This window comes from Rhodococcus sp. IEGM 1381 (assembly GCF_030056795.1).
Lineage (GTDB): Bacteria > Actinomycetota > Actinomycetes > Mycobacteriales > Mycobacteriaceae > Rhodococcoides.
On sequence record NZ_JASHKQ010000002.1, the window covers coordinates 1 to 115,343 of the forward strand.

The 115,343-nt window shown below is 61.5% G+C and carries 116 protein-coding genes and 2 pseudogenes; 31 read left to right on the top strand and 87 right to left on the bottom strand.

Going from position 1 to position 115,343, the window contains the following annotated elements; all coding sequences use genetic code 11:
- On the bottom strand, window positions 1–755 hold a 755-nt coding region (locus tag QM797_RS09965), incomplete at its 3' end, for a MiaB/RimO family radical SAM methylthiotransferase (protein WP_283275786.1).
- A gap of 342 nt (window positions 756–1,097) precedes the next feature.
- Between QM797_RS09965 and QM797_RS09970 the strand changes: the two genes are divergently transcribed.
- From QM797_RS09970 to QM797_RS09985, 4 genes are all read left to right on the top strand, one after another.
- Window positions 1,098–1,826, top strand: coding sequence for an amino acid ABC transporter ATP-binding protein (locus QM797_RS09970; protein ID WP_170944851.1), 729 nt, complete (start codon window positions 1,098–1,100; stop codon window positions 1,824–1,826).
- Window positions 1,827–1,879: 53 nt separating this feature from the next.
- Window positions 1,880–2,710, top strand: a complete 831-nt coding sequence (locus tag QM797_RS09975; protein ID WP_283275362.1) for a glutamate ABC transporter substrate-binding protein — start codon at window positions 1,880–1,882, stop codon at window positions 2,708–2,710.
- A gap of 90 nt (window positions 2,711–2,800) precedes the next feature.
- Window positions 2,801–3,478, top strand: a complete 678-nt coding sequence (locus QM797_RS09980; protein WP_283275364.1) for an amino acid ABC transporter permease — start codon at window positions 2,801–2,803, stop codon at window positions 3,476–3,478.
- Window positions 3,478–4,350: an amino acid ABC transporter permease gene (locus tag QM797_RS09985; protein ID WP_283275365.1), complete on the top strand. Its 873-nt coding sequence runs from the start codon at window positions 3,478–3,480 to the stop codon at window positions 4,348–4,350. Before QM797_RS09980 ends, QM797_RS09985 begins: the two co-directional genes overlap by 1 nt.
- A gap of 108 nt (window positions 4,351–4,458) precedes the next feature.
- On the opposite strand, the gene QM797_RS09990 is transcribed toward QM797_RS09985, so the two are convergent.
- The 5 genes from QM797_RS09990 to QM797_RS10010 all read right to left on the bottom strand — a co-directional run bounded on the left by QM797_RS09990 (window position 4,459) and on the right by QM797_RS10010 (window position 8,285).
- The gene (locus QM797_RS09990) at window positions 4,459–5,010 is read right to left on the bottom strand and encodes a regulatory protein RecX (protein WP_283275367.1); all 552 of its coding nucleotides are present in this window, start codon (window positions 5,008–5,010) and stop codon (window positions 4,459–4,461) included.
- Between the two features lie 12 nt (window positions 5,011–5,022).
- Complete coding sequence (gene recA / locus QM797_RS09995; protein ID WP_283275369.1) at window positions 5,023–6,060, bottom strand: recombinase RecA; 1,038 nt, start codon at window positions 6,058–6,060, stop codon at window positions 5,023–5,025.
- A 197-nt stretch (window positions 6,061–6,257) separates the two neighbouring features.
- Window positions 6,258–6,449 carry a DUF3046 domain-containing protein gene (locus QM797_RS10000; protein WP_032377150.1) on the bottom strand — a complete coding sequence of 64 codons (192 nt, stop codon included), beginning with the start codon at window positions 6,447–6,449 and terminating at the stop codon, window positions 6,258–6,260.
- Between the two features lie 10 nt (window positions 6,450–6,459).
- Window positions 6,460–7,632, bottom strand: a complete 1,173-nt coding sequence (locus QM797_RS10005) for a glycosyltransferase (RefSeq protein ID WP_283275370.1) — start codon at window positions 7,630–7,632, stop codon at window positions 6,460–6,462.
- Between the two features lie 74 nt (window positions 7,633–7,706).
- The gene (locus tag QM797_RS10010; protein WP_317564390.1) at window positions 7,707–8,285 is read right to left on the bottom strand and encodes a TetR/AcrR family transcriptional regulator; all 579 of its coding nucleotides are present in this window, start codon (window positions 8,283–8,285) and stop codon (window positions 7,707–7,709) included.
- A gap of 281 nt (window positions 8,286–8,566) precedes the next feature.
- Here QM797_RS10010 and QM797_RS10015 point away from each other — a divergent pair, with 281 nt between their 5' ends.
- Window positions 8,567–9,487: a diacylglycerol kinase gene (locus QM797_RS10015; RefSeq protein ID WP_283275372.1), complete on the top strand. Its 921-nt coding sequence runs from the start codon at window positions 8,567–8,569 to the stop codon at window positions 9,485–9,487.
- Here the strand turns inward: QM797_RS10015 and QM797_RS10020 are convergent.
- From QM797_RS10020 to pgsA, 5 genes are all read right to left on the bottom strand, one after another.
- Entirely contained in the window at window positions 9,477–9,650 is a 174-nt protein-coding gene (locus tag QM797_RS10020; RefSeq protein WP_283275374.1) for a hypothetical protein, read from the bottom strand. The two genes, QM797_RS10015 and QM797_RS10020, sit on opposite strands and share 11 nt — an antisense overlap.
- Before the next feature lie 99 nt (window positions 9,651–9,749).
- Window positions 9,750–10,619, bottom strand: a complete 870-nt coding sequence (gene pspM, locus QM797_RS10025) for a phage shock envelope stress response protein PspM (protein ID WP_283275375.1) — start codon at window positions 10,617–10,619, stop codon at window positions 9,750–9,752.
- Window positions 10,620–10,661: 42 nt separating this feature from the next.
- The gene (locus tag QM797_RS10030; protein WP_057477706.1) at window positions 10,662–11,471 is read right to left on the bottom strand and encodes a PspA/IM30 family protein; all 810 of its coding nucleotides are present in this window, start codon (window positions 11,469–11,471) and stop codon (window positions 10,662–10,664) included.
- 144 nt (window positions 11,472–11,615) lie between these two features.
- The gene (locus tag QM797_RS10035; RefSeq protein WP_094610502.1) at window positions 11,616–11,957 is read right to left on the bottom strand and encodes a helix-turn-helix domain-containing protein; all 342 of its coding nucleotides are present in this window, start codon (window positions 11,955–11,957) and stop codon (window positions 11,616–11,618) included.
- Window positions 11,958–12,155: 198 nt separating this feature from the next.
- Complete coding sequence (gene pgsA, locus QM797_RS10040) at window positions 12,156–12,863, bottom strand: CDP-diacylglycerol--glycerol-3-phosphate 3-phosphatidyltransferase (protein ID WP_502942306.1); 708 nt, start codon at window positions 12,861–12,863, stop codon at window positions 12,156–12,158.
- A gap of 140 nt (window positions 12,864–13,003) precedes the next feature.
- Between pgsA and QM797_RS10045 the strand changes: the two genes are divergently transcribed.
- Together QM797_RS10045 and QM797_RS10050 are read left to right on the top strand one after the other, a co-directional pair.
- Window positions 13,004–13,591 (top strand): amino-acid N-acetyltransferase, encoded by a 588-nt coding sequence (locus QM797_RS10045; protein ID WP_283275378.1) that lies wholly within the window; start codon window positions 13,004–13,006, stop codon window positions 13,589–13,591.
- Window positions 13,592–13,632: 41 nt separating this feature from the next.
- Window positions 13,633–13,917 (top strand): YciI family protein, encoded by a 285-nt coding sequence (locus QM797_RS10050; protein WP_283275379.1) that lies wholly within the window; start codon window positions 13,633–13,635, stop codon window positions 13,915–13,917.
- Window positions 13,918–14,008: 91 nt separating this feature from the next.
- Here QM797_RS10050 and QM797_RS10055 read toward each other — a convergent pair whose 3' ends face one another.
- Together QM797_RS10055 and QM797_RS10060 are read right to left on the bottom strand one after the other, a co-directional pair.
- A complete protein-coding gene (locus tag QM797_RS10055; protein WP_283275380.1) occupies window positions 14,009–16,693 on the bottom strand; it encodes a DNA translocase FtsK in 2,685 nt (894 codons plus the stop codon).
- Between the two features lie 70 nt (window positions 16,694–16,763).
- Window positions 16,764–17,387 (bottom strand): TIGR03085 family metal-binding protein, encoded by a 624-nt coding sequence (locus QM797_RS10060; RefSeq protein ID WP_283275381.1) that lies wholly within the window; start codon window positions 17,385–17,387, stop codon window positions 16,764–16,766.
- A 79-nt stretch (window positions 17,388–17,466) separates the two neighbouring features.
- On the opposite strand from QM797_RS10060, the gene QM797_RS10065 reads away from it, so the two are divergent.
- Window positions 17,467–18,246, top strand: coding sequence for a sulfite exporter TauE/SafE family protein (locus QM797_RS10065; RefSeq protein WP_283275382.1), 780 nt, complete (start codon window positions 17,467–17,469; stop codon window positions 18,244–18,246).
- Here the strand turns inward: QM797_RS10065 and QM797_RS10070 are convergent.
- The 3 genes from QM797_RS10070 to thyX all read right to left on the bottom strand — a co-directional run bounded on the left by QM797_RS10070 (window position 18,243) and on the right by thyX (window position 21,876).
- Entirely contained in the window at window positions 18,243–20,117 is a 1,875-nt protein-coding gene (locus QM797_RS10070; RefSeq protein ID WP_283275383.1) for a ribonuclease J, read from the bottom strand. The two genes, QM797_RS10065 and QM797_RS10070, sit on opposite strands and share 4 nt — an antisense overlap.
- A complete protein-coding gene (gene dapA, locus QM797_RS10075) occupies window positions 20,114–21,022 on the bottom strand; it encodes a 4-hydroxy-tetrahydrodipicolinate synthase (RefSeq protein ID WP_283275385.1) in 909 nt (302 codons plus the stop codon). The genes QM797_RS10070 and dapA overlap by 4 nt, the downstream gene beginning before the upstream one ends.
- A gap of 101 nt (window positions 21,023–21,123) precedes the next feature.
- A complete protein-coding gene (gene thyX, locus QM797_RS10080) occupies window positions 21,124–21,876 on the bottom strand; it encodes an FAD-dependent thymidylate synthase (protein ID WP_032377139.1) in 753 nt (250 codons plus the stop codon).
- A 140-nt stretch (window positions 21,877–22,016) separates the two neighbouring features.
- Between thyX and QM797_RS10085 the strand changes: the two genes are divergently transcribed.
- Entirely contained in the window at window positions 22,017–22,490 is a 474-nt protein-coding gene (locus QM797_RS10085) for a hypothetical protein (protein ID WP_283275387.1), read from the top strand.
- A 12-nt stretch (window positions 22,491–22,502) separates the two neighbouring features.
- Here QM797_RS10085 and zwf read toward each other — a convergent pair whose 3' ends face one another.
- From zwf to QM797_RS10100, 4 genes are all read right to left on the bottom strand, one after another.
- Window positions 22,503–23,957: a glucose-6-phosphate dehydrogenase gene (gene zwf, locus QM797_RS10090; protein WP_283275389.1), complete on the bottom strand. Its 1,455-nt coding sequence runs from the start codon at window positions 23,955–23,957 to the stop codon at window positions 22,503–22,505.
- A gap of 82 nt (window positions 23,958–24,039) precedes the next feature.
- On the bottom strand, window positions 24,040–25,248 hold the full coding sequence (locus QM797_RS10095) for a winged helix-turn-helix domain-containing protein (RefSeq protein WP_283275391.1): 1,209 nt from the start codon (window positions 25,246–25,248) through the stop codon (window positions 24,040–24,042).
- A 35-nt stretch (window positions 25,249–25,283) separates the two neighbouring features.
- On the bottom strand, window positions 25,284–25,400 hold the full coding sequence (locus QM797_RS26320) for an MFS transporter small subunit (protein WP_441347266.1): 117 nt from the start codon (window positions 25,398–25,400) through the stop codon (window positions 25,284–25,286).
- Window positions 25,397–26,758, bottom strand: a complete 1,362-nt coding sequence (locus QM797_RS10100) for an OFA family MFS transporter (RefSeq protein ID WP_283275393.1) — start codon at window positions 26,756–26,758, stop codon at window positions 25,397–25,399. The genes QM797_RS26320 and QM797_RS10100 overlap by 4 nt, the downstream gene beginning before the upstream one ends.
- Window positions 26,759–26,912: 154 nt before the next feature.
- Here QM797_RS10100 and QM797_RS10105 point away from each other — a divergent pair, with 154 nt between their 5' ends.
- Window positions 26,913–27,365 (top strand): hypothetical protein, encoded by a 453-nt coding sequence (locus QM797_RS10105; protein ID WP_283275395.1) that lies wholly within the window; start codon window positions 26,913–26,915, stop codon window positions 27,363–27,365.
- Window positions 27,366–27,468: 103 nt separating this feature from the next.
- On the opposite strand, the pseudogene QM797_RS10110 reads toward QM797_RS10105, so the two are convergent.
- Window positions 27,469–27,708, bottom strand: a pseudogene (locus QM797_RS10110) (flavodoxin); the annotation flags it as partial.
- A 121-nt stretch (window positions 27,709–27,829) separates the two neighbouring features.
- Here QM797_RS10110 and QM797_RS10115 point away from each other — a divergent pair.
- Window positions 27,830–28,441: a hypothetical protein gene (locus QM797_RS10115; RefSeq protein WP_283275397.1), complete on the top strand. Its 612-nt coding sequence runs from the start codon at window positions 27,830–27,832 to the stop codon at window positions 28,439–28,441.
- 55 nt (window positions 28,442–28,496) lie between these two features.
- Here the strand turns inward: QM797_RS10115 and QM797_RS26325 are convergent, their stop codons facing one another.
- The 21 genes and pseudogenes from QM797_RS26325 to dapB all read right to left on the bottom strand — a co-directional run bounded on the left by QM797_RS26325 (window position 28,497) and on the right by dapB (window position 48,648).
- The gene (locus QM797_RS26325) at window positions 28,497–28,961 is read right to left on the bottom strand and encodes an endonuclease domain-containing protein (RefSeq protein ID WP_502942307.1); all 465 of its coding nucleotides are present in this window, start codon (window positions 28,959–28,961) and stop codon (window positions 28,497–28,499) included.
- A gap of 190 nt (window positions 28,962–29,151) precedes the next feature.
- On the bottom strand, window positions 29,152–31,971 hold the full coding sequence (locus QM797_RS10120) for a hypothetical protein (RefSeq protein ID WP_283275399.1): 2,820 nt from the start codon (window positions 31,969–31,971) through the stop codon (window positions 29,152–29,154).
- Window positions 31,971–34,364, bottom strand: a complete 2,394-nt coding sequence (locus QM797_RS10125) for a hypothetical protein (protein WP_283275401.1) — start codon at window positions 34,362–34,364, stop codon at window positions 31,971–31,973. The genes QM797_RS10120 and QM797_RS10125 overlap by 1 nt, the downstream gene beginning before the upstream one ends.
- A gap of 158 nt (window positions 34,365–34,522) precedes the next feature.
- The gene (locus tag QM797_RS10130; RefSeq protein WP_283275402.1) at window positions 34,523–34,795 is read right to left on the bottom strand and encodes a hypothetical protein; all 273 of its coding nucleotides are present in this window, start codon (window positions 34,793–34,795) and stop codon (window positions 34,523–34,525) included.
- Window positions 34,796–34,815: 20 nt separating this feature from the next.
- Window positions 34,816–35,229 (bottom strand): hypothetical protein, encoded by a 414-nt coding sequence (locus QM797_RS10135; protein ID WP_283275404.1) that lies wholly within the window; start codon window positions 35,227–35,229, stop codon window positions 34,816–34,818.
- 2 nt (window positions 35,230–35,231) lie between these two features.
- Entirely contained in the window at window positions 35,232–35,654 is a 423-nt protein-coding gene (locus QM797_RS10140; RefSeq protein ID WP_155292622.1) for a hypothetical protein, read from the bottom strand.
- Window positions 35,654–36,076, bottom strand: a complete 423-nt coding sequence (locus tag QM797_RS10145) for a hypothetical protein (RefSeq protein WP_283275405.1) — start codon at window positions 36,074–36,076, stop codon at window positions 35,654–35,656. The genes QM797_RS10140 and QM797_RS10145 overlap by 1 nt, the downstream gene beginning before the upstream one ends.
- Window positions 36,076–36,444, bottom strand: coding sequence for a hypothetical protein (locus QM797_RS10150; RefSeq protein WP_283275407.1), 369 nt, complete (start codon window positions 36,442–36,444; stop codon window positions 36,076–36,078). Before QM797_RS10150 ends, QM797_RS10145 begins: the two co-directional genes overlap by 1 nt.
- Window positions 36,445–36,446: 2 nt before the next feature.
- The gene (locus QM797_RS10155; protein ID WP_283275408.1) at window positions 36,447–37,994 is read right to left on the bottom strand and encodes a phage major capsid protein; all 1,548 of its coding nucleotides are present in this window, start codon (window positions 37,992–37,994) and stop codon (window positions 36,447–36,449) included.
- The gene (locus QM797_RS10160) at window positions 37,984–39,150 is read right to left on the bottom strand and encodes a phage portal protein (protein ID WP_283275409.1); all 1,167 of its coding nucleotides are present in this window, start codon (window positions 39,148–39,150) and stop codon (window positions 37,984–37,986) included. Before QM797_RS10160 ends, QM797_RS10155 begins: the two co-directional genes overlap by 11 nt.
- 24 nt (window positions 39,151–39,174) lie before the next feature.
- Window positions 39,175–40,656: a terminase large subunit domain-containing protein gene (locus QM797_RS10165; protein ID WP_283275411.1), complete on the bottom strand. Its 1,482-nt coding sequence runs from the start codon at window positions 40,654–40,656 to the stop codon at window positions 39,175–39,177.
- Entirely contained in the window at window positions 40,656–40,994 is a 339-nt protein-coding gene (locus QM797_RS10170; RefSeq protein ID WP_283275412.1) for a hypothetical protein, read from the bottom strand. Before QM797_RS10170 ends, QM797_RS10165 begins: the two co-directional genes overlap by 1 nt.
- Before the next feature lie 4 nt (window positions 40,995–40,998).
- Window positions 40,999–41,805 carry an endonuclease domain-containing protein gene (locus QM797_RS26330; protein ID WP_502942308.1) on the bottom strand — a complete coding sequence of 269 codons (807 nt, stop codon included), beginning with the start codon at window positions 41,803–41,805 and terminating at the stop codon, window positions 40,999–41,001.
- A complete protein-coding gene (locus QM797_RS10175; RefSeq protein WP_283275414.1) occupies window positions 41,806–41,943 on the bottom strand; it encodes a hypothetical protein in 138 nt (45 codons plus the stop codon).
- Window positions 41,940–42,233, bottom strand: coding sequence for an HNH endonuclease signature motif containing protein (locus QM797_RS10180; RefSeq protein ID WP_283275415.1), 294 nt, complete (start codon window positions 42,231–42,233; stop codon window positions 41,940–41,942). The genes QM797_RS10175 and QM797_RS10180 overlap by 4 nt, the downstream gene beginning before the upstream one ends.
- Before the next feature lie 907 nt (window positions 42,234–43,140).
- A complete protein-coding gene (locus QM797_RS10185; RefSeq protein ID WP_283275417.1) occupies window positions 43,141–44,676 on the bottom strand; it encodes a hypothetical protein in 1,536 nt (511 codons plus the stop codon).
- 673 nt (window positions 44,677–45,349) lie between these two features.
- Window positions 45,350–46,675, bottom strand: a complete 1,326-nt coding sequence (locus QM797_RS10190) for a recombinase family protein (protein ID WP_283275419.1) — start codon at window positions 46,673–46,675, stop codon at window positions 45,350–45,352.
- A 2-nt stretch (window positions 46,676–46,677) separates the two neighbouring features.
- Window positions 46,678–47,115, bottom strand: a complete 438-nt coding sequence (locus QM797_RS10195) for a hypothetical protein (RefSeq protein ID WP_283275420.1) — start codon at window positions 47,113–47,115, stop codon at window positions 46,678–46,680.
- Window positions 47,116–47,194: 79 nt separating this feature from the next.
- A pseudogene (locus QM797_RS10200) lies at window positions 47,195–47,413 on the bottom strand (flavodoxin family protein); the annotation flags it as partial.
- A gap of 6 nt (window positions 47,414–47,419) precedes the next feature.
- Window positions 47,420–47,839 carry a hypothetical protein gene (locus tag QM797_RS10205; RefSeq protein WP_283275789.1) on the bottom strand — a complete coding sequence of 140 codons (420 nt, stop codon included), beginning with the start codon at window positions 47,837–47,839 and terminating at the stop codon, window positions 47,420–47,422.
- A 50-nt stretch (window positions 47,840–47,889) separates the two neighbouring features.
- Entirely contained in the window at window positions 47,890–48,648 is a 759-nt protein-coding gene (dapB, locus tag QM797_RS10210) for a 4-hydroxy-tetrahydrodipicolinate reductase (RefSeq protein WP_283275422.1), read from the bottom strand.
- A gap of 94 nt (window positions 48,649–48,742) precedes the next feature.
- Here dapB and QM797_RS10215 point away from each other — a divergent pair, with 94 nt between their 5' ends.
- Window positions 48,743–49,531: an ABC transporter ATP-binding protein gene (locus QM797_RS10215; protein ID WP_283275424.1), complete on the top strand. Its 789-nt coding sequence runs from the start codon at window positions 48,743–48,745 to the stop codon at window positions 49,529–49,531.
- A gap of 3 nt (window positions 49,532–49,534) precedes the next feature.
- Here QM797_RS10215 and QM797_RS10220 read toward each other — a convergent pair whose 3' ends face one another.
- The 7 genes from QM797_RS10220 to QM797_RS10250 all read right to left on the bottom strand — a co-directional run bounded on the left by QM797_RS10220 (window position 49,535) and on the right by QM797_RS10250 (window position 60,523).
- Complete coding sequence (locus QM797_RS10220; RefSeq protein ID WP_283275428.1) at window positions 49,535–50,641, bottom strand: alcohol dehydrogenase catalytic domain-containing protein; 1,107 nt, start codon at window positions 50,639–50,641, stop codon at window positions 49,535–49,537.
- Between the two features lie 84 nt (window positions 50,642–50,725).
- The gene (locus tag QM797_RS10225) at window positions 50,726–53,404 is read right to left on the bottom strand and encodes an MGH1-like glycoside hydrolase domain-containing protein (protein WP_283275430.1); all 2,679 of its coding nucleotides are present in this window, start codon (window positions 53,402–53,404) and stop codon (window positions 50,726–50,728) included.
- A 24-nt stretch (window positions 53,405–53,428) separates the two neighbouring features.
- Entirely contained in the window at window positions 53,429–55,345 is a 1,917-nt protein-coding gene (locus QM797_RS10230) for a putative nucleotidyltransferase substrate binding domain-containing protein (protein ID WP_283275433.1), read from the bottom strand.
- On the bottom strand, window positions 55,335–56,882 hold the full coding sequence (locus QM797_RS10235; RefSeq protein ID WP_283275434.1) for a GMC family oxidoreductase: 1,548 nt from the start codon (window positions 56,880–56,882) through the stop codon (window positions 55,335–55,337). The genes QM797_RS10230 and QM797_RS10235 overlap by 11 nt, the downstream gene beginning before the upstream one ends.
- A gap of 12 nt (window positions 56,883–56,894) precedes the next feature.
- The gene (locus tag QM797_RS10240) at window positions 56,895–58,406 is read right to left on the bottom strand and encodes an APC family permease (protein WP_283275435.1); all 1,512 of its coding nucleotides are present in this window, start codon (window positions 58,404–58,406) and stop codon (window positions 56,895–56,897) included.
- 24 nt (window positions 58,407–58,430) lie between these two features.
- Window positions 58,431–59,921, bottom strand: a complete 1,491-nt coding sequence (locus tag QM797_RS10245) for an aldehyde dehydrogenase family protein (RefSeq protein ID WP_502942321.1) — start codon at window positions 59,919–59,921, stop codon at window positions 58,431–58,433.
- Between the two features lie 86 nt (window positions 59,922–60,007).
- Window positions 60,008–60,523 carry a DinB family protein gene (locus QM797_RS10250; protein WP_283275437.1) on the bottom strand — a complete coding sequence of 172 codons (516 nt, stop codon included), beginning with the start codon at window positions 60,521–60,523 and terminating at the stop codon, window positions 60,008–60,010.
- A gap of 105 nt (window positions 60,524–60,628) precedes the next feature.
- Here QM797_RS10250 and QM797_RS10255 point away from each other — a divergent pair, with 105 nt between their 5' ends.
- On the top strand, window positions 60,629–60,883 hold the full coding sequence (locus tag QM797_RS10255) for a hypothetical protein (RefSeq protein ID WP_283275438.1): 255 nt from the start codon (window positions 60,629–60,631) through the stop codon (window positions 60,881–60,883).
- A gap of 127 nt (window positions 60,884–61,010) precedes the next feature.
- Window positions 61,011–61,949 carry a YdcF family protein gene (locus QM797_RS10260; RefSeq protein WP_283275439.1) on the top strand — a complete coding sequence of 313 codons (939 nt, stop codon included), beginning with the start codon at window positions 61,011–61,013 and terminating at the stop codon, window positions 61,947–61,949.
- Here QM797_RS10260 and QM797_RS10265 read toward each other — a convergent pair.
- Window positions 61,943–62,536 carry a TetR/AcrR family transcriptional regulator gene (locus QM797_RS10265; RefSeq protein ID WP_283275441.1) on the bottom strand — a complete coding sequence of 198 codons (594 nt, stop codon included), beginning with the start codon at window positions 62,534–62,536 and terminating at the stop codon, window positions 61,943–61,945. The two genes, QM797_RS10260 and QM797_RS10265, sit on opposite strands and share 7 nt — an antisense overlap.
- 77 nt (window positions 62,537–62,613) lie before the next feature.
- Between QM797_RS10265 and QM797_RS10270 the strand changes: the two genes are divergently transcribed.
- Complete coding sequence (locus QM797_RS10270; protein WP_283275442.1) at window positions 62,614–63,093, top strand: DUF4188 domain-containing protein; 480 nt, start codon at window positions 62,614–62,616, stop codon at window positions 63,091–63,093.
- Window positions 63,094–63,104: 11 nt separating this feature from the next.
- Here the strand turns inward: QM797_RS10270 and nuoN are convergent, their stop codons facing one another.
- The 14 genes from nuoN to QM797_RS10340 are packed head-to-tail and all read right to left on the bottom strand — an operon-like array spanning window position 63,105 to window position 78,574.
- Window positions 63,105–64,667, bottom strand: a complete 1,563-nt coding sequence (nuoN, locus tag QM797_RS10275; RefSeq protein ID WP_283275443.1) for an NADH-quinone oxidoreductase subunit NuoN — start codon at window positions 64,665–64,667, stop codon at window positions 63,105–63,107.
- Window positions 64,664–66,205, bottom strand: a complete 1,542-nt coding sequence (locus tag QM797_RS10280; protein WP_283275790.1) for an NADH-quinone oxidoreductase subunit M — start codon at window positions 66,203–66,205, stop codon at window positions 64,664–64,666. Before QM797_RS10280 ends, nuoN begins: the two co-directional genes overlap by 4 nt.
- Before the next feature lie 11 nt (window positions 66,206–66,216).
- Window positions 66,217–68,088 carry an NADH-quinone oxidoreductase subunit L gene (nuoL, locus tag QM797_RS10285; RefSeq protein WP_283275444.1) on the bottom strand — a complete coding sequence of 624 codons (1,872 nt, stop codon included), beginning with the start codon at window positions 68,086–68,088 and terminating at the stop codon, window positions 66,217–66,219.
- A 16-nt stretch (window positions 68,089–68,104) separates the two neighbouring features.
- Window positions 68,105–68,404 (bottom strand): NADH-quinone oxidoreductase subunit NuoK, encoded by a 300-nt coding sequence (gene nuoK / locus QM797_RS10290; protein WP_008717020.1) that lies wholly within the window; start codon window positions 68,402–68,404, stop codon window positions 68,105–68,107.
- Window positions 68,401–69,168, bottom strand: a complete 768-nt coding sequence (locus QM797_RS10295) for an NADH-quinone oxidoreductase subunit J (RefSeq protein ID WP_283275445.1) — start codon at window positions 69,166–69,168, stop codon at window positions 68,401–68,403. The genes nuoK and QM797_RS10295 overlap by 4 nt, the downstream gene beginning before the upstream one ends.
- The gene (nuoI, locus tag QM797_RS10300; RefSeq protein WP_057477678.1) at window positions 69,165–69,710 is read right to left on the bottom strand and encodes an NADH-quinone oxidoreductase subunit NuoI; all 546 of its coding nucleotides are present in this window, start codon (window positions 69,708–69,710) and stop codon (window positions 69,165–69,167) included. Before nuoI ends, QM797_RS10295 begins: the two co-directional genes overlap by 4 nt.
- Window positions 69,703–71,016: an NADH-quinone oxidoreductase subunit NuoH gene (gene nuoH, locus QM797_RS10305; RefSeq protein WP_502942322.1), complete on the bottom strand. Its 1,314-nt coding sequence runs from the start codon at window positions 71,014–71,016 to the stop codon at window positions 69,703–69,705. The genes nuoI and nuoH overlap by 8 nt, the downstream gene beginning before the upstream one ends.
- Entirely contained in the window at window positions 71,010–73,448 is a 2,439-nt protein-coding gene (locus QM797_RS10310; protein WP_283275446.1) for an NADH-quinone oxidoreductase subunit G, read from the bottom strand. Before QM797_RS10310 ends, nuoH begins: the two co-directional genes overlap by 7 nt.
- Window positions 73,445–74,746 (bottom strand): NADH-quinone oxidoreductase subunit NuoF, encoded by a 1,302-nt coding sequence (gene nuoF, locus QM797_RS10315; RefSeq protein ID WP_283275447.1) that lies wholly within the window; start codon window positions 74,744–74,746, stop codon window positions 73,445–73,447. Before nuoF ends, QM797_RS10310 begins: the two co-directional genes overlap by 4 nt.
- 1 nt (window position 74,747) lies before the next feature.
- Entirely contained in the window at window positions 74,748–75,656 is a 909-nt protein-coding gene (gene nuoE, locus QM797_RS10320; protein ID WP_283275448.1) for an NADH-quinone oxidoreductase subunit NuoE, read from the bottom strand.
- Window positions 75,653–76,951: an NADH dehydrogenase (quinone) subunit D gene (gene nuoD, locus QM797_RS10325; protein WP_283275450.1), complete on the bottom strand. Its 1,299-nt coding sequence runs from the start codon at window positions 76,949–76,951 to the stop codon at window positions 75,653–75,655. The genes nuoE and nuoD overlap by 4 nt, the downstream gene beginning before the upstream one ends.
- Window positions 76,951–77,607 (bottom strand): NADH-quinone oxidoreductase subunit C, encoded by a 657-nt coding sequence (locus tag QM797_RS10330; protein ID WP_283275451.1) that lies wholly within the window; start codon window positions 77,605–77,607, stop codon window positions 76,951–76,953. The genes nuoD and QM797_RS10330 overlap by 1 nt, the downstream gene beginning before the upstream one ends.
- On the bottom strand, window positions 77,604–78,158 hold the full coding sequence (locus QM797_RS10335) for a NuoB/complex I 20 kDa subunit family protein (protein ID WP_057477673.1): 555 nt from the start codon (window positions 78,156–78,158) through the stop codon (window positions 77,604–77,606). The genes QM797_RS10330 and QM797_RS10335 overlap by 4 nt, the downstream gene beginning before the upstream one ends.
- Window positions 78,159–78,214: 56 nt before the next feature.
- A complete protein-coding gene (locus QM797_RS10340) occupies window positions 78,215–78,574 on the bottom strand; it encodes an NADH-quinone oxidoreductase subunit A (RefSeq protein ID WP_057477794.1) in 360 nt (119 codons plus the stop codon).
- Window positions 78,575–78,864: 290 nt separating this feature from the next.
- On the opposite strand from QM797_RS10340, the gene QM797_RS10345 reads away from it, so the two are divergent.
- Window positions 78,865–79,587 carry an aquaporin gene (locus QM797_RS10345; protein ID WP_283275452.1) on the top strand — a complete coding sequence of 241 codons (723 nt, stop codon included), beginning with the start codon at window positions 78,865–78,867 and terminating at the stop codon, window positions 79,585–79,587.
- Here QM797_RS10345 and QM797_RS10350 read toward each other — a convergent pair whose 3' ends face one another.
- Both QM797_RS10350 and QM797_RS10355 read right to left on the bottom strand, forming a co-directional pair.
- Window positions 79,588–80,031: an Rv3143 family two-component system response regulator gene (locus QM797_RS10350; protein ID WP_283275453.1), complete on the bottom strand. Its 444-nt coding sequence runs from the start codon at window positions 80,029–80,031 to the stop codon at window positions 79,588–79,590.
- A gap of 80 nt (window positions 80,032–80,111) precedes the next feature.
- Window positions 80,112–80,762 carry an AMIN-like domain-containing (lipo)protein gene (locus QM797_RS10355; RefSeq protein WP_283275454.1) on the bottom strand — a complete coding sequence of 217 codons (651 nt, stop codon included), beginning with the start codon at window positions 80,760–80,762 and terminating at the stop codon, window positions 80,112–80,114.
- 98 nt (window positions 80,763–80,860) lie between these two features.
- Between QM797_RS10355 and QM797_RS10360 the strand changes: the two genes are divergently transcribed.
- Window positions 80,861–81,136, top strand: a complete 276-nt coding sequence (locus QM797_RS10360) for a hypothetical protein (protein WP_283275455.1) — start codon at window positions 80,861–80,863, stop codon at window positions 81,134–81,136.
- Between the two features lie 20 nt (window positions 81,137–81,156).
- On the opposite strand, the gene QM797_RS10365 is transcribed toward QM797_RS10360, so the two are convergent.
- On the bottom strand, window positions 81,157–81,588 hold the full coding sequence (locus QM797_RS10365) for a hypothetical protein (protein WP_283275457.1): 432 nt from the start codon (window positions 81,586–81,588) through the stop codon (window positions 81,157–81,159).
- Window positions 81,589–81,654: 66 nt separating this feature from the next.
- Between QM797_RS10365 and QM797_RS10370 the strand changes: the two genes are divergently transcribed.
- Entirely contained in the window at window positions 81,655–82,446 is a 792-nt protein-coding gene (locus QM797_RS10370; protein ID WP_283275458.1) for a 2-phosphosulfolactate phosphatase, read from the top strand.
- 70 nt (window positions 82,447–82,516) lie between these two features.
- The gene (locus QM797_RS10375; protein ID WP_283275460.1) at window positions 82,517–83,260 is read left to right on the top strand and encodes a polyprenol monophosphomannose synthase; all 744 of its coding nucleotides are present in this window, start codon (window positions 82,517–82,519) and stop codon (window positions 83,258–83,260) included.
- An 18-nt stretch (window positions 83,261–83,278) separates the two neighbouring features.
- Here the strand turns inward: QM797_RS10375 and QM797_RS10380 are convergent, their stop codons facing one another.
- Window positions 83,279–84,079: an SDR family oxidoreductase gene (locus QM797_RS10380; RefSeq protein ID WP_283275461.1), complete on the bottom strand. Its 801-nt coding sequence runs from the start codon at window positions 84,077–84,079 to the stop codon at window positions 83,279–83,281.
- Entirely contained in the window at window positions 84,076–84,750 is a 675-nt protein-coding gene (locus QM797_RS10385; protein WP_283275792.1) for a lysophospholipid acyltransferase family protein, read from the bottom strand. The genes QM797_RS10380 and QM797_RS10385 overlap by 4 nt, the downstream gene beginning before the upstream one ends.
- Before the next feature lie 53 nt (window positions 84,751–84,803).
- On the opposite strand from QM797_RS10385, the gene QM797_RS10390 reads away from it, so the two are divergent.
- On the top strand, window positions 84,804–85,376 hold the full coding sequence (locus tag QM797_RS10390; protein WP_283275463.1) for a TetR/AcrR family transcriptional regulator: 573 nt from the start codon (window positions 84,804–84,806) through the stop codon (window positions 85,374–85,376).
- On the opposite strand, the gene QM797_RS10395 is transcribed toward QM797_RS10390, so the two are convergent.
- The 4 genes from QM797_RS10395 to QM797_RS10410 form a co-directional block, all read right to left on the bottom strand.
- Complete coding sequence (locus QM797_RS10395) at window positions 85,357–86,643, bottom strand: M16 family metallopeptidase (protein WP_283275464.1); 1,287 nt, start codon at window positions 86,641–86,643, stop codon at window positions 85,357–85,359. The two genes, QM797_RS10390 and QM797_RS10395, sit on opposite strands and share 20 nt — an antisense overlap.
- A 67-nt stretch (window positions 86,644–86,710) precedes the next feature.
- Window positions 86,711–88,972: a polyribonucleotide nucleotidyltransferase gene (locus tag QM797_RS10400; protein ID WP_283275465.1), complete on the bottom strand. Its 2,262-nt coding sequence runs from the start codon at window positions 88,970–88,972 to the stop codon at window positions 86,711–86,713.
- Between the two features lie 395 nt (window positions 88,973–89,367).
- Window positions 89,368–89,637, bottom strand: coding sequence for a 30S ribosomal protein S15 (gene rpsO / locus QM797_RS10405; RefSeq protein WP_027496764.1), 270 nt, complete (start codon window positions 89,635–89,637; stop codon window positions 89,368–89,370).
- 123 nt (window positions 89,638–89,760) lie between these two features.
- Window positions 89,761–90,729: a bifunctional riboflavin kinase/FAD synthetase gene (locus QM797_RS10410; RefSeq protein WP_283275472.1), complete on the bottom strand. Its 969-nt coding sequence runs from the start codon at window positions 90,727–90,729 to the stop codon at window positions 89,761–89,763.
- Window positions 90,730–90,883: 154 nt separating this feature from the next.
- Here QM797_RS10410 and QM797_RS10415 point away from each other — a divergent pair, with 154 nt between their 5' ends.
- The 4 genes from QM797_RS10415 to QM797_RS10430 are packed head-to-tail and all read left to right on the top strand — an operon-like array spanning window position 90,884 to window position 94,249.
- Window positions 90,884–91,795 carry a metal ABC transporter substrate-binding protein gene (locus QM797_RS10415; protein ID WP_283275473.1) on the top strand — a complete coding sequence of 304 codons (912 nt, stop codon included), beginning with the start codon at window positions 90,884–90,886 and terminating at the stop codon, window positions 91,793–91,795.
- Window positions 91,792–92,619 carry a metal ABC transporter ATP-binding protein gene (locus tag QM797_RS10420; protein WP_283275475.1) on the top strand — a complete coding sequence of 276 codons (828 nt, stop codon included), beginning with the start codon at window positions 91,792–91,794 and terminating at the stop codon, window positions 92,617–92,619. The genes QM797_RS10415 and QM797_RS10420 overlap by 4 nt, the downstream gene beginning before the upstream one ends.
- Window positions 92,620–92,622: 3 nt before the next feature.
- Window positions 92,623–93,495: a metal ABC transporter permease gene (locus tag QM797_RS10425; RefSeq protein ID WP_283275477.1), complete on the top strand. Its 873-nt coding sequence runs from the start codon at window positions 92,623–92,625 to the stop codon at window positions 93,493–93,495.
- A 19-nt stretch (window positions 93,496–93,514) separates the two neighbouring features.
- The gene (locus QM797_RS10430; protein ID WP_371833862.1) at window positions 93,515–94,249 is read left to right on the top strand and encodes a metal-dependent transcriptional regulator; all 735 of its coding nucleotides are present in this window, start codon (window positions 93,515–93,517) and stop codon (window positions 94,247–94,249) included.
- Between the two features lie 13 nt (window positions 94,250–94,262).
- On the opposite strand, the gene truB is transcribed toward QM797_RS10430, so the two are convergent.
- The 3 genes from truB to QM797_RS10445 are packed head-to-tail and all read right to left on the bottom strand — an operon-like array spanning window position 94,263 to window position 96,816.
- A complete protein-coding gene (gene truB / locus QM797_RS10435; RefSeq protein WP_283275479.1) occupies window positions 94,263–95,195 on the bottom strand; it encodes a tRNA pseudouridine(55) synthase TruB in 933 nt (310 codons plus the stop codon).
- 35 nt (window positions 95,196–95,230) lie between these two features.
- Window positions 95,231–95,896 (bottom strand): 4'-phosphopantetheinyl transferase family protein, encoded by a 666-nt coding sequence (locus tag QM797_RS10440; protein WP_283275480.1) that lies wholly within the window; start codon window positions 95,894–95,896, stop codon window positions 95,231–95,233.
- Window positions 95,893–96,816: a metallophosphoesterase family protein gene (locus QM797_RS10445; protein WP_283275481.1), complete on the bottom strand. Its 924-nt coding sequence runs from the start codon at window positions 96,814–96,816 to the stop codon at window positions 95,893–95,895. Before QM797_RS10445 ends, QM797_RS10440 begins: the two co-directional genes overlap by 4 nt.
- A 243-nt stretch (window positions 96,817–97,059) precedes the next feature.
- Here QM797_RS10445 and QM797_RS10450 point away from each other — a divergent pair, with 243 nt between their 5' ends.
- Genes QM797_RS10450 through QM797_RS10465 form a run of 4 tightly spaced genes read left to right on the top strand, consistent with a single transcriptional unit; the run spans window position 97,060 to window position 100,166 of the window.
- Window positions 97,060–97,458 carry a TOBE domain-containing protein gene (locus QM797_RS10450; protein ID WP_371833841.1) on the top strand — a complete coding sequence of 133 codons (399 nt, stop codon included), beginning with the start codon at window positions 97,060–97,062 and terminating at the stop codon, window positions 97,456–97,458.
- Window positions 97,459–97,474: 16 nt separating this feature from the next.
- Complete coding sequence (gene modA / locus QM797_RS10455) at window positions 97,475–98,266, top strand: molybdate ABC transporter substrate-binding protein (RefSeq protein WP_283275482.1); 792 nt, start codon at window positions 97,475–97,477, stop codon at window positions 98,264–98,266.
- Window positions 98,263–99,075: an ABC transporter permease gene (locus tag QM797_RS10460; RefSeq protein ID WP_283275483.1), complete on the top strand. Its 813-nt coding sequence runs from the start codon at window positions 98,263–98,265 to the stop codon at window positions 99,073–99,075. The genes modA and QM797_RS10460 overlap by 4 nt, the downstream gene beginning before the upstream one ends.
- A complete protein-coding gene (locus tag QM797_RS10465) occupies window positions 99,072–100,166 on the top strand; it encodes a sulfate/molybdate ABC transporter ATP-binding protein (RefSeq protein WP_283275484.1) in 1,095 nt (364 codons plus the stop codon). The genes QM797_RS10460 and QM797_RS10465 overlap by 4 nt, the downstream gene beginning before the upstream one ends.
- Here QM797_RS10465 and QM797_RS10470 read toward each other — a convergent pair.
- The 8 genes from QM797_RS10470 to rimP all read right to left on the bottom strand — a co-directional run bounded on the left by QM797_RS10470 (window position 100,155) and on the right by rimP (window position 108,485).
- On the bottom strand, window positions 100,155–101,483 hold the full coding sequence (locus QM797_RS10470) for an MATE family efflux transporter (protein WP_283275485.1): 1,329 nt from the start codon (window positions 101,481–101,483) through the stop codon (window positions 100,155–100,157). The genes QM797_RS10465 and QM797_RS10470 overlap by 12 nt on opposite strands.
- The gene (locus QM797_RS10475; protein ID WP_283275486.1) at window positions 101,480–102,478 is read right to left on the bottom strand and encodes a DHH family phosphoesterase; all 999 of its coding nucleotides are present in this window, start codon (window positions 102,476–102,478) and stop codon (window positions 101,480–101,482) included. The genes QM797_RS10470 and QM797_RS10475 overlap by 4 nt, the downstream gene beginning before the upstream one ends.
- Before the next feature lies 1 nt (window position 102,479).
- On the bottom strand, window positions 102,480–102,944 hold the full coding sequence (rbfA, locus tag QM797_RS10480) for a 30S ribosome-binding factor RbfA (protein ID WP_094685963.1): 465 nt from the start codon (window positions 102,942–102,944) through the stop codon (window positions 102,480–102,482).
- A 104-nt stretch (window positions 102,945–103,048) separates the two neighbouring features.
- Window positions 103,049–103,339, bottom strand: a complete 291-nt coding sequence (locus tag QM797_RS10485; protein WP_283275487.1) for a DUF503 domain-containing protein — start codon at window positions 103,337–103,339, stop codon at window positions 103,049–103,051.
- 154 nt (window positions 103,340–103,493) lie between these two features.
- Entirely contained in the window at window positions 103,494–106,379 is a 2,886-nt protein-coding gene (gene infB, locus QM797_RS10490; protein WP_283275489.1) for a translation initiation factor IF-2, read from the bottom strand.
- A 97-nt stretch (window positions 106,380–106,476) separates the two neighbouring features.
- A complete protein-coding gene (locus QM797_RS10495; RefSeq protein WP_349307192.1) occupies window positions 106,477–106,809 on the bottom strand; it encodes a YlxR family protein in 333 nt (110 codons plus the stop codon).
- Between the two features lie 96 nt (window positions 106,810–106,905).
- Window positions 106,906–107,913: a transcription termination factor NusA gene (nusA, locus tag QM797_RS10500; RefSeq protein WP_283275490.1), complete on the bottom strand. Its 1,008-nt coding sequence runs from the start codon at window positions 107,911–107,913 to the stop codon at window positions 106,906–106,908.
- Complete coding sequence (rimP, locus tag QM797_RS10505) at window positions 107,910–108,485, bottom strand: ribosome maturation factor RimP (RefSeq protein ID WP_283275492.1); 576 nt, start codon at window positions 108,483–108,485, stop codon at window positions 107,910–107,912. Before rimP ends, nusA begins: the two co-directional genes overlap by 4 nt.
- 128 nt (window positions 108,486–108,613) lie before the next feature.
- On the opposite strand from rimP, the gene QM797_RS10510 reads away from it, so the two are divergent.
- Both QM797_RS10510 and QM797_RS10515 read left to right on the top strand, forming a co-directional pair.
- Entirely contained in the window at window positions 108,614–109,171 is a 558-nt protein-coding gene (locus QM797_RS10510) for a hypothetical protein (RefSeq protein ID WP_283275494.1), read from the top strand.
- Window positions 109,168–109,608, top strand: coding sequence for a ferritin-like domain-containing protein (locus tag QM797_RS10515; protein ID WP_269603183.1), 441 nt, complete (start codon window positions 109,168–109,170; stop codon window positions 109,606–109,608). Before QM797_RS10510 ends, QM797_RS10515 begins: the two co-directional genes overlap by 4 nt.
- Here the strand turns inward: QM797_RS10515 and QM797_RS10520 are convergent.
- Window positions 109,571–111,025 (bottom strand): DHA2 family efflux MFS transporter permease subunit, encoded by a 1,455-nt coding sequence (locus QM797_RS10520; RefSeq protein ID WP_283275497.1) that lies wholly within the window; start codon window positions 111,023–111,025, stop codon window positions 109,571–109,573. The genes QM797_RS10515 and QM797_RS10520 overlap by 38 nt on opposite strands.
- Before the next feature lie 82 nt (window positions 111,026–111,107).
- Between QM797_RS10520 and QM797_RS10525 the strand changes: the two genes are divergently transcribed.
- Window positions 111,108–111,722 carry a TetR/AcrR family transcriptional regulator gene (locus QM797_RS10525; RefSeq protein ID WP_283275499.1) on the top strand — a complete coding sequence of 205 codons (615 nt, stop codon included), beginning with the start codon at window positions 111,108–111,110 and terminating at the stop codon, window positions 111,720–111,722.
- A 3-nt stretch (window positions 111,723–111,725) separates the two neighbouring features.
- Here the strand turns inward: QM797_RS10525 and QM797_RS10530 are convergent, their stop codons facing one another.
- Window positions 111,726–113,450, bottom strand: coding sequence for an acyl-CoA dehydrogenase family protein (locus tag QM797_RS10530; protein WP_283275501.1), 1,725 nt, complete (start codon window positions 113,448–113,450; stop codon window positions 111,726–111,728).
- A gap of 75 nt (window positions 113,451–113,525) precedes the next feature.
- Entirely contained in the window at window positions 113,526–115,277 is a 1,752-nt protein-coding gene (locus QM797_RS10535; RefSeq protein ID WP_283275503.1) for a proline--tRNA ligase, read from the bottom strand.
- Window positions 115,278–115,343: the final 66 nt, after the last annotated feature.

A 115,343-nucleotide genomic window follows, 5' to 3' on the forward strand; every position in this document is an offset into this window, starting at 1 on the left:
AGAGTGGGACAGATGTTCGGGGTCGACGCCATCGCCTCGATCACGTCATCGGTGAATTCGGCCGGGTGCGGAGACGTGAACCGCACTCGCTCGAGCCCCTCGATCGAGCCGCAGGCGGTCAGCAACGATGCGAACGCGCCGCGATCACGAGGCATGTCCGGATCGGCGAACGAGGCCCCGTAGGCATTGACGTTCTGGCCGAGCAGCGTCACCTCGAGTACACCCTGATCCACCAAAGCCTGCACCTCGGCGAGGATGTCGCCGGGTCGACGATCGATCTCCTTGCCGCGCAGCGCCGGGACGATACAGAACGTGCAGGTGTTGTTGCAGCCCACGGAGATCGACACCCAACCCGCGTAGGTCGACTCTCGCTTCGCGGGCAGGGTGGACGGGAAGGCCTCGAGCGACTCGAGGATCTCCACCTGCGCCTCGTCGTTGTGCCGGGCGCGCTCGAGCAACACCGGCAACGAACCGATGTTGTGGGTGCCGAAAACGACGTCGACCCACGGAGCCTTCTCCACGACGGTGCTGCGATCCTTCTGCGCCAGGCAGCCGCCTACGGCGATCTGCATGTTGGGATTTCGCGTCTTCGCGGGCCGCAACATGCCGAGGTTGCCGTAGAGCTTGTTGTCGGCGTTCTCCCGCACCGCACAGGTGTTGAAGACGACGAGGTCGGCATCGGTGCCGTCGTCCGCCGGAACGTAGCCGGCCTCCTCCAACAGACCCGACAGCCGCTCGGAGTCATGGACGTTCATCTGGCAACCGTGCGTGCGCACCTCGTAGCTGCGGGGAACTGCCGCCGACGGGTCGGTCACCGGCACGGGATCGGGACTCCCGCGATCGGCCACGTCCACGGTCGAAAAAACACTAGTCTGCACCCCTCCAGGGTACGTCCATCACGCCGACCGGCCCGCCGGGGTCGCGGGCGTCACTGCAGACTGTGCAGGGCCGATGCGTGCCAACAGTAAAGTTTCCATTACATAATCGAAGATGGCAGGCGAAAACGCCGGTCGGCGAGGAAACTACGCATAGGGTTTCGTCTTATGACGCACGCCACCGACGCGCCGGCATCGACACCCCCGCCGGGCGCACCTTCGATGATCTCGCTCAAATCCGTCGACAAACATTTCGGTGATCTGCACGTCCTCAAGGACATCAACCTGGAAGTGCCGGCCGGTCAGGTCGTCATCGTCGTGGGTCCTTCCGGATCGGGTAAGTCGACTCTGTGCCGAACGATCAACCGGTTGGAGCCGATCGATTCCGGTGCCATCGAGGTCGACGGAGATCTACTCCCCGCCGAAGGAAAGGCTCTTGCGGCACTGCGTGCCGACGTGGGCATGGTGTTCCAGTCGTTCAATCTGTTCGCACACAAGACAATCCTGCAGAACGTCATGCTCGCGCCCATGAAGGTGCGCAAGCAGAAGAAGGACGAGGCAGAGAAGAGCGCGTTGGCTCTGCTCGAACGCGTGGGCATCGCCAACCAGGCCGACAAGTACCCCGCTCAGCTCTCCGGTGGTCAGCAGCAGCGTGTCGCCATCGCCCGGTCTCTCGCCATGAACCCCAAGGTGATGCTGTTCGACGAGCCCACCTCGGCCCTCGACCCCGAAATGGTCAACGAGGTACTCGACGTCATGACCTCGCTTGCCAAGGAGGGCATGACGATGCTCGTCGTCACCCACGAGATGGGCTTCGCCCGCAAGGCAGGCGACCGCGTCATCTTCATGGCAGACGGAGCCGTCGTCGAGGACACCGATCCCGAAACCTTCTTCAAGTCCCCGAAGTCCGAACGCGCCAAGGACTTTCTGGGCAAGATCCTCGGTCACTGACCCGCTTCACCGTTCACCCCGAATACCCGAACCGATCCTTAAGGACATTCACTGTGAGAATCACCCGACCGCTTCGCTTCGGTGTCGCCATCGCCGCTCTCTCCATCGTCGCCACTGCCTGCGGCGGCGGCGAAGAGGCCCGCACCATCTCGAGCAGCGCCGAATCCGGCAACCTCATCGTCGGCATCAAGTTCGATCAGCCCGGCCTCGGTCTGCGCAATCCGGACGGCACCTTCAGCGGATTCGACGTCGAGGTCGCCAAGTACGTCGCCGGCAAGCTCGGCGTCGACGAGGCGAACATCGAATTCAAGGAGTCTCCCTCGGCACAGCGCGAGACCCTGATCGAAAACGGTGAGGTCGACTACATCGTCGCCACCTACTCGATCACCGACACCCGCAAGGAGAAGGTCGGCTTCGCCGGACCGTACTTCGTGGCAGGACAATCGTTGCTCGTACGAGAAGACAACACCGACATCACCGGACCTGCCTCTCTCGAAGGAAAGAGGCTCTGCTCTGTCTCCGGTTCGACGCCGGCTCAGAATATCGCCGACGAGTACCCCGGCGTGCAGCTCCAGAACTACGATACATACTCGGCGTGTGTAGAGGCACTAAACAACGGCCGCATCGATGCCGTTACCACCGACGACATCATCCTCGCCGGCTATGCAGCGCAGTTCCCGGGCAAGCTCAAGGTCGTCGGCGAGCCGTTCACCACCGAGAACTACGGCATCGGCCTGAACAAGGACGACACCGACGGACGCAACAAGATCAACGACGCCATCGAAGAAATGATCTCCAGCGGTGCCTGGGAGCAGGCATTCGATCAGACCGTCGGTGCCTCGGGTTACCCACTGCCCGATGCACCCACCGTCGATCGTTACTGATTCCTAGAGCCCCCGAGCTCCGCTCCCGCGCCGCTGGCGGCGGAGCTCGGCGGCGTGAGTTCTCTCTGAGCCGTAAGGACCTGAGGCACCTTGAACCTATTGAGCAAGTACGGCAGTCAACTCGTCGAGGTATTCGTCACGACGATCCAGCTGACAGCGCTGTCGGCGATCGGTGCGCTGATCATCGGCACGGTGATCGCAGCTATGCGCGTCTCACCGATCCCGATTGCCCGAGCGATCGCAACTGTGTACGTGACGATCTTTCGAAACACCCCACTAACGCTAATCATTCTGTTCACCTCATTCGGCCTTTTTCAAACCCTTGGGTTAGCCCTCGCGCCAGAGGCATCGCCAACCGGGCTCGTCGACAACAACTTCCGACTGGCGGTACTCGGGTTGAGTATTTACACCGCATCCTTTGTCGCTGAGTCTCTTCGGTCCGGAATCAACACGGTCCCGGTTGGTCAGGCCGAGGCCGGACGCTCCCTTGGCATGACATTTACCCAGAACATCTCCATTGTTGTTCTTCCACAAGCTTTCAGAGCAGTTGTCGGCCCGCTAGGCAGCGTTTTGATTGCATTGACCAAGAACACGACCATTGCATCGGTGATCGGTGTCGTTGAGGCATCATTCTTAATGAAGGAGATGATCGAGAACGAAGCCGCGATCTTTGTCGTCGGCGGCATCTTTGCTCTCGGCTTCATGATCCTGACGCTCCCGACTGGGTTGCTGTTCGGGTACGTCAGCAAGCGATTGGCGGTGTCGTAATGAGTGATGCAGTAGCAGTTCTGTACGACGTTCCCGGACCCAAGGCAGTTCTGCGGTATCGCATTCTGTCGGGCGTAGTTGCCGTCGTCTCCATGGGAATCGCGTTCCTGATCTATCGCGCACTCGACTCCAAAGGCCAGCTGACCGCTGACAAGTGGAGTCCGTTCCTCGAATCGACAACGTGGACAACCTATTTGTTGCCCGGCATCCAAGGAACGTTGATCGCCGCGGCACTGTCGATCGTGTTCGCGCTCGTCCTCGGTGCGGCCCTCGGTATCGGCAGGCTCTCCGATCACCGGGTGGTGCGGGTGATCAGTGGCGCTTTCGTCGAGGTGTTCCGCGCGGTGCCCGTCCTGATCCTCATGATCTTCTTGTACGCGGTGTACGCGGATTACGAGGTCTTCAAGGTCAAGTACCTGGCGTTGGCCGCGGTGGTTACCGGTCTGACTCTGTACAACGGATCGGTCATCGCCGAGATCGTCCGGGCTGGAGTCAATTCACTGCCGAAGGGTCAGCGCGAAGCCGCGTCGGCGCTCGGGATGCGCAAGAGCCAGGTCATGCTCCTGGTCCTGCTCCCCCAGGCCGTCACCGCGATGTTGCCTGCGATCATTTCGCAGATGGTGGTGGCGCTGAAGGACTCGGCGCTCGGTTACGTCATCGGCTACGTCGAGGTCGTCCGTTCGGGACAGCAGGTGGGCGCGTTCTACAGTAACTACCTGCCCTCGCTGATCATCGTTGCCGTCATCATGATCATCATCAACTCCGCGTTGACGAAGTTGGCCACCGTAGTCGAACGTCGTCTGCGTTCGCGCAAGCGCAAGGCGGGCACCACTGCCGTCGTTCCTGCTTTCGACGGCGGACAGGCAGCCTGACGTCACGTCGGTTGTAACATCTGGGAAGCCCTGGACAAGTAAGGCCCGCAACACCGATGGTGTTGCGGGCCTTACTGTTTCTCGACGGCACCGGCTCGAGGTGGACGATCACATCGAGTCGGGGCCGTCGAAGTCTTCGGTGTCTGCACCTGCGCGGTCGAGTTCTTCTTTGACCACCGCAAATGCCATTCCTTGCGAGTATCCGCGGCGAGCGAGCATACCGACCAGCTTGCGGACTACCTTGTCTCGCTCCACACGGGCATCCGGACCACTCGAATCCGGCAGCCTCAGGGTACGAAATCGCTTGCGTACCAATTCACCTGCACGGTGGCGCTCGTCGTCGGCATCGATCAGATCCAACGCATGTGCCGCGAGTTCGCTACTGACGCCCTTGGTTCGGAGTTCCATGCTCAAGGCGCGTTTACCCTTGCCGGAGTACTTGTGCCGAGAGTGGACCCACTGCTGCGCGAACGATTCGTCATCGACGAGTTTCGCTTTTTCGAGACGGTCGAGAACTGCATTCGCGATCTCTGCGGTGAATCCCTTCTTGGAAAGACTCGTTTCGAGTTCGTGCCTGCTGCGCGCTCGGTCGGTCAGCAACCGAAGGCAGACATCTTTCGCCTGCGTTTCGGTGCCGCCACCCTCGTCTCGTTGCTGCACAGCGGCAACGGGTTAGAAGTCCACCGGAGCGACTGCAGGCTCCTCCGCGGTGACGTCCGCGCCGATCTGCAGCTTCTCCATGATCTTCTTCTCGATCTCGTCCCGCACATCGGGGTTCTCGAGCATGAACTTGCGGGCGTTCTCCTTGCCCTGGCCGAGTTGATCGCCCTCATAGGTGAACCACGAACCCGACTTGCGGATGAAGCCGTGCTCGACGCCCATGTCGATCAACGAGCCCTCACGGCTGATGCCCTTGCCGTAGATGATGTCGAACTCGGCCTGCTTGAACGGCGGCGCGACCTTGTTCTTGACGACCTTGACCCGAGTGCGGTTACCGATGGCGTCGGTTCCGTCCTTCAGGGTCTCGATGCGGCGGATGTCGAGGCGAACCGAGGCGTAGAACTTCAATGCCTTACCACCGGTGGTGGTTTCGGGAGAGCCGAACATGACGCCGATCTTCTCGCGCAGCTGGTTGATGAAGATGACGGTGGTGCCGGAGTTGCTCATGGCACCGGTGATCTTGCGTAGCGCCTGGCTCATCAGGCGCGCCTGCAGACCCACGTGACTGTCGCCCATCTCGCCTTCGATCTCGGCGCGCGGTACGAGTGCCGCCACCGAGTCGATCACGACGATATCGAGTGCGCCCGAACGGATCAGCATGTCGGCGATCTCGAGGGCTTGCTCACCGGTGTCGGGCTGCGAGACCAGCAGAGCATCGGTGTCGACACCGAGCTTCTTCGCGTAGTCCGGATCCAGTGCGTGCTCCGCGTCGATGAAGGCGGCGATGCCGCCGGCCCGCTGAGCACTGGCCACCGCGTGCAAGGCGACGGTGGTCTTACCCGAGGACTCCGGGCCGTAGACCTCGATGACACGTCCACGCGGCAACCCTCCGATGCCGAGTGCCACATCGAGCGCGATCGATCCGGTGGGGATGACGGCGATGGGCTGGCGGACCTCGTCACCGAGGCGCATCACCGAACCTTTGCCGAAGTTCTTGTCGATCTGCGCAAGAGCGAGATCGAGTGCTTTGTCGCGATCGTATGCAGCCATCGTGAGCTCCCTGTGTCGTGTCGTTCAGCTGTGTCGTGTCGATCAGCTTTGTCGTCGGTAACGCTAGAACGGGGTACCGACAAGAAGTTTCTCTGGACCGCTCAGCAACCGTTGACACCAGCATAGGGGAACACGTGTTCGAGTCAACTACCACGACGTTCGACACGCCGAGCAAACTCGATCCGATCTACGGAGCGCTACCAGCGTTCTCTCGGAACGTCGAACTCGTAGCAGATCGAGCGCCAGACTTCCCTCGGGTCGACGCCCTCCTCGATGGCCTGAGCCCCGGTTCGTCCGATGCCGGACAGAACATGATCGGTCAGCAGGGAATTGCCTCGAACGGAGCCGAACTCCTCGGTGAGCAGTTCACGAAATTCGGTCAGACGCACATCGTCAACCCTAACGTCCCGTCCCTCGCGCGCTCCGGGCGAGGACCTCGTGACATACCGCCACCGGATCTCCGACGGAATTCGCGCCGGCCGCTGCCGCGGCTGCAGCCCGGGCGAATCGCGGATCGGCGAGAACGTCGGCCACCGCGCCGGCGATGGAGGTTGCCGTAGGGGGTCGCACGATCATGGCGCTCCCCTGCCGCGCAGCCCGATTCGCCAGCTCCCACTGATCACCGCCACCGGGCACGGTCACCACCGGAACTCCGTGCATGAGAGCTTTGGCCAACATGCCATGGCCACCCCCGCACACCACCACATCGGCGTGACGCAGAAGTTCGTCCTGCCGACCGAGCCCCGCATTCGCCCAGTTCGGCAATACGTCGGGGGCCCCGTCGAGAACCGACGCCACTACCCGAACTTCGGTGCCGTCCAACCCTTTCAGTGCCATCTCGAGCATTCCCTCGGCACCGGTGAATGCCGTCGACGGGGCGACCATCACCAACGGCGATTTGCCGTCGGGCAGCTCGAGCACATCGTCGGTGGGCTCCCACAGCAACGGACCGATCAGGTGCGCGTCCTCCGGCCAGTCGGGACGCTCCACCTCCAACGCGGGAATGGTGGCAACCAGCCGAGCGCTCGGGCCCGGATCCCGGGCGGGTAGCCCGATACTCGTCCTGGCGAGGGAGCGTTGAGTCCGTCCCTGCGCAATCGAGCGTGCCGTCAGCGCGCGCATCACGGTATCGCGCAGCCTGCCACGAAGACCGGTGCCGGGAGCCAACCCACTTCCGATGGGCGGCAACCCTTTCGAGGGTGAATACAGGGGATGGGGCGAGAGCTCGACCCAGGGTGTGCCGAGACGTTCGGCAGCCATGCCCCCTCCTGCCGTCAGAATGTCGGACACCACGAGGTCGACGTTCTCCCGCTCGAGGTCGGGCAACAATTCGGTGGCGACGAAGGCCGCGCGAGAGTGAATACGCTGTCCGGCGTCCAGATCGTCGTCCTCCGGTCTCGGTGCCAACCCGCCCAACGGGAAGGTCCGCAGCCCGAGCGCACGGGCATCGGGCACCCAACGACTTCCGGTGAACAGGACCGGTTCGTCACCGGCCGCACGAAACAACAGGGACAGGGCAATGGCCGGAAACGCATGCCCCGGATCGGGCCCGGCCACCACTGCAACTCGCATCGACCCAGCGTGCCACACCCCATTCGACGAGCTCGACGCCGTATCGAGGATCACCGAAGGTGAACGAGGGCCCGTCACGCGCTCCGGGGACGCAGATAGGCATCGACCGCGTACGCCATCTGGTGCATCACCTCGGCACCGGGGATGCGCTCGGACACCATCTCGGCGGACTGGACAGCCGACTGCACCATCAACAGCAACATCGTTGCCAACGTCGCGGGATCCCCCGCACGAATAGACGAATCACCTTGTCCCACAACAATCAAAGACGACAGCGTATCGATGATCAACGACTGGCTGGTACCGAGCCGATGCAGGATGTACGTGGCCAGCACATCGGAATCGGAACGGAGAATCTTCACGAAAAGCGGGTGAATTCGGATCCGATCGGCAGCCTGGTCCACGGCGGTCACGATCTGGTCTCGACCGGATGCGGTCGCGTCGAAGCTGGGAATGAGTGCGCTGATCTCGCGGGTGAGCAGGCTGGAAACCACCGCCCGTGTATCCGTCCATCGTCGGTAGACAGTCGGTCTGCTGACCTCGGCTCGTCGGGCGATCTCGGCCAGGGTGGTGCGCCTGACTCCATGCTCGAGGATGCACGATCGGGCCGCGTCGAGGACAGTGTCTTCGATCGACTTCTCGGGCGCATCCATCTCGGACGGATGCGCGGACCGAGACGAGGCAGGACTCGATACCGGTCGCTCGGTCACGTGCCACCCTTCACAATATGGGCCGAAAATCTGTACCGCGGGCCGAAGCAAGTAATTTCGTTACTATACCTCACGGCTTCGGGCGCATTCGGTCCTCGAGTCGCCTGACAACACGCATCGGCAATCTACGCCGAAGACAGTCGACGGGGAATAGCGCCGGTCGCCGACACGGTAATCGTCAACCCTGGCAAGCTGATCGACGTGACCGACGAATCCGGACGACCATGACCCGATCGGTAACAGTGCTGACCAATCCGACGGCCGGTCGTGGTCGCGCAGCGCACACCGGTCGGCGCGCCGTGGCACGACTTCGCGAGCGCGAGATTCACGTCACGGCCATCGAAGGCCGTACCCCAGGAGACGCGTTGGCATTGTTGAACAGAGCCGTCGACAGCGGAACTGACGCCGTGATCGCGGTCGGCGGCGACGGGCTGGTCAATCTCGTGGTTCAGGTCCTCGCCGGCACCGACACCCCGATGGGTCTGATACCTGCGGGCACCGGAAACGATCTGGCCCGCGTTCTGGGGATACCTCGGGGCGATGCAGTCCGGGCAGCCGACGTCGTCGCCGACGATCTGACGCGAACGATCGATTTGGGTCGCGCCGGTGACCGGTGGTTTGCAACCGTTTTGTCCAGTGGTTTCGATTCCCTGGTCACCGAGAGAGCCAGTCGACTTCGGTGGTTCGGCGGTCCCCTGCGCTACGACGCAGCCATGATCCTGCAATTGGCCACGCTCGAAAAGCTTTCTTACGTCATGGAATTGGACGATGCCGAACTTCGGGTCGACGCCACGCTGATCGCCGTCGGGAACGGCAGCTGTTACGGCGGCGGGATGGCGATATGCCCTGCAGCTCGGGTGGACGACGGTCTGCTCGACATCACCGTCGTGCGGGGAGTGAGTCGAACTCGACTTCTCAGGATGTCGCCTACCCTCTACCGGGGAACGCACATCGATCTCCCAGAGGTCGATACCTATAGATCGAAGCGGGTCACCCTGAGGTGCGAGGGGATAGTCGCATATGCGGACGGTGAATGCGTCGGTGAACTGCCGGTCACAGTGCAGTCCGTACCGGGTGCTGTACGGGTGTTCGTGGACCGGAGTTTCTCGTCACCAGGGTGGAAGGACCGACGAGTCAGTACTTGAGCGAAGGGTGGTCGTCGTTCGACGAGATCGCCTTGTACAGCCACACCAGCCCCAACACGATGGCACCGGCCACAACCAGCCAGAACACACCCTTGATGATGGTGCCCAGAAGCGCGAGCGCGATCCAGATCAGGACGATGAATCCGAGTACTTTCCAGAACATGCGGAACTCCAACCGTATCGACGCGCACCGTGTCGTGTCGCGTACATCGATCTTGACATCGGTGCGCTCCGAGCACATCGGGGTGAACCCTGAATTGTGTCAGCGGTGCCGCGCCCGAATCCGATCGATCTCGGTGAGTGCCTCGGCCCATCCTTGCAATCGGTCAGTGGCCGATTCGAGCTCGCGGCGGTGGACGTCCACAACCGTCGTCGATGTGAATGCCGCCGGTCCGGTCATCCGTGCGGCGGCCGCGACGAGTTGTTCGTACTGATCGACTCCGGCCGCGAGGTCGGCTGCAGCCGAATCTATTCCGGTGCGCAGATGTTCACGCGTGGCAAGGCTGGCTGCGCCTGCACGTTCGAGAGCTGCGATGTCGACGGCGACACCCTGGAGGCCCTGGGCAGCATCCGTGGCCGCACCGATCGTGTCTTCCACCTCGTCGGTCCCGATCGTCTCGGATCGCGCCAGAATTCCCAACAGCTCGAACAAACTCTTCTCGGCTCCGGCCAGCCGGGCCATCGGTTCGTATGCGGCAGATCCGCGTTGAGGCAACATGCGCCTGGCCGGTATCCCTACGGGTACCGGCTGGGATCGCAGCCGGCGTAACCGGGTAACGGCGAACACAGCCGGGACGGCCATGAGCGCGGCACCTCCGCCGCCGACGAACAGCGACCACTCCGGAGCAGACAGCACAGCCAGTCCTGCTGTTCCCGCTGCCGTCGTGGTGGAGACGGCTCCGAACCGGATTCCTCGTCGTCTGGCTCGACGAATCTTCTTCAGATGCCTGGCCCGAGGGTCTTTTCGACGGCCGGCAGCATCGAACACCGACGTGCCGACGCTGCGCGCCGATTCCGCCAGAGACCTGACCACTGCGCCGGACTCCGCAACCGCCGCAGCAATGGAGTCCCGATCGAGCGAAACGGCCGGCCGCTTACGCGACCGGCCCGATTCGTGTTCTTTCCTGCCCATGCCGAGAGTGATGTCAGTCGACAGGCGTGTTCATCCGCACGATCACGCCTGTGCCGGGGGCTCGGGCGTTGCGTTCGGAGACTTGGCAATCGAAGGCTTGGCCGCAGAATCGCCGGACGGCAGCGAGTCTCCTGCCATCGACGCGCGAATCTGCTCGAGCCGGCTGTGGCCCGCCATCTGCACCGACGCCTGCTGGACCTCGAGCATGCGACCCGAAACGGTGTTCTGAGCCAACTCCGCCGAACCGAGAGCATCGGCGTAGCGGCGCTCGATCTTGTCGCGGACAGCGTCCAGGCTCGGAGTGTTACCGGGCGCGGACAGCGTGCTGTCCATCGAACGCAGCGATTCGCTGACCTTCTCCTGCATTTTCGCCTGCTCGAGCTGGCTGAGCAGCTTGGTGCGTTCGGCGACCTTGGACTGCAGTGCCATTGCGTTCTGCTCGACGGCCTTCTTGGCCTGCGTGGCGGCCTGCAGGGACTGATCGTGCAGAACTTTCAGGTCTTCGACGCTCTGCTCGGCGGTCACCAGTTGGGCGGCGAACGCCTCGGCAGCATTGGTGTACTGCGTGGCCTTCTCGATATCACCCGCTGTGGCGGCCTGGTCTGCCAGCGTGACCGCCTGTCGAGCGTTCGCATTGAGCTTTTCGACCTCGTCCAGCTGCCGGCTGAGCTTCATCTCGAGCTGACGCTGATTACCGATGACGGACGCAGCCTGCTGGGACAGAGCCTGATGCTGCCGCTGCGCATCTTCGATCGCCTGCTGAATCTGAACCTTGGGGTCGGCCTTCTCGTCGATCTTGGAATTGAAGAGCGCCATCATGTATTTCCAGGCCTTGACGAAAGGATTAGCCATGGGGTGGTCCTGCCTCCATCTGTTGCGCCGCGGTGGCCGCGTACGGGTCGGCTGCTCTCGCAGTGACCGAAATGAACCTGTCCGTGCTGAAAAAGTCGGGTGTCTGGTCTGGGTCAGGAGTGGAAACGGAGTACTTTTCCGATCTTAGGCGGCAGCGAGAGCTCTGGCAGCAGGTGCGGGAATCACGACACGGGTATCGCCGTCGATGCGAGTGGCGACGGCCGCCTCGTCGAGTCGGGCGGCCGCGATGGACGCGTCGGACAGTGTCACGCTGACATCACTCATGACATCCGACAGCGGGACGGCGAGGGCATCGCAGATCGCGGCGAGCAGTTCGCTCGACGCCTCCTTACGGCCACGTTCCACCTCGGAGAGATACCCGAGGCTCACGCGTGCAGTATTCGAGACTTCACGCAGGGTTCGGCTCTGTGCGACGCGAGTACGCCGCAGACTGTCGCCGAGTGCTTCACGCAATAGCAGCGCCATCTCGCTCCTCCTCGTTGGTGTCCGTACCGACGGCCGAGCCGTCGAGACGACAACGTTCATATCTCGTTCGTCCGGAGCCGTCAGAATGTTCAACGTCCCAGTCGGGCCGATTGGTTCCCGACCCTATATGCCCGTTCACTCCAACACGCGCCGAAGCACCTCCGACACGTTTGCCAAGACTGTATCCCGCCGACGCGTTCACGAGGCGGACACACCTCGGCGCAGCCGCACGGCCTGCACCACGTAATCGATGCCGGTATAGACGGTCAGCAGCACCGCGAGAGCCATCAGCGTCATCGCGACCGGATCGACCGCACTCGGCAGCGGGCACAAGTAGACGCCGATGGCGAATGTCTGCACCAGAGTTTTGACCTTGCCGCCGCGACCGGCCGGGATGACGCCATGCCGGATGACTGCGAAGCGCACCGCGGTGATGCCGATTTCCCGCACCCCGATGATCACGGTCACCCACCAGGACAGATCTCCCAACATCGACAGACCGACGAGCGCGGCGCCGATCAGAGCCTTGTCTGCGATGGGGTCTGCCATCTTCCCGAAATCGGTGACCAGACCGTACTTACGCGCCACCTGGCCGTCGATCCGATCGGTGATGGCGGCAACAGCGAAGACCGCGGTGGCAGTCAGACGCCAGGTGGTGTCGTGGCCGTCCCCCACGAACAACGCCGCGAGGAACACCGGCACCAGCGCGATTCGAAGAATCGTCAAAATGTTGGCAATGTTGAGCAACGGCACGTCGTCCGTACTACCGGGGGCGGCGTTGCCATGTGGCAAATCTGTGCCGCGCGCACCACTTACGGCACGGGAGGCACCGCTGACCGGGGCACGGCCGTTCGGTTCACCACTGCTCGACGGGACGCCCTGATCAGGCGCAACCGGGCCGGTCATCGTGGAACTCGCGAGCCGACAGTGCCGATTCCGGCGGTGGATCCACCCTCGCGCAGCGTCCACCCGCCGAGACGGGGACACAGCTCACTGAACGACACACGAAAAGTTTATCGGTTGGGGTACTGACTACTGTTCACCCCATGACTTCTGGGCCGAATCGGGCGAGTCGCAACACCGCAAATCCCGAATCCGACGCATATTCCGAGACCACGGACCGCCGCTCCGCACACGACGACACCCTCACCGTGCGTCGTGCGAAGACCTCGGACATTCCCGAGATCAAGCGCTTGATCGACATCTACGCCGGCCGGATTCTGCTCGAGAAGAACCTCGTCACGCTCTACGAAGCGGTACAGGAATTCTGGATTGCCGAACGTCACGGCGAGGTCATCGGGTGCGGGGCCTTGCATGTGCTCTGGGCCGATCTCGGCGAGGTGCGAACAGTGGCCGTCGACCCCGCCGCGAAAGGGCACGGTGCCGGGCATCTCATCGTCGCCAAACTCGTCGAGGTCGCGCGCGATCTGGCGTTGCAGAAAGTGTTCGTGTTGACGTTCGAGGTGGACTTCTTCTCTCGGCACGGATTCGCCGAGATCGACGGAACCCCCGTCACCGCCGAGGTCTACGCGGAGATGTGCCGGTCGTACGACACCGGCGTTGCGGAGTTCCTGGACCTGAGCTACGTCAAACCGAACACTCTGGGCAACACTCGAATGCTGCTGTCTCTCTGACAGAATTCTCCGGACAACCCTCGAATTCGGAAGAGAGCTCCATGCCCCTCATCGCCGTCAGCTACACCTACTCCCCCAGCACCACGGACGGCCGCGACACCCATCGCGCAGCCCACCGTGCCTGGCTGGCCGACCTGCTCGAGCAGAAGACTCTGGTTTCGAGTGGCCCCTACGCCGACGGCAGCGGGGCATTGTTGCTGGTCGAGGGGCCGGACGCTGCGACCGTCGAAACGCTCTTCGCGCAGGATCCGTTCGCGATCGAGAACCTGATCGAGTCGGCCACGTTCGACGAATGGACTCCGGTGATGGGCACTTTCACGTCCTGATCGCTCCGCTCACCCGGCCCACGTGAATGGACCATTGCACCGCCCAGGGCTGCAATGGTCCATTCACCCGGCTCAGGAAACCTCGGAGCCGTCAGAACTCGTCCGACGCCGGCTGCTCGTCCGGGTCGCCACCCTTGATCGACCACAGCAGACCGTCGAGCTCGTCCGGTTTGACGAGCACTTCGCGAGCCTTCGATCCCTCGCTCGGCCCCACCACTCCGCGGTTCTCCATCAGATCCATCAAGCGCCCGGCCTTGGCGAAGCCGACGCGTAGTTTGCGCTGCAGCATCGACGTCGAACCGAACTGGCTGGTCACGACGAGTTCGACCGCCTGCAACAGTACGTCGAGGTCGTCGCCGATGTCGGCGTCGACATCCTTCTTGTCCGAGACCTTCGCGGCGGTGACGGTGTCGTTGTACTCCGGCTCGGCCTGGTTCTTGGCGAAGTCGACGACCGCCGCGATTTCCTCGTCGGTGATGAACGCACCCTGCAGACGTGTCGGCTTTCCTGCCCCCATCGGCAGGAAGAGCGCGTCGCCCATACCGATCAACTTCTCGGCACCCGGTTGGTCCAGGATGACTCGGGAGTCCGTCAACGACGATGTCGCGAAGGCAAGACGCGACGGGACGTTCGTCTTGATCAGACCGGTCACGACGTCGACCGAGGGTCGCTGGGTGGCGAGCACCAGGTGGATACCGGCGGCGCGGGCCTTCTGCGTGATCCGCACGATCGCTTCCTCGACGTCGCGCGGGGCGGTCATCATCAGGTCGGCGAGCTCGTCGACGATCGCGAGGATGTACGGGTAGGGCCGGTAGACGCGTTCACTGCCCAGGGGTGCAGTGATGTCGCCCGAGCGGACCTTCTTGTTGAAGTCGTCGATGTGGCGGACCTTGTTGATCTGCATGTCCTGGTAGCGCTGCTCCATCTCCTCGACGAGCCAGGCCAGCGCCGCGGCAGCCTTCTTGGGCTGCGTGATGATCGGGGTGATGAGGTGCGGAATGCCCTCGTACGGCGTCAGCTCCACCATCTTCGGGTCGATCAGAATCATCCGAACCTCGTCCGGGGTCGCCCGCGCGAGCAACGACACCAGCATCGAGTTCACGAAGCTCGACTTACCGGATCCGGTGGACCCGGCGACCAACAGGTGCGGCATCTTGGCAAGGTTGGCACTGACGAAATCGCCTTCGATGTCCTTGCCGAGGCCGATCACCAGGGGATGGTGATCCTTACGCGTCGACGGCGCGGTGAGTACGTCGGCCAGTCGCACCATCTCACGGTCCGAGTTCGGCACCTCGATACCGACCGCCGATTTACCCGGAATGGGCGCGAGCAGACGAACGTTGTCGGTCGCGACCGCGTACGCGATGTTGCGTGCGAGCGCGGTGATCTTCTCGACCTTGACACCGGGACCGAGTTCGACTTCGTAGCGGGTGACCGTCGGGCCTCGGGTGAATCCGGTGACCGCGGCGTCGATCTTGAACTGCTCGAGGACCTCGGAGATGGCCTCGATCATGGCGTCGTTGGCCTGGCTGCGCGTCTTGGGCGGGTCGCCGTCGATGAGCAGCGACAACGACGGAAGCGTGTAATCCCCATCGACGACGCGATCGACGACGATCTTGTCGTCCTCGGGTGCCGGCTTCGGTTCGGCCGCCTTGACGATCGGCTTGGGCTTCGGTCGCGCAGGCGCGGCAGGCGCTTCAGGTACCGGCACTGCGGCAGCCGCAGGCGCGATGACCTCGGTCGCCGCCTCCGGAGACTGGGTCTTGCGAGCGCGCGGCGGCTTCGCGACCGGGATGTACTCCTCGGTCGGATAGTTGTCGTAGGGGTCTGCGCCGCCGTGGACCGGATAGCCGTCGGCATCGAAGTTGGAGTCGTAGTCGCCGTAGCCCTCGTCTCCGAATTCGGAACCGAAATCGGCCGGGTCGTAGTCCTCGTATTCGTCGCCCCGACTGTCGGTGCCGAAAAGCGCACGCATGCGGTCCGGTACGTCGCGCACGGTGGTACCCGTGAGCAACAGCACTCCGAACAGGCCGGCAAGCAGAAGCAGGGGCACTGCCAACCAGACGGTGAGGCCGTCGGCGATCGGCCCGCCCGCCACGTAGCCGACGAAGCCCGCACCCTCGGACCTGCCGGCGGAGTCGGTCGGCGAGCCGGCGGCCATGTGCCATAGGCCGAGGATAGGGAGGCCGAGAAGAATCGAGCCCAGAACCAGCCGAGGGCGCACCTCGGGACGGGGTTCTGACCGCATCAGAACGACCGCGATGGCAATACCGAGAACCGGTGCCACATAACCGGCGTCACCGATGACGGCCCGGATACCCACCTCGATCCATTGACCGACAGGGCCCCCGGCACTGAACCACACGCTCGCGGCAACGACGACGCTGACGGCTATCAGCCCGAGAGCAATTCCGTCCCGACGGTGTCCGTGCTCGATGTCGGCGGCCTTACCGACCGTCCTGGTCGTGGCACCTACACCTCGTGCCGCCATCGACCACGTGGACGCGATTCCGCGGCCGATCGCGTCGAGCGCACCGCGTGACTTCTTCTTGGTGGGCGGTCGCCGCGACGCTGCTCCTCTCGCAGGTCCCTTACCGCGAGATGACGCGCTCGCCCGAGTGGTCGCCGGGTTGCGCGGCGCGGTGGGCTTCTTCGGCGTCGTGACGGTTCGTGCGGTGCGGCCGGTGCCGGACTTACGAGCGGTGCCGGACGCGCGCGAAGAACCGGATCCGCTGGATCCGGCCCTGGCGGTGGAGGTGCTGGTCTTTCCTGCCATGCACCCAGGCTAGTCGCAACAGCCCCGTCGAAACCATCCGCAACACCAGTAACAGCGGACAGGATGTGCGTCAGAAGCTCAGATCGAGCGCCTTCACCGCAGCGATATCGCTCGCCGAACCCTCGAACTCGACCTCCAGCTGGTCTCGGCCGAATGCGTAGAGAAGCAGTTCGGACGGCTCCCCCACCACCGTCACACCGGCACCGGAGCCACCCTTGAACGTGGCTGCACGGCCGTCCGGAGTGCGAGCGTGCACCGGAATCGGCGCGGAGCGGTGGCCGGCGCGCCCGATGAATCGAACCTGCGGCCACAGACGCTTCTCCACCGCAACCGGCAGTACTCGTCGCGTCCAACTACCGGTCGCACGGCGCAGATCCTCGTGGTGGACGAACATCTCGCCAAGGTTGATCAGCGGATCCAGAAGCGCGAACGGCGACCACATCGGCGGCCCCGTGCGAACGTCCTCGACCACGGCTGCGAACGGTCGATTCGCGACGGAACGCTGAACCCGCTCCGTGTATCCGGCGAGTGGCGGCAGAAGGATCCCCGGCGACGCGTCGAGCCGTCGCTCGCGGACGACGAGGTGCGCGGCCAGATCGGCAGCGGTCCACTCACCGCACAGCGTCGGCGCATCGGGACCGACGTCGAGAAGGGTCCGAACAAGCTGGGAACGTTCATCCTGGGCGAGGCTCACGTGCACCACGTTACGTCCACCCCGGATCGGCGGCATCCTGCCGGAGGCTTCGCCGCCCGGTCTGGGTAGCCTCGTAACAGTGCCGGTATCGGAAATTGTCGTCATCCTGCTCGCCGGCCTCGGTGCCGGTGCCATCAACGCCGTCGTCGGTTCCGGAACGTTGATCACGTTTCCGACGCTTGTCGCGTTCGGGTATCCCCCGGTGGTCGCCACGATGTCCAACGCAATCGGATTGGTGGCGGGAAGCGTCTCGGGCACGTGGGGGTATCGCCGAGAACTGCGCGGACAGTGGCATCGACTGCGGTGGCAATTGCCCGCGTCCTTCGTCGGAGCGCTCGGTGGAGCATGGCTGCTGCTGCACCTACCGGAAAAAGTATTCGCCTCGGTGGTTCCGGTATTGCTCATCGGTGCGTTGATTCTCGTTGTTGCACAACCGAAAATCCAAGCCTGGGCCAAACGGCGGTCGGAAGCGGCGGGCAAGGCGGCGAACCAGATCGGTCGGGGCCGAATGGCACTGGTCACCATCGGCACTCTGCTGGTCGGCATCTACGGCGGCTATTTCACTGCGGCACAGGGAATACTGCTCATCGGAGTGATGGGCGCCCTGCTGCCCGAGACGATGCAGCGGATGAATGCAGCCAAGAACTTGCTATCGCTCGTGGTGAATATCGTTGCAGCAGTGGCCTTCACGATTTTTCGATTCGACGACATCAGTTGGCAGGCCGCCGGTCTGATCGCCGTCGGATCGTTGATCGGTGGTGCAGTCGGAGCCCGGTACGGCCGCCGGCTGTCGCCGGCGGCCCTACGCGGTGCCATCGTCGTACTCGGACTGATCGGACTCTGGCGACTGCTGGTCTAGATGATCTGGCCGGCCTGCGGTTGCGGCTTGACCGCAATGATGGTCGGAACGATCATCGGCTTGCGGCGATACTTGTCCGCTACCCACCGACCCACGACTCGGCGCACCGCTTGTGCGATGCGGTGAGTATCGGAAACTCCGTCCGAGGCCAGCCGCTGCAGTTCGGCCTCCACGAGTTGTCCGGCCTCCTTGAGGGCCGCCGGATCGTCGGAGAAGCCGCGACCGGACACCTCGGGCGCGGTCACCGCCCGGCCGGTAGCCGAATCGACGGCAACACTGATCGCGATGAAGCCGCCCTCGCCGAGCACGAGACGATCCGACAGCGTCGAATCGCCGACGTCACCGACCGAGAGGCCGTCGACGTACACGTGACCGACCGGGACCTGCCCGACGATCTCGGCGAGCCCGTCGACCATGTCGACCACCACGCCGTCCTCGGCCAGCACCACGCGGTCCTCGGGAATACCGGTTGCCTTCGCCAGCGCGGCATTGGCCCGTAGGTGACGCCATTCGCCGTGCACCGGCATGGCGTTGGTCGGCCGAACCGCGTTGTACAGGTACAGCAGTTCCCCCGCCGACGCGTGACCCGAGACGTGGACCTTCGCGTTCTGCTGCGTCACAACGGTCGCACCGCGCTTGGCGAGGCCATTGACCACTGCGAACACGGAGTTCTCGTTGCCGGGAATGAGCGAGGACGCCAAGACGACCAGATCGTTGGCCTTGACGTTGATCTGGCGGTGCTCGCCCCGAGCCATCCGGGACAGCGCCGACAACGGCTCGCCCTGCGAGCCGGTGGAGATGAGCACCAACCGATCGTCGGGAAGTGTTGCGGCAGTGTCGACATTGACCTCGAGGCCGTCGGGCACCCGCAGATAGCCCAGATCCTGGGCGATCTGCATGTTGCGCACAATCGAGCGTCCGACGAACGCGACGCGACGGTTGTACCGCTCGGCAACGTCGATGACTTGTTGGATGCGGTGCACGTGACTGGCGAACGACGCCACGATGACGCGTTGCTTCGCCTTGCCGATGACGGTGTCGAGGACACCACCGATCTCGCGTTCGGGGGTGACGAAACCGGGTACCTCCGCGTTGGTGGAGTCGACCAAGAACAAGTCCACTCCCTCGTCGCCCAGGCGCGAGAAACCAGCGAGGTCGGTCAGGCGACCGTCCAGAGGTAGCTGGTCGAGCTTGATGTCTCCCGTGTGCAGGACGAGGCCGGCATCGGTCCTGATGGCAATGGCCAAAGCGTCGGGGATCGAATGATTCACCGCGAAGTACTCGCAGTCGAACGGACCGTGCTGGGTGTGCTGACCCTCGATGACCTCGACGAGATTCGGGCGCAGCCGATGCTCACGACACTTCGCCGCTACCAGAGCGAGAGTGAACTTGGATCCGACGACGGGCAGATCGGGCCGCAGGCGCAGCAAGAACGGGACTGCTCCGATGTGATCCTCGTGACCGTGCGTCAGAACCACTGCTTCGACGTCGGCCATACGGTTCTCGATGTGCCGGAAATCGGGCAGGATCAGGTCGACACCGGGTTGCTGGTCCTCGGGAAAGAGCACGCCGCAGTCGATGATCAGCAACTTGCCCTGGTGCTCGAACACGGTCATGTTGCGGCCGATTTCGCCGATACCACCCAGCGCAACCACACGTAGGCCTTTGAACGGTGCCTTGGGCGGAGTACCCAGTCGCTGTGTCGGATCGAACTCGCGGCGCTTGTCGGGACGATGAGTCCGCGCCGAGTTCTGCACCATCGGCTTGCCCTGCCGGGCGCCTGACGGCCGGCTCTGGGTGGGGGCCGGCCGCTCGGACGGCGGTCCGGCGTTTCGGGTTGCGCGTCCGCGCGATCTGTTCGGTCGTGTCATACAAGAACTCCTGCCGCCCGCAGCTCCGCTGCGAGCAATTCGATGTGGTCGATGCTCGGTGGCACCTGGGGAAGTCGTGGTTCGCCGACATCGATTCCGATGAGGCGGAGGCCGGCCTTCGAGGCGCTGACGCCACCGAGGCGCGCGACCGAGCGAATGACCGGAATGAGGCTGACGTTGATGGCCTGCGCCCGCGCAATGTCACCCATCATGAAGGCGGTGTGCAGTTCGCGGAGGCGAGCTGGAACGAGGTGACCGATGACACTGACGAAGCCCGTCGCCCCGACCGAGAGCCACGGAAGGTTCAGTGGATCGTCGCCGGAGTAGAACTGCAGGCCTGTCGAGGCGATCAGTTCCGCCCCCGCATTCAGATCTCCCTTGGCGTCCTTGACCGCGAGGATCCGGGGGTGCTCGGCGAGTCGGCGCAAGGTCTCGGTCTCGATAGGAACGACGGAGCGGGGAGGGATGTCGTAGAGCATCACGGGCAGGTCGGTGGCGTTCGCGACTGCGGTGAAGTGGGCGTACAACCCGGCCTGAGGTGGCCGCGAGTAATACGGGGTGACAACAAGGAGACCGTGCGCACCTGCACGAGCGGCATCGCGGGCCAATTCCACACTGTGCGCTGTGTCGTTGCTTCCGGCTCCAGCGATGATGCGAGCTCGATGACCCACCGCGGCGATCACGGCACGCAGCAGCTCGAGCTTCTCGTTCTCGGTGGTGGTGGGCGATTCACCGGTCGTGCCGGCCAGAACCAGTCCATCGTTGCCCTGCTCGACGAGGTGGTGCGCCAGGCGAACACCGGCATCGATATCCAACTTACCGTCCGCCGTGAACGGGGTCACCATCGCGGTGAGCACCGTACCGAACACAGGCGCAACGGAATGAGCGGCGTCACCGTAGGTCATGGCAGCAGATTACCCGGTGCTTTGCACACTCTCGCGCAGCGGGACTCCCCGCTGACACCAAGGCGGGTGTACCCGGATCAGACCCATTCCGAACCTTGCCGCTACACCTCGGTCACGAACGGGCTGCGGGCCACTTCCGTACCGTCCGGCAACGTCGAGATCTCGAAGTCACCGAACACGTCCGGAGCCACTGACACGAGCTTACGCAGACATTCGACGGCAACGCGGCGAATTTCGACGTCCGCATGCTCCGAGGCACGCATCGACACGAAATGACGCCATGCGCGGTAGTTTCCGCTGACCACCACGCGTGTCTCGGTCGCGTTCGGCAGTACCGATCTCGCTGCCTGCCGCGCCTGCTTGCCGCGCAACGCGGCATTGGTGACCGACTCCAACTTGCCTTCGAGGGCACCGAGCAGTTCGGTGTAGGCCGCGCGACTCGCCTCCGTCGCGGTCGCGAACAATGCTTCGAGCTCGGGGTCCCCCTCGATCGCGGGCGGCAGAACGACATTGGCGTCGTGCTCGGGAACGAAACGCTGCGAGAGCTGAGAGTAGGAGAAGTGCCGGTGGCGAATCAGCTCGTGCGTGCACGACCGGGAGATACCGGTGATGTAGAAGCTCACGCTCGCGTGCTCGAGCACCGACAGGTGCCCGACGTCGAGCAGATGGCGCAGGTACGACGCATTGGTGGCGGTTCGGGGATTGGGTTTGGACCAACTTTGGTAGCACGCACGTCCGGCGAACTCGACCAGAGCCTGTCCGCCGTCGGCGTCGGTGTCCCACGGAATGTCCGCCGGCGGGACGAATTCGGTCCGAGCAACGAGTTGCACTTTCAGCGCGACCGTTCGGGGCACCGCTCTACGTTCGATTTCTGATGACACCGCACAACACTAAGTGCGGTCCGCCGTATTCGGCGACGCGTGACGTCATCACAGATCGGGCGACGCCATGATAGCGCCTTGACTGACGTCAGCAATGACGTCACACTGGCGTCATGGAATTGGACAAGTACACCGAGTCGTTACGCACCGATCTTCTTGCGGCCGCGGCCCTGGGAGACGAACACACCCGGCAGACGGCGGAGGCACTCGGGAAGACCGCGGAGGCCTCGGCCAGATTGATGCTGCTGACCGCGCTGTCGGATTTCGCGGCCGAAGTCTCGAACGAACTGGAGGATCACACCGTCACCGTTCGCCTCGACGGCACCCAGGCGCACGCCGATGTACGACGCGACATTCCGATTGTGGACATGGGCGTAACCGACGCACCCGAAGCCGAGGACTACCCAACGATGGACGACGTCTCCGGCGAAGTACGACGAGTGACGCTTCGGCTGGTCGAACAGATCAAGGAACGCGCCGAGGATGCCGCCAACAACAGCGGCGTATCTCTCAATTCGTGGTTGTCGCAAGCGGTTCAGGGCGCTCTGCGTGATCAGATGCGCAAGGACCGGGGTTGGAACAACTGAGGTTTCGAGGCGCTACTTCTTCTCGCGCCACTCCCGCTCGAACGGGAGCCGCCAGGCGTGCGGCGCGATGAGTTGATGAATTGCGTTGGGGCCCCACGATCCCGGTGAGTACAGGCGCACCGGCGGCGGATCCGCGAGCAACGGCTCCGATACCTGCCACAGTCGTTCGATGCCCTCGGCAGTGGTGAAGAGCGTGTGGTCGCCGTACATGGCGTCGAGGATCAACCGCTCATAGGCCTCGAGGACGTCGCCGGCGCGTTCGGTTTCGTGAATGGCGAACTGCATGCTGAGTTTGTCCAGGCGCATCCCGGGCCCGGGCCGCTTGCCGTAAAACGACAGCGACACCTTGGATGCGTCCGCCAGGTCGAAGGTCAGATGATCCGGGCCTTGAGCGCCGACCCCGGAACCGGCCGGGAACATACTCTTCGGTGGCTCTCGGAACGCTATCGAGATGATGCGTTGGCCTTCGGCGAGACGTTTCCCGCTACGGAGGTAGAACGGCACACCGGCCCAGCGCCAGTTGTCGATTTCGCATTTGAGGGCCACGAAGGTGTCGGTGTCGGAATCGGGCGCCACTCCTTCCTCCGATCGATATCCCGTATACTGCCCTCGCACAACATTTTTCGGTTCCAGCGGCACCATCGATCGGAAGACCTTGTTCTTCTCTTCACTGATCGCGCGGGGCTCGAGGGCCGTCGGCGGTTCCATCGCCATGAAGGCCAGCACCTGGAACAGATGGGTGACCACCATGTCCTTGTACGCGCCGGTGGATTCGTAGAACCCTGCTCGACCGTCGAGGGCGAGCTTCTCCGGGATGTCGATCTGCACGTGATCGATGAAGTTGCGGTTCCAGATCGGCTCGAACAAGCCGTTGGCGAAACGAAACGCCAGGATGTTCTGCGCCGGTTCCTTCCCGAGAAAGTGATCGATCCGGAAGATCTGGTCCTCGTCGAACGTTTCGTGCACCCGTGCATTCAAGGCGATCGCGCTCTCGAGGTCGGTGCCGAACGGCTTCTCCATGATGATCCGAGAACGCTTCACCAGATCTGCCGATGCGAGCGTATCCACCACTGCGAGTGCAGCTCTCGGCGGAACGGACAGGTAGTGCAGCCGTTTGGAGCTTCCCCCGAGTTCGATCTCGGCCTCGGCGACGGCCTCCCCCAGCGCCGCCGGTCCTGCTTTCTGCGACACGTAGGTCAGTCGCGAGGCAAAACGACTCCATTGCTCGTCTCCGACTTTGCGACTCGAGTGGGTGTTGATCGATTCGCGAGCGAGAGCGCGGAATTCATCGGTCGACATCTCTTCGAGCGATGTGCCGACGACGCGGATGTTCGGTGCGAGCTCGGACAATGCCAGGTGCATCATTCCGGACAGGAGTTTTCGTTTGGCCAGGTCTCCTGTCGCCCCGAACAGCACGACGACCTGGGGTGGAAGTTCGGAGGCGGTGTCTGTCCGGCGCGAAGTCACAGTGGAAATAGTGGCACCGATCCTGCCGACGTGCACTTCGGCAGAACGGCGCACTTCGGCAGAACGCGCCTTTCGGCAGAATTCAGCGCAACGCTGCCACGAGGTCGCCCCGCTCACCCACCACCACACGTTCGAGTTCGAGCCAGTCGGCCATCTCCCGGAGAACGTCCCGCAGTCGTGGAGCGATGTCGCGCGCGTCGCGGTCCCCCTCGACGTACGCCGCGACGACGTGCAGTTCGGATTGCGCCCGCACCGCCTTCAGGTCGACGCGTGCCACCAAGTGGCCGTCGAGCAAGAAGGGAAAGACGTAGTAACCGTGAATCCGCTTGTGCTGCGGGGTGTAGATCTCGATGCGGTAATGGAACCCGAAGATCCGCTCCACTCGCGGCCTGAAGAAAATCATCGGATCGAACGGGCACAGCAGGGCGGCCGCCGTTGCGGTTCGCGGTGTTCTGGCGTCTCGATGCAGGTAGGCCGGCGCATTCCACCCTCGGACCGACACCTGCTCGAGAACGCCGTCTTCCACCAAGTCGGCGATCGCGGCCTTGGACTGCTTCTGGGAGAGCCGATAAAAATCCCGTAGGTCCGGCTCGGTACCGATTCCCAGTGCGCGAGAGGACTTTTCGATCAGCGCCCGCACCGCATCCGATTCTTCGACGCGCCGGCGCAGCACGGCTTCGGGAAGCACCCGTTCGCTGAGGTCGTACTGCCGAACGAACCCGGACCGTGCCGGCACGCTCACCACTCCGGCAGCGAAGAGTTGCTCGCAGACGACCTTGACGTCGCTTCGATCCCACCAGGGCCCCTTGCGCCCGGCCTTCTCGACGTCCAGATGCTTTTCTATCTCACCCGCACTGGCCGCGCCGTGCTCTCCGATCACGGCGAGAACATCGTCCACCAGCGTGGGTTCACGGTCGAGAATGCGGGCGGCTCCACCCCATCGACCGTGTCGATACAACTCCATGCGCCACCGCATCAGCGGCCAGTCCTCCACCGGCAGCAACGCTGCCTCGTGCGCCCAGTACTCCACCATCCGTCGGGGTCGTCGCGCCGTGTCGGTCCAGGCAGCGTCGTCGACGATTGTTCGGTCGTAGGCACCGACGCGGCTGAATGCCGGCGCGTAATGCGCTCGGACCACCACCGACACCGAGTCGATCTGCAGCAAACCGGTGGTCTCGATGGCTGCGTGAACCGCGGCCTTGCTAGCCGGCCGAGTACGCGACCGCCTCGATGCCAACCCTTGGGCGGCCAGAGCGGTGCGACGAGCGGCCGCTGCACTCATCTCCTGCATCGGACCACCTTGTCACGGCCCACCGACACGGCGGGTCAGGTGCTGAACAGGTTCGCTGCCTTGAGGATAAGTTCGTACAGTCCGTAGGCGAACGGCACGGCAACCCACGCCCATGCGGCCACCATCGTGACCTGCTTCTGTCCGCCGCTCATGCCTTCGCTCCTGTGGTGGATGCAGAATCCGAGTGGTCGGATTCGTGGAATTTCGACGCCACCGGTTTGATGGCTTCGTTGGCCAGGAACCCGACGACCAACAATCCGATCATCACGTAGAAGGCCGGGAGGTATCGCGCGGTGGTTCCCGGCTCTCCTGCGTCGGCGATGGCGTTGACGATCAGTGGCCCCAGAACACCTGCCACGGACCATGCGGTGAGCAGTCGTCCGTGAATTGCGCCCACCTGGTACGTACCGAAGAGGTCCTTGAGGTAGGCCGGAACGGTCGCGAATCCCGCGCCGTAGAACGACAGGATCAACAGTGCCGACACCATGAAGAGGATCTTGTTCGTGTTGGTGAACAGTGCGATGTACAGGTAGAGCAGCGCGCCGACACCCAGATACATCCGGTAGATGTTCTTGCGGCCCACCGCATCGGACACCGACGACCAGACGAATCGTCCGATCATGTTGGTCAGCGAGAGGAAGGCGACGAACCCGGCGGCCGCAGCAGCCAGAGACTCCGGCGAGGTCGCGTCGGGAAAGAAGTCCTGATAAATGCCCGAGCCTCGCTCGAGGATTCCGATGCCGGCAGTGACGTTGAAACACAACACAACCCACAACAACCAGAACTGCGGAGTCTTGACGGCATTCGCGGCCGACACGTTGTGCGTAGAGATCATCGCCGACGCGGCCGGCGGGGTCCATCCGGCCGGTGTCCACCCTTCGGCGGGCACTCTGATGAGCGCGACTCCCAGCGCCATGAACACCGCGTATCCGACGCCCAGGGTGAGGAACGTCTTGGCGATCGAACCATCGGTGAAGCCGCCGAAGTTCACCATCAGTTGGCTGGTGAGCGGTGACGCGATCAGTGCCCCACCACCGAAGCCCATTATGGCGATACCGGTGGCCATTCCCGGCCTGTCCGGGAACCACTTCATCAGCGTCGACACGGGCGAGATGTATCCGATTCCGAGGCCGATACCGCCGACGAACCCGTACCCGAAGATCACCAGCCAGAACTGGCCGAGTGCCATGCCGAGTGCGGAAATGAGCAGTCCCGATACGAAGAAGACCAGAGAAACGGCCATCGCCCAGCGCGGACCGTTCTTCTCCACTCTGGTCCCGAAGATTGCGGCCGACAGTCCGAGCATCACGATGGCGAGCTGGAACGGAATCGCAGTGACGGTTCCGCTGAGTCCCAGGGCATCGGGCTGCGAGATTGCGTTCTTGAATACGCTCCATGCGTACGCAGATCCGATCGCGAGGTGGATCGACAGTGCTGCCGGCGGTATCAACCAACGGCTCCACTCGGGCGTGGCCACGATCCTGGAGCGGTCGAGAATGGGGAGGGTCATCGAAATCCCTTGGTATCGAGAGCGGTACAAAGATCGACTAATCCCCTGCAGTCAAACACGAGCACCGCCCTGCCTGCTCACAATCGGACGTAGTTTCTTCGCCGAACTCACTTCTTCGAGCCGCGCATCCTCGAGGCCGCGTATTCTAGGGACAGTGGATATCGAACGGTGGCGCAGCAGATTGCCGGTGAAGCGGGCCTCGGACGGCGAGGTGATCGGGTGGACTGTCGTACACAGCTCGAGTGGATCGACTCCGCACGACGAACACGACGAGGGATATCTGGTCGATGCCGTCAATCCGGTGGGAATCACTGTTGCGCAGGGTGTGTCGTTGGAGGACGCGATTGCCGCCCTGGAAGAACGCGGACTGGCATCACTGTCGTTGCCGCACTGGACGAAAGCCCCACTGCCTCTGCAGTCAGAGACCGATCTCCTCACCCCGCAGGATGATTGGCAGTGGCGTCGGGTGCTGATGACGCAACTCGACGACAACCGAGTGTGGATCAGACCCGCGTACCCGAGTTGGCCGGAACGGCTCCTGGAAATTCCGTTGTCGATCCCGGCCGACGACGTTCTGCGACCCCACTCCCCCGCCGATTCCGACTGAGTCAGTAGTTTTTCGGAACAGACCTCGAGTTTTCGTAACAGACTTCGAGGTCTTGGCCCGGCTGCGTCAACCCTGGTTCCTCCACGGGCATTGCCGGCACTCTTCAGTCGGACAGGCCAGCCGAGACCGTGCCGCCCAGTTCGTAGCAGCGCTCGCGCGCCGCCTTACCTCCGTCGGCGAGGTGCAGGGTGCCGAACACCCTCTCCAATCCCCAGCCCGACGCGATGGTCTCGACACCGCGTGCAGCACCCACGGTGTCGTTGTTGCCGTGAATCCATGCGCCATAGGGCTTTCCGGCGACGGCGTCCAGGCATGGGTAGTAGACCGTGTCGAAGAAGTGCTTCTATGTTCGCCCAAACCGTATGTCGCGACCAGCGGTTTTGCCGTACCGTTAGCCATGCACCGGGTGTAACCACCACATGGGGATGTGCCAGAGGAACACCCGGTGCACTTAAGATTCAGACATGTTGCTAGCTCAAGCGCCGGTTCAAGAAATCATTGTGCAGTCTAAAACGCCCTGGTGGACCATTGGTTCTGCTGTGCTCGTTGCCCTCATCGGTTGGTTCGTGATTCACCGGACCAGCAAAACAAGGGACCTAGAGAATTGGCGAAGAACAACGATCACCACTGCGGTTGCCGAACTAATTGAAAAATCCGATTCATACAACCTCACGAAAAATAACCTGCTAGGCCCAAATTTTCCACGAGGCGATGCATTGATGGTTCAGCTCGAAAAACTTCTTGTAGCGCTGGACGGAATGAACTCAAAAATGATCATATTGAGCATATGCGGAAGTAAAGTTGTGCATGCCAGGGCAGAAGAAATCTACGAATTCAATAAAACAGACGACGGCAACAACATTATTCCATTCGTAAACGACTACCTGAATGACCCAACGAAAAGTATCGACTCGATACGTAAGGCAGCTGAGAGCTACACGACAGATGAAGCAAAATTGAGACTAATTTACGATCAACTGATATATGAAGCACAGATCGCAACTGGAGTAAAAAAGAAACGCAGAATCAAGTTACAACTAAATTCAGACACGCCTCAAAACCGTCACAGTTCTTAGTTTCTAATAGATATCGAAGTACAGATCAGAGTAAGACCCACCGGGAACAATGCATTTAAGATTCGAGATAATCCGCTGCTGCTCGTAGACGCTGGGGATCGTCGCGCATGAACCCGATTGCTACGTTGCACGCCGAACAGAGCAAACCTCTCACGCATTGACCGCATGAAGTTCTACCGGGACAACACGAATGATTATGGTCTATATGCAGACTTCTACCATCAGAGTTCGTACCACCACAGATTTTGCAACCGTGATTTTGATCTTGGAGCATTTGCAAGAACGCGTCTTCTTTTAAACCATATCTATGATTTCGACTGTTTCTCTTTTTTCTAGTCTTCTCAGCTACCGCTTTGATTGGGTCTGATCGTCGAGCTTTATCGTACCCGCGACATTGCGAATTTCGCCTCAATCTGAAATCTTCGTCATTGGCTAATCTATCGCGTTGACGCTTATTTCTGCGCTCACGATGACAATCTCCGCATCTAGGGTTTCTACCACCGATGCAAGATTGCTGCACCGGATACTCTTCTAACTCTTTCTCAACTTTACATGCCTTACATACTCTCAACCATGTTCACTACTTTCTAAACAAAAATGTCCACCTCTGGCCATGACACACAGAGGGGGACAAGAATAGAAAGTTCTAAGCTGAGACCTTCGCAGTAGTCATGGTTACTGGGTTAGTTCAAGTATATCAAAATAGCGCATCAATATCTGTCGCTGTAAATATCTTGATAACCCGCGCCAATGATGACTGTTTCAATCGAGGGAACCCATGCCACACCTGATGATTCTCTCGTAAAGTACAGCTCTAATCGAACATGATTATCAACAAATGACCATTCCATCTTTCTGATAAAACAAGTGTGCTGCTCGTTCTTCCAGATGATTTTGACCGCATCGAAGATGTCCAGCTCGGACAGACGCTTCAAGTCATAGAAGTTGTCAGGAATGATCATCACTCTCGAAATCTTGTTCTTAGCTAGAACGTAATCGTCCATGATTGCATCTGCCCAATCGTGGAAACCTGGTCCTAGTTCTTCATTTCTGATGTCTTCCATCTTTCCGGTCCCGCGTACAACCGTGAAGTTGGCTTCTCTGGGACCGAATGAACGAATTGACTGCTGGTCGTACCACCACTGAGATGTCTCGTTGAACGTTTGAATCGGTTCGATATCTGCGGGTAGCTCCGAATCAACAGTTCTGTCTTTCAGATCTTCCAAATCCAAACGATACTCACTAGGCTTCACCTGGTTGATGACTTCTTCTGTGTCGGTGCCTTTGTCCAATCGTGAATAGCTGATGTCACCTGTGGCGTATCTATCGGACAGAATAAGCTTAGGTTCAACGCTGACCGATGACTTGTACTGAATGGCATTGAATCTGTCGACATACACGAAACCCTTGTTTGAGTTTCTGACCGCTGCAAAGCACTCTTCGACCTTCATCCCGTCAACAAATGCAGACGGTTGATTCTTAGCGCTATCGGTTTTGTTCTTCCATGAACCGGATACTTCGACGCCATTGATGAAGGAAGACTCTCCCAGACCGTTAAGCATCGGACCGTACTCACCGGGCAGATCGTAGAGATATTTTCCATCTGTATCTGCCAACGCCCTATGTGCATCTTCGACAGTGACTTCGATGAACGGCTTATTGAGATAATCGAACTTGACTCTGTAGTCACGGATCATCCCGGTAAAGATTGTGTTGTAGCTAGCTGTACCGTTTGCAACTTTGCTGGAGCCGTAATGGTTCATCAGAAGTCGTACTCTTTTGCCCGGCATGAGAAGCGAAGAATCTGCAAGCTCATCGGAGACGAACGCTATCTGAAGCTTGCTTATGCCGTATTCATTTCTGACCGCAATGATGTTGTTGACCGGATCGCTAACATCACTCCACTCGATACGCTCCAAAGTTGTCTGAGTCTCATTGAGAGAGTCATAGCTGATTGCTTTGCATGACTCCACCCAGAATGGATTTGACGAAACAAGTTCGATCTGTCCTGTAGCCGATTCGACCGTGATTGTCTTACGCTCCCCCGCCGATGCAGTCCATGTGCCGATCAATGAGCCACGAACCTTGTTGATTGACGTGTAGATGTCCAGAGATACGGCTGAATTGTTCCCGAAGAATGTCAACGCTTTCGGTCTAATCATGTTTTCGAAGTACTTGCGATTCTTCAAAGCAACACCTGTTGCACTCAAAGGATGCCTGTAGGTATTCTGTTCCGACTGCGGCAATTCGACCTTGATGAACAGAGGGTCTGCATTGCTGGTACCGAAATAAGCTGCTGCTGTACCTGCACGTTCGTTGTTCTCGAATGTTCCCGATGCGTATTCGTTCACAGCAGTCTGTTTCAATGTTGCAACGAAATAGACTTGATCGATATTTGCAGGCACAACAATATCGTTTGCTTGAGCCGGAACCGTGTAAGTGATCATGCTGCGGCTGGTTGTTCCCGATGTCTGCAACGCAGATTCATAGAAAGCTAGTTCCAAATCCAAATCATGCTCACCGTATTCATCCGATGTTTTACCTTTGCCCCACACTGCAAATCTCACATTCATAGCGGTAGCCAAATCTTCCTCTGTTCGCTCCTGCGTTCCTGTTCTACGCACATAGAGAGTTCCACCAAAGTTCAAAAGCATTCCCGCTTCCACCGGATATGGAATCTTCGACTGAGCCAAGATCGGACCCAGGCTAACCGATGTATATTTGGTCACATTGTTGTCACCTGATGGTGTTGCGTCCACTTCGACTTGTGTCAAATAATCTGTTCCTGATGCCTTTCTCACCGTCACATCAGTTGATGTAGAACCGGACCATGTTGCTGTGACACGAGACATTCCTAAAGTTTTCTTCTTACCATCGGGCATTACGTAGATGCCTGTTGATGTTTCATAGATTCTGGTGTCCTCCGCAAAGACAAGATCATTGGCAAAATCAACAACACCTGGTTTAGCTTTGGCAAAGGAAACATAGCTGTTCGATCCCCCGCTCAGAGTCACCGATAGATTGTTTCTGACTCCAAAGAACATGCTGTAGAACTTTGTCCATACTTGAATCTTGATGACATCGCCCGCTTTGACATCAAGAATATGGCTACCGCTCAGGGTTGTTGTGTGACTCGATGATGTCTTCACCACCGCGCCATTGACCACGATTCGTACCGCTGATGAGTAGTTCACCCAGATACCACCGACCAACGCCAAACGAACACTGATCTTCGCTCTCTGCGCCTGGCCTACAACCAGACCGTTGTTGCTGATGACTGTTCCCGCAAAGCCTGATCGAGCTACCCAACCGGTGATGTCCTGCCATGTGTCGTACGGCAATGTCTGATTACCGTTTTTGTTCATACCCATAGGTACAGTTGCAGAAGCGGGAAGATCGTAAGACAAATCCTTGTCATACATACCGTTGCTGATTGCAATTCCATCAGGTACCGCTACATCTTCACGCTGCTGCTCGATCTGAACTTTGACGCTGTTGAAACCGTTGATGATTCTGGTTGGCATTTTCATTATCTAGGTGCTCCTTCTCCGGTGTCCCCGGTTCTGACTGTGTTGATGGTGTGCGTACTTGAAGTGTTCAAACCGTTCAATGACATGATTTCTGCTCTTGCTGCTGCTGCATTGGTTGTCACGGTATGAGTCGACTGCAATGACTTAGGAATGCCGTTGAGTTCTGCTGCAACCGCTGATGCATTCGAGGTCACCTGAACATTGACTGCTGGTGGAGTCGGAATGTTCATTGCTTCGATGTTGAATGAGACCGGAACCTGTACCGCTGGCGGCACCGGAATGTTCAAAGGTGGAATGGTGTAGTTCACCGGAACAGTCACAGGTGGTGGAACCGGCAAAGTCACACCATCAGTTTTGTAGTTCACGTTCACTTCAACCGGTGGGATTGTTGGTTGCTCGGGAGCTTCATAGCTCAAGGTCACGATTGCTTCCAACTGAGCTGTAGCGTTGTCCAAGAATCCACGCGCAAAGTCCCAGAAAGTTCTACCGTTCTGACTGGTGTTGACCGTTACGGGAACTTCGACAGATGGAATCGCGACACCCGAAATCTGACCTGCAATGCCACTGGTGTCCACTTCAAGAGGCACCGTCACTGCTGGTGGAGTTGGAATCTCGGGTAATGGACCCCAAACAATCGGAACCGTAACCGCAGCTGGTGCAAAGCCTGGATCGCTATAGACAACCGGAACACTCAAGGTCTGAGCTGCTGCTACGAAACCAGGATCGATGTAGGTCACCGGGATAGCGATTGCATTACCTGATGTAGGCAGACCTTCAAGTCCGCTGATCTTGGCCACAATGTTGACTGCTGCTAGGTCTGCTGGCATCTCGACCGATGAAATCTTTGCCTTGATATCCAATGAGTCGGAACCATCAGGCCAATTGACCTCTTTGATGTTCACGTTGACATCGAAGTCATCATTTTTGAATAGGTCTGCTAACCATGAGCCGGCTAGGTTACCCAGGAATGCTCCGATGCCTGTTCCAATGGCATTGCCGATAGCATTACCCAAAATATCTGAAACTGTATCTGCTACTGTCTCGACTGCATCTGTGATCGCTCCACCCAACAACGCACCGGCAATTTTACCTGCTAAAGCTTTGGCGAACTGTCGACCGAATGCCGCCAAGATGCCACCGGCAATGAATGCACCGATACCACCCAAGATAGCTGACTTCAAACCGATACCATCGATGAAGTCAACAACGTTAGATAGTCCACCGGCAATCTCACCGATAGTATCTGCTGCATCCTGCAAATCGATGTTTCCGAAAAGATCACCGGTTGAGTTCATCAAGTCCTTGAAACCTTGTGATGCTCGGGACCAATCGATGTTAGAGAAGTTCTCAGCGAAACGTTCCAGACCTTCGCGCATAGGCTTCATATCGTCTGAGTTCCAAAACTCTTTGATCTTGTAATAGCCTTTGGCTGCTTTGTCGATGAAACCAGCTACCGACTCGATACCACCGGGAATACCTTCGATGAACCCTGCAATGAGATTCTGAACCTCTGGCGAGTCACCTAAGGTCTGAAAGAAGTTGCCGAATGCTTCTGTGATCCTTGGCATCGTGGCAATGAGCTTCTGCATCCCCGGCAAACCGGCGTTGAACATCTTCTCGAATGCTGGTCCTGCCTGGTCCGCTATGGCAGGCAGGGTGTCGTTGAACTGGTTGAGCAATCCCTCTGTGAGTCCAGAGACTCTGCGTAGGCTCGGCTCTACCGCGTAGAAGGCGGCTCCGAGAGCTGTGGCGGTACGGACCAACGGCTGTTCGAGGTTCTGGGTTACGCCCTTCATGGCGGTTGAGACATCGTTGGCCATGTAGCTGAAGTGGTCACGTACCTCTTGCGCCCTGGCCGCTGACGCGATGAGTCCACCTGCGATACCGGCAGTGATGACCGTTGAGAGCGCTCCACCGGCAACACCTGCTGCACCGAACGCCGCTGCTAAGGCTATGGGGCTGGCAACTGCTGCGGAACCCAGACCGATAGCTGCTGTACCGAGCAAAGCTGCTGCAACGGTTGTCCCCTGGATGGTGCGTCCAAGAGCCTTGATTGTTCTTGCTGTTGTAGCAACCGAACGTCCATTGGTGCGAACCACCACGGTCTGCACACGGGGACGGGTGAGCGTCTCAATCTGGCCTCTGTAACCGGCTTCGTCCAGATCAACACGAACACGCTGTGTCTGCTCCCTGAGCTGACGAATCGACTCCTGATCAACCTCGACCTTGATGCGATTACGTTTGAGGTCGTCCAAAGCTCGCATCGAAGATTTATCGATGTCTACGTGAACTTTGACCCTCTTGTCTTTGAGAGCTGCTAGCTGCGCCTGAACCTGCTTGATAGCTCCGGTATCGGCTGTAGCTTTGATCTGAATTTTTACCTGATTGGCCATTGAGTTATACGCTTATTCCTTTCCGTTGTTGTATTCTGCTTCTACATAAGCCTTTGCGAGTTGAAACTCACGATGACTCATTTCACCGATGCGCAGATAATCGATGTTGAAGGCTCGGCAGACCATGAGTTTGTCCAAGGTCTGCTGGTCTTCGATGTCTAGTCTTTTTTTACTTCTGGGTCCTCATCGTCATTGCTGAAGCCAGCTTCTTTTGCTGCCTCGTTCAAATCTTCGACCGATGTGTCCCACATGTATTCTTCGAAAGCTTCACGATGAAGACCGAATGATCTGCTGCGAGCTTCTTTGTTTGAGCGAATCGAGATGACATATCCGATAGCTGCCTGGAACTCGAATGTGTGATGATCGTTCTCGATGCGTTCACCTGAAAGCTTCTCGATAAGGTTTAGTTCCATTAGTTTTAAGTCTTGCATTGTTTTCCCATTTCCCCGGATCAAAGTCCGGCTTGTTTGATTTTGATGTCTACTTCTTCTTCGATAATTGCGATAGCTCGTGGAGTCGATGCAATCAATGCTCGATCCATCCACGGATTTGGTCCTACTCGGTGAGGTCCATATGAGCCTCTGGCAAAACCACCATTGTGTTGAGCTGCTACATAGATGCCACCACCATGACTTCTACGTCCCCCGCCACCTGCTGTCACGGTTGCCTGCATGTTCGTGCTTCTGAGACGATGACTACCGATCAACGCTCCCGTAAATTCGGGTGCCTCATCGATTGCATTGTCGAACATTAACGTCCCGATCCTGTCGAAAGCACCGGAGAATTGATGCAATGAACCGGACAGAACGCCTAGCTTTGCAATTATTTCTCCTGCACCTTCGACAGTGATCGAGATGTCAATCATGATTAAACGCCAGTTCCTGAAAGAACCTTGTTAGGTGTGCCGATCACGTCGAATGTGAACTCGAAAGTCGCATCCGTTCCAGCTTCCGCTGAAATATCCGGTCTGTTCGGAATACGAACCGTACCGGTATAACGTGGCTTTGCTGCACTTGTTGTACCTGCATGAGGCTGAATATCGAACGCTGCTGATGCTCCTGCGTTGTTCCATAGATAGTCATGCAATGATCCTGCTGAACCGCCGTCCCACGCTGCATTCACTGTCAAAGTCCATGCACGGTTTGCACCTGCGTTGTACTCAGCAAATGTAGTTGAATCGCTTTCAGCTTCATCTGATGTCAGATCGAAAGATGTGATGTCAGACACGTAGTCTGTTCCCGCAACGCGTAGCGCAAAGATAGACTTCAATTTTCCATTGGCAATCGCCATTATAATTCTCCTTCTTCAATAGTTAATTCATTGCTAAAAGCAATGTTTGCTGCAAGTAGTCGTCCACCGTCTCTGTCAATGGCAACGAAACTCGTAACCTCGACATCGTCCAAGTTTCTGACTACCGATAAACACTTCTTCAATAGGTCGTCCAAGTCACGCATAGATGACTCTTTGTCTTCCGGCCCCGCGATTATCGAAAGATTCAAGCGAATTGCAATGCTGAAATCGTTCTCGCCCAATGTTGGATTGACAACTTGTATGTAATCCTCTGCTGGGTACATCTGGACATAAGGTGGAGCTTGCTTTCTCATTCCACCGCCCAAGATGTAGCCGGTACCGTAAACATCGACACCCAATTCCCCGAGAGCTAAACCGATGCTCTCTTTGTAGTTGTAGATTGCTCCAAGATCGTTTTTCATCAGAACCACCCAACGAACTTGCGTAAGATGGGGTAGGCGTAATGCATCGGATCTTTGGGACGTACGGTTACGAACGTTCCATCCTGGCCGTACTGACCTGATGTGCTGGTGTCTTTGGTATCCGCAAAGTAGAGCTGCTGCGCCACCTTGAGATGCACCGACATATACACAGGTACGGGAACCTTCGACTTACGAACACCCAGAAAAGCATCGATCATGCTTCCCGCTGAATCCAAGTTTCTCTTGAGATTCGGGTCATCGTTCTGATCGGCAGTGATGCCAACGAACTCGGAGAACATCTGAACTGTTACGCCGTCGACGTTGTCGTAAGAATCAAGGAATGTATCTACGTATATGTCGGTGCTCATGATCAGCTCGCGTCTACAATCTTTGTGATGCCCTTAGCGTCGTTCACTGCAACCGCAAAGTAGCCGTAAAGGCTGAAATCCTTTGTGAGGTTGATGATGTTCTCATCTTGCAATGCAACTGGCGCACCTGGTGACTCGTAAGATGTAAGAGCCTGAGCTGATGCAACAACGATTGTTCCTGCTGCCAGATTCTTTCCTACAACCAATGGTGTGTTATCGATTACACCCGCGAGGCGTCCTGCTGGGATTGAACCGAATGAGTTCACACCATCGCCATTGAGAACGAACAATGGACGGCCTGTTGTATCCACGAGAAGTGACAGCTTCTTGTGAACGTCACGGCTGACCAAAATCACGTCGGCCTGTAGACCCTTGGAGTTGTCATCGATAGCTGCTTTCGCATCGATCACCGCTTCGAGGTACATCGCTGCTGTCTTCGCTGAGTTTGTCGCTCCTGCAAGCTCTACAGAGTTGACTCCTGCTGCACCGGCCAACGCTGCCTGTACTGCGGATTCGGTTGAGTTTCCGTAAGAGATAGCCTGGAAACGTAGAACTGATTCAAGGTAGGCAACGTCTGAGCGCTCGATAGCCTGACGGCTCAATGAGCTGTAGCCACCATGAGTAACTACGGGAGCTGTCGCTGTGTCGATTACTAGCTCTAGGTAAGGCAGATCGGCACCTTCTGCTGACTGAACGCCAACGGCACCTGTTTCAGTCTTTACATATGGATACTCGATTGAGTTTCCTGTGCCTGGCAATGGTGCTGACGCAAAGAGATTCTTTACGATGCGCTGCTTTTCTACGAGCTTGAGAGTCTGATTAACCCAAGCTGGACGAATAGCATCCGCATCTACAGTTGTCGCGCCTGTGAAAGCACGTACCTGAATCTTTGCTTCATCTGCGCCTGTAGCTAGAGCCTTGAGAAAGTCTCCACCTGAGCGGTATTCTTTTACTGCTGATGAGTCATTTGACTCACGTGTCTCGAGGACACTCATTTTGCGATCTAGTTCGGATACGGTCTCTCTAAGCTCCGTAACATCGCTAGAAAGCTTGTCATTGATTTCTGACATATCTTCTTCATCATCTACTTTCTTGTTATTTTCGCGTACTTCTAAAAGAGCCGCACCCGCATAAACGGGTAATTCCGCAAGAGAAATCTCCTGCAAATCTATTTTTGTTCTTACTAAAACTCCGTCTTCGTCTCTGTGCTCCAATGGCACGAAACCGACAGAGAAACCTTTGATTCTGCCTGCTGCAATATCAGATAGGACTTTGTCACCCTTGGCGTTCTTGTGAATCTTCGCCACAACCTTGAGACCTTTGGAATCAGAAGTAGATTCCTTGATGTAGCCGATAGCTAGACCATTGTCCTGATGATCGTGACGGTAGTAAACCGGTCCTTCGCTGTGATCTGCGATTGAACCGAACTCGAAACGCTCTTTGTATCCCCCGGCGCGAACCTCTGCTACCTGGTCATACGGAACCGCAATTCCGATGACTTCGCGCTGTTCTGCTCTGAGTTCAATACCTGATAGTTCTCTAATCTCCATTTTCGTTTGGTTGTTCCTTATTTTTATCGTCCTGCTCCACCGGCGCTACGGCCAAAGGTGGTAATCCTCGTGTTGCTCTAATCTCGTTAGCGGTAACTGTGCCGTTCTCGATGTCGATCTTTTCTGCTTCACGCTGAGCTTTTGGATCGAGTCTCAAAAGGTCTTCTTCTTTGAACTTGACCGTACGACGACCCGGCAATAGGTCTGAGAAATGATCTTCGATTTCATCCAAGAATCTGTTGAGTGTTCCCTGCAAGAATCGAGTATTAGCCTGCTGTAAGTTCTGGTAAGTTGTGCTGCTTTGCGTCTGAGCTTCCATTGCCTCTGCTGGGACACCCAACAAGCGACATAGCTGCAAGTTCACCTCATGCAATACTTCGATGAAGTTGGTTGCATTGGGATCGAGATTGATCGACTTGTAATCGAGACCAGACGGTAATACCGCTAGTTGCTGATGGTCCTTCAAGAATTTGATGAAACCGTCTGCCGCATCCTGCATATCATCGATGTTGATGTGATCTTTGGTCGTCAACAGACCTCGTGGAGTAATGCCGATGTTGAAGAACTGTTCGATGTAGTCCTGCAACATGAGAGCAAATCTGAAGACTCCTGGTGCGGCCTGAATGGCTCCCATACCTCTGAGCTGTCCCGGCACTCTGTTGAGCTTGAGATGCCTAATAGAGTCACGTCTGATCTGCGACTGACCGATGAAGTACACAATGACGCCGTTACGCTTCTCGACTGTCACTGCTTCGGGATCGATGATTTCCAAAGCTGTAGCTTCATTGCGAGCATTTCGAGTCACACGCCAGAATGCTTCACCATGAAGAACCATCGACGAGACAGTCTCCTGAATGAACGCTTTGCGAGACTGGAAAGGATCGGGCTTGTTGATGAGCGGCAAGTTATCTTGCTTCTCATTGTCCACGAATGTCTCTAGATCAAGCTCTGAAACCAATGTCGATAGATACTGCATCGATCTGAAAACAATGTCGATGCGAACCAATTCGCTTGGCTTATGTAACAATGTATTACTTCGGGCAGGAGGAATTATCCCGGTTAGCGGACTATCTCCACCGGCAGAACCTTCTGAACCTTCTCGTATTTCTAATGGCGTTAGTGTTTCAAACCCAAATAGTTTAGCTAAATATCCCATATCGTTACAGTAATTATACCATATTTACGCACTAATTGTTTGAAGTTTCTCTCTGTTTCTGCTATCTGCATAATGCACGGCCATAGCCATTGATTTGATTGAATCGATATCAGAAGGAGAATCTTTGGTGCTTATTTTGTACCCGTCCCCCGACGCAACGGTAAGAGCTACCGCACGTTGCTTAACCATCACCGGATCATTCTTGTGGACCAAACGATTGGTAGCTGCGAGTGAAAAGGTTACTGATGTAGCTTGTGCGAGCTGTTGAACGTTGTAGAACTCAACGGGAAGGTGGTACTTCTCCCTGAGATTTACTCGTAGCTCTTTGAGAGTGATCGCATCCATCACAAAGATGCCTCTGTGACTGCGGTAGAGCTGTCTACAGATCTCTGTGAGCTTGTCCGTGGTCGGATTTTTTATGGTTGCAACGACCTCGGTACAGATCTTCCCGTCGACCATGTTGGCCGCAACGATGCTTGCGAAGTCCCAGTGCTCCGTACGGTCAATGGCGAACACTGCTCCCCTACGAGCATCCGCCGGCACTCCTTGACCAGCGGATTTGGTCCACATCGCCAATGGGAGGAACAGATTCTCTGCCTGACCGTGACGACCCAAGATGTAACGGGTGTACTCATGGTCCGGAATCGATGCTGTCTCTTCGAGCACCTGCTCGAACGGGATGCGTCCACACTCAACGGCAGGATTCGCGGCTGAAATCATCTCTCGGCTACGTAGCGGGTACTCCCCGTCCATCGTCTCCGGGGCGTAGTAGCGAAAGAAACCGAAACGCTCGTGAAGTCCCTGCATAGCTCCGGTGCCGTATGCCTCAAGCTGATGCAAGAGCGTAGACAGCTCGTCACCTGCTGATGTGATGCCCACCAGGATCGAATCCGGCTGAGCCTGTAGACCGATCTTCATGTTCGTATAGACCTGAGGGTCCAAGAGGTGCACTTCGTCCACCACAACGGCAATGGACGCTGGCGCTGAGAACGGGATCGATTGCAGATTCTTCGGCTGTACGGTCGCGTAAGCCTTGAGTTCGGCCATGATCGCGTTGTCCCTAGGACGCAACGTTCGCTGTTGCCTGTTGACCGTGTGACGCTTCGACAGGGCCTCGACCTGGTGAATCGGCATCACAACGCGGTCGAACAAGATGGTTGCCTGCTGAACCGAGCTCGCTACGCATCCCATCTTCACCACATGGCCTCGTTTGGCTGACTTGAGGTACCCCAGGAACATCAAGGCACCCAGAACGGTTGTCTTGCCCACCTGGCGGGGTACTTCGATGAGCACACCTTCGCGGTATCGCAGCTTCCCTCGTAGACGCTCATCGGCATGATCTGGTGGGTAGGTTTCGAGGACAGAGCGCATCAACCAGATTTGCCAAGGGTCCAACGATTGCCCCGGCAACATGTAGAAGCGATTGACTCGCTCGATGTCCGACTCTGTAAGTGCGCTGGTGAAGTTGGCGCTAAGCGGTTTGGTGTACTCGGCAGGCAAAAGCACTAGATGAAATCCCCTAGTGCTTCGACATCGGGGTCGACCTGCTCGGCAAGCTCTGCTGCGATTTTCGCGTCATGCTGGCGCTGGCGCTCATCCAAAATCATCTTCTGAAGCGCTGTGAAGCTCATGCGCCACTCGTTGATGACAGTTCCGCTGGTCTGACGGTTACCCTCTGCTTTTCCATCCAAGGTTGCTGCGATATGGATGAGCTGAGTGATCAACGGCAGACAATCATCATCGATGAAGTCTTTGTTCTTCTCTACGTACTTATCTACGCTTGATTCGTAGCTATATTCGCTCAAGCGATTCAATCTGTTTTCGTTTACATCTTTCTTCGGCATTAACTCAATTCAATTCCTTTCTGTTGCTTCTGTGTGCGCTCGAATGCGCCTGTTTGCGTCTGCGCTCATGCATGATCCATGCATAATATGCAGTGCCCATGAATGGTTTCTGCTGTTCATTCATTACCGTTTGTAACCTTTGGCGTAAAGGCCGACGAAAAGTAGAGATGCTCCTCTGTGGGGTCGTGGCGTCTCCTCGGAAAAACGCACCCCTATACATCGATGCATGGTTATTCATTGGCCTGCATGAAGCTGATGTGTCCATTCGTTTCCATGCATGGCCATTCATTGCACCCGTGCGCCTGTACTGAATGGCATACGACATAAGTCCAACGATTCGATCTGTTGATTCATGCATGAGACCTAGAGACGTATTGCATTCACTGCACAGCAATCCTCTTACACAATCCCCGCATGAGTACGCTGAGCTACAGCAATCGTGATCGTGATCTATGTTCAATGTCCCAACCTCTGACTCCGGTCTATTGCACGCATAACATCGGCTATCGCTATTCGAGTAGAGCGAACGGTAACGCTCAAGATCGATATTGTATCGACGTAAGCGTTTGTTGATCTTCTCCATCTCTCTACGTTCTTCTGACCATTGAGCACGCTGCATCTGCTTAGCTATGCGCTTGTTCTCACGCTTCTGTTCAATTGTCAGTAGTTCTCGTGTAGATTTTGTGTATCGGTTCAAGCTGTAATCACGATGACAGTCCTTGCACCAGTAGGACAATCCATCTTTGCTGTTGCCCTTGTGAAAGCTATCCAATCCTTTCGTCCCTTTGCATTTTGTACACTGCTTCATCATCTATTCCGGCTCTACCCTTTCTCTCAATGTATTTAATCTATCTTCTAACTCTTCCAACAAAGCTTTAATCTCGTTGGCTCTATCTTTGTTTCTTTCTATCTTCCCCGCCAAATTGGCTAAATCATCGTCCATCTTCATTGCTTCATCTTCTCTGCGATGTAATCAGGGGGAAACCAGTCTGGGTTGTACCAGGTATTTCTTGTCTCCCCCGCTTCTCTGGCACCTTTAGAGAAGTTGTGCTTGGCACACATTGCAACAAGGTTGTCTTCATCCCAAAACAGCTCGGGATACTTCGATGAGGGTCGAACATGATCGACCGTAGTCGCGGGGGTATCACAACCATCGATTGCACACTCATAGCTGTCACGTATGAGAATCTTCTTTGCTAATCGAGACCACTTCGCTGAATGGATACGCTTATCGCTCATGCGTGCACCACACTAAATGTGCCGATCAAGCCTGCTCTGATGCTCACGTTTATCTTGACGCTATGTCTCTGCTGTAGCTGTTTGATTAGACCGATGAGTTCAAGCTCTATCTCTTCATCCCCCGCCGAAACGTGAAACGATGCTCTGGCCGTCGACCTGCCGCGATTCAAGTTGTTCTGACTCTTACAGCATTCTTTGCATCGAGCCTGACGACCATCGTGGTTCTTGTTGCCGATGTAGAAGTCATCCAATGGCTTAGCTTCTTTGCACCTTGAGCACGTCTTCATTCCTCGATCACCCACTGCATGAGCCACAATCTTTTAGCCGCGCATGAGCAATCATCGAGCCTATGGACTTTGCAACTGAACTTCTCAACCTTGACATAGTTCATTGCTGACCACGCTTACGGGCACGATAAGCCTTCATGTACTCCGCACGTCTGCGTCTGTATTCTGCATCGGTGGAGTATCTGGCGTTAGCCTTGTCTTTGATCTTCTGAGCGTTACGCAGGTAATAGTCCCTGTTGTACTCATGCACGCAATCTAGGCAGTATGGGAAACGTCCATCTGCCAAATCCTTACGGATACTGAAATCTTCATCGAGCTTTGTTTCTCTACACTTACCGCACTTCTTCATTACTTATCCATAATACCATTTTTGAAGATATATTTCTTTTGCTGCGCATAGAAATGACCCCCTGCCGGGCTAAACCAATAAGAGCGGCAGGGGGTCTGGATTTGATTACTTGAGGTAGGCAATACCGTAATCAGATTGAATCATTATGGGAAGTGATTCACCATAATTGTATCACTTTATGAAGGTGCCCCGCTAAGATGAAGGGTTATCCTAGCGGGGCGATGGAACCAACAACAATCATTGAAATGTTAGAAACCTAAGTATAGCAAATCTACCAGTCTAATTCTTTCGCTTCTCTATGACATTTCTGAATGAAGTCTTCGAGGCTCAATCCATCCCCGCCATTGTCATAGAACCATCTGGTGTACTCGCGTCTGTCTCTGTCGGATATTTCATTAGTTGCGGTGCTAATCACCGTGGTTGCTGTCCTAGGCTCCGCAGTTGTCGTGTTAAGCACCTCGACCGGATTTGATCGAACCGGCTCAGGCCAAGCATTACGCTCGTCATTGATCTTCATCAGATACTCGTCGTGATCGAGCACCTTGTTAATTGGCTGGCGCTCCCAACTCAGTTGATAGTTGAAGGGATTCTTATGGCTGCTCCCCGGTTTGTACCCGTTTTCTTTCGGAACAATTATGCCCTTGACCAGATGAAGTGACTTCATAATCGCGTTCACGTTCGGCTGTTTCAATCCAAGCTGCTCAGCGACATAGAGCTGTGAGATGGACGGAGCTAGATCGTTCTGCTCAATCGCTGCTGTCATGATGAACTCGATGACCTGCTGCTGCGCCTGGCCTAGGCCCTTGAGCTGATCGACTCTTTCTCTCCATCCCATGCAGTAATCGATGATCTGAATGTACATTCCCAGGTCCACATACTGTTTTGCAGACTCTAATTCTTCTTCTACTTCACTTTCTGTCAATCCCCCCGCCATAGCTGCCGCCTTTAATTCTCCTGTTTCGATCTGCAATGAGACGAACTGACAACTGTAATGCCAAAACATATCTTTTCTCCTACCTTCCTTTGCACCTTTCATGCTGCTGATTCTGTTCTTTTTGATCCAATCGACCTTCACGTCGAACCCGAGACTGTGGGCACGCTCCAACGCTGACTCTGCCTGCGTCGTGTTTAACACGACGCACGATGCCTCATCTACTGCTGTTTCATATACATTCTTACCTACATTCTTACCAATATTCTTACCATCTATTCTTAACGGTAAGGTAGAAGGAGAAGACTTGATGCAAGGTTTCAAATCAAGATGATTGCGTGAAGCTATCTCCTCAATGGTAAAGACGATCTTGTTGCTCAGTACTTCTCGTGGTGAAACTTCCGAGTAGAAGTAGCAAAGGCATTTGTCCGCAAGAATGTCATAACCCTTAGTTTGTCCTCTGTAATATCCCCCGCGATTCTCGAACCAGATGTGATGTCCATTGCTTCGAGCTGTCTTCACGTTGGCGTTCTGCATTGTCTCAGGATCGATGATCGGTGCATCATCGAAGTCAACGGCCCCGAAACCCGACTCTTGGCCGCATATGACCGCTAGAGCTGCAAACCCGTTCATTAGATAGTTGTTCTCAATGTGCTTCTGATAGTCAACAAAGTATCCATCATCGGATGACCAGCTCACCAAAGGTTTCTTCTGCCACTTCCCCGGTTCAGTCTGAGTCTCTGTTCCCGGCACGATCCAACCACCATTGATAAGATGCTTTGCCTTTTGCTCTCCAAATACTTCAATCGCAATACGCTTGAGTTTTGTTCCATCAATCAGTTCAAAGTTGTCTAACGTTTTTTCTAATGTATTCATGTAGTCCTTCTTTCTTTCATATAGAGAAACCCCCGCGACTAGGACCAGTAGTCACGGGGGCATGATATTCTCTATATCTAAAGAAAGTTTAGTTCGTGCATCCTCTCGCCGCTGGTCCCGGTGGTTGAAGCTCTGTTATCAGTATAGCAAAAATGCACGCGGGATTTCTGTCGCTCCCCGCGCTTAGGCGTCCATTCGGTGCCTATACCCCTTCAACGCTCGAATGCTGCTGAGTGTTCCCGATTTGCCGAATAAATTTGCTTATCTCCTGAGCCGCTGACATGCAGAAACGGTCTCAGATTTATTGTGCCGATCGAGCCTAGCTGAGGTATGCGCCTGATGCTGTTCTTGGCTTAGCGTCGATCTGAGCGCCTGCCCCACATTTGGGTAATGGCTGATCTTTCTCCATAAAGATTCCAACCGATAGCCTGGCTGTTTCATCCATTCTTTCTTTGATGCTCAGAGCCTTTATCAATTCTTTGGTGCGCTAGACGCATCTGCTCGCCTGCTGCGCTACGCTCAAGGGGAAGACACGGCCTTTGTGCCGGGGCACGAAGATAGTGAGAGCTAATGACCATTGACAGAATCAAAAGAACAATTCATTCAGAACATCTTGGATCGCATTGAATACACAGAAGAACTCAGCGCAAAAGTTCAACAACTTCTCAGCTGATCAATCGAACTTCAATTGGTCATGACTGAACCTGACACCTTTACGTGACTGCTTGACCCCTATTGCCGGAAAGAATTTGCGGATGATTTCACGCTGCACATCGATGTCATCCATATCAAGGAACTTCTGTGGATCTGTGGTGGGTAACTTTGTCGTAGCTGCCGCCTTGACCAAAGATTCTTTTTTCTTCTTCAAAATCTGATACTGCTTGATGTATTCGGCCATAGGAATGATTTGCTCTGCTCTTGCATTGCTCAGAGAATCTATGTCCGCATTGATCGCATCCAATTCGCTGGTGTCCCGTTCAGGCTCCACCTTCGGTAACCGTGCAATAGCTTTGGCTGTCAGTTCCAATACAAATGCATCGACTTTTGCTGCATTTCGGCTCAAACGGCCGCAACCGCCTTGATTGACCGTACAACGATACGACGGGAACGCTGTCTTACCGCCTACCATCCTAGTGTTGCACAATGTGCAGTACAAAATACCGCTCAGAAGATATTTGCGGTTGTGGTCACGGTTTTGCGCGGGATAAGAAGTGAGCTTTTCCACCAAAGCCTGATGAGTACTCAAATCCAATATCTTCGGCCATTGTCCATCTGCAACAACTTCGCCATTGAACACCCGCAAACCAGCATAGGCAGGATTGCGCAAGATTCGTTTGACTTGTTGTGTCATCCACTTGGCACCGTTGAGGCTAGGAATATTTGTCTCGTTCAAAGATCGAGCTATCGAATGAATCGACTTACCTGCAAGATAATCCTTGGCCATTTTTTTGATGACCTTGGCTTCTGCTGCATCGATCTTTGTTCGGTGCTTGTCCTCATAGCCGTAGAGACGATATCTACCACCTAGGACACGACCAGATTGTGCTGCTTGTGTTTTCTGAGCTTTGACACGTTCGGCAATCACGCCACGTTCGTATTGTGCAAGTTCTGCTCTGATTCCCGCCATGAGCTGACCATCGGGGGTATCGAGAGTGATTACACCCTCCTGCTCGGTATGCAATCGAACGCCATGTTTGCGCAGAAGCTCGTAAAAGAGTTGCAGAGCGATACGGTCCCGGCTCAAACGATCCGTTTTCCAGACCATGACCACATCGATACCGTTGTCCGATACAGCCGTTTTCAGAGCCTCGAACTGTGGACGCACCACACCCGCTTTACCGCTCAGATCGTTGTCTACGAACACATCGACAACGTCGTAACCCTGAGCTGCTGCGAGCTTTCTGCACAACGATTCCTGCCGATCCACACCCAGAGTGTCCGCGTCATCCTCATCGGTCCTCCGGGCCTTGCTGATACGGCAGTAGATAGCCGCCTTCATCGCTACTGATCTTTCTTCTTCGGAACCTGGCGGTCTGACACCTGAGGCTTACGAACAAAACCGTCCACAACGTTGTTATCCTGGTCAACGATGTCCGTGTAGGTATCACCGGTAGTCGGGTCCGTGATTTCGGTTAGCTGCTCTGCGTTGTGCTCGATCGGTTCACGCTTGCCCAACAGGTCCGCGAAGTCAGGAAAATGTTCGGCAAATTCGGTCTCTTGTGATGTTGCAGGCTTGAACACAAGGACGGTGCTCTGAGTCTGCTCGCTGGAACGGTCCTCGATGGTGACCATCAAATATCCGTGGTCAACCTGTTTGTAAGAGACAGTTGACCCACCACCTGCGGCGTAGACCAGAAGTTCCAACGCTTGAGCCTCTGTGATGATGTCGCGGCCCCAGAACGTCGGGGCAGAGGTTGTGGTGGTCACGTAGACGGGCATGTTGGCACTCCCTAGTTCGGATGCCCACGTTTTCGCAGGTCATCACGTTGGTCAATGTATGTTTTGATTGACCATACTAGTGCTTGAGCGCCCCGCTCATGTATCCGAAATTGGCAGGCGTGCCGAAGAGGAAACCGTCGGCATCGAGCACATCCGGGACTGTCGCGCCGAGAGCAGGCACACTGCGCACGTCCACCCCGGTGATCTCGGGATCACGCGCACCGGCGAGAACGGCCTCGAGCAACTCGCGAGTGAGCGGGCTCGGAGTGTGATGAACGACCAGCAGAGTACGCGCCATCGACCGTCAGCTCTCTGCGCGTTCCAGTTCCACCGCGCGTTTCATGGTCTCGCGCGCTCGCCCACGATCGCCCGCATAGTCGTATGCCCGCGCAAGCCGGTACGAGCTTCGCCAGTTGTCCGGATCCTTTTCCCACTCGGCCTTGATCTGCTGGAACAGCTCGTCGGCGGCATCGCGCTCGATCCGACCCGACGGCATCCGCGGAAGGTCGTCGACGTCGAGTTCGAGGCCTTCCTCCCGCATGCGTGACGCCAGCCGCTGATGGTCGAAGCCCGCTTTGAGCGTCGCCCACACGATCCACAATCCGACGATCGGCAGGAGGATGACCCCGATCCCCAGAGCGATACTGGCTACCCCGCCGTTCTGGATCAGGGTCACTCCGCGCTGGCCCAGCAGAAAGAAGTAAAAGCCGAGGATCAGCACCATCACCGCGATGATGGCGACGACTTTGGTCGCTTTGTTCACAGTCGATCAGCTCACAGATCCAGTAGCGGGTCGAGACCGACGGTCAGCCCCGGTCGGGCCACGATCTCTCGGACTCCGAGGAGCACGCCCGGAGCGAACGACGTCCGGTCCAGCGAGTCGTGTCGGATACTCAGCGTCTCGCCCTGCGTTCCCAGCAGAACCTCCTGATGCGCAACGAGTCCCGCGAGCCTGATCGAATGCACACGCACCCCCTCGACGTCTGCACCACGTGCACCGTCCAGTTCTGTCGTCGTCGCATCGGGGCTGGGCGCAGTGCCTGCGGCGGCACGCGCTTCGGCGATCAGCGCGGCAGTGCGATACGCCGTGCCCGACGGCGCGTCGGCCTTGTTGGGGTGATGCAGTTCGATCACCTCGACGGAATCGAAGAACCGAGCGGCCTGCTGAGCGAAGCGCATCGACAACACTGCACCGATGGCGAAGTTGGGGGCGATCAACACTCCCGTTTCCGGGGACCCGGCCAGCCATTCGCGGACTTGTTCGAGCCGCGGCTCGTCGAAACCGGTGGTGCCGACAACGGCGTGGATGCCGTGCTCGATCAGGAACTGCAGGTTGTCCATCACCACATCGGGATGGGTGAAATCCACGACCACCTGGGCACCGCTGTCGACCAGATTCGCCAGCGGATCGCCTTGGTCGACGGTTGCCACGAGCTCGAGGTCGTCGGCTGCCTCGACGGCGGCGCAGATCGCCTGCCCGACCTTGCCTCGCGATCCCAGTACCCCTACTCGAACTGGTGCCGTTGCACTCACGTCGTACCCACACTCGTTTCTTCGTCGTCTCGAGGCCCTACCGACCTCAGAGCCTACTTTCCCCGTGGTCCGCACCGGCAGCTACGGTCGTCCGGTGACGTCCACTGTTCTGTTCGCCGACCGAGTCGATCTGGTGCGCGGGGGCCGATACCTGCTCAGCGACGCCACGATGAGGGTCGACGAGGGCGAGCATTGGGTGTTGCTCGGAGCAAACGGTGCCGGTAAGAGCACCCTGCTGAGCTTGCTGGGTGCCGTCGTCCATCCCACCCACGGTGCCGTGCACGTTCTGGGTCATCGCCTTGGCCGGGTGGACATGCGGGAATTGCGCACGCACATCGGCCACGTCGATCCAAGGCTGAGGATCGACGCTCCGCTGACGTTGTTTCAGGTGGTGCTGACCGGGCTGACGAACACGCCCGACCTGATTCCCCGGTGGTCGGCCACCGAGAACGAGGTCGCACGCGCTCACCGGCTGATCGAGTCCCTCGGGGTCACCCATCGTGCCGATGCGTCGTGGCACACGCTCTCGCAGGGAGAACGTGGCAGAGCGCTCATCGCGCGCGCTCTGCTTCCCGATCCTGCGGTGTTGCTGCTCGACGAGCCCGCCACCGGACTCGATCTCGCTGCCCGCGAACAACTCCTGAGTGCGCTCGACTCGCTGCGGGCCGAGCACCCGAACCTGGCCAGCATTCTGGTGACGCATCACCTCGAGGAAATTCCGGCCTCGACCACGCACGCGCTCTTGGTCCGCAACGGAAGAGTACTGAAGCAAGGTGCTGTCGACACTGTGCTGACCACCGACAACATCAGTGTCTGTTTCGATCATCCCATCGAGATCTCGAAGCAGCGCGGCCGTTGGGTGGCCACGGCGTCGCACGGCTGATGCTCAGTCGAAGACGATGACCTGACGGATCGCGTGACCGTCGGCCAATTCGTCCATGCCGCGGTTGATCTCGTCCAACGTGATACGCGAGGAGATCAGCTTCTCGACGGGGAGCCGACCCTCGCGCCACATCTGGGCGTAGGTCGGAATATCACGCGCCGGGACGGCCGAGCCCAGGTAGCTGCCGATGATCGTGCGCGCTTCCGCCACCAAGCCCAAGGGCGAGATGGACGACCGTGCGTCGGGCGCGGGAAGTCCGACGGTAATGGTCTTACCACCGGGAGCGGTTGCCGCGACCGCAGTCTCGAAGGCGCGGGCGTTACCTGCGGCCTCGATCACGATGTCGGCCTTGATGCCTTTCTCTGCAAGCTCGGCGGGTGAGTAGACCTGTGTCGCACCGAGATCGGTCGCGGTGGAAAGCTTGTCCGGGACGCCGTCGACACCGATCACCTCACCGGCACCGACCGATACCGCCGTCAGGACCGCCGCCATGCCTACTCCGCCGAGGCCGACCACCATCACCGACTGCCCGGGCTTCGGAGTTCCTGCGTTGAGCACTGCCCCGCCGCCGGTCAGTACCGCACACCCGAGGACGGCCGCAATATCGGCTGGGATGTCGTCATCTACCGGCACCACCGACTTTCGGCTGACAACAGCGTGTGTCGCAAATCCGGAGACTCCGAGGTGATGCTTGATCTCGGCACCGTCGCGGTGCAATTTGATGCCTCCGCCGAGCAACGTGCCGGCGTTGTTCGACGCGCTACCCACGACGCAGGGCATCTGGCCGTCGGTGGCGCACCCGGCGCAGTCACCGCAGCGAGGCAGGAAGGTCATGACGACGCGGGTTCCGACCGTGATGTCGTCGACGCCGGCGCCGACTTCCTCGACGCGGCCTGCAGCTTCGTGGCCGAGCAGCATCGGAACCGGTCGAACACGATTGCCGTCGACTACCGACAGATCAGAGTGACACAGCCCCGCCGCTTCGATTCTGATGAGCAGTTCGCCCTCACCCGGCGAGCCGAGTTCGAGGTCGGAGATCGTGATGGGATGTGAGTCCGCGAAGGGACGAGATCGGCCGATTTCTTCGAGTACTGCGCCGCGAATCTTCATCCCGCAAGACTATGCGGCTGCGCCGCAGTGGTGTGAAAAAGTGCGGCGGAGCGCACATAATCGCACCACTGCGGCGGAGCCGCATTACAGCGGCAGACGTGGCCTGAGCAGGTGCGCAACCAGCGCAGTCCACCCTGTTTGGTGGGTGGCACCGAGTCCCTCTCCGGTGTCCCCGTCGAAGTACTCGTTGAAGCTGGGGTGCTCGCTCCACAGCGGGTCGGCACTGGATTCGATGCGATTGCCGTCCGCCGGCCTCTTCCCGTCCACCGGCCGGAACAGGCCGGCGAGACCGTTGTCGATCAGATCCGCCGCGTCCGTGAGGGTGCGGTGGTTGCCCGAGCCCGTGGGGATCTCGATGGTGAACGAGTCGCCGTAGTACCGACCGTAGGCGCGAAGCTTGTCGGCCAGCAGCACGTTGACGGGGAACCACACCGGACCGCGCCAATTGGAATTGCCGCCGAACATTCCGGTGCGCGACTCCCCCGGTTCGTACTCGATGGACAGGCTGCGGCCGTCGACGTCGAAGGTGACCGGTTCGCGGTACGAGGCCGAGAGCGATCGAATCCCGAACTGCGACAGGAACTCCTCGGAATCGAACATGCGCGCAAGTATTCTCTTGAGCCGCTCGGGCTGGACGAGCGTAAGCAGCATCCGTACCTCGCCGCCCTCACGCCGCGCCAGCAGCGGACTGACCATCTCAGGTCGCCGACGCTGGATCCACCGCAGGCGAGCAGTCAGATCGGGACATTCCTCCGCTACCCACGGCGGAATCTCGGTGGCACCGAGGATGGGCAGCAGACCCACCATGGACCGAACGCGCATCGGTACCGCGTCGCCCTCGGGTTGGACGAGGACGTCGTAGAAGAACCCGTCCTCTTCGTGCCACAGCGAAATATGCTGGGAGCCGAACGAATTGACTGCCTTGGCGATGGAGAGGAAGTGCGAGAAGAACTTGGTTGCGACGTCGTCCCAGGCGCTGTCGTGCCGCGCGAGTTCGAGCGCGATCTTGAACATCTGCTGGCAGTAGAACGCCATCCAACTCGTGGCGTCGGACTGCTCGAGACGGAAACCGGGGGGCAGCGGTGCGGATCGGTTGAACAAGCCGATGTTGTCCATGCCGAGAAACCCACCCTCGAAGATGTTCGAGCCCTCGGAGTCCTTGCGGTTGACCCACCAGGCGAAGTTCAGCAGAAGCTTGGTGAACACCCGAACCAGAAATTCGCGGTCTCGGTAGCCGTCGATCCGGTAGACGTGCCACGCAGCCCAGGCATGCACGGGTGGATTGACGTCGCCGAACTCCCATTCGTACGCCGGGAGTTGGCCGTTGGGGTGCATGGCCCATTCTCGGCACATCAGAACCAACTGTTCCTTGGCGAAATCGGCGTCCACGTGCGCCAACGGAATCGCATGAAAGGCCAAGTCCCAAGCCGCGAACCAGGGGTACTCCCACTCGTCGGGCATCGAAATCACATCGGCCAACGCGAGGTGCCGCCAGTGCGCATTACGACCACGCGGGTCCTGCCTCGACTCCGGTGCCGGCGCCCCCACCTTGTCGCCTTCGATCCACTCTTCGACGTCGTACCGGTAGAGCTGCTTCGTCCACAACAGTCCGGCGTAGGCGCGCCGTGCCACGTGCCGATCGGTGTCGGTGAGCTCCGCACCGATCACCGCGCCGTAGAACTCGTCCGCCTCCACCCGACGATCAACGTTGACCGCGTCGAATCCGGTCCCGAACGTCTGCTCGTCCGGCCGGTTGGGCGACAGCCGCAGTTTCACCGATTCCGTTGCACCGGGCGCGATGTCGTCGAACCGATACCAGAATGCAGCCTTCGTTCCGGTCTGCTCGGGGTTGACGGCATCGACGTCGCCGTCGACGACTCGCCGCCCGATTCCATCCTTGGGATAGGCCGAGAGATTCTCCTGTCCCCACAGCGCTTCGGCGTTGGTTTCGTTGTCGCAGAACAGAACTGCGGGCGAACCCTCCGCACTCAGGTAGTAGCGACCGAGAAATCCGTGGTCGACGGTGATGGCCGCGAGGCCGCCGGCCAGCAGGTCCGGAGGGGTCAACCGATCCAGGACACCGCCGCGGTCGTCGCGTCCCCACGACCACGTGTTACGCAACCACAGGTGCGGCAGCAGATCTACCGACGCAGACTCTGGGCCGTTGTTGGTGATGGAAATGGTGATGCAGATGTCGTCGGGTGAGGCCTTCGCGTACGTGACCTGCACGTCGAAGAACCGGTTCTCCTCGAGGATGCCGGTGTCGGCCAACTCGTACTCGCGGTCGTCACGACCGCGTCGTGAATTCTCTTCTCGCAGGAGGGCATAGGGATACTCCGCATGCGGATAGCGGTAGAGCCACTGCATCCAACTGTGCGTCGGTGTTCCGTCGACCGCCCAGAAGTACTCCTTGACGTCTTCGCCGTGATTGCCCTCCTCGTTGGCCAGACCGAACAGCCGCTCCTTGAGAATGGGGTCTTTGCGATTCCACAGCGCGAACGAAAAATTGAGGAACCCGAAGCGATCACAGATACCGCCGATGCCGTCCTCACCCCAGCGGTAGGCCCGCTTGTGCGCCTGATCGAACGGGAACGACGCCCACGCGTTTCCGTCCTCCGAGTAGTCTTCGCGCACCGTGCCCCACTGCCGTCCTGCCAGGTACGGACCCCACTGACGCCACGGGCCGCTGACGCCGGGTGATTCCGCCAACCGAGAGTGCTCGACGGTCGACGGGGTAGGAACGCTCACGGGATTGGTGGTCACGGCACACAGTCTGGTCGTTGGCGGTCAGCGATGCACGCCGACATTGGCAGCGAGGTAGCCGACCCGGCGTTGCACCGCGGCGATCTCTCGGACTCCGTCGGTGAGCAGACTGCGCTCCAGGGGTGACAGGTCGGCCATGACCAGCACGTCACCGGGCCGGTGGCCGGCGGTGATCTGATCGATCTGATGCGCCAGCCGTAAGCGTTGAAGCAGGGCGAACACTTCGGTGAGTGCCGCGACATCTTCGTCGGAAAGCATTCCGTTGCCCGACGCTGCCGCGAGCCGCGCCGGGGTGGAGGCGGAGGCCATGCCGACCGAGAGCCCACCCCAGCGAGCGAGGTTGACGATGGGGGTCAAAGCGTGAGCTTTGAGGTCGAACGTGCCGCCGCGCCGGGCCAGCACGTCTCGCAGCGAGCGCAGCCGGGCCCGGCCCGCCAACGCGTCACGCAGCTGCAACCGCAATGCGTCCGGGTGATCGACCAGGAGTCGGCGATAGGCCTCGGGAACGGTGTTCAGCTTCCTCGGCCCCCAGACCACCCTGCCGTCGATCATCAACGACGACATGATCAGCCCAGAATCCCCAGCCGGATTGCCCCGTTCGCCGAAGGGGTTGCTGAGCCAGTGGGCCGCGGCACTCTCCCACTGCCCGGCCGAGCGTGCGAATCTCGGCGAGCTCGCAACCGCACCGTTGGTGTCCGACGGCAGCCCGGCACCGTCGAGGCTCACGTGCACGCGAGCTGCCAAGTCCATCAGCGCTTCGTCGCGGGTTCTCGGCACCGATCTCGATCGCGTGTTCAGTTCGGGGTCGGCTGTGGCGTCCGACCAGCTCAGTGCACTGTCGACGTCGGAGGACGGCATTGCTTCTCTACGCGCAACACTGCCCAGGGTGATCCAGGCGAAGTTGTGTCGAGGTACTTCGGGTCGCGCCGCCCATTCGATCTCCACGGCTCGGCGAACGAGGCTGTCGACCACGACGGACAGGATTGCGCTCACCGCCACGGCGTCGGTCCCACCCCGGAACAGGTCCGCTACCAATCCCGGAACGAGCCTTCCCGCGTCGGCGAGTTCGGCCGATGTCGCTGCCGAGGTCACCGCACGACGAACCACGAAGCTGCGACGGGTCGACACGGCATGCAGATCGGAGTCCTCGACGACGCCGAGGACCTCGCCTCGGCTGGACAATACGGGCATGTGCCGCAGCCCCAGCTCGAGCATGTCCATCAGGACGGTGCCGGCCGACCGGTCCGCGGTGACCGTCTCGGCGGGCGACGTCATGACGTGCTCTACCGGGGTGTCGACGCCGATTCCTGCGGCAACCACGCGCACTCTGAGGTCACGGTCGGTGAATATTCCGTAGCGCGAACCGCGAAGCGGAACCAGGACGTACGAGCTGCCCTGCTCGGTCATGTGCCGAACTGCGTCTCGGACGGAGGTGCCGACGGATGTGAACACCGGTGGTGCCGACAGCAGTTCGCCGACGGCACGGCCGGCACTACCCTCGGCCGCCCCACCGCGATGGGTCGTGGCCGAGGTGACGGCGTCGGCCAGAAACGCCAGCCCGGTGGGCGTTGCGAACAGCGGTCGAATCAGCTCCCCGGGCAACCGAAGGACGGTACTCGGCTCGGTGGCGCGCGCACAGAATTCGACCGTCCCACCGGCGAGCAACGCCGAGAAACCGAAGACCCCGCCCGGACCGATGGTGTCGATCGGTACGTCGGCGGGCGAGGTGTCGTCGGGGTGCACTATCACCACCCGACCGGTACGCACCACCCATACGGTGTCGGCGACGTCGGGCTTCGACGTCGGGTCCACAACCCATGCGCCACCGGCACAGTCGAGTTCGACGGCTGCTGCGGCGATATCGACCAGTACGGCCGGTGACGCGCCCTGGAACGGTGGGTGCGCACCGAGGAACTCGGTAAGCGCCGGTCTATCCGCCACGGATCAGGTCGGCGCATTTCTCCGCCATGGTCATCACCGTGATGTTGGGATTGACGTACGGCAACTTCGGCATCGCCGACGCGTCGACGACGCGCAAACGCGAGATTCCCTTGACGCGAAGCTCGGGATCGAGGACGGCCATGGCGTCGTCCACCGATCCCATCCGGGCAGTGCCTGCCGGGTGATAGACCGTGTTGTGCGTCTTGTGCACGTAGTCGAGCAGGTCGTCGTCGGTGACGGCCTCGGGCCCGGGGGCGAGTTCGCGTTCGATCCATCCCGAGAGTGGACCGTCTGCGGCAATAGAACGCGCCAGCTTCAGACCGGCCAGCATCACCGCGTCGTCGTGGCCGTCCGGGTCGGTGAAATAGCGCGGATCCACCTTGGCGCGATCACGAAAGTCCCTGCTGCGCAATCGAACCGTGCCGCGCGAGCGCCCCTGGGTCACGTTGGGCGTCAAACAGAAGCCGTTGTCGGTGGTCGGATAGCCCCAACGGAGGGTGTTCATGTCGAACGGAACACTGCCGTAATGCATCATGATGTCGGGATAGTTCAGTGACGAGTCGGTCTGCGCAAACACCCCGATCTCCCACCACTGCGACGACGTGGTGACCATCGGCTTGCTCGCCTCCCAGAACACCAGTCCTTCGACGTGGTCGTCGAGGTTCTCGCCCACTCCGGGTGAATCGACCCGAACTGTGATCCCCATCTCCTGCAACTGTGCCGCCGGTCCGATTCCGGAGAGCATCAACAACTTCGGAGTGTCGATGGCACCGGCGGTGACGATCACCTCGCGGCGCGCCGAGACGGTGTCGTAGCCGGTCAGGTCGGGGCGTTGGTACCGCACACCCGTCGCGGTCAGTGACTCGTCGATCAGAATTTCGCTGATCCAGCAGTCGGTGCGCACCGCGAGGTTGGGCCGCGATCCGATGATCGGGTGCAGGTAAGCATGGGAGGTCGACATACGTGAGCCATCCTCACCCGCATTGATCTGGAACCAGCCGGCACCGTTGAGTACAGGTGTTCCGCGGTTGAATGCGACTGTGGGAAGACCTATCCCGGCGGCCGATTCGAGCACTGCCGCACCGCAAGGATCGTTCGGCGGCACATCGCGGATCCGCACGGGGCCGTCGTGTCCACGGCCGGTGTCGTTGTTCTCCACGCGCGCGACGAACGGCAGGATGTCCGACGCGCCCCACCCCGTCGCGCCGGCGGCCGCCCAATCGTCGAGGGTTTCCGCAGGCGGGTGAAAGGCGATGCAGGAGTTGTGCGAGGAGCAGCCACCGAGCACTTTTGCCCGCGCGTGCCGCATGAAGCTGTTGCCGCGCTCCTGCGGTTCGACGGGATAGTCCCAGTCGTAGCCGGAGTCGAGCAGATGCATCCACTCCGCCAGTTCGAGAATTGCCTTGTCGCCGACGTCGGTTGGCCCGGCTTCGACGAGGCAGACACTGACGGAGGGGTCCTCGCTCAGCCGCGCAGCGAGGACACACCCCGCCGTCCCGCCACCTGCGACGACGTAATCGAACTGGGTGTCTGTCACTGCACGCTCCTTCTAGTCGCCCGTGGAGGCATGTGATTTCAGAGTGCCGATGTGCTTGCGTCCCTTGACTGCGTACCACAGCAGGCCTACGCCCAGGATGCCACCGATGTAGACGAACGCACCGAACGTGTTGTACCAGGGGGTTCCGTACACGGCCTCGCGCGGCCACGCGAGGTTGATCGCCATCCCTGCGCCCCACACCACTGCCGCGATGTTGACCGGCAGGCCCCACCTGCCCATCGTGAAGTACCCGCCGGGCTTCAGATCTGCCGGCGGCCACTCGCCCTTCACTCGTTTGACCAACAGCGGCCCGGTGACCATCAGATACGCGAGGTAGATCATGATGATCGCGATCGAGGTGAGGACCGTGAAGATCTGCGGCTGACCGATGTTGACGACGAGAATGACGATGGCCAGCACGCCGATGGTCACCGCGGGCACCACCGGGGTCTGGGTCTTCGGATTCACCTTGGCCAGACTCTCCCCGAAGGGCAACGCGTTGTCTCGCGCCATGGCGAACGTGAGCCGGATCGCCGCGGTGTGCACCGCCAGTGAGCAGACGAAGACCGCAATGACGATGCAGATGAGGAAGACGGTGCCCAGCGGGCCCCACATCACCGATTCGACGATGGACTGCAGGCTGCCGTCGGGGCTGCCGAGGGAAGGATCGTTCAGGTCCGGCGCGGCCATGACGGCGAACACCAGGATGGCTCCGCCGATGACGAACGAGGCGAGGATGGCGCGAAAGATCGCTTTGGGGGCGGTGCGCCGAGGTTCGACGGTTTCCTCCCCGAGCGAACTCGCGGTGTCGAATCCGTACATGACGTAACCCGACGCCAGCGACGCGACCAGGAAGGCACCGAGGTAGCCGCCGCTCTCACCGGCACCGTAGCCGTTGGAGGAGAAAAACACCTCGGGCCCCCGAGTGATGTTGGCCGCGAGCAGGATCGCGATGAGAACAGCCGCAACGAGTTCGATGAACACACCCGCACTGTTGATCATTGCCATCAGTCGAACGCCCAGCGCGTTGATCAAGGTGGTGATGGCGATCAGAATGGCACCGAGCAGTACTGCGTTGGCCGCGAAGTCAGTGGCACCCGAGCCGTCACCGATGATCTGAAATCCGCTCCAGATGCGCGGCAAATTCAGCTGCAGAGCCAGGGCAACGGCGGCCAGTGTCACGATCGATGCCGTGAGCATCAACCAGCCCGCCGACCAACCGACGATCCTGCGGCCCAACAGCTTCGACCAGTTGTACACCGATCCCGCCACCGGATACTTCGCGGCCAACTCCATGAAGCACAGTGCCACGCAGAGCTGACCGACGAAGACCGCAGGCCACGACCACAGGTACGCCGGCCCGGCGGTGCCGAAACCGAAGTAGAACAGCTGGAACGTGCCGGTGAGAATCGAGATGTAGCTGACGCCTGCGGCGAAGCTGGCGAATTTGCCGAGACTGCGGTCGAGCGATTCCTTGTAGCCGAAATCGTCCATCCCGCTCGAGTTGTCGTTCAGTAATGCCATGCCTGTGGCCTTTCCCATCGTGCTCTATCGGGTACCGAACCACCCCGCCGCTGTAGGTGAGGTGTTGTGCCAAATATGCTTCGCTTCTTGATATTCGGACATACCGGACGGACCGAGTTCGCGGCCGTTCCCGGACTGCTTGAAGCCGCCCCATTCTGCGGCCGCCGTGTAGACACCGAAGTCGTTGAGCCACACCGTTCCATGGCGAAGCCCACGCACCATTCTTTCGCCTCGTGCGGCGTCGGAGGTACGAACTCCCGCGGCGAGACCGTAATTCGTATCGTTGCCCAGCAGCAGCGCTTCGGCCTCGGTGTCGAAGCGCTCCACAGTGAGTATGGGCCCGAATGTCTCCTCCTGCACGATATTCATGGACCGATTGCAATGATCGAAAATCGTAGGGAGGAAATAGCTGCCCTTCTCCAGAGCAGCATCGTCCGGTTTCGTTCCGCCGACAACCAGCGTCGCGCCCTCGTCGATGCCGCCCGCGACGAAGCCTTCGATCTTCTCGCGCTGCGCCTGCGACACCAGCGGTCCGGTCTCGCTGGCCGGGTCCATACCCGGCCCCATCACGATGGTCTTCGCGCGCTCTGCCACAGCGGCCACGAACCGGTCGGCCACGGATTCCTCGATGATCAGTCGTGTACCAGCCGAACACACCTGACCTGAATGCAGAAACACTCCCGTCAGCACGTTGTCGACCGAGTCGGCGAACGACTGCTCGTCGGCCACCGCGTCGGCGAACACGATGTGCGGATTCTTGCCGCCGAGTTCGACGGCTACCTTGGTGACGTTCTCGGCCGCAGCGGCCAGGATATGCCTGCCTGTCGCCAGCCCACCGGTAAAGGAAATGAAATCGACGTCACGGTTTCTGGTGAGCGCATCTCCGAGGACTGCGCCGCTGCCCTGCAGCAGATTCACCACACCCTCAGGTACACCTGCTTCCTCGACCAGCTTGGTGAATGCGATGGTGCTCAGCGGGGTCACTTCGCTCGGTTTGAGTACCATCGTGCAACCGGCCGCAAGCGCCGGGGCGATCTTCCACGAGATCTGCAGCAGCGGGTAGTTCCACGGTGCGATCATGACGCACACACCGATCGGCTCGTGTACTACGCGGCTGAGAATTTCGGGCCGGTCGACATCGATCAGTCGATCTGCTTGAACCACAGCGAGATCGGCATAGAAGCGGAACACCGACGTGACGTCGTCGATGTCGATCTCACTCTCGCCGAACGTCTTGCCGGTATCGAGGGTCTCGATGTGCGCCAACTTCGCCTTGTCCCGTTGGAGCAAGTCTGCGATGCGATTGAGCAGATCACTGCGCTCACCCACCGTCACCGAGCGCCACGGCCCATCGTCGAACGCCGACCGCGCCGCTGCCACCGCGCGCAAAGCGTCGTCGGGCGTGGCCTCGTCCACGACGGCCACCGTGCTGCCGTCGGACGGATCGACGATGTCGCGGGTCCCACCGTCACCGGACCCCTGCCACTGCCCGTCGACGAACAACGACGGCCGCAGTGAGGTCGGATCGAATCCTGCATCGGAGTCGGTCACTCGACACCTTCTTCCGTGTGGGGGCCTGTTGGTGTGTCTACGGTATGCCCTCAGCGGCCGGTGACTCCATCGATCTGTTCGCGGATGATGTCCGCGTGCCCGTTGTGCCGCGCATATTCGCCGATCATGTGCACGTAGACCATCCTCAGTGACATCGGCCCGCCTCGAAAATCGACCGGATCCTCGAACGAGTGTTGGGCAGCGACCACGTCCGAGGCCGCGCACTCGGCAGCGAATCGCGCGAAGTCCGACTCGGCACTCGATGCCGTCGCTCCCAGGAAGTCGAAGTCCTTTCCCAACGCGGCGTCGTACATCGGCTGGAACGACATCGAAGCCAGCCGCTCTCGAAACCAGATGCGTTCGACCTTCGCGAGGTGACGGACGAGTCCGAGGAGGGAGAGCGTCGAGTGCGAGGAGGGGCGGCGCGCAAGCTGTTCGGCATCTGCACCGGCGCAGATGTTCATCAACGTAGCTCGATGCCAGCGCAGCACTCCTTCGAGAATCGGTCTGTCGTCACCGACGAGCGGACCGTCGACGGGATCGGGCGTGGGTGCTGTGAAGCTCATGCTGCGATTGTCGAGCATGGAGTGAATTCAGCCGAACGACCCGCCCGAACAGAGTATGAGCCCGAGCAACGACCCATTCGGACAATTCGCATTACGGTGGGGTTCATGACTATCGAAGATGTGGGCGGCAGGCGAACGGTGACGGCGGACGAGCTTCTTCTGTTGGTGGGTGATCATCTCCTCATCGAGGAGGGTGTCGCGACCGGGTTCATCGAAAGCGCCGGGCAGATAGCCGAGAGCGTAGCGGTGACTGTCACCGATGGCGTCGACGGAACCACGACGACCGAGCGTGTTTTTCTTCCCGACGCCGAGGTGACCATCGAACCGGCCGATCGCGGACGCGCCCCCGTCACGCTGTGACGGGTGAAGACGGCCTGCTCAGAAGTACATTGGTGTAACTCGAGAAACTTGGATCACACCAGTCACACTGGTACCTAACTGAGCTAGGGTGGCGGAAACCCGTCACCGTTCAGGAGGGCTATCGACAGTGCGATCCGGCCGAGCACAACCGACGATTCGCGTCGCTGTGGTCACCTGTGCGGCTGCACTTGCCCTCGGCACGGGCATGGGCTCGGCGATGGCCCAGCCCGACCCGTCGACCGCCAAGACCGATACGTCGACCCAGGTCACGGCGGTTACAGACGCACCACGTTCGGCCGACGCACAGCAGTACAACGATGCACAGAATGCTCTGGTCAAGGGCCGATACGTTGCCGGTTTCGCCGCACTGGATGCCGTTGCGGCCGCGGCACCGGACGATGCCAATGTGGCAGCGCTGCAGACGTTCTATGCCACCGCCGATGCCGACGCGCGTGCACAACACTCGGCTCGCCTCCGCACCCTGTCTCCTATGCTCGCCGATGCTGTCGATCGAGCCATCGCCGTCATCGACCGAGCCGCGACCGAGACGATCGACTTCGCACCGGACACCGACGGGCCGCGTACCGCGATCGTGGTGCTCGGTCTCGGTCTGAACAGAGACGGCAGCATGGCCCCGGAGTTGGTCGAGCGGCTACGGGCCGCCGTCGCGGTCGCAGAGCGCTCCCCCGAATCGCCCATCGTCGTCACCGGTGGAAATCCGCAGAGCGGCATCACCGAGGCCGAAGCGATGAAGAATTGGCTGATCGACAACGAGATCGCGGCCGACCGCATTCACACCGAGGCCACCGCGAATTCGACGGTACAGAACGCGCAGCGCGCCACCTCGCTGGCCGCGGAGATCGGTGCTGTGAATCTGGTGCTCGCAACAACTCCCAGCCACCTTCGACGAGCGATCTCCGACTTTGAGATCGCTGGTGCCGACGTGATCGGTGCTGCGACAGACACTCCCGACGATCTCCCGGACCTTCCCGCGCTCGCTCCGACGGCACGGTTGGGCATGACCGTCGACGCCACCAAGATCCTCGGGATACCGCGCACCTACTGACGCGTCCACCCTCGCAGTACCGACTCCGTCCCGGCGTCGAACATCGCACGACGAATCTCGTCGTCGGGATTCGTGGGCATCGCCAACTCCAGCGACACCAACCCGTGCACGATCGCCCAGAACGAATGGCTGATCAAGTCGACCGATGCGCCGCTCATGGTGCCGACCGCGACGGCGCGCGCTACCGCCTCCCGAAGCGGGTCCATCGCTGCGGCGGCGAGTTGTGCCTCTTCGGATACATCGACCGGACCGAGTACGCCGCCGAACATCACCGCGTATAGATGCGGGTTGTGCAGAGCCCAGTGCCGGTACGCAACGGCAAGTTCGCGTAGATCGACCTCGGGGTCGCCGGTGACGGAAACGCTGCGCTGCGCGTCACCGAAACTCGAGAACGACGCAGCGAACAGGGCCACCAGCAGTTCGGCGCGACCACCGAACAGCGAATAGATGGCTGTGGTCGAAGTGCCCTGCGCGGCCGCGAGCTTACGGAGTGACAGCGAGTCGACGCCGTGTTGCGCAACGCTTTCCGCCGCGGCTTCGAGTAGCCGGGTGCGTAGTTCGGAATCGTGAATTCTGGGTCTCGCCACTTGCGAAACTTACCACAACAGTGTTTTATAACAGTGTCACAGAAATCGCTCGACACCCGAACAGACGGGAACACGTCATGCCATCCATCATCGACGGCCGCCGCACGGTCGAAGCCGACCGCGACACCGTCACGGTCTTTCTCATCGGAATGCGTATCAACAATCCCCTTGCCGTTCGCTCCTGGCTTCCCGCGGTGCGCGCGATGCCTCGGATCCTCAGCCATCTCGAGCAGGATCCAGCCTCCGGACTGCTCGGCTACCACTCGTGGTTGGGCCGCACCACCATGCTGGTCAGCTATTGGCGCAACGCGGAAGACCTGACGCGATTTGCCTCCGATCCCGACGCACCACATGCACCCGCCTGGCGCGCCTTCAACCGATCGGTCGCTGCGACCGGTCATGTCGGCGTATGGCACGAAACCTATACCGCGACAGCACAGAACAGTGAGGCGATCTACGTCAACATGCCGTCGTTCGGCCTCTCGGGAGCCATCGGTGGAATCCCGGTCGGCACAGGCTCGCACACGTGGAAGCAGCGAATGAAGTCCGTGAAGTAGGCCCGTACGAGCTAGAGGAAGTTCCCAGCTCGCGCGGCGATGTCGAGAACGGGTTGAGGAAAGACTCCCAGTGCCACGGTGACGAGCACCGAGACCCCGATCGCGCATGACACCGGCGCGGTAGGACGCACCATGGTGACGGTCCGGTCTGTGGGATCGGTGAAGAACATCAGCACTATCACTCGCACGTAGAAGAACGCCGCGATTGCACTGCACACCACACCGACCACGACCAGTGCTGCTCCCCCGGCACCCGAGGCCGCGCTGAACACCGCGAACTTGCCGATGAAGCCGCTGGTGAGCGGGATACCGGCGAACGAGAGCAGGAACAATCCGAACACTGCGGCAACGAGCGGTGAGCGTCGACCGACACCGGCCCACCGCTCCAGGTCGCCCACCTCACCGCGTTCGTCTCGGGCCAGACCGATAATGGCGAATCCACCCAACGTGCTGAAGGCGTAAGCAAGCAGGTAGAACATCGTGGCCGAGACACCCGAATCACCCACATCACCTGAATTACCCAGCGCGGTCACTCCGGTGAGGATGAACCCGGTGTGCGCCACGGACGAGTAGGCCAGCATGCGTTTGACGTCGGTCTGCGTCACTGCAACAACCGAACCGAGCACCATCGTCGCGATGGCGATCACCCACAGCATCGGCCGCCAACTCGACTCGAGACCGGGCAGTGCCATTCCGAAGATTCGCAGAATCGCACCGAAGGCCGCCACCTTGGTCACGGTGGCCATCAGCGCCGTCACCGGCGTCGGTGAACCTTGGTAGACGTCTGGAATCCACGAATGAAAGGGCACCGCACCGACTTTGAACAGCAAACCCACGGCCAGCAGTGCGGTTCCGATCAGAGCGAGCGATCTCCCCTGGCCGTCTGCGGCGATGGCGTCGGCAATGCCGTCCAATCCGACGGTACCGGCATAGCCGTACAGGAACGCGACTCCGAACAGGAAGAACGCGGACGAGAATGCGCCGAGAAGAAAGTATTTCAGCGCCGCTTCCTGGGAGAGCAGCCGCCGTCGCCGCGCCAGACCGCACAGTAGATACAGCGGCAGAGACAGTACCTCCAGCGCGACGAACATCGTCAGCAGATCGGTGGACGCCGGAAACAACAGCATGCCGCCGATCGCGAACATCGCCAGTGGAAAGACCTCCGTCTGGGCAACACCGGCGTCGATGGCCTCCTTCTCCGCCACGCTGCCCGGAGTGGTCGAGGCCTGCGGAGTGAACGAATCGATGCGGCGCTCGGTTCCGGCCCCGGTGACGGCGACGGTGCGCTCCGCCAACAAAGCCACGGCCGGGATTGCCACCAGCACAATGGTTCCCTGCAGAAACAGCGTCGGACCGTCGATGGCCACAGCCCCGTTCATCGCATATGCCTCGGTGCCGGCCAGGCCGAGAACGGCCGCCAGAGCCGCCACCAACCCCACGAGTGCAAGCACCAAATGCGTTGCGCGACGTGCTCGCATCGGCACGAACGCTTCGACGAGGACCCCGAGAACCGCGACACCGAAGACGATCAACATGGGCGACAGCAGTCCGTACTGCACCTCGGGAGTGGTCATCGTTGACCTCCTGCACTGTCGACGATCGTGGATTGCACTGCCGGAGTGATGACATCGAGTGCCGGTTTCGGGTACACCCCGAACACGATCAGCAGCGCGAGCAACGGCACCACCACCATCGTTTCTCGGGGCACCAGATCGGAGATCTTCTCGTTACCCTCTCGGACCGGACCCGTCATCACCCGCTGATAGAGCCAGAGAATATAGATCGCCGACAGAACGAGCGCACTGGTTGCCACGATCGCGGCGACGCCGTATCGACCGAATGTGCCGATCAGCACCAGCAACTCACTGATGAACGGGGCCAGTCCGGGTAGTGAGAGCGTGGCAAGACCAGAGATGAGAAACGTTCCGGCGAGCACCGGCGCGACCTTCTGAACGCCGCCGTAGTCGGCGATCGCGCGTGAACCACGACGGGACACGAGAAAGCCTGCGATCAAGAACAATGCGGCGGTGGAGATTCCGTGGTTGACCATGTACAGGGTGGCACCGGCTTGGCTCTGACCGGTCATCGCGAAGATGCCGAGGATGATGAACCCGAAGTGCGAAATAGAGGTGTAGGCAATGAGTCTCATCATGTCGGTCTGACCGATCGCCAGGATCGCGCCGTAGACGATTCCGATCACCGCGAGCGTGATGATCCACGGGGCGAACGTCTGCGACGACTCGGGAAAGAGCTCGAGACAGAAGCGCAGCATCGCGAACGTACCGACCTTGTCCACCACCGACATCATCAGCACCGCCGTCGCAGGGGTGGACTGCACTGCGGCGTCGGGGAGCCACGTATGGAACGGCCACAGCGGTGCCTTGATCGCGAACGCGAGCATGAAACCGAGAAACAGGGCATTGAGCACCGCAGGATCCACGCCGAGCCCGCCCGATGCCGCCGCATCCGCGATCGCGCGTAGATCGAACGTGCCGCCGTCGAACGGGCCGTCGGGCCTGGCCGTGACGACGTACAACCCGATGACGGCAGCCAGCATCACCAGGCCACCGAACAGGTTGTACAGCAAGAACTTCACTGCGGCGCGCGTGCGCTCGGAACCGCCGAAACCACCGATGAGGAAGTACATCGGAATCAGCATCGCCTCGAAGAAGATGTAGAACAGCAATACGTCCAGTGCGAGGAACGAGACGATCACCATGGACTCGACCACCAGGATCAATGCCATGTAGGTGTGCGAGACCCGGTGCGATCCGTAGTTCGCCACCCGGCTGCCGTCGTTCCAGCCCGCGACGAGGAGCAGTGGGGTCAGAACGGTGGTGAGCAACACCAGCACGAGGCCTATTCCATCGAGGCCGAGCGTGTATCGCGCACCGAATGCCGCTATCCAGGAATGGTCTTCGAGAAACTGGTAGCGATCGCCACCGGAGTCGAATGCCACGGCAAGTACCACCGACGCCGCGAGTGTGCCGGTAGCGAACCCCACGGCGACGCCACGCGCGGTCGTCGGACGATCGGCCGGCACCAGGGCGACGACAATCGCGCCGAGAATCGGCAGAACCCACAGGACGGTCAACCAGGGCAGTGTCGTCAACCAGGGAAACGTCACAGGACCACCACCATCAGCACGACGAGAACGGCCCCGGCGAACATCGCCAACGCATAGGACCGCACGAAACCGGTTTGCAGCCGCCTGGACCGACTCGACACTCCGCCGATCGATCTCCCCACCCCATCCACGACCGCGTCGATACCCGCCTTGTCGGCGAATACCATAGTGTTCGTAAGCTTTTGACCCGGTCGCATGAAGGCGGCCTCGTTGAAGGCGTCGCCGTACAGATCGGCGCGTGCCGCTCTGGTCAGCACCGATACGTCCTCGGGTGGAGTCGGGGGAACGTCGCGAGCGATGTACTTCCGGTAAGCGACGCCTGCGCCCACGAGTACGACTCCCAGAACTGCGACCGTGACGACCCAGGCAGGTATCGCGTGCTCCTCGTGCGCCGATCCCACCACCGGTTCCAGCCACGTCTCGAGGCGTCCACCCACCGCGAGGAAGGCTCCCGATGCCACCGAGCCGACGGCCAACAGAACCATCGGGGCCGTCATCGTCGCCGACGCCTCGTGCGGATGTGCCTGCGCTGCCCACCGTTTCGGGCCGAAGAACGTCATCAGCATCACCCGAGTCATGTAGAACGCGGTCAGACCCGCACCGAGCAACGTCACGCAGCCCAGCACCACACCTGTCGCTCCCCCGGCCGCAAATGCGATCTCGATGATCGGATCCTTGGCGAAGAAGCCGGAGAACGGAGGAACTCCGATGATGGCGAGGTAGCCGAGACCGAACGTGACGAACGTGATCGGCATCGCGGCCCGGAGCCCGCCGAACCGTCGCATGTCGGTCTCGTCGTTCATCGCGTGCATCACCGAGCCGGCCCCCAGGAACAGTCCTGCCTTGAAGAACCCGTGCGAGAGCAACAGCACGATGGCGAAGGCATAGCCGGACGGGCCGAGTCCGGCTGCGAGCACCATGTACCCGATCTGACTCATCGTCGAGGCCGCGAGCGCCTTCTTGATGTCGTCCTTCGCACAACCGATCACGGCACCGAACAGCAACGTCACCGCGCCGACCGTGACGGTCGCTGCGCGGGCGGCTGGCGACGCCTCGAACACCGGTCCGGATCGGACGATGAGATACACCCCGGCGGTCACCATCGTCGCCGCGTGAATCAGTGCGGAGACAGGAGTGGGTCCCTCCATCGCGTCGCCGAGCCACGATTGCAGCGGCACCTGCGCCGACTTTCCGCAGGCGGCCAGCAGCAACATCAGCGCCATCGCGGTGGCCACCGATTCACTCGCATCCCCGATTCCGGCGAACACCACGTCGTATTGCACCGATCCGAAGTTCACGAACATGATCATCAGGGCGATCGCCAGGCCGATATCGCCGACGCGGTTGACCACGAACGCTTTTCGAGCTGCCGAGGCTGCCGACGGCTTGTGCTGCCAGAATCCGATGAGCAGGTACGACGCGAGGCCGACGCCCTCCCACCCCAGATACAGGCCGAGGAAGTTGTCGGACAGCACCAGCAGCAGCATGGCGGCGAGAAACAGATTGAGGTACGCGAAGAAGCGCCGACGCTCCGCGTCGTGGCTCATGTATCCGATCGAGTACACATGAATGAGCGACCCGACTCCGGTGATCAACAGGACGAAGCAGATCGACAGCTGATCGGCGCGGAGTCCGAAGTCGACCTGCAATTCGTCGACGGGAACCCAGCGGAACAGAGTCTCGGTGATCGCTCGGTTCGGCCCGTCACGCCCGAGCATCGAGGCGAACACCAGTGCTGCCACCAAGAACGACGACACCGCTGCAGCCGTCGCAGCCAGGTGCCCCCACGGGTTGCAGCGCCGGCCACCGAGCAGCAGGACGGCCGCACCGAACGCCGGCAGACCCGGAAGAAGCCACAGGATCGACATCGTTTCTGCTCCCCCGTCAGTTCTTCATCAGAGAGTTCTCGTCCATCGAGATCGAGCGACGAGAACGGAAGATGGCCATGATGATCGCCAGGCCCACCACCACCTCGGCAGCAGCGACCACCATGGTGAAGAACGCGAACAACTGGCCGTCGAGATTGCCGTGCATGCGGGAGAACGTGACGAACGCGAGATTGACTGCGTTGAGCATCAATTCGATGCACATGAACACGATGATGGCGTTGCGTCTGACGATGACTCCCGCCGCGCCGATCGTGAACAGCAGAACCGACAGATAGAGGTAGTTCTCGGGATTCATCGCGCGTCACCCCCGTCCACCTTGTACTGGCTCCGTCGATCGGCGAACAGAGCATTGACGGACGACTCCGACTCGCTTCCGTCCGGTAGCAGAGCGCGGCGATCGACGCCGTTGTGACGAGCGAACACACCGGGACTCGGCAACGGTGTCACCCTGGAGCCGTCACGGAACCGGTCCTGCGACATCTCTCGCTGACCCTTCACCGGACCCAGGGCCTCCCGGTGCGCCAGGATCATCGCACCGATGGTGGCAGTGATCAACAGCGCTCCGGTCAGCTCGAATGCCCATACGTACTCGACGAAGATCAGCTCGGCCAGGCCTTCGACGTTTCCTGTGGAGTTGGCCGCGTCGAGCCCGACGAAATCCAGTCGACCGGCGCGTGCCGAGTCGCGCAGCAATACCCCGATGATCAACAGCCCGAAGCCGATTCCGATGACGACGGCCGCGATACGGTGCCCTCGCAATGTCTCGGTCAAGGACTCCGAGGTGTCGACCCCGACGAGCATCAGGACGAACAGGAACAGCATCATCACTGCGCCGGTGTAGACGACGATCTGCACGACACCGAGAAACAGCGCCCCCTGCGCCATATAAAAGGTCGCGAGCACCACCATGGTGGCGGCGAGAAACAGTGCAGAGTAGACAGCTTTCGTGCTCATCACCACACCGAGAGCACCGAGGACCGCGACTACACCGAGGGTCCAGAATTGCACTGCCTCACCGGTTGAGGTTGCCTCGAGGGCGAGCTGCACTGTGGCAGTCATCGAACCGGACCGCGATCGGTTTCGGCCTCGCTCTCGGCACCGGTCACGGTGCCGCGGTAGTAGTCCTCGGCCGAACGCCCCGGTGCCATCGCGTGCGGTGGTGCCACCATGTCCGGCTCCAGCGGTGCCAGGAGCGAATCCTTCTCGTAGATCAGGTCTGCTCGGTTGTCACCGGCGAGTTCGTATTCGTTGGTCATCGTCAGAGCCCTTGTGGGGCAGGCCTCCACACACAATCCGCAGCCGATGCACCGAAGATAGTTGATCTGATAGACCCCGCCGTATCGCTCGCCCGGCGAGAATCGCTCGGTCTCGGTGTTGTCGGCTCCTTCGACGTAGATCGCGTCGGCCGGACAGGCCCACGCGCAGAGCTCGCAGCCGATGCACTTCTCCAGGCCGTCGGCGTATCTGTTGAGCTGATGCCGACCGTGGTAGCGAACCTCGGTCGGCTTCTTCTCCTCCGGATACAGCTCGGTCTCGGGTTTCTTGAACATCGTGGCGAAGGTGACGCCGAATCCGGCGATGGGACCGAGGAATTCAGGCATCGGCGTTCTCCTTCTGTGACCGGGCCGGGTGTGACCGCGCTCCGGCGTGCCGGCTCGCAATCGTTGTGCCCTGCTCGAGGATGGGAGGAATGGGGAATCCGCCTGCCGCAGCATCGAATTCTTCGGTGGGCGGCGGAGGCGGAACGTTCCGGATACGTGCGCGCTTTCGCAGCATGAGCAGCAGAGAACCCAGCACGGCGACCGCGAAGATCATCGACGCGACGAACGTGACCAGAGGCACGTCGTACCTACCGGCCCCGAGTACCCGCACCGTCGCGATCACCATCACCCAGATCAGCGCGACGGGAATGAGAATCTTCCAGCCGAAGTTCATGAATTGGTCGTAACGCAACCTCGGCAACGTCGACCGCAACCAGATGAAGATGAACAGGAACACCCACACCTTGGCGACGAACCACAGCACCGGCCACCATCCGGAATTGGCACCGCTCCACAGACTCAACGGAATCGGAGCTCGCCAGCCGCCCAGGAACAACGTTGTCGCGAGCGCCGACACCGTGACCATGTTGATGTACTCGGCCAGCATGAACATCGCGAAGCGCAAGGAGGAGTACTCGGTGTGGAACCCGCCCACCAATTCCCCTTCGGCCTCGGGCAGGTCGAAGGGCGCGCGATTGGTTTCACCGACCATCGCCGTCACGTACACCAGGAACGACGGCAAGAGCAAGAAGACGTACCAGGTGTCCTGTTGCGCCGCAACGATTCCGGAGGTCGACATGGTCCCCGCGTACAGGAATACCGCAGCGAACGACAGGCCCATAGCAACCTCGTAGGAAATGACCTGCGCCGTCGAACGCAGTGCGCCCAGCAATGGATACGTCGAATTCGACGCCCAGCCGGCAAGGACGATTCCGTACACACCCACCGAAGTGACCGCGAGGATGTACAGAACCCCCACCGGCAGGTCTGTCATCTGCAGCGGAGTCGTGGTGCCGAACACCGACACCTCGGGCCCGAACGGAATCACCGCGAAGGCCATGAAGGCAGGGACCACCGAAATGATCGGAGCCAGAATGTAAATCGGCTTGTCGACGCCCGTCGGAGTGATTCCCTCCTTCAGTGCAAGCTTGATCCCGTCCATCAGCGACTGCAACAGTCCCCACGGGCCTACCCGATTGGGCCCGACGCGCATCTGCATCCACGCCATGATCTTGCGTTCGGCATAGATCGCAACGAGCGGTGTGAGAACCAAGAATACGAAGACCGCCAGGGCCTTGCCGATCACCAACCACCACGGGTCGGTGCCGAACATCGACAGATCGGTCGGCGCGGAGACGATCACGATGCCTCACCCTCGGGTCGTTCCTCAGGCTGTGCCCTGCGAAGCCTGACCACCGCACCCGACTCTGTGCCGAGTGAGCGGTACACCGAGGAACCGGGCGAATTCATCGGTACCCACACCACGTTGTCGGGTAGATCGGTGACTTCCAGCGGCAACGTGATCGAGCCACCGTCCGTCTCGACACTCACCCAGTCACCGGCCTCCGCTTCGATCGTCGACGCAGTCGCCGCGGACAGTCGGACCGCGGGCGGGCGACCGGTCTTCGCGAGATCGACCTCGCCGTCCTGCATCCGACCAGAATCGATGAGCATCCGCCACGTGGCCAGAATCGCCTCCCCGGGCTCGAGCGACGGCGTTTCCGCGCGCGGACTCACTCGGGCCACGGCGATCCGCGATCCGTTCCAGCCACCGAAACGAGCCAGCTCATTGCGCGCTGCAACCGCGTCGGGCAGCGACAGCTCGACCCCCATCTGTTCGGCGATGGCATCGAGAACGCGCTGATCGGGCAGTACCGCGCCTGCCCCGAGTGCAGTGTCGAATGCTCGTGGTCTTCCCTCCCAGTCCACGAAGGTTCCCTGTTTGTCGACCACCGGTGCCACCGGGAACACCACATCGGCGCGCTCGGTGACCGCGCTGTGTCGAAGTTCGAGACTGACCACGAACGCCGAGCGGTCCACCGCATCGAGTGCACCGCGCGGATCGGGTAGATCGTCCGGATCGATACCAGCAGTGATCAGAGCGCGATCGGGACCGGCATCCGCCAGTATCGCGGCGGTATCGCGACCCACGTCAGCGGGAAGTTCGGCCACTCCCCACACGGCTGCCACCTCGGCGCGCGCCGACGCATCGGCGACCGGCCGCCCGCCCGGCAACACATTCGGCAGCGCGCCCGCGTCGAGCGCGCCGCGTTCTCCCGCTCGCCGCGGAATCCACGCCAACGTCGCTCCGGTGTCGTCGGCCAACTTCGACGCTGCGGACAGTCCGCCGGAGACTCCGCCGAGCCGCTCTCCGACGAGAACGATCGAACCTGGCTCGCGGAGGAGTTGGGCAATCGATTCGGTGCCTCGATCGCCGACGTGCAATGCGTCGAGCCAGTGCGGCTCGTCGCCTGGAAGCGATTGCAGCAGAACACCATCGAGTTTGCGTAGACCTCGACTTGCCAAGGGTGCGACCGAAGCCACCACCAGGCCCCGAGTACGGTGCGCCTTGCGCAGTCTCAGGAACACCAGTGGCGATTCTTCCTCGGGCTCGAAGCCGACCAACACCACCACGGGGGCGTTCTCGAGGTCGGTATAGGTGACTCCCAACCCGGTCCCTGCGATACGACCGGCCAGGAAGTCCGCTTCCTCTGCGCTGTGGGTACGGTTGCGAAAGTCGATATCGTTGGTGTGCAGTACCGTTCGAGCGAATTTGGCGTACGCGTAGGAGTCTTCGAGGGTCGATCTTCCGCCCACGAGTACCGCCGCACGACCGACGGACGCGGCCAATCCGGTTGCTGCGGCGGCCAGTGCGGCCGACCACGACGTCTCTATCAACGCGCCCGACTCGTCCCGGATCATCGGTGCGGTGATGCGGTCCGGCTCGGAGGCGTAATGGAACGCCCAGCGGCCCTTGTCACAGTTCCATTCCTCGTTGACCTGAGGATCGTCTCCCGCCAGACGTCGAAGAACCTTGCCGCGTCGGTGGTCGGTACGTTGAGCGCAGCCGCCTGCACAGTGCTCGCACACGCTCGGCGACGAGGTCAGGTCGTAGGGTCGGGCCCGGAACCGATACTCGGTGTTCGTCAGTGCCCCCACCGGGCAGATCTGGACCGTATTTCCCGAGAAGTAGGAATCGAACGGTTCGTTACCGAAGATGCCCACCTGCTGCACCGCACCTCGTTCGAGCAACTCGATGGACGGATCTCCGGCAACCTGGGCCGCGAAGCGAGTGCACCGAGCGCACAGCACACAGCGTTCTCGATCCAGCAGAACCTCGGCCGACAGCGGAATCGGCTTGGGATAGGTACGTTTGGTCTCGGTGAACCTGGACTCGGTGCGGCCCGCAGCCATTGCCTGGTTCTGCAGAGGACATTCACCGCCCTTGTCGCACACCGGGCAATCGAGGGGGTGGTTGATGAGCAAGAGTTCCATCACGCCTCGTTGCGCCTTGTTCGCCGCCTCCGACGTCACCTGCGTGCGCACGACCATGCCGTCGGCCACCGTCGTCGTACAGGACGCCAACGGCTTGCGCTGCCCCTCGACATCGACCAGACATTGCCGGCAGGCACCCACAGGATCGAGCAGCGGATGATCGCAGAAGCGCGGTATCTGCACTCCCATCAACTCGGCAGCGCGAATCACCAATGTGCCCTTGGGAACACTGATCTCGTGGTCGTCGATGGTCAATGTCACGATCTCCACTCGCGTGACCGACTGCTCAGGCTGTGCAGTCATGACGTCAGCTCCTCTGCCATCAGGGTCGATCGGTGCGGGTCGAACGGGCATCCCTGCTCGGTGACGTGACGGATGTATTCGTCGCGGAAGTACTTCAGTGAGGACACGATCGGACTGGCGGCACCGTCTCCCAACGCGCAGAAGGACTTTCCGGCGATGCCGTCCGCGATGTCGAGAAGAGTGGCCAGGTCGCCCTCGGTGCCGGTACCACCGTCGAGACGTCGAAGTATCTGCACCAGCCAGTAGGTCCCCTCCCGGCACGGTGTGCATTTGCCGCAGGATTCGTGTGCGTAGAACTCGGTCCACCGCAACACCGCTCGCACCACACATGTCGTGTCGTCGAAGATCTGCAGTGCTTTGGTACCCAACATCGATCCGGCGGCACCGACGCCTTCGTAGTCGAGTGGGACATCGAGATGGTCGCTGGTGAACATCGGCGTCGAGGATCCTCCCGGCGTCCAGAACTTCAATTCTTGTCCCGGTCTGATCCCGCCCGCGTAGCCGAGCAACTCCCGCAGCGTGATCCCCAACGGCGCCTCGTACTGGCCAGGACGGCAGACGTGGCCCGAGATGGAATACAGCGTGAATCCGGGTGACTTTTCGCTACCCATCGACCGGAACCACTCGATTCCCTTGCGCAGGATCACTGGAACGCTGGCAATCGATTCGACGTTGTTCACCACGGTCGGGCGCGCGTACAGGCCCGCCACTGCGGGGAACGGTGGCCGCAGCCGAGGTTGCCCCCGCCGACCCTCCAACGAATCGAGCAGGGCTGTCTCCTCGCCGCAGATGTACGCACCCGCCCCGGCGTGGATCACCAACTCGAGGTCGAAACTCGATCCGAGAACGCCCTTCCCCAGATAGCCCGCCGCGTAGGCCTCGGCGACCGCGGCCTGCAGCCTGCGTAGCACCGGCACCACTTCACCTCGGACGTACACGAAGGCGTGCGATGCGCGAATTGCGTACGCGGCGATGACTATTCCCTCGATCAGCGTATGCGGACTCGCCATCAGCAGCGGCATGTCCTTGCAGGTACCCGGCTCGGACTCGTCGGCATTGACCACCAGATAGTGCTCTTTGCCGTCATTCTGGGGGATGAAGCTCCACTTCGTTCCGGTCGGAAAGCCCGCACCACCCCGGCCACGTAGGCCGGATTCCTTGACGAAGGCGATGAGGTCGTCGGGGTCCATCGCAATGGCCTTCTCGAGCCCCGCGTATCCGTCGTGACTTCGGTAGGTATCGAGAGTCCACGAGTCCTTCTCGTCCCAGAACTCGCTCAAGACCGGCGTCAGGGCCATGTCACTCCCCCTTCGTCGATGGATCGGTCTCGGTGGTGTTCGGCTGTGGTGGCACGGTGGCCGAGGGTGCCGGTGCGGGCTTGTCTCGCACTGTCTCCGCTGCTTCGGCTCCGACATCGGGGGTCTCGACATCGGGGTGCCCGTCGTCCGGTCGCGATACGGCCTCGGGAGCAGACATCGCGTGCTCTTGCGCGTACCGCAGGCCGGAGAGAGTGGCTTCGCCTGCGCTACCGGACGATTCGACCGCCCCGCGGCGGTCGTCGGGAAATCCGGCGAGAATTCGTTCGGTCTCACGGAACGTGCACAGTGGTGCTCCACGCGTCGGGGTGACCGGGGCACCGGATCGAAGTGCATCGACCAGATCCCGCGCAGACGACGGGGTGCTGTTGTCGAAGAACTCCCAATTGACCATCATCACCGGTGCGTAGTCGCACGCGGCGTTGCATTCGATGTGCTCGAGAGTGATGGTGCCGTCGGCGGTCGTCTCGCCGTGGTCGACGTCGAGGTGGTCGCGCAGGGTGTCCATGATGGCGTCGCCGCCCATGACGGCGCAGAGGGTATTGGTGCACACGCCGACGCGGTACGTCCCCGTGGGCTCGCGGCGGTACATCGAGTAGAACGTCGCGACGGCCGCGACCTCCGCACCGGTGAGTTCGAGTAAGTCGGAACAGAATTCGATTCCGGCGGGGGTGAGATAGCCGTCCTCGGATTGCACGAGGTGCAACAACGGCAGCAGTGCCGATCTTGCCTGCGGATAGCGTGCGACAACGATCTCGGCGTCGGCACGCAGCCGGGCGAGCACCGCGGCGGGATACGAGCTTCGCGCACCCGGCCCGGCCAGTTGCACCGCCTCGTCCGGGCGGGCTCCGAGTTGAATCAGAACCGGCTCCGAGTGCGGCTGCGCAGTCATCGGTCCACCCCACCCATCACCGGGTCGATACTGGCGACCGCAGCGATGACGTCGGAGATCATGCCGCCCTCGCACATCGCGGCCACTGCCTGCAGATTGGTGAAGGACGGATCTCTGAAATGCACTCGGTACGGCCGTGATCCGCCGTCGCTGACGATGTGGACGCCCAGCTCACCTCGCGGTGATTCCACCGTTGACAGCACCTGCCCCGCCGGGACTCGCATCCCCTCGGTCACCAGTTTGAAGTGGTGGATCAGCGATTCCATCGAGGTGTTCATGATGGTACGCACGTGATCCTGCGAGTTGCCCAGGCCATCGGGTCCCGAGACCAGATCGGCAGGCCAGGCGATCTTCTTGTCGTCGATGACGACTGGTCCCGGACGCAAGCGATCGAGGGTCTGTTCGACGATCTTGAGTGACTCCTTCATCTCCTCCACCCGGATCAGATAGCGCCCGTAACAGTCACTTCCGGTGTCGGTCACCACGTCGAACTCGTAGCTCTCGTATCCGCAGTAGGGATCGGACCGGCGCAGATCGTAGGGCAGTCCGGTCGATCGAAGCACCGGGCCGGTGACGCCGAGAGCCATGCATCCGGTGAGGTCCAGGTAGCCGACGTTCTCGGTTCTGGCCTTCCAGATCGGGTTGTCGTTGAGCATGAGTTCGAGATCTCGAAGGCGTCCGGGCAGCACCCTGAGAAGCTCGCGCACCTTCTCGATCGCATCGTCCGGGAGATCCTGAGACAGCCCTCCAGGACGGATGTAAGCGTGATTCATCCGAAGCCCGGTGATGGCCTCGAAGACGTCGAGGATCAGCTCTCGCTCACGGAAGCCGAACAGCATCGCGGTAACGGCACCCAATTCCATTCCGCCCGTTGCCAATGCAACCAAGTGGGACGAAATTCGATTCAGCTCCATCAGCATCACTCGGATCACCGTCGCGCGCTCGGGAATGTCGTCGGTGATGTCGAGCAGCTTCTCCACGCCGAGGCAGTACGCCGTTTCGTTGAAGAACGGCGACAAGTAGTCCATGCGGGTGACGAACGTGACGCCCTGGGTCCAGTTGCGATACTCGAGGTTCTTCTCGATTCCGGTGTGCAGGTATCCGATCCCGCATCGAGCCTCGGTGACGGTCTCGCCCTCGATCTCGAGAATCAACCGCAGTACCCCGTGGGTGGACGGGTGTTGCGGACCCATGTTCACCACGATCCGTTCGGTGCAGGACCCACGCGCCAGTTCGACGACGTCGTCCCAGTCCTGGCCCGACACCGCATAGATGGTTTCGTCTGTTGCGCTCATCAGTTGTACGACCTGCGCTCGTTCGGGGGCGCGACCCGAGCGCCCTTGTACTCGATGGGGATTCCGCCCAGCGGATAATCCTTGCGTTGCGGGTGACCGACCCAGTCGTCGGGCATCTCGATACGCGTCAGTGCAGGGTGACCGTCGAACACGATGCCGAAGAAGTCGTAGACCTCGCGTTCGTGCCAGTCGTTGGTGGGATACACCCCGCACAGCGAGGGCGTGTGTGGATCCGCATCGGGCACGGCAACTTCGAGTCGCAGGCGACGTCCGTGTGTGATGGAGACAAGGTGATACACCGCATGCAATTCACGACCGATCTGATCCGGATAGTGCACACCCGATGCGCCCGTGCACAATTCGAATCGCAGCTCGTCGTCGTCGCGCAGCGCACGGGCCACCGCGCAGACGTGCTGTCGCGCAAGATGCAGCGTCAACTCGCCCCGATGGGTCACCACGCGTTCGACGGCATCCTCGTACGACACAACACCGGCTTCGAGAACTGCAGCCAGCCGGTCGACCAAAGCATCGAAATAGCCGCCATAGGGCCGCACGGCGGTGTCGATCGCTGCCACCGGCGGCTGCAGTCGGCCGTAACCGGATGTGTCACCGGTGCCCTGGACACCGAACATCCCGCGGGGTCCGTGCGCGGTCATCGCAGCAGCCCTTTGAGATCGATCGTCGGGGTGGACGACAGCGCCGCGGCTTCGGCTGCCGCGCGCACCTGCTCGCGGTTGACGCCGAGCGGCATTTGCTGAATCTTCTTGTGCAGCTCGAGGATTGCGTTGAGCAACATCTCAGGCCGAGGCGGGCAACCCGGCAGATAGATGTCGACGGGAACGATGTGGTCGACGCCTTGCACCACCGCGTAATTGTTGAACATTCCGCCCGAGGACGCGCAGACCCCCATGGCCAGGACCCATTTGGGTTCGGCCATCTGGTCGTACACCTGCCGCAGCACCGGACCCATCTTCTGGCTGACGCGCCCCGCCACGATCATCAGATCCGCTTGGCGCGGAGACGCACGAAACGCTTCCATGCCGAATCGGGCGAGGTCGAACCGACCGGACGTGGTAGCCATCATCTCGATCGCGCAGCACGCGAGACCGAATGTAGCCGGCCACAGCGAACCCTTACGGGCGTATCCGGCCAACCCTTCGACGGTGGTCAACAGAAATCCACTGGGTAGCTTTTCTTCGAGTCCCATCGATCACGCTCTTTCGCTTTCGCACTATGGACAACAGGTCAGCGTTCTTCGACGAATCAGTCCCAACCGAGTCCGCCTCGCCGCCACTCGTAGACGTAGGCGACCGACACGTTGACGACGAACAGCGCCATGGCGACGAGCCCGAATGCTCCCAATACGTCGAGGTGGACGGCCCACGGATAGAGAAAGACGATCTCGATGTCGAAGATGATGAACAGCATCGCGGTCAAGTAGAACTTCACTGGAAATCGTTGGCCCGTAGGCGCATGCATCGTCGGCTCGATGCCGCATTCGTAGGCGTCGAATTTGGCGCGGTTGTATCGCGCGGGCCCCACCATGGTGCCGACCATCACCGAGAACACCGCGAACACGATCGCAATGACACCGAGAACGAGAATCGGAACGTAGGCGTTCATTCGGGCATCCGCTCCCTCGATCGACGTCCGCGCCGACGCGAGGTAAATGCGACGACCGTACCAATGTGACCTGAAACACACAGTATGGGTTCGGTACGGATCTCGCGGGATTTCGAGCAGTCCAATTTCGTAAAGCGTTGACGCGCATGGGTCACCCGCCCCAGAACCCGGCTCACGGCTGTGATTCATATCACTTGTCATTCACATGCGGTCCATGTCGCGGGTGACGACCAATCTCCGAACATTTCCGGCCGCCCGACCCGGGCCGCCGCCAAAACGAAGGAGAGACGATGAAGTCGATTTCCATCTCAGCGCTCGGCGCCGAGGGACTCGGCACTGCCCTGTTGGTCATTTTCGGTGTCGGCACTGCCGTCATCGCGGGCGACACCGTGGGGACGCCAGGCATCGCACTGGCATTCGGGCTCACCTTGCTCGCCCTCGTCTACGCGATCGGCCCGATCTCCGGCTGCCACATCAACCCGGCCGTGACAGTAGGGGCACTGATCGCCCGCGCGATCACCCCGATCACTGCAGCGTTCTACATCGTTGCTCAAGCCGTCGGCGCATTGATCGGCGCATTGGTCGTACTGGCGCTCGCCTCGGGCCGCCCGGGGTATTCGCTGTCCTCGGACAGTCTGGGCACCAACGGTTTCGCCGGTTCGTCGCCGGGAGAATACGACTTGGTCTCGGTCGCAGTGTTCGAGACGATCGCCACAGCCACTCTCGTCCTGGTCGTCTTGGCAACCACGGCGCGCTCGGTCCATCCTGCGCTGGCAGCGGGAATTCCGATCGGCTTGACCCTCACGGTCCTGCACTTGCTCGGCATCGGTATCGATTCGACGTCGGTGAACCCGGCTCGATCCTTCGGTCCTGCCCTGGTCGCAGGCGGACCCGCCCTGTCTCAGCTATGGGTGTTCGTGATCTTTCCCGTTCTCGGAGCGGTACTCGCCGGACTGATCCATCGCTTCGTGCTGAAGGTGCCCGCTTCCACAGACACGGCCGTATCGGCCTGATTACGGCTGCATGCCCGATGCCACGCTCGCCGAGCGCTGCCCCAGCAGAGCCACCACTGCACGTCCCAGCCTGATCGGATCTACGGGGTGGGGAACGGCAGCCTCGGCGCGTGACCAGTCTGCCAACCACCTGTCGTCGGGGCGCCCGATGAGCACCAGCACCGGCGGGCACGGGTCGATCTCGTCCTTGAGCTGCTTCGCCAAGCCGAGGCCTCCGACGGGCGAGGACTCACCGTCGAGGATGGCCAAATCGACTCCGCCCGCATCCATGTGCTCGATGACGACGGCCGCCGTAGCGACGTCCACGTAGTCGATCTCGCCGAGCGCCGGATTCGGTCGGGTTCCCACTGCAGACTTCACCTGAGCGCGAGTCTCGGCGTTGCTGCTGTAGACCAGCACCCGCACACGAGCAGGTCGATTCTCTCTCGCAGTGGCGTCGGACACACCGGCGATGCTACCGCGCGGTCGAGGAGGAGGGGCCGAAACTGCCAGGGCGAACGTGCATTCGACGTTCGCAGTGTCGATCAGGATCCGATGGTGACGATCACCGCGGCGGGACTTTTCGTGGTGGTCACCGTGAACTCGGGTCGATCGGTACCCACACCGATGAACGATTGCGAGATTCCGCCGGGATCGGCCAGAAAGTCGACCGAGACCACGGCGGAACCTGCATCGTTGCGAGTTCGTTCCGGCCCGGCGTAGGCCGAGACGCTGTCATCGGACTCCGTCGACGTGCCCGACAGATCGACCTGCAGTACGGACTTTCCGGGCACCGCCACAGGCTCACTCGTGGCATACCGGACCGCCTCGTCGACGTACCTCACGGTGTACGACACCGGACCGTTGCCTGCCAGCCGATATTCGACGGCCGACGACCCCCCGAACACGACATCGGTGACTCCGACCGGCGATATTTCCGGGTAACTGGCCCCGTCGAGACTCGGGGGAAGCTCGGCCACAGGGGGAATCACGGCGGTTGAAGGTGCGCTGGGACCCGGAACAGCGAACGGATCTCCGACCACCACGGAACCCGTGACCGTGGTGTAGTTGGTGCTCGCCGAGACCTCGTCGACTCGAGGTGTCACGTCACCACCGGAGCAGCCCGCGAGCAGAACAACCAGAAGAGATCCGACGACCGGGGACGCAACCGGGGCGGAGCGGCGGCCGTCGTTCATCCCCGCACGGTATCGAAGAAACCGCTCGGTTCGGTAGTGCTGCTTCGACGCAATTCGGTCACGATTGCGCCGGCCGTCGATCCTGCTAGCGTCGGAGCATGGAGCCGAAGAGCTATTCATCGGGTGAGCGCGTGTTCGGACCGCCCAACGGGACGTTCGACGCCGATTGGGCTGCAACAGCACTGCGGTCGAACCGCCCCGAATTGGATCATCCCACCTCGGTTCGGCTCGTCGAGCAGGCCTGGGAGCTCCTTCGGACACAGGGCCTTCGCGGCGAGAGGCTCACCCGGGCCCTCGACCTGGAGCCCGAACTCGCCGCCGCAGTCTCTGCGGTCGCCACCGAGACCGCAGAGCTCTACCTCGACCCCCGGTAGTAGCTGCCGTCACACGGGCCTCAGCTCGTACCGAACTGCCCAACTGCGAAGCCGATCACCAATACTGCAGTTCCTCCGATTTCGCCGATGATCAGCGCCACCATGAACACGTGCGTTCCCGCGACCGGGTGGACGAACTGGTTCTCGGTGTCACGCCGAATACCGTGCACGGTGTATCCGGCGATCGCACCCACGAAGAACAGCAACACCACCGATGCGGCGGTCAGATCGACCGGAACCGACCAGGCACTGAAGTGCGCCAGGACTGCCAGCACCAGCGCGGCGAACGAGTACATCAGCGCCGCTCGATGGGCGATGTCGACGTATCGATGCGCCGTCCCGTCCGCCGAGGTCGACATCTGGCGATATTTCAGCACCCCCAACCCCAGAGCCCACAGCAACAGAAGACCGGCCGCGAGGACGATCACCTTCGTATCCAGCTCCGACTGCATCCTCGGCTCCCCCACTCGATTACGCGCCGAAGGTAGCACCATCGCCTGCTTTGCTACCGTTCGGCAATGCCTGTCGATCCCGGACTGTCCCAGCGCGCGCACGGAGTCCGATTCGAGTGGGGTCTCTCGGGGGCCGATGCAATCGTCGACGGGGCGGACATCGCCGTGATCGTCGACGTTCTGTCGTTCACGACGACGCTGACGGTGGCGATCGATGCGGGTATCGACGTGATTCCGTGCCGATGGCGCGACGACCGAGCCTCGCAGCTGGCCGAGGAGTTCGACGCAGTCCTCGCCGTCGGCCGTTCGGTGGGCTCACCGGGCCGGATCAGCCTGTGCCCGGCCAGTATCCGAAATACTCCACCACCCGCCCGTCTGGTGTTGCCATCACCCAACGGCTCCACCATCTCGCACGAACTCGCGAGCCGGGCCGGGCTGTGCGTGGGCGCATCGTTGAGAAATGCGGCGGCGGTCGCGAAGTGGATACGTGCCGAGAACCCGACCGCCGTGATTGCCGTCATAGCGTCCGGCGAACGGTGGCCCGACGCATCACTGCGTCCCGCAGTCGAGGACCTGTGGGGTGCGGGTGCGGTCATCGCCGAACTTCTCGATTCCGGAGCCGCCGACGCGTCTGCGGAGGCGGTGGCGGCAGCAGCGGCCTGGCGGGCCGTGAAGCAGGGTCTGGCCTCCGAGCTGCTGCGATGCGCGTCCGGACAGGAATTGACCGCGATGGGGCATCCCGAGGACGTGGTGATCGCCGCCGAGACCGGCTCGACTGGCTGCGTTCCGATACTGCGCGACGGAATGTTCGTCGACGCAACTCGTCGATGGACGATCGAGGGTTCGACAGAGGGCTGAAACGCCGAACCGACACGGCCGATCATGTCCGATATTTGGATCGGGACCCCTGATCACGGATCATACGGTGGTGAGTACGGAACGAGTCGCCCCGAAGACCACCGTCGTTGTACCGACGTACAACGAACGAGAGAACCTCCCCAAGCTCGTCGAGCTGCTGGCTGGGTTGAAGATCGAGGGGCTCGGGGTGCTGGTGGTCGACGACAATTCGCCCGACGGTACCGGCGACATCGCCGATAAATTGGCCATCGACGGCCCTCTCGACATCAGTGTTCTCCACCGCACCGAGAAGAACGGACTCGGCCGTGCATACGTCGCGGGTATGACGCGGGCTCTCGACGAAGGCGCGGACATCGTGATCCAGATGGACGCCGATCTCTCGCACCCCACCGAGGTGATCCCGGCGATGATCGACAAGCTGAACACCACCGATGCGGCCGTGGTTCTCGGATCGCGATACGTTCCCGGCGGTGCCGTTGCCGCAGATTGGCCCTGGCACCGCAAGGCGCTGTCGGCCTGGGCGAACTTCTACGTCAATACGATCCTGCGACTCGGTGTCAAGGACGCGACGGCAGGATTCAAAGCGTGGCACGCGCGCACTCTGCGCACCATCGATGTGGCGTCGGTCGAGAGCAACGGGTACGCGTTCCAGGTCGAGATGAACTACCGAACCGTCAAGCACGGCCTCGCTCTCGCCGAGGTGCCGATCACGTTCGAGGAGCGTAGCGAGGGCGAATCCAAGATGAGCCTGTCGGTACAGCTCGAATCGGCCTTGGTGCCCTGGAAGTTGTTGCTGGGCAAGAAGAAGTTGTGACCGACGAACCGGCCGCCATCACGGCGTGAAGCGTCGGAATCCGCCTTCGGCACCGATGACCTGACCGGTGATCGAACCCGAATCGGGCGAGAGCAACATCGCCACGACGGCCGCAGCCTCCTCGGGCGAGTTCCACCGACCGCGCGGCATGTGGCGTTCTACGAATTCGTTCACATCAGCGCTGGCCCAGCCGGTATCGGTGGGACCCGGATTGATCGTGTTCACCGTGATGCCTCGCTCGATCACCGAATCGGCCAAAGTCGGGGTGATCGACGCGATGGCACCTTTGCTCACCGCGTAGGGAATTTCGGTCGGCATGGGCCCCTGGTCCTGACCAGAGGTGAACAGTACGACGCGACCACCGTCGGGATGATTCTCGTAGCGCCGCGCGAACTCCTGCACCAAAAGCAGAGATGCTCGTACGTTCACCGCCCACGTCAGATCGAGCGCTTCTGCGGTCAACGTCGCCAGCTCTCCCAGTTGTGATCGGGCGTGGTTGACCACCAGAGAATCGATGCTGCCGAACGTGGATTCGGCCGCGTCGAACAGAGTCGCCGGTGCCGCCGGATCGACGAAATCGATGTCGAGGTGGCCGAGCCTGTCGGTAGCGGTGGACAACTCGGCCAAGACCTCCTGTGCTCCCGGTGTGCCGACCCCCCATGGCTCGGTGACGTCGTAGCCGTCGCACGAGTGCGCGAAAACGCGTGTGCTGTCGTCACGCAACAGCCGGCGGGTGATGGCGAAACCGATTCCCTCCCTCCGACCGACGCCGGTGATGAGGACTGTTCTGCCCCGTGCCAGCACGTCCGAGCTTCTCATGCCGCGTCCTTGACCGTCGCGGCGTACACGTCGACGTATTCCTGCCCCGACAGGTTCGCCAGCGCAGTCATCACCTCATCGGTGATCGCCCGCAGAATGGCTTTACTGTTCTCTCCCCCTGCGTATCTCGTGAAATCCAATGGTTCGCCGACGACCATGCGCACCTTGCCCGGCCGCCAGATCCTCGAGCCCACCGGATTGACCCCGAGCGTCCCGTGCATCACCACCGGCACGACGGGCGCTCCGGTCTCGATCGCCACTCTCGCCAGCCCGGTCTTGCCCTTGTACAACCGGCCGTCGGGAGATCGCGTCCCTTCCGGGTACACCGCCCACACCTTCCGTTGTCGCAGAATGCTTTTCGCGGCCTGGAGCGCCGGAGCCGACGCGTCTGCCCCGCTGCGGTCGACGGGAACCTGACCTGTCGCGCTGTAGAACCAACGAAGCGCCGCGCCCTTGATTCCCCGGCCGGTGAAGTACTCGCTCTTGGCGATGAACGTGACCCGGCGACGAACCAGGAGGACGAGAAAGAACGAGTCGACGACGGTGAGGTGGTTGCCGGCGATGATCACCGGTCCCGTCGTCGGGAGATTGTCTCCACCGACCACCGACGGACGTCCGAGAACGCGGAGAATCGGACCGATCAACACATATTTGAAGAGCAGGTACCACATCGATCGATCCTCTCGGCTGGACGACGTCACGGCCGAGAGTAGACAATGTCTACGTGCCAGACAACCTCAGGACACGATTGGTCGGCACAGGTGTGCAATTGCTCGACCGCGATGGGCTGGATGGGTTGACCATCAGAGCGGTAACCAGAGAGGCAGGGGTGTCGCACGGTGCCCCTCGGCGATACTTCCCGACGCTGAACGCTCTCGCTGCAGCCGTGGCCGAGGTCGGTCTCGTCGATCTCGGCGGGAAAATGAAAGAGGCTTCATTGCAGTCGGATTCGCCCCTGGGCGCTCTCGATGCGATGGCACACGCGTACGTGGAGTTCGCAGTGGACCGACCGGCGATGTTCGCGCTGATCTTTCGACACGACATGCTCGAGGGTTCGGGTGAGGATCTTCGCGATACCTCACGCCCGCTGTTCGATGCACTGATCGAGTCGGTCGGTGCCGTCGCGCCGGAGAATCCACAGTTCACAGCATTGAGACTGTGGACCTCCGTGCACGGAATTGCGGCGCTCCACTCCACCCGAGCGTTCGAGCCGATCAACGACACCTCGGCGGTGCCGGGACTGATCCGCTGCGCAGTGCGCGACGTGATCGCCGACGCTATCGAACCAGAGACTTGACCGATGCCGGCAACTGACGAGCGTTCTTGTACGGACCGACCACCGCGGCACCGAACGGACGATCGAGCAATACGGCGGCGACCTCGCGCACCTCGTCGTTGCCGACGCTGTCGATGCGCGAGAGCGTGTCGGTGACGTCGCGGTGATTGCCGTAGTTCAGTTCGCTGCGACCGATACGGTTCATCCGGGAACCCGAGTCTTCCAAGCCCAGAACCAGTCCGCCGCGCAACGAGCCCTTCGCGCGAGCACACTCCGCATCGGTGATGCCCTCGGCCGCAACCTTGGCCAAGACCTCACGAATCACCGTGGTGACCTCGCCCAGATTCTCCGGCTGGCATCCCGCATACACCGAGAACGCACCGCTGTCGGCAAACGTGTCCACCGAGGAGTACACCGAATAAGCCAAGCCTCGCTCTTCCCGGATCTCCTGGAACAAGCGAGAACTGAGCCCGCCGCCCACAGCCGAATTGAGCACCGACAACGCCCAGCGATGCCCTTCGTGTCGACCGAACGCCCGCACGCCCAGGCACAGATGCGCCTGCTCACTGTCACGGGTGGTCAGGCTCAACGTGGGAGCGTTGCGCAATCGCGCTGTGCCACCTCGTCTTTCGGCCGGTCGCACACCCTTCTCCAGATGGCCGGAGAATGCGCGGCGCACGAGCGAGACGATCTGCTTGTGATCGACGTTGCCCGCGACCGCAACGACCATGCGCTGCGGGGTGTAGCGGCGAACGTGAAACGAGTGCAGTTGGGAACGGGTCATCGATTCGATGGATTCGACGGATCCGATGATCGGACGCCCGATGGGGTGATCACCGAACATCGCTTCCAGGAAGGCATCTCCCAGCAGATCCTCGGGATCGTCGTCGCGCATGGAGATCTCTTCGAGAACCACCTGCCGCTCGACGTCCACATCGGCCGAGCGGCACCGACCACGAAGCACGACGTCACTGACCAGGTCGATGGCCATTGCCACGTCCTCGTCGAGCACGTGGGCGTAGAAGCAGGTGCTCTCCTTGGAGGTGAACGCGTTCAGCTCTCCCCCGACACCGTCCATCACCTGGGCGATCTCGAGCGCACTGCGCGTGGGAGTCGACTTGAACAGCAGATGCTCGAGGAAGTGCGCGGCTCCGGCAACACTAGGTTGCTCGTCCCGCGATCCGACTCCGACCCACACGCCGACCGAGGCCGAGCGAACCCCGGGCACGAATTCGGTGACGACCCGAAGACCTCCGGGCAGAGTCGTGCGCTGCACGCCCGTATCCATGCCGGTGCTCTCTGGAACGGCCGAACGGTACGTCCCGAGGGGACGTACCGTTCGGCTCGGTTGCTTCTTACTCAGCGCTGACCTCGGCGGGTGCCTCGGGAGCGTCGGCGGGAGCAGCAGCGTTGTCGTCTTCGACGGGAACGAGGCTGATCTTGCCGCGGTTGTCGATATCGGCGATCTCGACGCGCAACTTGGATCCGACGCTCACGACGTCCTCGACCTTGTTGATGCGCTTGCCGTTACCGAGCTTCGAGATGTGCACCAGTCCGTCGCGGCCCGGGAGCAGCGAGACGAATGCACCGAATGCCGTGGTCTTGACGACGGTTCCGAGGAATCGCTCGCCGACCTTCGGCAGCTGCGGGTTCGCGATGGCGTTGATCATGTCGATCGCGGCCTGAGCGGACGGGCCGTCCGCTGCACCGACGTAGACAGTGCCGTCATCTTCGATCGAAATGTTGGCACCGGTCTGCTCGGTGATGGAGTTGATCATCTTGCCCTTGGGCCCGATGACCTCGCCGATCTTGTCGACCGGCACCTTGATCGCGGTGACGCGAGGTGCGTACGGGCTCATCTCGTCCGGGGTGTCGATGGCCTCGGCCATGACCTCGAGGATCGTCGTGCGAGCATCCTTGGCCTGCGACAGCGCGCCGGCGAGCACCTTGGAGGGGATGCCGTCGAGCTTGGTGTCGAGCTGCAGCGCCGTGACGAAGTCCTTGGTTCCGGCGACCTTGAAGTCCATGTCGCCGAACGCGTCCTCGGCACCGAGGATGTCGGTGAGTGCGACGTAACGAGTCTCGCCGTCGACCTCGTCGGACACGAGGCCCATGGCGATGCCGGCAACCGGGGCACGCAGCGGCACACCGGCATTGAGCAGCGACAGGGTCGATGCGCAGACCGAGCCCATCGAGGTCGAGCCGTTGGAGCTCAGTGCCTCGGAGACCTGGCGGATGGCGTACGGGAACTCTGCCTGGCTGGGCAGAACCGGCAGCAGGGCGCGCTCGGCGAGTGCGCCGTGGCCGATCTCGCGACGCTTCGGCGAACCGACGCGGCCGGTCTCACCGGTGGAGTACGGCGGGAAGTTGTAATGGTGCATGTAGCGCTTGGACGTCTCGGGCCCGAGCGAGTCGACCTGCTGCGCCATCTTGACCATGTCGAGGGTGGTGACGCCCAGGATCTGGGTCTCGCCGCGCTCGAACAGGGCCGATCCGTGGGTACGCGGGATGATCGCGACCTCGGCGGACAGCGACCGGATGTCGGTGATGCCGCGGCCGTCGATGCGGAAGTGATCGGTGAGGATGCGCTGGCGAACCGACTTCTTGGTCAGTGCGCGGAATGCCGCACCGATTTCCTTCTCGCGGCCGGCGAAGCTGTCTCCGACGGACGTCATGACCTGAGCCTTGACCTCGTCGAGCTTGCTCTCGCGCTCGGCCTTGCCCGCAATGGTCAGTGCCTCGTTCAGCGGGATCTTCGCGGCGTTCTCGACGGCCTCGAAGACGTCCGTCTGGTACGCCGGGAAGACCGGGTAGTCGCCGGTGGGCTTGGCGGCCTTGGACGCGAGCTCCTGCTGCGCGGTACACAGTGCTGCGATGAAGGGCTTCGATGCCTCGAGGCCCTCGGCGACGACTGCCTCGTTGGGTGCGGTGGCGCCACCCTCGATGAGCTCGATGACGTTCTCGGTGGCCTCGGCTTCGACCATCATGATGGCGACGTCTGCGTCGGCACCGGAGCCGGAGACGATACGGCCCGCAACGACCATGTTGAACACGGCCTTCTCGAGCTGCTCGTTGGTCGGGAAGGCGACCCACTGCTTGTCGATCAGTGCGACGCGGACGCCACCGATCGGGCCGGAGAACGGCAGGCCGGCGATCTGAGTCGAGGCCGATGCCGCGTTGATCGCGACGACGTCGTACAGGTCGGCGGGGTTCAGGCTCAGGACGGTGATGACGACCTGGATCTCGTTGCGTAGTCCGTCGACGAACGTCGGACGCAGCGGCCGGTCGATGAGACGGCAGGTGAGGATGGCGTCGGTGGACGGACGGCCCTCACGGCGGAAGAACGATCCGGGGATACGGCCCGCGGCGTACATGCGCTCTTCGACGTCGACCGTCAACGGGAAGAAATCGAATCCCTCACGGGGGTGCTTGCCTGCGGTCGTTGCCGACAGCAGCATGGTGTCCTCATCGAGGTACGCGGCGACTGCGCCCGCGGCTTGCTGTGCAAGGCGGCCGGTCTCGAAGCGGATGGTCCGCTTGCCGAACGTGCCGTTGTCGATGATCGCAGTGGCTTCGTAGACGCCTTCTTCGACGTCCAAAGTTGTGGTTTCCGACATGTGTTCTGTTCTCGTCCTCTCGTCTTTGCCGTGCCCGCGTGGACACACCACGAGCCCTCCTGGCTGTGGCGGCATACCTGTGCCGTCCATCCGACGAGATCTTCTCTCGGGACGCGGCTGCGCGGAGGCGGCCATCGATCGAAGCCCACCGGATCTCGTATCCGAAAGGCCACTACCGAAGACCGTCACCACGGCGTGACAGGCATACACGGCGGTGTGCGGATGCCGTGCATCCGCTTTCTCGTGCTGGCGAAACTGTTCTTGCGGTACAAACACAGATAGCCAACGAGGAACAGTCTAAGCACCGCCTCGTTGGCTACTGCACTATTGCTGCGAGTCGGGTGTACACCGGCGCGTCGAACCATGCATCGGTGACAACCTCGCGTCGATGCGAATTATCGACGCAGACCCAGACGCTCGATGAGCGAGCGGTAGCGGGTGACGTCGACCTTCGCGATGTACTTGAGCAGGCGACGACGACGTCCGACCAGCAGCAGCAGGCCGCGGCGGGAGTGGTGGTCGTGCTTGTGCATCTTGAGGTGCTCGGTCAAGTCGACGATGCGCTTGGTGAGCATTGCAACCTGCGCCTCGGGCGAGCCCGTGTCGGTGGGGTGCAAGCCGTACTCGCCGAGAACGGCCTTCTTCTGTTCGGTGGTCAATGCCACTGGTACTACTCCTGATCAATGACGTCCGCGTGAAAGGAAGCAACGCGTCCCGCCGATCGAACCAGCGGGATCGAAGCCGGTACAGCCGCCACGGACCGCAGCGAGCACCGAGGGGACAGCCTATCAGGCTGTGCTCGCCGCCAGAATGGAGCGGGCACGGTCGGCGTCACGGCCCATTTCCTCCACGAGCGCCTCCATCGAATCGAATTTCTCCATCCCGCGCAGCCGCTCGACGAAGTCGACCGCCACATGCTGCCCGTACAGGTCGGCTTCACCGTCGAGTACGAACGCCTCGACGGTTCTGGTGCGACCCGAGAACGTGGGATTGGTGCCCACCGACACGGCGGCAGGATGTCGCTCCCCCGGCGTGACCGTCCCCATGATCGGACCCGGCCCGAGCACGGTGAACCATGCCGCGTAGACGCCGTCGGCGGGAATGGCCGAGTACATGGGCGGCGCGACATTGGCTGTCGGATAACCCATTTGGCGACCTCGGCCGTCTCCGTGCACGACGACACCCTCGACCCGGTGCGGTCGCCCGAGCGCGGCCGTGGCTGCAGTGACGTCACCGGCGTCCACGCACGATCTGATGTACGTCGAGGAGAACGTCACGGCATGCTCGGCGAGCAGGTTGACTCCGTCGACTGCGAATCCGGACCGTTCGCCGATCTTGCGCAGCATGGGGACGGTACCGAGGGCCTTCTTCCCGTAGGTGAAGTTCTCGCCGACGACCACTTCGGCAACGTGCAGGCGTTCGATCAGGATCTCGTGCACGTATCGGTCGGGGGTGAGTTTCATCAGCTCGGGCGTGAACGGCATGACACAGAACACGTCGATTCCCAGTTCTTCGGCGAGCTCGGCTCGCCTCGTCAGGGTTGTCAATTGAGCAGGATGACTCCCCGGGCGCACGACTTCCATCGGGTGAGGATCGAACGTCATGAGCACGCTGGGAACGCCGCGCTTCTTCGCAGCGGCCACCGCTCGGCCGATCAGTTGCGCGTGTCCGCGATGGACGCCGTCGAAGACGCCGATCGTGAGCACGCACCGACCCCAGTCGGCAGGTACATCGTCGAGACCTCGCCATCTCTGCACACCGCGAAGCCTACGGCCCGACGGCCGCTCGGTCACTCTCGGCCAGGCGTGTCGCAGATGGCAGGTATGGACAAAAAGGTATCCCCACGGTAAATATTTCGGGGTGCCTAACTTTTTTCTTCGCTCGAGTGGATTTCGCACTCGGCGCGTCGTCATGAGCTGGGTGGTGGCCGGCCTCCTGGTCGTGGCGTCGACCAGCTGTGCCCGCGAGGTGGGCGACGACGATCCGGCGGCACTCGACGACGGCAGACCGCTAGTGCTGACGACGTTCACCGTCCTTGCCGACATGGCCGCGAACGTCGCCGGCGAACACTTACGAGTGGAATCGATCACAAAGGCCGGTGCCGAGATACACGGCTACGAGCCGACCCCGGGAGACCTACGCACCGCCGAGCAGGCCGAGCTGATCCTGGACAACGGGCTCGGCCTGGAGTCCTGGTTCGAGAAATTCGTCGAACGTGTTCCCGCACCACACGCCGTGGTGAGTGCGAACGTGGAGCCGGTCTACATTCGCGACGATGCCTACGCGGGAAAGGCCAACCCACACGCCTGGATGTCGCCGCTCGTCGCCGAGACCTACGTGAAGAACATCGCCGACGCGTTCGTCGCACTCGATCCCGCCAACACCGACGACTACCGAGCGAACGCGGTCGCGTACGTCGGACAACTCCGCGAGGTCGGTACCGAACTCGACGCCGACCTCTCCGCGCTGCCCGAACGTCAGCGTGCACTCGTCACCTGTGAAGGTGCATTCGGCTATCTGGCCCGTGACTTCGACCTGCAGGAGGCCTACCTGTGGCCGGTCAACGCCGAGCAGGAAGGAACGCCGAAGCAGGTGGTGCGCACCATCGATTTCGTTCGCGACAACGCTGTACCCGCCGTGTTCTGCGAATCGACCGTCTCGGACAAGGCGCAGCTGCAGGTCGCCGAGGACACCGGCGCTCGATTCGGGGGGAAGCTCTACGTCGACTCACTGAGCGATGCGGCCGGCCCCGTACCCACATACCTGGATCTACTGCGCTACGACGCACGGTTGATCGCCGACGCACTGGTAGGAGAACAATGACCCGGACGACTGGGACGCAGCACGACACGGCCCCGCACCAGAACGGAGCAGCGCTGACGGTCGACACCGTCAACGTGCGATACCGCGACGTCGTGGCTCTCGTCGATGCCAGCCTCACACTCGCACCAGGGCGGGTGTGCGGGTTGGTCGGCATGAACGGATCGGGCAAGTCGACGCTGTTCAAGGCCGTCATGGGCGTGGTCAAGCCCAACTCCGGCTCCATCACCGTGTTCGGCGGCGACCCCGCCCAGGCGCGCAAGGCAGGCACTGTCAGCTATGTACCCCAGGCGGAATCGGTCGACTGGACGTTCCCGATCAGCGTGCGGGACGTGGTGATGATGGGCCGATACGGAAAGCAGAATCTTCTCCGTACTCCCCGAGCGGCCGATCGGCGCGCCGTCGACGAGGCCCTGCAGCGCGTCGACCTCGCCGATCTCGCGAACCGCCAGATCGGCCAGCTCTCCGGTGGCCAACGCAAGCGCGCGTTCGTGGCCCGCGCCATTGCCCAGGAGGCGTCGTTGCTCTTGCTCGACGAGCCCTTCGCCGGAGTGGACAAGAAGACCGAGGCAACCATTACCCGACTGCTGCGCGAGCTCGCAGCACACGGTGCATCGGTTCTCGTGTCCACCCACGATCTGCATGCCCTGCCGGACCTGTGCGACGAGGCGATCCTGCTCCAACAGCGGGTGCTGATGCACGGCAGTCCGGTCGAGGTACTTCGCCCCGAGAACCTTGCGCTGGCGTTCGGCATCGATCCGTCGAAGATCGACGAGCTGGGCGCAGGCACTCCACGACCGGCAACCCGAACCTCGGAAGCGAGCTGAACCGTGTACGTGATCGACTTTCTCGTGGACCCACTCGAATACACCTTCATGCAACGGGCGCTCCTGGTCACTGTCACCGCGTCGATCGTGTGCGCGGTGCTGAGCTGTTGGCTCGTCCTCATCGGCTGGTCTCTGATGGGCGACGCGGTCTCGCACGCCGTTCTGCCCGGTGTCGCGCTGTCGTATCTGCTCGGTGCACCGTTCGCGATCGGAGCGCTACTGTTCGCCCTCATCGCGGTCGGTGCCATCGGAGTCGTCCGTAACACCACCATCGTCAAGGAAGACGCCGCCATCGGCGTCGTCTTCACCACCTTGTTCGCGCTCGGCGTCGTCCTGATCTCGAAGTTTCCCAGCCAGATCGACCTCAATCACATCCTGTTCGGCAATCTGCTCGGCGTCTCGCAGGCCGACATGGTGCAGGTGTTCGTCCTCGGCGGAATCGCGCTGACCGTCATGATCGTCAAACGTCGCGACTTCACGCTCTTCGCCTTCGATCGCACCCAGGCACGCGCCGTCGGAATCAATCCCACGGTGATCTCGGCCGTCATGCTGACCCTGCTGGCGCTGACCACCGTGGTTGCACTCCAGGCCGTCGGCGTCATCCTGGTGGTGGCGATGCTCATCACTCCCGGCGCGTCGGCGTACCTGCTCACACACAGCTTCGGCCGCATGCTGGTGCTGGCACCGCTTATTTCGGTGGGTTGCGCGCTGGTGGGGATCTACGCCAGCTTCTACCTCGACGTGTCCTCAGGAGGCAGCGTCGTGCTCACCCAGGGACTCGTCTTCGTGTTCGCCTACCTGCTGAGCCCATCACAGGGCATCGTCACCCGCGCTCTGAGACAACGCGGTCGCGTGCCGGTGGCTCCGGCCCGGTGAGATGTCTTTTTCCATTGGATTGCCTAAGCTCGGCGGCGTGGCGCAACAAAAAACCGATCCTGCACCGGCCGACGAGGGCGTCCAGCTGTCCGCGGTTGCGCAGGACTACCTCAAGGTCATCTGGACCGCCAGTGAATGGAGTGAGGACTCCGTCAGCACCAAGATGCTCTCCGAGCGCATCGGTGTCTCCGCCTCGACGGTGTCCGAGGCGATCCGCAAGCTCGCCGATCAGGGCATGGTCGACCACGCCCGCTACGGGGCCATCTCACTGACCGAGAAGGGTCGCCTGGCGGCCATCGGCATGGTGCGTCGGCACCGTCTGATCGAGACCTATCTGGTCCGAGAACTGGGTTACGGCTGGGACGAAGTGCACGACGAGGCAGAGATTCTCGAGCACGCCGTCTCGGATCTGATGATGGACCGGATCGACGCCAAATTGGGCCATCCCGAACGGGATCCGCACGGAGATCCGATTCCCTCGGTCGACGGCGCGATCGATACGCCGTCCGCGACCCGCCTCAGTGAGTACCTCGACGGACAGTCCGGCCGAGTTGCCCGAATCTCCGACTCCGATCCGGCGATGCTCCGCTACTTCGATTCGGTCGGCATCACGCTCGACCTGCCGATCACGGTGATCGAACGACGTGACTACGCCGGCACCGTTGCCATCGAACTTGCGCGGGACGACGCCACGGATTCCATCGACCTCGGCCATCGCGCCGCCGAGGCGATCTGGATGGTTCCCGCGAACTGATCGCCGGGCAGGTTCAGTGCCCGCGCAAGGTCGCGGGCCGCACGACCATGACCGAACTGGCGCGCTTGCCCTTCTCCTGAAGCAGAGCAATGGTGTGACCGGTCGGATCGACGGCCGCGTACACCCCATCGATTCCGATCGGATCCAGCCAGCGGCCCTGGCTCAGTGCCTCCGCCTCGCCTGCATCGATCTGCCGGTGCGGAAAGGCGGTGCGTGAGGCCTCGTCGATATCGAGACTGACGGCCGGATCCTCGGCCAACTCCTCCAGCGTCCGGGCGTGCTCGAGTGTGAACGGACCGACGCGTGTGCGGCGCAGCACAGTCAGGTGACCGCCGACGCCCAGCGCCGCACCGAGATCTCGGGCCAGCGCGCGCACGTACGTCCCCGACGTGCAATCCACCTCCACATCGAGGTCGACGAAGGTGGCTTCGTGCTCGACGACATCACGCCTGGCCGTCACATCGAATCGCGTGACACTGACCTTCCGGGCGGCGAGGGTGAACTCCTCCCCGGCTCGAGACAGCTTGTGTGCTCGCTGTCCGTCGACCTTGATGGCACTGACACTCGCCGGTACCTGTTCGATGTCACCGGTCAAATCGGAGATCGCGGTCGAGATGTCCGAATCGGACAGGTGGGAAGCCGAGACGTCCGTCAGAACGTCGCCCTCGGCGTCGTCTGTCGTCGTGCTGCGGCCGAGCCGGACCGTCGCGGTGTACGACTTGGTGGTCAACGAGAGCAGGCCGAGCATCTTGGTCGCCCGCTCCACACCGAGCACCAGCACTCCGGTCGCCATGGGATCGAGAGTTCCCGCGTGGCCGACCTTTCTGGTACGCAACAGTTTTCGACACGACGCCACGACATCGTGACTCGTCACGCCCGGTCCTTTGTCGACCACCAGTAAGCCGGCACCGACGAGACCGGACGAAATCTTTTCGCGAGCACTCACGAGAGAGCATTGTGCCAGGCGCGACGAGCCGGTCGTCACATCACCGAGATCGCCGTCATCACCAGTCCGCCGGCCACCATCCATCGACCGTCGAACGACGTCAGTGGAGGCCCGGAGACGGTATCGCCGGGCACCAGCAGTTCGGACCGGAACGTCCCGGAGATGTCGTCACCGGAGCCGGTGCGCTCGAAGGTGATGTGCGCGTCCTCGAAACCGAGCCACCGACCGGTCAACGGCTCCCAGGCCTTGTACGTTGCTTCCTTGGCGCAGAACAACACTCGATCCCAGTGGACGTCCTCACGGCCCGCGGTCGCGAGCCAGTCTCGCTCCGCCTTCAGGCTCACCGCCTCCAGCACACCGTCGGGTAGAGGCCCGTGCGGCTCGGCGTCGATGCCCACCGATCGCACCTGCATCGAATAGGCCAGCACGGCACCGCGATAACCGTCGCAGTGCGTCAACGATCCGACCACACCCTTCGGCCACTGCGGCGCACCGGATTTGCCCCGCATGATCGGTGCGGGCTCCACGCCCAACTTCCCCATCGCCACTCGAGCACAGTGCCGAGCCGAGGTGAACTCACGCTTGCGCTTGTCCACCGCCTTGGCGACCAACGGCGCTTCGAGTGGGTGGGGCACCAAATCCGGTGGGTCGACGAACAGCTCGGCCGAGACCACACCGTTCGGAAGTATGGATTCGATCACTTGCCCGCCCTCATCTTCTCGACTTCTGCCTCCATCTCGGGCGTCACGGTGAAGTGCCCGCCCCATTTGTTCAACGACCCCGGCGGATACTCGGGAACCGGAAGAATTTGTCGCAGAACGTTCTTCGGCAGTCCACGGCGCTGCCACTCGCGCGGGTAGCCCACCGAAACCTCCTCGAAGCGGACGCCGTCGTAGTAGGTGGTCCGCGGAATGTGCAGGTGCCCGTACACCGAGCAGATCGCGTTGTACCTCGTGTGCCAATCCGCCGTGAGAGTGGACCCGCACCACAACGCGAACTCCGGGTAGAAGAGCACCTCGGTCGGCTGACGGACCATCGGAAAGTGGTTGATCAGCACCGTGGGAACGGTGGTATCGAGGGCATCGAGACGGTCACGAGTGGCTTCGATACGCGCATGACACCACGCGTCCCGCGTGGCGTACGGCTGCGAGGACAACAGAAATTCATCCGTGGCGACGACGTTCTTCTCTCGCGCGATCGCCAGACCGTGCTCCTTGTCCCGAGCTCCCTGTGGCAGGAAGCTGTAGTCGTACAGCAGAAACATCGGCACTATTGTCGCCGGACCACCCTCCCCCTCCCACAGCAGGTACGGATCCTCCGGAGTGACGACGTCGATCTCACGGCACAGGTTGACCAAGTACTCGTATCGGGCCGCTCCGTGGATCTGGACGGGATCTTTCACCGTCGTCCACAGCTCGTGGTTTCCGGGAACCCAGATGACCTTCGCGAAACGACTACGCAGCAGTTCGAGCGCCCACTTGATGTCGTCGGTCTTCTCCGACACGTCGCCGGCCACGATCAGCCAGTCGTCGGGAGACTCGGGGTAGATGTCCTCGGTGACGGGCCTGTTGCCCCGATGTCCGACGTGAATGTCGCTCACTGCCCACAGCTTCGCTGCCACTGATGACCCCTTCCGATCCGTTCGGCCGTCGACGTCGAGTCGCCGAACCGTCCGAGAACGTATCAACGCTCAATCCTCCACCGAGATTCCGCGGCGCATCCAAGCGGGGTGAAGCGCTAGCCCGCGTCGCGGTCGACGGCCCCAGCCCGCCTGGAGGCAATCCGGTCATAACGACCGCAGATTCGGGTATATGCTGCCTCTCATGACGCTTTTGCGGACACCCAGGGCAGCACAGGTGTTTCGATGACGGTGCCTCCGGTCCGTATTCGAGACGCCGCCGCACTGCTCGGCGTCAGTGACGACACCGTGCGGAGGTGGATCGACAGCGGCACACTGGCCTCGTTCGAGGACGAGACAGGGCGCAAAGTGATTGCCGGGCGTGACCTCGCCGCCTATGCAAGCGAGCATGCCGCTCCCCCACCCGAAGTGGCGTCCGGCGGCAGTTCTGCCCGCAACCGTCTGGTCGGGCTGGTCACCGAAGTCGTCTCGGACACAGTGATGAGCGAGGTCACCATGCAGTGTGGGCCCTTCTCCATCGTGTCCCTGATGAGTACCGGGTCCGTTCGTGAACTCGGACTCGAGCCCGGCAAGGTGACCGTCGCGGTGGTCAAGGCCACGACGGTCATCGTCGAGACACCCTAGATCGCAGGAGATTTCAGTGCAGACACTCAGACCGGCATTCGCGGCTCTTGTTGCCGTCACTCTGGTCCTCGCCGGATGCGGCGGGGCGTCCGAATCCGACGCCTCCGATCCCGCCGCGACCGGCGATGCCGTCGGGGGTGACATCACCGTCTTCGCCGCAGCATCGCTGCGCGCGACGTTCACCGAACTCGGTACGCGATTCGAGGCCGAGCATCCCGGTACCTCGGTCGAGTTCAGCTTTGCCGGATCCTCCGACCTGGCCACGCAGCTGATCTCCGGGGCACCCGCCGATGTCTTCGCCTCGGCGGATACGAAGAACATGACGATGGCCGTCGACGCCGGCGTGGTCGCGGGTGATCCCGTCGACTTCGCCTCCAACACTCTGACCATCGTCACCGCGCCGGGCAACCCGGATCGCATCACGTCGTTCGCAGATCTGGCGAACCCCGACATTCTGACGGTCATCTGTGCACCTCAGGTGCCGTGCGGTGCGGCGACGGCAGCCGTGGAAGCCGCAACCGGCGCGGACATCCCGGCGGTGAGCGAGGAATCGTCGGTCACCGATGTACTGGGCAAAGTCACGTCGGGTCAAGCCGATGCCGGGCTGGTTTATGTCACCGACGCAGCAGGGGCGGGTGACTCCGTGACAGCAGTGCCGTTCCCGGAAGCGAGCGAAGCCGTCAACACCTATCCGGTTGCGACACTGAGTGGGTCCGAGAACGACGCCACCGCTCGCGCGTTCGCCGAGTTCGTCACCGGACCGGTCGGCCGAGACGTCCTCGCCCGAGCCGGCTTCGCCGCTCCGTGACCGTGCGCGTCGCCGATGGCGGGCGGTCGGCGGTCGGGGTACCGCGGTGGATCTTCGTTCCGGCGGCCGTCGGCGCGCTCGTTGTCGTGGCACCCCTTGCCGCGATGTTCACCCGCATCGACTGGTCGAACTTCGTCGGCCTCGTCACCTCGGAGTCTGCGGTCGCGGCGCTGATCCTGAGCCTGAAAACAGCCACAGCCAGCACGGTGGTGTGCTTGCTGCTGGGCGTACCGATGGCAATCGTTCTCTCGCGCAGCGCTGTTCGGGGGCTATCGATTCTTCGCTCCCTCGTCGTACTCCCCCTCGTTCTGCCGCCGGTGGTCGGCGGCATCGCGCTGCTCTACACCTTCGGACGCCAGGGATTGCTGGGTGAACATCTCGATGCGTTCGGTATCCGAATCGCGTTCACCACCTCAGCCGTCGTGTTGGCGCAGGTGTTCGTCTCGCTGCCGTTCCTCGTCGTGAGCGTCGAAGGCGCATTGCGCACGGCCGGAAGTCGCTACGACGTGGTGGCCGCGACTCTGGGAGCAACTCCGACCACCGTTCTGCGCCGCGTCACCATTCCCCTGATCTTGCCCGGACTGATATCCGGTATCGTTCTCGCGTTCGCACGCGCACTCGGCGAATTCGGAGCGACCTTGACCTTCGCCGGCTCGCTCGAAGGAGTCACCCGAACCTTGCCGCTGGAGATCTATCTGCAGCGCGAGGCCGATCCCGATGCCGCGGTGGCGCTGTCGCTGGTGCTGATCCTGGTTGCGGCCCTCGTCGTGGTCACCGCGCGTGGTACTCGCTCAGCGGGTTCACTATGAGCTCACTGCATGTGCGTGCCACTCTCGATGTCCGCGGCATCGACATCGAACTCGACGTCGAGGAGGGTGAGACCGTTGCCATCCTCGGACCCAACGGGGCCGGCAAATCGACACTGCTGCAGCTGGTGTCGGGATCTGTGACACCCGACGACGGCGTCGTCCGACTCGGCGAGGAGATGTTGACCGACACGTCGACGAAAACCTTCGTCCCGATACACGCGCGAGGTGTTGCCACTCTCGCGCAGGACGCACTGCTGTTTCCCCACATGGACGCTCGAACGAACGTCGCCTTCGCGCCGCGGAGCGCGGGTGAGAGTCGAGCGTCCTCGAAGACTGTGGCCGACACGTGGCTCGCCGCGGTAGGAGCCTCTCATCTGGCCGGTCGTCGCCCGGACCAACTGTCCGGTGGGCAGGCCCAACGCATAGCCATCGCACGTGCCCTCGCAGCCGATCCTCGACTGTTGCTGCTCGACGAACCTCTTGCGGCGTTGGACGTCGAGACAGCACCGGCGCTCCGCAGAGTGCTGCGCTCGGTAGTGCGCGAAAGTTCTCGCACGGCACTGATCGTCACCCACGATCTGCTCGACGTCGTCGCGCTGGCCGACTCGGTCGCGATCGTCGACGGCGGGCGCGTGGTCGAGCGAGGGTCGGTTGCCGAGGTACTCGCCGCTCCCCGAAGCGAATTCGGTGCCCGCATCGCCGGAGTCAACCTGCTCTCCGGCCGCGCGGCCGATGCCGACGGCACGACCGCCCTGACCACGAGCTGGGGCCTGACGGTCCATGGATCAGGGCAACACGTCACTGGAACCTCGCTGGTCGCGGTCTTCTCCCCCGCCGCGGTCTCGGTGCACCCGACAGCCCCTCATGCCAGTCCGCGGAACGTCTTCGAGGTCGTGATCGACGAGATGGAGGTGCAGGGCTCCGGTATTCGCGTCCGATCCCGTCCGCATCCCGACGGCTCGCCCGGAATGGCCGCCGACATCACCCCGGCAGCAGTCTCCGATCTCGAGCTCGAGCCGGGGCGCAGCGTGTTCTTCGTGGTGAAAAGCCTCGAAGTGGCACTGCATCCCGCGTTGCCGTCACCGTCGTAATTGACGATCGCTGCCGATCACCAGCCACTTACCGGACAGCACTCGCCCGGCCACCGCGAGCATGCGCAAGGCGACGAAGACACCGAGTCCGATCCAGATCCCCACCAACCCCCAGTCGAAGACCAGAGCGGACCAGATGAACGGAAGGAACCCCACGACGGCACATGCCATGGTGGCGTTCCGTAGGAACGCTGCATCGCCACTGCCGAGCAGCACTCCGTCCAACGCGAACACCACGCCGGCAATGGGAATGATCGCAACGAAGATCCACCAGATCCCGTGCATCTGATCGATGACCGACGCATCGCTGGTGAACAGGCCTGGGACAAACGAACGCCCGACGGCGAACGCGTCGGCCAGGACCACGGCGAATACCGTCGACCACGCCGTCAATCGCCATGCCAGTGCCCGCGCGTCCTCGGTCCTGCCGGCTCCCAACGCGGCCCCGACGAGGGTCTGTGCCGCAATTGCCAGCGAATCGAGCATGAGCGACACCAGGTTCCACATGTGCAGCACCACCTGGTTCGCGGCGACCGAGGCGGCCCCGAACCTCGACGCGACCGCGGCTGCGGAGAGGAAGCAGGCCTGGAACGCGAGGCTGCGCACGATGAGATCGCGACCGAGTACCAACTGCGCACGCATCACCGACCAGCGCGGACGCAGTTCGGTGCTTTCTCGAACCACCGCGACGACGAACAATGCACCCGCTACGCCCTGACCGATCACGTTGGCCACGGCCGATCCGACCAGCTCCAACCGCGGGAACCCGAACAACCCGTGAACCAGAAACGGGCACAGTACCGCCGACACACCGAAGCCGAGCACGACGAAACGTAGCGGTGTCACGGTGTTCTGGACACCGCGCATCCACCCGTTTCCGGCCAACGAGATCAGGATGAACGGCACACCCATCAGCGCGATGCGCAGCCACGCGATCGCCTCAGCGGCGATGTCGCCACCTCCGGTCAAGACCGACACCACGGGCTCGGCCGCGAGCTGCATCACCGCGACGATGGCGATACCGATCGCGAAGGCCAACCATGTTGCCTGCACACCCTCGCCGACGGCATCGCGTTCGCGACCGGCACCGTGCATGCGAGCCGCTCGCGCGGTTGTGCCGTAGGACAGAAAGGTCAGCTGGGTGCTGACCTGGGCCAGCACGAGCCCGCCGATGGCCAGGCCTGCAAGGGCCAAGGCACCCAGCCTGCCGACCACGGCGGCATCGAACAACAGGTAGAGAGGTTCTGCGGCGAGGACGCCGAGGGAGGGCAGCGACAGGCCGAGAATTCTTCGAGCGGTGACCGGAGTGGAGCTCACGACGCCGAGAGGGCCTCGCGCAGCGCTTCGATCACGTCGGGCAGGTCGCCGGTGGCGGTGTAGCCGGCCGCATTGCGGTGCCCGCCGCCGCCGAGTTCACACGCCACCGCCGAGACGTCGACCTCGGTCTTCGAGCGCAGGGAGACCACCCATACCGAGCCGAAGTCCTGTTGCTTGAGCACTGCGGCCACCTCGGCTTCGGAGGTGGTGCGCACGATGTCGATCACGCTCTCGATCTCCTCGGAACGCAGTCCGGCCGAATCCTCGCTCCGAATGACGGCGTACACAAGCCCTCGTCCGCCTGCTGCGTCGGGAATCAAGGATGCCGAACCGAGAACGGACCCGAGCATCGGCAGCCAGTCGAACGGGTGGGTGTCGAGCAGCTTGCGGGCAATGTGGGCGCCGTCGATCCCCGTGGCCAACAGTCTCTCGGCCAGCAGATGCGAACCCGGGCGTACCCAGCGGAACGATCCGGTGTCGGTGACAAGGCCGGCGAACAAAAGGTGCGCCAGATCGGCGTCGATCTCGACACCCCACTGGTCCAACAGTCGCGCGATCACAGCAGTGGTCGATTCCGCTGACGCATGCACCACGTTGACAGTTCCGAAACGGGTGTTGCTGCGGTGATGATCGATGACGAGGCTGGCCGACGCAGAGTCGAGCCGGTCACCCAACGAACCCAACCGGCCCCGACTTCCGGCATCCACCGTGACGACCAGATCCACCGTTTCGGCCACCTTGTCGGCGTCGACCAACAGGTGCCGGCCCGGCAGCTCGTTCATCGACTCGGGCAGAAATGCCGGTGCCGCGAAGGCCACCTGCACCTCGGTGCCACGGCGTTCGAGTACCGAACCGAGCGCCAGCCCGCTACCGATCGTGTCCGCGTCGGGCTGCACGTGGCACAGAACGGTCACCGAAGATGCACCTTCGAGCATCTCGATCGCCCGTGCGAAATCCTCGTCCTGCTGCGACGCTGCCCCCGAACCATCGGACATGTCAGTCGGCTTCGGCCGGCTCGACGTCTGCGACTTCGCGCGGGGCCTTGTACGGGTCCGGGTCTCCGGCAGGTTTGGCGTTCGCACGGGCGCGGGCCAGCTCCTCGTCGGCCACGCGGGCACGTTCGAGAAGGTCTTCCATGTGGCGCGCGGTGTCGGGCACCGTGTCGGTCACGAACGTCAATGTCGGTGTGTACCGCACACCCGTTCCGGCTCCGACCTTCGAGCGCAGCACACCCTTGGCCTTCTCCAGTCCTGCCGCGGCAGCCTGCAGATCGGGCGGAGTATCGAGGTCTTCGCCCATCACGGTGTAGTACACCGTCGCGTCGTGCAGGTCAGCGGTGACTTTGGTATCGGTGATGGTCACGAACGCGAGCCGCGGATCTTTGATCTCGTGATCGATCGCCGTTGCAACGATGGCGGCGATTCGCTTGGACAACTTACGAGCCCTGGCCTGATCCACCACGACAATCACACTCCTCTTTCATGGCCGGACGTCGACCGAAGTGCGACGTCCCGGCGGCTGCGATGTACACGCCTGTCGAACAGTGCTCGACAGGACGTCCCGAATCAATCCTCGGGTCCGAATATTCTCCGACGTACTGCCAACAATTCCAGATCGTGGCGTTCGGCGACGTGCCGTTCGCATTCGTCCAGCTTGTCGTGCAGCCGGTCCACATCGGTACCAGCGGCCGCGACTCCCAACAGCGACCGTCGAATACGTTCTCGTTCACCGGTTTCCGCAGCCGACACTCCCAACCGCTGCAGATCACCCAGTACCGGTTCCATCATCGATCGCTTCTCGGCCAGCGAACGTACGTCCCCCAACAACACGTCCAACTCCAGAGCACCCAGATACACGCTGACGTCCTTCGATCGGCTTCGACGACAAAGCCGGCGGCGGTACAACTGTCGTACCACCACCGGCTCGAAAGTCGGAGCGCAGTGTCACTCCCCTGGCTTCACCACCGAGCCGACGCGACCGGATGCGGAGCCGAACGGCTCCGCATCCGTTCTAGTCGCGCGGCTTTTCACGGAGTTCGTACGCCTCGATGACATCGCCCACCTTGATGTCGGAGTACGTCACCGTCAAACCACACTCGTAGCCCTCACGGACCTCCGTCGCGTCGTCCTTCTCGCGGCGAAGCGAGGAGATCGTGACGGTTTCCGCAACAACGGCACTGTCTCGGATGAGTCGTGCCTTCGCGTTGCGACGGATCGTACCGGAGGTGACGAGGCAACCGGCGATGTTTCCGACCTTGGAGGAACGGAACAGCGCGCGGATCTCGGCCTGCCCGAGGGCAACCTCCTCGTACACCGGCTTGAGCATGCCCTTGAGGGCCTTCTCGATCTCGTCGATCGCCTGGTAGATCACCGAGTAGTACCGGATGTCGACGCCTTCGCGGTTGGCCAGCTCGGTGGCTTTGCCCTCCGCTCGAACGTTGAAGCCGATGATGATCGCGTTGGATGCCGACGCCAGGTTGACGTTGGTCTCCGTGACGCCACCGACACCGCGGTCGATGACGCGCAGTTCGACCTCGTCGTCGATCTGAATTCCGAGCAGCGCCTCTTCGAGAGCCTCCACGGTTCCCGAGTTGTCACCCTTGAGGATCAAGTTGAGCTGCGAAGTCTCCTTCAGAGCTGCATCGAGATCGTCGAGGCTGATGCGCTTACGACTCTTCGCTGCGAGCGCGTTCCGCTTGCGTGCGTTTCGACGGTCGGCGATCTGACGTGCGATCCGGTCCTCGTCGACGACCAGAAGGTTGTCACCTGCACCGGGCACCGACGTGAAGCCGATGACCTGCACGGGCCGGGACGGCAACGCTTCGGTGACGTCCTCGCCGTGCTCGTCGACCATTCGGCGGACGCGTCCGTACGCGTCGCCGGCAACGATCGAGTCACCGACACGGAGCGTTCCGCGAGCGATGAGCACGGTCGCGACCGGCCCACGACCACGGTCGAGGTGCGCCTCGATGGCAACACCCTGAGCCTCCATGTCCGGGTTGGCGCGCAGATCGAGTGATGCGTCGGCCGTCAGCAGCACCGCTTCGAGAAGGGCATCGATGTTGGTGCCCTGCTTGGCGGAGATGTCGACGAACATGGTCTCGCCGCCGTACTCCTCGGCGACCAGACCGTATTCGGTCAGCTGCTGCCGGATCTTGTCCGGGTTCGCGCCTTCCTTGTCGATCTTGTTCACCGCGACCACGATCGGCACATCGGCCGCCTGGGCGTGGTTGATCGCCTCCACCGTCTGCGGCATGACGCCGTCGTCGGCTGCAACCACGAGGATCGCGAGGTCGGTGGCCTTGGCACCACGGGCACGCATGGCCGTGAAGGCCTCGTGACCGGGAGTGTCGATGAACGTCACGAGACGTTCGTTGCCCTCGAGCTCGGTCAACACCTGGTACGCACCGATGTGCTGCGTGATGCCGCCGGCCTCGCCTTCGCGCACCGTGGTGTTACGAATCGAGTCCAGCAGTCGCGTCTTGCCGTGGTCGACGTGGCCCATGACGGTGACCACCGGGGGACGCTGCTCGAGATCTTCCTCGCCGCCGGCGTCCTCGCCGTAGGTGAGATCGAACGAGTCGAGCAGTTCACGATCTTCGTCCTCGGGGCTGACGACCTGAACGACGTAGTTCATCTCGCCGCCGAGCAGCTCCAGCGTTTCGTCGTTGACCGACTGCGTTGCAGTGACCATCTCGCCGAGGTTGAACAGGGCCTGCACCAGCGCGGCCGGGTTCGCGTCGATCTTGTCCGCGAAGTCCGACAGCGATGCGCCGCGGGCGAGACGGATGGTCTCACCGTTGCCGCGGGGAAGCCTGACGCCGCCGACTGCGGGAGCCTGCATGCTCTCGTACTCGGCGCGTTTCGCCCGCTTCGACTTACGGCCACGACGGACTGCTCCGCCGGGACGACCGAAGGCACCTGCTGCTGCACCGCGCTGACCGGGACGGCCACCGCCGCCGGGACGGCCACGGAAGCCGCCTGCGGGAGCGCCGCCTGCGGGGGCACCACCGGGAGCGCCGGGAGCGCCACCGCCGCGGTAGCCACCGCCGCCGCCGCCACCTGGACGTCCGCCCGGTGCGCCGCCGGGGCGACCGGGGCGTCCTGCTGCGGGTCCCGGTCGAGCCGAACGGGTCGGCATCGCACCCGGATTGGGGCGAGGAGGCATCGAGCCCGGGCTCGGACGAGGTCCGGCCTGGCCCGGAGCGGGACGAGGCCCACCCTGACCGGGAGCCGGGCGGCTGCCGGCCGACGGTGTGGCGGGACGAGGCCCACCCTGTCCGGGAGCGGGACGTCCGCCGCCGGGGCGGGGGGCACCGGGAGCCGGCCGAGGAGCCGGTCGTTCCACGGGGGCCGAGGAGTACGGGTTGTTACCGACACGCGGAGCCTTGGGGCCTGGCTTGGGGCCGGGACCTGCGGGCTTGGGTGCTGCCGGGGCCTGGCTTGCGTCGGCGGTGTCGGCCGACGCGGCCGGAGCCTGCTCGACCGGCGCAGCGGGCTGCGCGGCGGGCGCAGCCGGTGCCGGAGTAGCGGGCGCAGCCGGGGCTGCTTCGACGGGTGCCTGTGCTACCGGGGCTGCGGGTGCTTCCGGCTCTGCCTGGCGGGGTGCAGGCTTGGGGCCCGGACGGGGTCCAACCGGCTTTGCTGTGCCCGGCTTCGCGGTGCTACCAGCGGCGCGATCTGCTGCTGCGCGGCCGTTGGGTGCAGATGCGGTGGTTGCCGACGCGTCCGAGGTTTCGGACGGGAAGGACTCACGAAGTCGACGAGCCACCGGGGCCTCGACTGTGGATGATGCGGACTTGACGAACTCGCCCTGCTCTTTGAGCCGTGCGAGTAGTTCCTTACTGGTGACACCGAGTTCTTTTGCCAACTCGTGCACGCGGGCCTTGCCTGCCACTGCTCTCCTCACTGAGAGGCCGAGCGAGGCTTGGTGCCCGCACGACCTCGGGTTATCTCCGATGGACGTTCATCGTTGGTGCTTCACGGTGTGCTCATCAGTGCTGTTGCCTGTTCTTGTCGACGGGTGTTGCTCTTGTCGTATCCTCGGCCGGTAATCGGTCGTGCTCGTCGAGCACGACTGTCACTGCGGACGATTCCACATTTCCCGATATCCGAAACGCACGACCGAAAACTCGGCGTCGCTCCGCATTGTGCAGGCATTCTCGGCTGTAGTGCAACCACGCACCACGGCCGGACATCGAATGCCGGATGTCGGGGACGAGAGCGAATTCGTGCGAACCAGCTTCTCGAACCACGATCCTCAACAGATCGGCGGCCGGAACTCGCTCTCTGCACCCGACGCATGTACGAATCGGCCGGGCTTTCACAACCGGATACTCGCGTTCATGCTTCTGGAAAGAGACTTCGTTACCGAACCATCGACCACTCTACCGCTGTATTGCCTCGAACTCCGCATTCCGGCCCTATGCGCTGGTCGTCTCGGGTGCCGCCGCATCACTGCGGATATCGATACGCCAACCGGTCAGTCGAGCGGCTAGTCGAGCGTTCTGTCCTTCTTTGCCGATCGCGAGGGAAAGCTGGTACTCCGGAACCACAACACGAGCCGCGCGAGCAGCAGCGTCCACGACCGTCACAGAGACAACCTTGGAAGGTGAGAGCGCATTGCCGACGAACGTGGCCGGGTCCTCGTCGAAATCGATGATGTCGATCTTCTCGCCCGCCAGTTCACTCATCACATTCCGCACCCGCTGCCCCATCGGTCCGATACAGGCACCTTTGGCGTTGAGTCCCGACACCGTGGAGGCGACGGCGATCTTCGACCGATGACCCGACTCGCGTGCGACCGCCACGATGTCCACGGAACCGTCGGCTATCTCCGGTACCTCGAGGGCGAACAGTTTGCGCACCAGATTCGGATGGGTGCGTGAGAGCGTGATCTGCGGACCCCGGTTGCCTCGAGCGACTCCGACGACGTAGCACTTGATGCGTTCGCCGTGCTCGTACGTTTCACCCGGAACCTGTTCGGCGGGAGGCAGGAGTCCGTCGGCACCGTTGGCATCGCTGCCGATGCGCACGATGACGGTTCCCTTGGCGTTGGCGCGCGTGTCGCGCTGGATGACGCCGTTGACGATCTCACCCTCGTGAGTGGAGTACTCACCGAACGACCGCTCGTGTTCGGCGTCGCGCAAGCGCTGCAGAATGACCTGTCGCGCGGTGGTGGCTGCGATACGCCCGAACCCCTCCGGGGTGTCGTCCCATTCGGAGATCACGTTGCCGTCCGCGTCGATTTCCTTGGCCATCACGCGAACGGAACCGGTCTTGCGATCGACATCGATCCACGCGTTGGACTGGTGCCCCTCGGTGTGTCGGTAGGCGGTCAACAACGCGGTCTGGATAGTCGAGATCACCATCTCGATCGGAACTCCCTTGTCCGCCTCGATCGCCCGCAGTGCGGCAATGTCGATATTCACTTGTTCGACCCTTCTTCCGGTGCTTCCACATCCACGATTTCGTCGGTGTTCGCAGGCGAGGGCCTGCTGCCGACCACGCCACCCGCCAAGTCCATCTCTTCGGCGGTGGGCCTTGAGAATTCCACCTGCACAACAGCTTTCACAACATCTGTCAGAACTATCGACCGAGTCGACAGCACGCCCTTCTCCTTGATCACCACGGTGACCGAATCTCCGTCGAGTAGACCGACCCGACCGTCCAGCTTGCCCTCGGCCAATTCGATGCGCACCTTGCGTCCGCGAGCCCGACGCCAATGCCGCGCCTCGGTCAGCGGCCGATCGATTCCGGGAGTGGTGACTTCGAGCGTGTACGGCGCTTCACCGAAATCCGTCACGGCGTCGAAGGCGTCGGAGATCTCGCGGCTCAGGTCCGGGAGCGCGTCCAGGTCGATGCCCTCTTCTCGATCGACCATGATGCGCACCGCGCTGTGCTTGCCTGCTGCTACGACGTTCACGTCTTCGAGGTCGTAGCCCCGTTCTCGAACGAGGTCGGAGAGTAGTTCGACAACCCTCTCCTTGGACGGAACAGGCATGTCGCGAACTCCTCGTGTGTAGTTGTGGGCGATCCGACGAGCGGGCGCCGGACTGCGTTTGCCGAACCAACAGACTACCGCCCCGACGACACTGCTCGTGACCACGCACGCCGTCACGACACGCGGGCATGGCACGTGCAGGAGCTGCGGTCTGGCACGATGTCGGGGTGCCCACGCCGATCGCCCCCTTTGCGCTCACTCGCCGCGGGTTGTTCCGACTCGCCGGTGCCGCAGCCCTGTCTGCGGCCACCGTCTCCACCGTTGCGGCCTGCGCCGAGGACGAGATCTCCGGCCCCGCGCTCGATTCTCTGACCGCACAGTTACGTGCTGCCCGCAGCGACGCAGCGGATGCCACCGCGGCAGCGACCGCGATTCCCGACTACGCAGCTGCGCTCGGGGTCGTTGCGGCTCAGCGGACAGAGCATGCCGATGCGCTCGACACCGAGATCGCCCGCGCCACCGGTGCAACGACCGACACCTCCTCGACCGATACCACCGTGCCAGCCAGCACGACCACCGTCGCGCCCCCGGCTCCGCCACCGGACATCGCGGCGGTGCGGGAGACGTTGACCACGTCCGCTCGCAGTGCAGCGGAAGCGGCTCGAAACGAAAGCGGTTATCGGGCCGGTCTTCTCGGTTCGATCAGTGCGTCGTGCACGGTGTCGGCTCTGGTGGTGCTGGCATGAGTGATCTGGGTCCGGAACAGCAAGGCCTGGTCGACGCCCTCGAAGCCGAGTATGCGGCAGTATTCGCTTACGGTGTCGTCGCGGCGTTCTCCAACCCCACGCGCGCCGATCTGGTCGCATCGAACACTGCTGCCCATCGTGCGCGCAGAGACGCGACCATCGACGCGCTCCAGGCAGCCAGTGTCGCCGTCCCCCTCCCCGATCCGGCATACGCATCACCGTTTCCGGTGACCGACGCGATCTCGGCCACTCAGTTGGCTGCCCAGGCCGAGATCGACACGTGTGTGGCGTGGCGTTCGCTGATAGAACGCAGCCAGTCCGGTGGTACGCGCGAGATGGGAGTCCAAGCGTTGACCGACGCCGCGGTGCGGCTCGCGACGTGGCAACAGATCCTGGGAGTCACACCCTCGTCGACGGCATTTCCCGGTCGACCGTGACGGCCTCCGCCCCAGCGGCGGAACGACCCGGCATGAACAGTGCCGCGACCAGTCCGATCGCGACTGCTCCCGCGCCGACGAGTAGGGCCGGTGCCAGGGCGTCGGTGTATCCGGTGGGCGTCAACGATCCGCCGTTACCGATGAACACGGCGGTCAGCACCGCGATCCCCAGCGCGATACCCACTTCGCGCATCGTGGAGTTCGCGCTGCTCGCCGTGGCGTGATTGTCGACCTTCATGTCTCGCAACACCGCCGTCGCGGACGGCGCGAACGTCAGTCCCATGCCGACGCCGGCCATCAGTAGCGCTGGGACCATGGACAGGTACTCGGTGTCGGGCCCGAGGATCAGAGCCATCCACACCAGCGACACCGACTGGAGCGCCAAGCCGCTGACCAGCAATCCACGCAGCCCGACCCGCTCGGCCAACAGTCCAGCCATCGGCGCGACCACCATCGGCGCTGCGGTCCAGGGCAGCGTACGCAGACCTGCCTGGAACGGTGTGTAGTGCATGACTATCTGCAGGTACTGCGCAAGAAGGAACACCGCTCCGAACATGCCGAGCGAGAACGTGATTCCGATGACGTTGGCGAGGGTGAAACTGCGTGATCGGAACAGCGCCAACGGCAGTACCGAATACCGGGTGCGAGACGCCCGCACGACAAACGCGACGAGCAACACGGCAGACCCGACGGCACTGGTGAGCACTGTGGTCGACGCCCATCCGTCGTCGTTGCCGTGAACCACCGCCCACACCAGTAGAAAGACGCCACCGCCGGCGAGCACCACACCGAGCAGATCGAGCGGCTGGGTCCGTCCCGCCGATTCCTCGAGCGCTATGTAGGCGAGCGGTACTGCAACGAGTGCGACTGGAACGTTGATCCAGAAGATCGCCTGCCAGGAGATGCCGTCGACCACGGCTCCACCGACCACCGGTCCCAGGGCGACACCGAGGCCCGAGACTCCGCCCCAGATTCCGATTGCCATGGCGCGCTTGCCCATCGGTACCACCGCGGCGAGCAGGGTCAACGACAACGGCATGATCGCGGCAGCACCTACGCCCTGCACAGCCCGCGCCGCGATGAGCATGGCCGGGCTCGTGGCGAGCGCGCTGGCCACCGAGGCGACCGTGAAGATCGCGATGCCGCCGAGGAACACCGCCCGTCTGCCCCACCTGTCACCGAGCGTCGCCGCGGTGAGCATGAACGTGGCGAAGCTCAGGGTGTAGGCGTTGAGGAACCACTGCAGCTGGCCGACCGAGGCGTTCAGATCCTGCTGAATGACCGGCAGCGCGCTGGTCATCACCAGATTGTCGAGTGTTGCCATGAACATCGGTAGGGATGCCGCGAGGATTCCCAGCCACACCGGAATCGACCGAGCGGCGGGGTGCTTTGCAGGCGGAGAGGCTGTAGCGGTCATGGCGAACGTCCCGTCTCGAGCTTGTAAGCATCGAATGATTACTTATGAACGACAGTAAGTTATCGACTGATAACCTGTCAACATGTCCGACACTCCCACGCCCAAGCCCAAAGCAACCCGGATGGACGCGGCCGACCGTCGAGAACTCGTCCTCGACGCAGCGACCCGTGCGTTCGCACGCGGGGGGTTTGCCGGAACGAGTACCGATGCGGTGGCGAAGGAAGCGGGCGTATCGCAGCCGTACGTGGTCCGGATGTTCGGAACCAAAGTCGAATTGTTTCGGCTGGTCTTTCAACGCTCCATCGACGGCATCATGACGGCGTTCGACGGAGTGCTGGCCTCGGGCCCCCTGGACCCAGCCGACGACGAGACCTGGGCCGACCTCGGCGGCGCCTACGCCGATCTGGTGGCCGATCGCGACCTGCTGATGGTCATGATGCACGGGTTCGGAGCAGGGGCGGTACCCGAGATCGGCCGTCAGGCCAGAGAAGGCATGGGCGCGATCTACAGCCAGATCCGCAACGGAACCGGGTGTTCGGAAGATCAGGCTCGGCAGTTCATCGCGCACGGAATGCTGCTCAATGTCCTGATGTCGATGCAGGCACCGGAGCATCCGGAGGACAGCGCCGGACTGCACGAGATGACGATGTGCGCGTTCGGAACCAAGCTCGTTCCAGCCGATTCCGGACAGCTGTGAAGACTACGGACGCATCTCGTACCGACCGTCGTACGTGACGACCTCGTTCCAGACCGTCTCGAAACGTCCCGCATCGACCACCGGCTTACGAACAGCATCGAGAGCCCATTGTTGTTGCGCAGCAGTCGACGACGGCTTCCCGTACAGCGCGACGGCATAACCGGAGAAGTCCCTGATCTGGAAATCGAAGATCTGGTCCATCATCTCGTTCGAGATCTCGTCGGCCTGCTCGAGCAGGAGGTGTCCGTAGACGACGAGCGAGAACAGGTGGCCCACCACGAGCAGAAAGTCGAGGTCCTTCTGCTGCGCTTCGTCGGGCGCGCACTCGGCGAGAAACGACCTGAACGCCTGCGCCTGCTCGTAGAACCGTCCGACATTGGGGATACCGGAGTGCTTCTCGTACACCGGATTCCAGTCGTGGAACCGCACCGAGCTCGCACCGCGGGCCGGACCCTGAGCGAAGAAGAAGCTGTCGTCGACCGCCTCGGTTTCGGTGCCGACGTCGGGGTAGTCGGTGGGCGAGAACATGTATGCCGGCATGAACTTGAGCATCAGCGCGACGTTGACGTGCACGGTGCCCTCGAGCTTGGGAAGTGTTCCGATCAGCTGGGCGGCCTCACGGAAGTAGGTGTTCTTCTCGTACCCCTTGGCTGCGATGACGTCGTGCAACAGCCGAACGACGGTTTCGCCCTCCGAGGTGACCTTGGCCTTGGTCATCGGATTGAACAGCAGGTAGCGCCGGTCCTCGGGTCCGGCAGCACGGAAGTAGTCCACCGCTCGGGCGCTGAAGAGTTTCATCGCGATCAGGCGCGAGTAACCGTCGACGAATGCACTACGTACGTGCGGAAAATCGGTGACGCGATTTCCGTAGAGAATTCGGTTGTTCGCATGTGTGATCGCCTCGTAGAACGCATGCTCGCAGATGCCGACCGAACCGGTGCAGAGATTGAACTTGCCGACGTTCACCGTGTTCAGTGCCGCCGAGAAGGCATCGGCACCGGTGTGCAGAATGTCCTGCTTGCGGACGGGGTAGCTCTCGAGCGAGAACGTACTGACGTACATCTGACCGTGTACGACACTTTCGCGCAGCAGATACGCGGGATGCGTGCTGTCGGCTACGAAGAACACGTACGAATCCGGTCCCTCGATATCGGTGCGCCGACCGAACACCGACACCATCCCGGCCACGTTGCCGTTTCCGATGTAGTACTTCTCCCCCGATGCGGTGAACTCGAGGCCGGCGTCGTCGATGGCGGGCGTCAACAGCATGTCGGTGGAATACACGTCGGCACCGTGTGCCCGCTCCGACAAGCCGAAGGCCATGACTCCGCCGCGGTCGAGTTCCATCGCTGCGCGCCGCTTGGCGTCGTCGTTGGCACTCATCCAGATCGGCCCGAGCCCGAGCACGGTGACCTGCCAGGTGTACCAGTACGCCAGACCGTAGAACCCGAGAATCTCGCTGAGCGCAGCGTTGCGCGCGGCGTCCCATCGTGTGTTCGGCGATCCGTCGGCGTACGCGGCCGGTGTGGAGAACGTTGCGAACAACTTCTGCTCGGCGACGAATTCCAGAAAGTCTGCGGGCCAGACGCTGTCGAGATCGTCCGCCAACAGCCTGCCTTTACCGCGGCTCTCGAACCATTCGATCAGTGCGCGCAGCTGTCGGCGAGAGTCCTCGTCGAGTTCGGCCGGGTCGAAGGTCTTCGGATCGAACAGCGCATACTGAGCCACGGTGTGACCTCTCCTAGTCGTTGCCCCGAAGCTACCAGCGGGTAAACGACCGCGCAGAAAGATCGCGAGACTGCCTTACGGGGTGTGCCGCACGGCCTTCACGATCTCCTCGACCGCCGAATCGATGTCCAGTTCGCGACTCTCACCGGAGAAGCGGTCACGGATCTCGACCTTGCCGCCGGCCCAGCCGCGGCCGAGAACGACCACGAGCGGAACGCCGATCAGTTCCGAGTCCTTGAACTTCACTCCCGGCGACGCCTTGCGATCGTCGAACAGAACCTCTATTCCTTGTGTATCCAGTTGCGCTGCAATGGATTCCGCACCCGTTCGCGCAGCGTCGTCCTTGTTCGCGATCACCAGATGAACATCGGCAGGCGCAACCTCGGACGGCCACCGCAGGCCCTTGTCGTCATGCATCTGCTCGGCGATCACGGCAACCAGACGCGAGACACCGACGCCGTAGGAACCCTGCACCAGGCGAACGGGCTTACCGGCCTCGCCGAGGACATCGACCGAGAACGCGTCGGTGTACTTGTACCCGAGCTGGAAGATGTGTCCGATCTCGATCCCGCGGGCGCTGACGAGCGGACCACGACCGTCGGGAGACATGTCACCGTCGCGTACCTCGGCCGCTTCGATGGTGCCGTCGGGAACGAAGTCACGACCGGCCACGAGGTTCACCACATGCTTGCCCTTGATATCCGCGCCGGTGATCCACGACGTCCCGTCGACGACCCTCGGGTCCACGAGATAGCGAACTCCGTTGGCCTGCAACGCGCGCGGTCCGATGTACCCCTTGATCAGGAACGGATTGGCCGCGAAATCCGCGTCGGTCAGCAAGGCGAACTCGGCGGGTTCGAGCGATGCTTCGAGCCGCTTCTCGTCCACCTCACGGTCGCCGGGCAGGCCGACGGCGAGCAACTCCCACTCCCCCTCGGCATTGCGGACCTTGAGCAGGATGTTCTTGAGAGTGTCGGCCCCGGTGACGGTGCGGCCCAGATCGGCACCGTTGGCCCACTCGACGAGAGTCGCGATGGTCGGGGTATCGCCCGTCTCGTAGTCGACCGCAGCCGGCTGCCCCTCGATGGGGAGCGGCTCGGGTGCCGGTGTCGTGACGGCCTCCACGTTGGCCGCGTAACCCGACTCGACGCATCGAACGTACGTGTCTTCGCCGATGTCGCTCTCGGCAAGGAATTCCTCGGAGGCACTGCCGCCCATGGCACCGGACGTCGCAGCGACGATGACATAGGAGACGCCGAGCCTGGCGAAGATGCGCTGGTAGGCCTCGCGATGGGCGGCGTAGGACTTCTTCAGTCCGTCCTCGTCCATATCGAAGGAGTACGAGTCCTTCATGACGAATTCGCGGCCGCGCAGAATGCCTGCGCGGGGGCGCTCCTCGTCACGGTATTTGGTCTGGATCTGGTACAGCGTGACCGGAAGATCCTTGTACGAGTTGTACTCGGCCTTCACCGTCAGTGCGAACAGCTCTTCGTGGGTGGGCCCCAGCAGCATGTCGTTGCCCTTGCGGTCCTGCAGCCGGAACAGCGCGTCGCCGTATTCGGTCCACCGATTGGTGGTCTCGTAGGGCTCGCGCGGCAGCAGAGCGGGCAAGCAGATCTCCTGAGCGCCGATGGCGTTCATCTCCTCGCGCACGACGCGTTCGACCTGGCGCAGCACCCGCAGACCCAGCGGGAGCCAGGAGTAGACACCCGGCGCGATACGACGAACGTAACCGGCGCGGACCAACAGCTTGTGACTGTCGACCTCGGCATCGGCCGGGTCGTCGCGAAGGGTACGGAGGAACAGCTGCGAAAGACGGGTGATCACGGGTTGTCAGACTAGTCGGTTGCGCAGCACCTGTGAGCAGGTGGCCGTGCAGTGAGTAGCCTTGAC

Bases quoted from the DNA above. Each gene is read 5' to 3' on its own strand.
- pspM (WP_283275375.1), bottom strand. From the start codon at position 10,619: ATGGGCAGGAAAGAACACGAATCGGGCCGGTCGCGTAAGCGGCCGGCC.
- QM797_RS10220 (WP_283275428.1), bottom strand. From the start codon at position 50,641: ATGAAGATTCGCGGCGCAGTACTCGAAGAAATCGGCCGATCTCGTCCC.
- QM797_RS10015 (WP_283275372.1), top strand. From the start codon at position 8,567: ATGACCCGATCGGTAACAGTGCTGACCAATCCGACGGCCGGTCGTGGT.
- QM797_RS10170 (WP_283275412.1), bottom strand. From the start codon at position 40,994: ATGCCGAAGAAAGATGTAAACGAAAACAGATTGAATCGCTTGAGCGAA.
- dapA (WP_283275385.1), bottom strand. From the start codon at position 21,022: ATGACCTACGGTGACGCCGCTCATTCCGTTGCGCCTGTGTTCGGTACG.
- QM797_RS10255 (WP_283275438.1), top strand. From the start codon at position 60,629: ATGACTATCGAAGATGTGGGCGGCAGGCGAACGGTGACGGCGGACGAG.
- QM797_RS10175 (WP_283275414.1), bottom strand. From the start codon at position 41,943: ATGAAGATGGACGATGATTTAGCCAATTTGGCGGGGAAGATAGAAAGA.
- QM797_RS10510 (WP_283275494.1), top strand. From the start codon at position 108,614: ATGGCACGTGCAGGAGCTGCGGTCTGGCACGATGTCGGGGTGCCCACG.
- QM797_RS10135 (WP_283275404.1), bottom strand. From the start codon at position 35,229: ATGATTGACATCTCGATCACTGTCGAAGGTGCAGGAGAAATAATTGCA.
- QM797_RS10335 (WP_057477673.1), bottom strand. From the start codon at position 78,158: ATGGGACTCGAAGAAAAGCTACCCAGTGGATTTCTGTTGACCACCGTC.
- QM797_RS10345 (WP_283275452.1), top strand. From the start codon at position 78,865: ATGAAGTCGATTTCCATCTCAGCGCTCGGCGCCGAGGGACTCGGCACT.
- QM797_RS10365 (WP_283275457.1), bottom strand. From the start codon at position 81,588: ATGCAGTCGGAGCTGGATACGAAGGTGATCGTCCTCGCGGCCGGTCTT.
- QM797_RS10395 (WP_283275464.1), bottom strand. From the start codon at position 86,643: ATGGATACGGGCGTGCAGCGCACGACTCTGCCCGGAGGTCTTCGGGTC.
- QM797_RS10185 (WP_283275417.1), bottom strand. From the start codon at position 44,676: ATGAATACATTAGAAAAAACGTTAGACAACTTTGAACTGATTGATGGA.
- QM797_RS10475 (WP_283275486.1), bottom strand. From the start codon at position 102,478: ATGTCCGATGGTTCGGGGGCAGCGTCGCAGCAGGACGAGGATTTCGCA.
- QM797_RS10150 (WP_283275407.1), bottom strand. From the start codon at position 36,444: ATGAGCACCGACATATACGTAGATACATTCCTTGATTCTTACGACAAC.
- QM797_RS10450 (WP_371833841.1), top strand. From the start codon at position 97,060: ATGACGGTGCCTCCGGTCCGTATTCGAGACGCCGCCGCACTGCTCGGC.
- QM797_RS10270 (WP_283275442.1), top strand. From the start codon at position 62,614: ATGCCATCCATCATCGACGGCCGCCGCACGGTCGAAGCCGACCGCGAC.
- QM797_RS10525 (WP_283275499.1), top strand. From the start codon at position 111,108: ATGTCCGACACTCCCACGCCCAAGCCCAAAGCAACCCGGATGGACGCG.
- QM797_RS10355 (WP_283275454.1), bottom strand. From the start codon at position 80,762: ATGAACGACGGCCGCCGCTCCGCCCCGGTTGCGTCCCCGGTCGTCGGA.
- QM797_RS10095 (WP_283275391.1), bottom strand. From the start codon at position 25,248: ATGCAGGAGATGAGTGCAGCGGCCGCTCGTCGCACCGCTCTGGCCGCC.
- QM797_RS10295 (WP_283275445.1), bottom strand. From the start codon at position 69,168: ATGACTGCCACAGTGCAGCTCGCCCTCGAGGCAACCTCAACCGGTGAG.
- QM797_RS09985 (WP_283275365.1), top strand. From the start codon at position 3,478: ATGAGTGATGCAGTAGCAGTTCTGTACGACGTTCCCGGACCCAAGGCA.
- QM797_RS10010 (WP_317564390.1), bottom strand. From the start codon at position 8,285: ATGGATGCGCCCGAGAAGTCGATCGAAGACACTGTCCTCGACGCGGCC.
- nuoE (WP_283275448.1), bottom strand. From the start codon at position 75,656: ATGACTGCGCAGCCGCACTCGGAGCCGGTTCTGATTCAACTCGGAGCC.
- recA (WP_283275369.1), bottom strand. From the start codon at position 6,060: ATGGCTGCATACGATCGCGACAAAGCACTCGATCTCGCTCTTGCGCAG.
- pgsA (WP_502942306.1), bottom strand. From the start codon at position 12,863: ATGACCGGCCCGGTTGCGCCTGATCAGGGCGTCCCGTCGAGCAGTGGT.
- QM797_RS10195 (WP_283275420.1), bottom strand. From the start codon at position 47,115: ATGCCCGTCTACGTGACCACCACAACCTCTGCCCCGACGTTCTGGGGC.
- QM797_RS10465 (WP_283275484.1), top strand. From the start codon at position 99,072: ATGAGCTCACTGCATGTGCGTGCCACTCTCGATGTCCGCGGCATCGAC.
- nuoL (WP_283275444.1), bottom strand. From the start codon at position 68,088: ATGTCGATCCTGTGGCTTCTTCCGGGTCTGCCGGCGTTCGGTGCGGCC.
- QM797_RS10250 (WP_283275437.1), bottom strand. From the start codon at position 60,523: ATGAGCTTCACAGCACCCACGCCCGATCCCGTCGACGGTCCGCTCGTC.
- nuoD (WP_283275450.1), bottom strand. From the start codon at position 76,951: ATGAGCGCAACAGACGAAACCATCTATGCGGTGTCGGGCCAGGACTGG.
- QM797_RS10385 (WP_283275792.1), bottom strand. From the start codon at position 84,750: ATGTGGTACCTGCTCTTCAAATATGTGTTGATCGGTCCGATTCTCCGC.
- QM797_RS10380 (WP_283275461.1), bottom strand. From the start codon at position 84,079: ATGAGAAGCTCGGACGTGCTGGCACGGGGCAGAACAGTCCTCATCACC.
- nuoF (WP_283275447.1), bottom strand. From the start codon at position 74,746: ATGGCCCTGACGCCGGTCTTGAGCGAGTTCTGGGACGAGAAGGACTCG.
- QM797_RS10055 (WP_283275380.1), bottom strand. From the start codon at position 16,693: ATGGCAGGAAAGACCAGCACCTCCACCGCCAGGGCCGGATCCAGCGGA.
- QM797_RS10400 (WP_283275465.1), bottom strand. From the start codon at position 88,972: ATGTCGGAAACCACAACTTTGGACGTCGAAGAAGGCGTCTACGAAGCC.
- QM797_RS10190 (WP_283275419.1), bottom strand. From the start codon at position 46,675: ATGAAGGCGGCTATCTACTGCCGTATCAGCAAGGCCCGGAGGACCGAT.
- QM797_RS10140 (WP_155292622.1), bottom strand. From the start codon at position 35,654: ATGGCGATTGCCAATGGAAAATTGAAGTCTATCTTTGCGCTACGCGTT.
- QM797_RS26320 (WP_441347266.1), bottom strand. From the start codon at position 25,400: ATGAGCGGCGGACAGAAGCAGGTCACGATGGTGGCCGCATGGGCGTGG.
- QM797_RS10085 (WP_283275387.1), top strand. From the start codon at position 22,017: ATGGAATTGGACAAGTACACCGAGTCGTTACGCACCGATCTTCTTGCG.
- QM797_RS10330 (WP_283275451.1), bottom strand. From the start codon at position 77,607: ATGACCGCGCACGGACCCCGCGGGATGTTCGGTGTCCAGGGCACCGGT.
- QM797_RS10030 (WP_057477706.1), bottom strand. From the start codon at position 11,471: ATGGCTAATCCTTTCGTCAAGGCCTGGAAATACATGATGGCGCTCTTC.
- QM797_RS10115 (WP_283275397.1), top strand. From the start codon at position 27,830: ATGTTGCTAGCTCAAGCGCCGGTTCAAGAAATCATTGTGCAGTCTAAA.
- QM797_RS10035 (WP_094610502.1), bottom strand. From the start codon at position 11,957: ATGGCGCTGCTATTGCGTGAAGCACTCGGCGACAGTCTGCGGCGTACT.
- QM797_RS10005 (WP_283275370.1), bottom strand. From the start codon at position 7,632: ATGCGAGTTGCAGTGGTGGCCGGGCCCGATCCGGGGCATGCGTTTCCG.
- QM797_RS10340 (WP_057477794.1), bottom strand. From the start codon at position 78,574: ATGAACGCCTACGTTCCGATTCTCGTTCTCGGTGTCATTGCGATCGTG.
- QM797_RS10050 (WP_283275379.1), top strand. From the start codon at position 13,633: ATGCCCCTCATCGCCGTCAGCTACACCTACTCCCCCAGCACCACGGAC.
- QM797_RS10180 (WP_283275415.1), bottom strand. From the start codon at position 42,233: ATGAGCGATAAGCGTATCCATTCAGCGAAGTGGTCTCGATTAGCAAAG.
- QM797_RS26330 (WP_502942308.1), bottom strand. From the start codon at position 41,805: ATGATGAAGCAGTGTACAAAATGCAAAGGGACGAAAGGATTGGATAGC.
- QM797_RS10045 (WP_283275378.1), top strand. From the start codon at position 13,004: ATGACTTCTGGGCCGAATCGGGCGAGTCGCAACACCGCAAATCCCGAA.
- QM797_RS10240 (WP_283275435.1), bottom strand. From the start codon at position 58,406: ATGGCATTACTGAACGACAACTCGAGCGGGATGGACGATTTCGGCTAC.
- QM797_RS10420 (WP_283275475.1), top strand. From the start codon at position 91,792: ATGACCCGGACGACTGGGACGCAGCACGACACGGCCCCGCACCAGAAC.
- QM797_RS10520 (WP_283275497.1), bottom strand. From the start codon at position 111,025: ATGACCGCTACAGCCTCTCCGCCTGCAAAGCACCCCGCCGCTCGGTCG.
- QM797_RS10020 (WP_283275374.1), bottom strand. From the start codon at position 9,650: ATGTTCTGGAAAGTACTCGGATTCATCGTCCTGATCTGGATCGCGCTC.
- QM797_RS10310 (WP_283275446.1), bottom strand. From the start codon at position 73,448: ATGACTGCACAGCCTGAGCAGTCGGTCACGCGAGTGGAGATCGTGACA.
- QM797_RS10415 (WP_283275473.1), top strand. From the start codon at position 90,884: ATGAGCTGGGTGGTGGCCGGCCTCCTGGTCGTGGCGTCGACCAGCTGT.
- QM797_RS10155 (WP_283275408.1), bottom strand. From the start codon at position 37,994: ATGGAGATTAGAGAACTATCAGGTATTGAACTCAGAGCAGAACAGCGC.
- rimP (WP_283275492.1), bottom strand. From the start codon at position 108,485: ATGCCTGTTCCGTCCAAGGAGAGGGTTGTCGAACTACTCTCCGACCTC.
- QM797_RS10070 (WP_283275383.1), bottom strand. From the start codon at position 20,117: ATGACACGACCGAACAGATCGCGCGGACGCGCAACCCGAAACGCCGGA.
- QM797_RS10160 (WP_283275409.1), bottom strand. From the start codon at position 39,150: ATGGGATATTTAGCTAAACTATTTGGGTTTGAAACACTAACGCCATTA.
- QM797_RS10120 (WP_283275399.1), bottom strand. From the start codon at position 31,971: ATGAAAATGCCAACCAGAATCATCAACGGTTTCAACAGCGTCAAAGTT.
- QM797_RS10205 (WP_283275789.1), bottom strand. From the start codon at position 47,839: ATGGTGCTGATCCTCGGCTTTTACTTCTTTCTGCTGGGCCAGCGCGGA.
- QM797_RS10360 (WP_283275455.1), top strand. From the start codon at position 80,861: ATGGAGCCGAAGAGCTATTCATCGGGTGAGCGCGTGTTCGGACCGCCC.
- nuoK (WP_008717020.1), bottom strand. From the start codon at position 68,404: ATGAATCCCGAGAACTACCTCTATCTGTCGGTTCTGCTGTTCACGATC.
- QM797_RS09970 (WP_170944851.1), top strand. From the start codon at position 1,098: ATGATCTCGCTCAAATCCGTCGACAAACATTTCGGTGATCTGCACGTC.
- QM797_RS10370 (WP_283275458.1), top strand. From the start codon at position 81,655: ATGCCTGTCGATCCCGGACTGTCCCAGCGCGCGCACGGAGTCCGATTC.
- QM797_RS10145 (WP_283275405.1), bottom strand. From the start codon at position 36,076: ATGAAAAACGATCTTGGAGCAATCTACAACTACAAAGAGAGCATCGGT.
- QM797_RS10100 (WP_283275393.1), bottom strand. From the start codon at position 26,758: ATGACCCTCCCCATTCTCGACCGCTCCAGGATCGTGGCCACGCCCGAG.
- QM797_RS10515 (WP_269603183.1), top strand. From the start codon at position 109,168: ATGAGTGATCTGGGTCCGGAACAGCAAGGCCTGGTCGACGCCCTCGAA.
- nuoI (WP_057477678.1), bottom strand. From the start codon at position 69,710: ATGCCTGAATTCCTCGGTCCCATCGCCGGATTCGGCGTCACCTTCGCC.
- QM797_RS10130 (WP_283275402.1), bottom strand. From the start codon at position 34,795: ATGCAAGACTTAAAACTAATGGAACTAAACCTTATCGAGAAGCTTTCA.
- nuoN (WP_283275443.1), bottom strand. From the start codon at position 64,667: ATGACCACTCCCGAGGTGCAGTACGGACTGCTGTCGCCCATGTTGATC.
- QM797_RS10125 (WP_283275401.1), bottom strand. From the start codon at position 34,364: ATGGCCAATCAGGTAAAAATTCAGATCAAAGCTACAGCCGATACCGGA.